The organism is Acinetobacter sp. AS167 (assembly GCF_037152175.1).
Lineage (GTDB): Bacteria > Pseudomonadota > Gammaproteobacteria > Pseudomonadales > Moraxellaceae > Acinetobacter.
On the sequence record NZ_JBBCMP010000007.1, the window covers coordinates 57672 to 172625 of the forward strand.

Consider the following 114954-nt stretch of genomic DNA (forward strand, 5'->3'; position numbering starts at 1 on the left):
ATCAGAAGTAGCTTTCGGTCGTGATTTTAATGAAGCTCTTGTACACCAAGTTGTTACAGCTTATTTAGCTGGTGGTCGTCAAGGTTCTAAAGCTCAGAAATCACGTGCAGACGTTTCTGGCGGTGGTAAGAAACCATTCCGTCAAAAAGGTACTGGCCGAGCTCGTGCGGGTTCTATTCGTAGCCCAATCTGGGTTGGTGGTGGTAAGACTTTTGCTGCTCGTCCACAAGATTGGTCTCAAAAAGTTAACCGTAAAATGTACCGCGGTGCAATGCAATGTATCTTAGCTGAACTTGTTCGCCAAGATCGTCTTGTTCTAGTTGAAGAGTTTGCTGTTGAAGCACCTAAAACTAAAGAATTGCTTGCTAAACTTAACGGCTTGAACGCTACTCGCGCATTAATCGTTACTGAAGCTGTAGATGAAAATCTATATTTAGCTGCTCGTAACCTTCCACACGTTGATGTGGTTGATGCTGCTGGGATCGATCCTGTTGGCTTGATCGCGTTTGATAAAGTTGTTATGTCTGTTGCGGCTGCTAAGAAGATTGAGGTAGAACTCGGATGAACAACGAACGTATCTATCAAGTCCTAAAAGGGCCTGTTTTTTCAGAAAAAGCACAAGTTCTAGGCGAAACTGCTGGTGTTCAAGTTTTTAAGGTTGCTATTGATGCAAACAAACTTGAAATCAAAAAAGCAGTAGAGCAATTGTTTGGTGTAGAAGTTGTTAAAGTTAACACGACTATCACTAAAGGTAAGACTAAGCGCTTTGGTAAAACATTGGGACGTCGTTCTGATGTTAAAAAAGCATACGTCACCCTGAAAGCTGGCCAAGATGTTGAAATGGCTGACTTGGGCGATACCGCTGAAAGCACAGCGGAATAAGGACGAAAATTATGCCAATTCAAAAATGTAAGCCAACGTCTCCAGGACGTCGCTTTGTAGAGAAGGTGGTTCATAATCATCTTCACAAAGGCGCGCCTTATGCACCGTTGGTTGAAGCTAAGAAACGTACTGGTGGTCGTAATAATAATGGTCACATTACCACTCGTCATGTTGGTGGTGGTCATAAACAAAACTACCGTATTGTTGACTTCAAACGTAACAAAGACGGCATCCCAGCTGTAGTTGAGCGTATTGAATACGATCCTAACCGTACATCTCATATTGCTTTATTGAAATATGCTGACGGTGAACGTCGTTATATTATTGCCGCTAAAGGCTTACGTGCTGGTGATAAAGTACAATCTGGTAACGATGCTCCAATTCGTCCAGGTAACTGCTTGCCGCTTCGTAATATGCCTATCGGTTCTACATTACATAACATTGAGCTTAAAATCGGTAAAGGTGCACAGTTAGTGCGTTCTGCTGGTACTTCTGCTCAATTGTTGGGTCGTGACGGTTCTTACGCAATTATTCGTCTTCGTTCAGGCGAAATGCGTAAAGTACACGTTGAATGTCGCGCTGTGTTAGGTGAAGTATCTAACTCAGAAAGCAACCTTCGTTCACTTGGTAAAGCAGGTGCTGCACGCTGGCGTGGTGTTCGTCCTACCGTTCGTGGTATGGCGATGAACCCAGTTGACCATCCACATGGTGGTGGTGAAGGGCGTAACAAAGGTATTCAACCTGTAAGCCCATGGGGTCAAAAAGCTAAAGGGTACAAAACACGTACCAATAAGCGTACGACTAAGATGATCATTCGCGACCGTCGCGTTAAGTAACAAGTAAAGGAATCTGACAATGCCTCGTTCTCTGAAAAAAGGCCCATTCGTCGATGCGCACTTGTTCGCTAAGGTTGAAGCGGCTATCGCGGCTAATAACCGTAAGCCGATCAAAACTTGGTCGCGTCGTTCGATGATCCTCCCGGATTTTGTTGGTTTAACAATTTCTGTACATAATGGTCGTAACCATGTTCCAGTGATCGTATCTGAACATATGGTTGGTCACAAACTCGGTGAATTCGCGCCAACTCGTACCTATCGTGGTCACGGTGTTGACAAGAAGTCTAAACGTTAAGGTGCTATGATGGAAGTTACTGCTAAATTACGCGGTGCCGCTATCTCGGCACAAAAAACTCGTTTGGTTGCAGATCTAATCCGTGGCAAATCTATTGCTCACGCGCTTAATATCTTAAACTTCAGCAACAAGAAAGCTGCAGTTATAGTAAAAAAAGCATTGGAATCTGCAATTGCAAACGCTGAACATAATAACAGTTTAGATGTAGACGACCTTAAGGTTACTACGATTTACGTTGATGAAGGCACGAGCCTTAAACGTATTATGCCACGTGCTAAAGGCCGTGCAGATCGTATTACTAAGCGTACTTGTCACATTACCGTTAAGGTAGGGGTTTGATATGGGTCAGAAGGTTCATCCAATCGGTATCCGCCTTGGTGTTGTAAAACGTCATAACGCCAACTGGTATGCGAGTCCGAAACAATACGCTGAATATTTGCTTAAAGATCTTCAAGTTCGTGAGTTTTTAACTAAAAAACTTAAAAGCGCGATGATCAGCAAAATTCTTATCGAACGTCCTACAGGCGCTGCTAAAGTAACTATTAGCACTGCTCGTCCAGGTATCGTTATCGGTAAAAAAGGCGAAGACATTGAGAAATTACAGCGTGAACTCACCAAGATTATGGGTGTTCCAGCGCAAGTAAGCATCAACGAAATTGATCGCCCAGATTTAGACGCTCGTTTAGTTGCTGAAGCAATTGCTTCACAATTAGAGAAGCGTGTAATGTTCCGTCGTGCTATGAAGCGTGCGGTTCAAAACACTATGCGTGCTGGTGCTAAAGGTATCAAAGTTGAGGTTTCTGGTCGTTTAGGTGGTGCAGAAATTGCACGTACTGAATGGTATCGTGAAGGTCGTGTACCTTTACATACACTTCGTGCTGACATCGACTATGCAACTATGCGTGCTGAAACTACTTACGGTACGATTGGTGTTAAAGTTTGGATTTTCCGTGGTGAGATCTTAGGTGGCATGAAACAAGTCATGAACCCTGCTCCTGCTGAAGAACGTCCAGCTAAACGCGGTCGCGGTCGTGGTGAAGGTCAAGAGCGTCGTGGTCGTCGCAATGATCGTTCTGCTGAAAAAGGAGAATAATCCATGTTGCAACCTAAACGTACTAAATTCCGTAAGGTGCAAAAGGGCCGTAACACTGGTCTAGCGCATCGTGGTAGCACAGTATCTTTCGGTACAATCGCACTTAAATCTGTTGAGCGTGGTCAAATGACTGCTCGTCAAATCGAAGCTGCGCGTCGTACAATTAGCCGTCGTGTTAAACGTGGTGGTAAGATCTTTATCCGTGTTTTCCCAGACAAACCAATTACTGAAAAGCCATTAGAAGTTCGTATGGGTAAAGGTAAAGGTTCTGTGGAATACTGGGTTTGCCAAATCAAACCAGGTAAGATCTTGTACGAAATGGATGGTGTTAGTGAAGAATTGGCACGCGAAGCGTTTACGCTTGCAGCTGCTAAGCTTCCATTTAAAACCACTATCGTTACTAAGACGGTGATGTAATGAAAACTAAAGATCTACGTGAAAAATCGGTAGAAGAGTTGGCAGCTTTGCTAGATGAGCAACAGCTTAACCAATTCCGTCTTCGTATGGCGAAAGCAACTGGTCAATTGGGTAAATCGCATGAAGTTGCGTTAACTCGTAAGACTATTGCTCGTATCAAGACCCTCCTTACCGAAAAACAGGGGAACGCACAATGAGTGAGCAAACAGTTCGCACGTTAACAGGCAAAGTAGTAAGTGACAAAATGGACAAGTCTATTGTTGTACTTATTGAACGCCGCGTTCAACACCCGTTGTATGGCAAATCAATCCGCCGTTCAACAAAATTACACGCTCATGATGAGAATAACACTGCTAAAACTGGCGATGTTGTAACCATTAAAGAAAGCCGCCCAATTTCAAAAACTAAAGCTTGGACTTTAGTGGAAGTTATTGAAGCAGCTGCTGAGTAATTAGACGTTCTTGTTGCATCATCGGTCAATTTCGAGTACTCTTTGAGCCTTTCGAAATTGCGACCGGTGATGCTCGGTTTTGGAGTAGGGCAATGATTCAGACCGAAAGTATGCTAGACGTAGCAGACAACAGTGGTGCTCGCCGCGTACAATGTATTAAAGTACTAGGTGGTTCACATCGTCGTTATGCTTCTGTTGGCGACATTATTAAAGTTACTGTAAAAGAAGCAATTCCACGTGGCCGTGTTAAAAAGGGTGACGTGATGAATGCAGTTGTAGTTCGTACTAAATTCGGTATTCGTCGTCCAGACGGTTCTGTGATCCGTTTTGATGATAATGCTGCAGTTATCTTGAACAACAACAAGGCTCCGATTGCCACTCGTATTTTCGGACCAGTGACTCGTGAACTTCGTACTGAACAGTTCATGAAAATCATTTCATTGGCTCCTGAAGTTCTATAATAGAGGCAATCATGGCTAAGATTAGAAAAGGCGATCAAGTAATTGTGATCGCAGGTAAAGAAAAAGGCAAACAGGGTACTGTTTTGTCTGTTTCAAATGACCAAGTTAAGGTTGAAGGCCTTAATTTAGTTAAGAAGCATCAAAAGCCGAACCGTGCAACAGGTGCTGAAGGCGCTATCGTTACACAAGAAGCTTCGCTTCATATTTCAAACGTGGCAGTTTTTAATGCTGCAACCCAAAAGGCTGACCGTGTTGGTTACCAAGTGATTGAAGGCACGAAAACTCGTGTTTATAAATCAAATGGTGAATCAGTGGCGGTAGCGAAGTAATAGGTTGAACTAGGCTATGGCCAGACTTAAAACACGTTATAACGACGAAATCCGAGCTAAGTTGAAAGAAGAACTTGGTTTGGGCAACGTGATGGAAATTCCTCGCGTTACTAAAATCACCATCAACATGGGTGTTGGTGCAGCTTCAGCTGACAAGAAATTGTTAGATGGCGCTTTGGCGGATATGCAAGCTATTGCTGGTCAAAAACCAGTTCTTACATTAGCGCGTAAATCAATCGCTGGTTTTAAAATCCGTGATGGTTGGCCGATTGGTTGTAAAGTAACTTTACGCGGCGAACAAATGTACGAATTCTTAGACCGTTTGATCTCTATTGCGATTCCTCGTATTCGTGACTTCCGCGGTTTTTCTGCGAAATCATTCGATGGTCGTGGTAATTATTCAATGGGTCTCAAGGAACAAATTATGTTCCCTGAAATCGATTTTGATAAGATCGATCGTATTCGTGGTATGGATATTACTATCACTACGACTGCTCGTACTGATGACGAAGGCCGTGCGCTAATCCGTGCATTCGGCTTCCCGTTCAAATAAGAGGTCGATATGGCTAAGAAAAGTATGATTAATCGCGAATTGAAACGCGAAACTACAGTTGCTAAATACGCTGCAAAACGTGCTGAATTAAAAGCTACGATTGCAAACGTAAATGCATCTGATGAAGAACGTTTCGAAGCGATGATGAAGTTACAAGCATTACCACGTAATGCGTCTCCAGTACGTCTTCGTAACCGTTGTGGTTTAACTGGTCGTCCTCATGGTTACTTCCGTAAGTTCGGCTTAAGCCGTAACAAATTACGTGACACAGTAATGCAGGGTGATGTACCGGGCGTTGTTAAGGCAAGCTGGTAAGGAGCGACTATAAATGAGTATGCAAGATACCGTTGCCGACATGCTAACACGTGTTCGTAACGCACAAATGGCAAAGAAACAAACTGTTTCTATGCCTAATTCTAAGTTGAAAGTTGCAATTGCAAACGTACTTCAACAAGAAGGTTACATTTCAAATGTAGAAGTTGCTGATCTTGAAGGCAAAGCTACTTTGACAATTACTTTAAAATATTTTGAAGGCAAACCAGTTATCGAAACTGTGAAACGCGTAAGCCGCCCAGGTCTACGTCAGTATCGCGGTAAAGATGCACTTCCAAGCGTTAAGCAAGGTTTAGGTATTGCAATTGTTTCTACAAGCAAAGGCATCATGACTGATCGCGCTGCACGTGCTGCAGGCGTTGGTGGTGAAGTTATTGCTTTTGTTTCTTAATAGGTGATTCCTCATGTCTCGTGTGGCTAAAGCCCCAGTAACTGTACCTAACGGTGTAGCAGTTACTCAGAACGGCCGGCAGGTCGAAGTGAAAGGCAGCAAAGGTACGTTGTCTTTCAACCTGCATGCGCTGGTCGAGCTTAAACAGGAAGAAGGTCAACTTCATATTGCTCCAGTTAAAGAATCTCGCGATTCTTGGATGCAAGCTGGTACTGCTCGCGCTGTTCTTAATAACCTTGTAAAAGGTGTTAATGAAGGCTTCGAACGTAAGTTACAACTTATCGGTGTTGGTTATAAAGCTGCGGTTAAAGGTACAGTTGTGAACCTTAACCTTGGTTATTCTCATCCGATTGATTACGCTCTTCCTGAAGGTGTAACTGCTGAAACTCCGACTGCTACTGAAATCATTTTGAAATCAGCTAACAAGCAATTGTTAGGTCAAGTTGCTGCAGAAATCCGTGGTTATCGTCCACCAGAGCCGTATAAAGGTAAAGGTGTTCGCTATTCTGACGAAGTTGTACTTCGTAAAGAAGCTAAGAAGAAATAAGGCGCGAGGTTCTTATGAACGAAAAGAAACAATCCCGTTTGCGTCGTGCGAAAAGCACACGCTTGCACATTCGTGCATTGGGTGCGACTCGCTTGTGTGTAAACCGCACGCCGCGTCACATCTATGCTCAAGTTATTTCTGCAGATGGTGGCAAAGTATTAGCGCAAGCTTCTACTTTGGATGCATCTTTACGTAGCGGAACTACAGGTAATGTAGATTCAGCAACTAAAGTAGGTGCTTTAATCGCAGAACGTGCAAAGGCTGCTGGTGTAACTAAAGTTGCATTTGACCGTTCTGGTTTTAAATATCATGGTCGTATCAAAGCCTTGGCTGATGCTGCTCGTGAAAACGGCTTGGAGTTCTAATCATGGCTAAAGTTGAACAAAACGAAGGTCTTGTTGAAAAGCTGGTTGCCGTTGATCGTGTAGCCAAAGTTGTTAAGGGTGGTCGTATCTTCTCTTTCACAGCATTGACTGTTGTGGGTGATGGTAATGGTCGTGTAGGTTTTGGTCGCGGTAAAGCGCGTGAAGTTCCAGCTGCTATTTCTAAAGCACTTGAAGCTGCACGCCGCAACATGATCACTGTTGATCTTGTTGATGGTACTGTACAACATCCTATTCATGCTCGTCATGGCGCTAGCCGTGTTTACATGCAACCTGCATCAGAAGGTACTGGCGTAATCGCTGGTGGTTCTATGCGCGCAGTTTTAGAAGCTGCGGGTGTACGTAACGTATTGACGAAATGTTATGGTTCTACTAACGCGGCTAACGTTGTAAATGCAACTTTTAACGGTTTACGTGATATGACGTCTCCTGAGAAAGTTGCTGCTAAACGTGGTCTTTCAGTAGAACAAATTTTAGGGTAATCAATCATGAAAACGATTAAAGTTACCCAGACTAAATCTTCTTCGCATCGTTTGAAAAATCACAAACTTTGCCTACAAGGTTTAGGTCTGCGTCGTATTGGTCATACAGTAGAAGTAATAGATACACCTTCTAACCGTGGTATGATCAACAAAGTCTACTATATGGTTAGTGTAGAGGAATAAGCCATGACTCTGCGTTTAAATGAGCTTGCACCTGCTGAAGGTGCAAAACGTGACAACCGTCGTTTAGGCCGTGGTATCGGTTCTGGCGTTGGTAAGACTGGTGGCCGTGGTGTCAAAGGTCAAAAATCACGTAAAAGTGGTGGCGTTCGTCCAGGCTTTGAAGGTGGTCAAACTGCGTTATATCGTCGTTTACCTAAATTCGGTTTCACAAGCCAATTGGCTTTGAAAACTGCTGAAGTACGTTTGTCTGAACTTGCTAAAGTTGAAGGTGATATTGTTTCACTTGAAACTTTGAAAGCTGCGAATGTTGTACGTAAAGATATGTTGCGTGCTCGTGTTGTTCTTTCTGGTGAAATCACTCGTGCATTCACTGTTCAAGGTGTTGCATTGACTAAAGGCGCTAAAGCTGCTCTTGAAGCTGCTGGCGGTAAAGTCGAGGAGTAATTGCGAGTGACTATGTCTCCTAGTTCTTCAGGTCATGTCAACATGATGAAAGGTCAACCATTTCACGTGAAATATCGTGAAATTATTCGCCGATTAATGTTCTTGATTGGTGCATTGGTAGTCTTTCGACTAGGAGCGCATATTCCGCTGCCGGGTATTGATAATGTTGCTCTAGAACGTTTTTTCAAAGCTAATGAAGGTACTTTTTTAGGTTTGTTTAATATGTTCTCGGGTGGAGCATTAGAACGAATGTCCATTCTTGCGTTAGGGATCATGCCGTATATTTCTGCATCAATTATTGTGCAGTTGATGTCGACAGTGGTTCCTTCGTTAGAAGCATTGAAGAAAGAAGGCGAGCAAGGTAAGCGTAAGATTAATCAATATACGCGTTATGGCACCCTATTACTTGCATTAGTCCAAGGTATTGGAATGTGTGCTGGTCTAATCAGTCAAGGTATTACTTTGACTTCAGGATTAGCTTTTTACATTCCTGCGCTAACATCGTTAGTTGCAGGTACCATGTTCTTAATGTGGTTGGGCGAGCAAATTACTGAACGTGGTGTTGGTAATGGTATCTCAATGATTATCTTTGCAGGTATTGTTGCTGGTTTACCAAATTTAGTGATTCAGGCATTTACTTCGGTAGATAATGGTCAATCAAGTTTAATTGGTTTGGCTATCTTTGGATTGCTATCAGTTGCTGTTTTAGCAGCAATTGTGTTTATTGAAAAAGCTCAACGTCGTATACCTGTGAACTATGCTCAAAAACAGCAAGGTCGTCGTGTATTCACTGCACAGCAAACGCATTTGCCATTGAAAATCAACATGGCAGGGGTTATTCCAGCAATTTTCGCTAGTTCGTTATTGTTGTTCCCTGCAAGTTTAGGTCAATGGTTAGGCAGTGCTGATCCAAATGCAGGAATTGTAAAACGTAGCCTACAAGATTTGGCATTGGTATTATCGCCTGGACAACCGTTATATTTAGTGCTCTTCGGTGCGTTAATTATCTTTTTCTGTTATTTCTATACGGCGCTAGTTTTTAGCCCGAAAGAAGTATCAGAGAACTTGAAACGCAGTGGAGCTTATGTACCTGGTATTCGCCCAGGTGAGCAAACTGCTCGTTACTTAGATCATATTCTTAATCGTTTGACGTTTATTGGTGCAATCTACATTACCGTCATCTGTTTAATGCCGATGATTTTACAGAGTTCTTTTGGTATTCCATTCCATTTGGGTGGTACATCATTACTCATCGTAGTTGTAGTTGTTATGGACTTTATGGCTCAGCTTCAAGCCCACTTAACATCACATCAATATGACGATCAATCGTTAATGAGAAAAACGACTGCTCATCCTAAGGGATAAGCGCACTTAGAAGGTTTCATCATGAAAGTACAAGCTTCTGTAAAGAAAATTTGTGGTAGCTGTAAAGTTATCCGTCGTAATGGGGTTATTCGCGTAATTTGCAGCGCAGAACCTCGTCATAAGCAGCGTCAAGGTTAATTTAATTAAGACCTGTTGATTTCAGTAGGCTAATTAGGTTATTATCCGCCCCTCAAGATTTTTGTGGGGCGGTTGATTATCTCTACTGCCTTTTTGGAGAAATTTGAATGGCTCGTATTGCCGGTGTAAACATTCCGGATAACAAGCATGCTGTTATCTCTCTTACGTATATTTTTGGTATTGGTCGCCACACAGCTAAGAACATTTTAGCTGCTGCAGGTATTACGACTACTACGAAAATTCGTGAATTAGATGATGCTCAGCTTGATGCGATTCGTGCAGAAATTGCTAAGGTTCCGACCGAAGGTGATTTACGTCGCGAAATTTCCATGAACATTAAACGTTTAATGGATTTAGGCTGCTACCGCGGTCTTCGTCATCGTCGCAGCTTGCCTGTTCGCGGACAACGCACCAAAACTAACGCACGTACCCGTAAAGGTCCGCGCAAACCTATTAAGAAATAAGATTTCTGGAAGCTAAAAGATGGCTAAAGATACTCGCGCACGCAAGAAGGTCACTCGTACCGTCTCTGAAGGTGTTGCACACATTCACGCTTCTTTTAATAACACCATTGTTACGATTACTGATCGTCAAGGTAATGCATTGGCTTGGGCTACTTCAGGTGGACAAGGCTTCCGTGGATCACGTAAATCAACTCCGTTTGCTGCTCAGGTAGCTGCTGAAGTTGCTGGTAAAGCTGCTTTAGATTACGGTTTGAAAAACTTGGACGTCCTTGTTAAAGGTCCTGGTCCAGGTCGTGAATCTGCGGTTCGTGCATTAGGTGCAGTGGGTTATAAAATTAACAGCATTACCGACGTGACACCGATCCCGCACAACGGTTGCCGTCCACCTAAAAAACGTCGCGTGTAAGGAGAAACATTCATGGCTCGTTATATTGGTCCAAAATGCAAACTCTCTCGCCGCGAAGGGACAGACCTGCAATTAAAATCTGGCGTTAAACCATTTGACGTCAAAACAAAAAAATCTGCTAAAGCTCCTGGTCAACATGGCCAAAGCCGTGCTAAACAATCAGAGTATTCACTACAATTACGTGAAAAACAAAAAGTACGTCGTATGTACGGTGTTTTAGAGCGTCAATTTAGTAATTACTACAAAGAAGCTGCTCGTGTTAAAGGCGCAACAGGTGAAAACTTGTTGAAATTGCTTGAAAGCCGCCTCGATAACGTTGTTTATCGCATGGGTTTTGGTTCTACACGTGCAGAAGCTCGTCAGCTAGTATCTCATCGTTCAATCACTTTAAATGGTCGTCGTGTTAACATCGCGTCTATCCAAGTTAAAGCGGGCGACGTGATTGCAGTTCACGAAAGCGCTAAACAACAATTACGTATCAAAAACGCGATTGAATTAGCTGCTCAACGTGGCACAGCTGCTTGGATTGAAGTAGATCATTCAAAACTTGAAGGTACATTTAAAGCTGCACCAGATCGTTCTGATTTACCTGCTGAAATCAACGAAAGCTTGATTGTAGAATTGTATTCTAAATAATCCTTGAGGTAGCAATAATGACGCGTACTGCAAACGAGTTTCTAACCCCGCAAGCGATCAAAGTCGAAGCGGCAAGCGGGACCTCGGCAAAAGTGATTCTTGAACCATTAGAGCGTGGCTTTGGTCATACTCTTGGTAATGCTTTACGTCGCATCCTATTATCTTCTTTGCCTGGCGCAGCCGTGGTTGAAGTAGAGATAGAGGGTGTCGAGCACGAGTACAGTACTTTAGAAGGCTTGCAGCAGGACATCGTCGAGCTCTTGCTGAACCTAAAAGGATTGTCTATTAAGCTGTTCGATCAAAACGAAGCATATTTGACATTGGAAAAACAAGGTCCTGGCGATATTACTGCTGCTGACCTTCGTTTACCACATAATGTTGAAGTGGTTAACCCTGAACATTTGATTGGTACTTTAAGTGCTTCAGGCTCATTAAAAATGCGCTTGAAAGTTTCTCAAGGTCGTGGTTATGAAACTTCTGACTCACGTTTCCCTGAAGGCGAAACGCGTCCTGTAGGTCGTCTACAGTTAGATGCTTCTTATAGCCCGATTAAACGTGTTTCTTACACAGTTGAAAATGCTCGTGTAGAACAACGTACTGACCTTGATAAGCTCGTCATTGATCTTGAAACGAATGGAACTGTAGATCCTGAAGAAGCTATCCGTAAAGCGGCAACAATCTTGCAACAACAAATTGCAATTTTTGTTGATCTTCAGAAAGATCAAGCTCCAGTTGCTCAAGAGCCACGTGAAGAAGTTGATCCAATCTTGCTTCGTCCAGTTGATGATCTAGAGCTTACTGTTCGTTCTGCTAACTGTTTGAAAGCAGAAAATATTTACTACATTGGTGATCTAGTACAGCGTACTGAGGTTGAGTTACTTAAAACTCCTAACCTTGGTAAAAAATCGCTTACTGAGATCAAAGATGTTCTGGCTTCTAAGGGCTTACAGCTCGGCATGCGTTTAGAGAACTGGCCACCAGCTAGTCTCCGTATGGACGATCGTTTCGCCTATCGTAGCCGTTAATTAAGTAGGACTATCACCATGCGTCATCGTAATAGTGGTGTGAAATTAGGCCGTACCAGCAGCCATCGTAAAGCGATGTTCCAAAACATGGCTAATTCTTTGTTTGAGCATGAGTTAATTAAAACAACTGTGCCTAAAGCAAAAGAGTTACGTCGTGTAGCTGAGCCTTTAATCACTTTAGCTAAAAACGATACTGTAGCAAACCGTCGTTTGGCGTTTGCTCGTACTCGTTCAGCAGCAACAGTTGGTAAATTATTTACCGTTCTTGGCCCTCGTTACAAAGAACGTAACGGCGGTTATCTACGTGTTCTTAAAGCTGGTTTCCGTGCAGGTGATGCTGCACCGATGGCTTATGTAGAACTTGTGGATCGTGAAGTAAACTAATTACTCACGTCACAGAACAATCGGTTGTTCGAAAAAGGTCGGTGTTTCACCGGCCTTTTTTTGTGCCTTTTTGTTGGACAATTTATGGTTTTGTCCCAAATTGACTTAAATTTCGTCAGAAAAATGCAAACTTGACATTGCGTATTGTCAGATTTGTGCTTTAATAAAAAAGTACTCTTAAAAAGGTTATAAAAACAACATGGAAAAGCAAGTTGATATTCTTATCGTTGGCGCAGGTATCTCTGGTATTGGTGTAGCTGCACATCTTTCAAAACACTCACCACAACGTTCATTTGAAATTATTGAGCGTCGCGAGAGCTTTGGTGGTACTTGGGATCTATTTAAATATCCGGGTATTCGTTCCGATTCAGATATGTCTACTTTTGGGTTTAATTTTAAACCATGGCAAAAAGCCAATGTATTAGCAGATGGTGCTTCAATCAAAGGCTACGTTGCTGAAGTTGTCGACGAATTTAAATTAAAAAATAAAATTCATTTTAATCAGCGTGTACGTACTGCAAATTATGATTCTTCAATTAAAAAATGGGTGGTACAAATTGAAGATGAAAATAAAAAACTCAATACGTGGGTTGCAAATTTTGTCATTGGATGTACTGGTTATTATAATTATGATCAAGGTTATCAGCCTGACTACCCTGGTAAAAATGATTTTAAAGGCGAATTTATTAATCCACAATTTTGGCCTGAAAACTTAGATTATTCGGGTAAAAAAGTGGTGATTATTGGTAGTGGTGCAACAGCTATTACCTTGGTTCCTGCTATGTCAAAAGGTGGGGCAGGGCATGTGACCATGTTGCAACGTTCACCAACATATATTGCTTCAATTCCATCTATTGATTTTGTTTATGACAAAATGCGTAAGGTTTTACCTGAAGATGTGGCATATAAGTTAACCCGCGCACGTAATATTGGCATGCAACGCGGGATTTATGCGCTTGCACAAAAACAACCGAAGTTACTACGTAAGTTCTTACTCAAATCGATTGAAATGCAATTAAAAGGTAAAGTGGATATGAAACACTTTACCCCAACATATAATCCGTGGGATCAGCGTTTATGTGTTGTGCCAGATGGTGACTTATTTAAAATTTTACGTTCTGGTAAAGCCAGTGTTGAAACAGATCAAATTGAGAAAATTACTGCCACGGGTATTCAATTAAAATCTGGTAAACATTTAGATGCGGATATCATCGTTTCAGCAACAGGGTTAGAAATCCAAATCTTGGGTGGTATCAAAGCTACAATTGATAATAAGCCGATGAATACTTCACAGCATATGTTGTATCAAGGTGTGATGGTTAGCGATGTGCCAAATATGGCAATGATCATTGGTTATATCAACGCATCATGGACATTAAAAGTTGATATCGCAGGTGAGTATATTTGCCGTCTTGTAAACTATATGGACAAGAAAGGCTATGATGAAGTTATTCCTCAAGGTGATGCAACTGAATTGATGGAAGATACGGTGATGGGCAGTTTAAGCTCAGGTTATATTGCCCGTGCGGCAGATGTGATGCCTAAGCAAGGTAAGCATGCACCTTGGAAAGTGTCGAATAACTATTTAGCAGATCGCAAAGAACTCAAAAATGCTAAGTTTGAAGATGGAGTTTTAAAATTTCATAAGCGTGAAGCACAACTTGAAAAAAAGCCTAAACTGGTTTCTTAATCAAGCCTAGAAATCACTAAACTAAGCAATAGCAAAATAAAGAAACTATGAAATAAATAAGGAGCGAAAGCTCCTTATTTTATTGCGACATGAAAATTGATTTAAAAGAATGGTTAGTGATAGAAAAAGGAGCCAAAGCTCCTTTAACCGTGTTCAAATAAATTATAAAGAACGGGAAATCAGTTCTTTCATAATCTCGTTTGTACCTGCATAAATACGATTTGCCCGATTATCAATATAAGCGCGCGCAATTGGATATTCCAGCATATAACCATACCCGCCATGTAATTGGAGGCATTCATCAACGACATTGGAGAATACTTCTGAAATTTTGTATTTTGCGGCAGCTGCGGCATCAACACCTAAAGTGCCTTCAAGTTGTAATTCCATACAACGATCGAGATAAGCACGACAGAAATCAATTTCTGTGCGCATTTCAGCAAGCTTAAAGCGTGTATTTTGAAAAGCACTGATTGGTTTACCAAACGCTTTACGGTCTTTGGTATATTGAACCGTATGTGCTAGCGCTGCTTCTGCGCCTGCTTGGCAGATAATCGCAACCAGCATACGTTCCCACGCCAACTCTTTCATCAGCATGATAAACCCCATGCCTTCCATTCCTAATAAATTTTCTTTTGGTACACGAACATCTTCAAAGAACAATTCGCAAGTATCTTGTCCTTTCATACCAATTTTATTGAGTGGTTTTCCTTTGCTAAAGCCAGCACGGTCAGCTTCAACGATAATCAAAGATAGGTTGGCAGAACCTTTCTCTGAACTGCCTGTTTTACATACGACAATTGCCATATCGCACAGATAACCATTGGTAATAAAAATTTTAGAACCATTGATTACATATTCATCCCCGTCTAAAACAGCAGTAGTGCGAACGCCTTGTAGGTCTGAGCCTGTTCCTGGTTCTGTCATCGCGATGGCTGTGACTGTTTCTCCAGAAGCCATTTTAGGAATCCAATGTTTTTTCTGTTCTTCATTACCAAAGTTGTTGATGTAGTTGGCAACAATATCCGAGTGCAAAGAAAAACCTGTAGAAGAATCCATTGCATAAGCTTGCTCTTCAATCAGAATCATACTGTAGAGGCGATCTACCCCATAACCACCATATTCTTCAGGCATGGTTGCACAGAGCAGACCCATTTCACCTGCTTTGTTCCATAAATCTCGATCTACATGTTGTTGTTCTTCATATTTAGCAATATTTGGGACAACTTCTTTTTCATAAAATTTACGTACTGTTTCACGAAAAGCTTCGTGATCGGAATCAAACAATTTACGAGGCAACATATTGGTTAAAGGTCGGATAGCACCTGATTGCATTTTTATAATATCCATATGAGTTTTAGTGAGTTGAAATTATGTGAATTGCTTATTTGTCGCAATGAGATGAATGCTCAAAACTCACTTTTAAATGATGAATTTGGTCATTTAAAAGAATTTAGCGAGAAATTGATCGGGAATCAGGTAAACTAAGTCAGAATTAACCATTGGGGGAAAATGATGTCAGAAGAACTTACTTTAGAAGAACGTAAAGTGATTTATCGTGCTCGTCGCGGTTTAAAAGAAATTGATGTATATTTTGACCCATATGTAAAACAATATTACTTAGAAGCAAGTGCGCAAGAAAAAGCCTTGTTTAAAGAGTTAGTTGATCAGGAAGACCCAGATTTATTGGATTGGTTTATGGAAGTTTCAGAACCGCCTCGACCTGAACTTAGAGGTTTGATTAATAAACTTAAAGATTATGTCCACGGATGAGGTAAAAACTCACCAACGATATCAATTCAAACCCAGTCGTATTGCACTGGGTTTTCAGCTTTTGTGTTTAACAGTTATTTTTATTGTGCTGTGCTCCATTATAACTGTATGGACAAGTGTATTATTGCTGTTGCTGGCATGCTTTAGTCTAAAAATATTTAGAATGCGTCCAGAAGTCCGAAGTTTGGAACATTTTGATTTAGAGCATTGGAGCTTACAATATGAGGATTCCAATCAAATTCATCATATACAAATTCAGAAAATGATTGATCATCAATTTTATATTGCGGTGTATTTTTGTGAGGAAAGCAATAAAAGTCTAATTATTTGGCAAGATCAACTAAGCACAATACAGTGGAAATCTTTGAAATCTCGGGTCACGCTAAGTTAATTGTCTGACAAATATAAAAAATATAATTTTAATTTAATTTAAATAAAACAGTAGTTTATTTGTATTTTTTCTTATTGAATATTCATTGTTAGACCAAATATATAGAAAATAGCGCAATTATGAGATTGTCCGACAATTCTATCTGTGAAAATCTGATTTTGCATGTAAATTAAAATCACCAACAGCGAGGAGGAATTTCCAAATGGGTGAAATTCATACGTTTTGGTTCTTAGTGGTTGCAATTGTTTTTGCAATTATATTTGGAAGACTAGGAACTATGCTGAGGGAACAGATCGAGAAAGCTAACGCTAACAGTGTTAACGGTAGCAAATTTAAAAGACTTAAAACGAATAAACTCTCTTAAAGAGTTTACCTTTTAACAAGTAGCATGTGCTGAACCGTCGCAATGCTACTTTTTTTTGCTTAAAATTTGTATAAAAACTAGATCAGGTCAATTGAATACTTTCTATATTGTGGCAAATTCTTCAGATGAAATTAGAGCTATTACTCTGTTATTCAGAGATTGCATCTGATATTGTTATTTTAAAAGGGATATAAACACAATTATATAGAGGACAGGAAGTATGTCTAAGGTCCACAAGCTTGGTCAATTGATGCTGACCGCTGTCGTTGCCTCATCTGTGTTATCAGGTTGTTCATATGTTGTAAAATCAGGTGCCAATGTTGCGCTTGGATTTAGTGAGAAACATATCGTCCCACCCATTTTGGCAGGTAATGATACAGATATGGCGTGCAACTCAGGCAACGCCTTAACACCAGCAATTATGGCAACAAAAGATATGGGGGCTGACCCAACCCGTATGGCAGTATTATTATATTCAGCTGCGGGAATGTGTGCAGAAAATCGTGCTTTGGATGCAGAACTCAGATATTTACGGGCTTCAAAAGACGGTAAAGTGACTGAAGCTCAAGATGCTCGTATAGAACAAAAACGTTGGGCAGCTCTTGCCGCAGAACGTCAATACACGGGCTATCAACTATTTGCAGAACGTTGGCAGGCAAAATATAAATATACTTTAGGTGATTCTTGTCCAACCATGCGTAAGGACTTGGATCAAACCATCTATTTAATCGGTATGCTCAGTGGTTTGCAATCGATGACCAATGACATTAACTCTGGTGGTGCAGTCAATGTACCGAAAGATATTGCTGCGATTGTTGAACGTGGTATGACATGTTTAGACAATAACAAATTCTGGGGTGCCCCAATGGCGACCCGTGCAGTGATTTGGATATTGTTACCAGGTGCAGGAGATGGTAAGCCTGATCCAACACAGACCTTACAACAATCAATGCAAATCGCAGAACAGAAAGGTGTTCGTTTAGCATTTGCAATGAATGCTGTTGCAGCACAAGCTAGTGGTGATGATGCTAAATTAAGAGCGGCGTTAAAAGCTTATGCCGCATCGCGAGCAGATGATAAGCCAGTAAACCCTGAATTTAGATTGTTAGATGGTATGGCGGGTCAAATGGTTCAAGGCATTGCAGATCGTTATTGGACTGAACATACCGGTGTTCGTGCAGCAGATGATGGAATGACCACATTCTGGGATGAACAAGCATCTACGGGTGATGATGAATTATTTAATGATTTACCTGCACCGACTGAAGAGCCAAGTGCTTCAGCTGACGAACCTGCAGCAAATCCATAGTATTCAATTGCATGAATTGGTTAGAATTGAGGAAGAGCGACAGCTCTTCTTTTTTTATGGTGTAGCATGGAACAACACAAGTTAGATAAAAATATATTGTTTATTGCAACCAGTATCATTTTCTTTGCAATTCTTCAGCTTTTTCAAACTCATTTCATTTATCAGCACGATGTTTTTTTAAGCCAGCCTTGGCGCTGGTGGACAGGGCATTGGGTTCATGTGGGATGGATTCATTATGTTTTAAATGTTTTGGCTTTGGCTTGTTTACCCTTTTTATTTCCAAACATTAAAAAGAAAGTTTTTATTGCTTTATTGCTTATTTTACCGCCTTTACTCAGTCTCTGTTTTTATCTGATTTATCCTCATATTTTTGCTTATGCAGGTTTGTCTGGCATTCTTCATGGTCTGTTTGTATTTTGTGCAATCGTCAGTTTAAAAGAAAAGCCAGAACGAAATTTTGCTTTCATCGTATTGTTATGCATTTTAGGCAAAATCGCATGGGAACATTTTTTTGGTGCACTACAAACTGAACAATTGATTGGTCATCCTGTTTTAATACAAGCGCATTTGCTTGGGGTGATTTTTGGAAGTATTTGTGCCATCTTGAGCTTAATTTTTCGACTTAATGTTATGAAATAGAAAATGAATCAAGAATATTATTTGCATGAAGTATTATTTTATAAAATTTTATTATTTTGATGAGGTTAAGCACATAGAAGCGTAAATATATTTAAAAAAAATTTGAATGAATGCTTTGTAATGAATGGATGCTGATTCTCATTTGTGGTTAATTATGTGAATGTTACATCAATTTTAGTTGTAAAAAATATAAGTACTTAGTTGTTTTTTCACATTTAATGATAAGACTATAGATGAGTTGACAAAAAGCTCGCCAAAAAAATTAATCTTTGTCATGTTTTTCTTAGGAAAATTAGGGCAAATTTGAGTGGTGATGATAGGAATGGGTATTGGTAAAGGATTTTACCTCTCACCTAATAATAAAAGATAAGCTGTGCAAGCGATTGTACACTGGTTATAAAAACTGGAATAACAATGCAAGAACCTGTAAATAATAGATCGGGATTAGGTCTACTCAGTTATCTCTGGAATGAGTGGTTCTCAACCTTTTCCATCCTTATTCTGCTTCTCCTGACCTTGATCATTGGGACAGGGGATATGATTCATGGGCAAATGCTTCGTTTAGGTGAACGCCTATATGGAGACGAAAAAATAGGAATGCAATATTCCTTTTTACGTGCTGAGCCCAACAAACCTTCATGTGACCGCAATGTAGATATCGATAAGCTTGTCAAAGAAAAAATGCAACAGGAAGCCAGTGATCCTGATGCGGCATTTTTTGGTTTAACGCCAGAAGCAGATGTTCGCGCTTCATTCGTTTCAGCTCAAACGGATTGTGAACAGAAATATGCGTTCTATGATAAATCGATCAAACATATGGAAGATCATCCATCCCTTCGTTCATATCGTTCGATGGAAACGGGTTTCTTCTGGATATTAAAATGGGGCTCTGAACATCGTGTACTCATTCTGATTTTGATGGTGGTGATTGCTGCAATTACAGCATCATTGAAGATGCATCATATTGGGCTACGTCCAGCGCGTACTAAGCTTGATTTTAAAGTTTATAATATTGCGATGGTACTGGGGAATGCCTTACTGAGCTTCTCGGTCATTAGCCAATATCGTTCAGTACTCAATTCTGGTGTTGAATCTACCCTTGAAACGATTGGGGTCTATTGGTTATGGATGATCCTGTTCGTTGTCTTGACAGTCATCAGCCTGTTTAAATTATTCCGTACCCCAGAAAATGCTGAAGAAGGCGGTAAATTTGGCCTTGCGCTGCTGAGCATACCTTTATATGCCTTTATGGCAATTGTGACAGGTATTGCATTTACTTTCTTTATGGACTACCCAATGGGGCAAGGTATTTACCTTGGCTTGTTGACTGAATTTTCAAATATCTTCCTTAATTTAGCACTGTTTATTTGGGCGGGTATGTTATTGACCCAAACACGTGTGATGGATCTTTTCTTGGCGATTCTTCGTCCTTGGAACTTAGCGCCTGAAACATTGACGTGGATCATTTTGATCGGTGCTGCAATTCCAACAGCATATACAGGCGCTTCGGGAATCTTCGTTGTTGCTGCTGGTGCAATTATCTACAAAGAAGTGTGGAATTCAGGTGCTCGTCGTCAATATGCACTTGCTGTTTCGGCAATGTCAGGTTCACTGGGTGTTGTATTACGTCCGTGTCTATTGGTGATCTTAATTTCCATGTTGGATAGCCGTCATGTAACTTCAGACGAGCTATTTGATCATGGTATTTATGTATTCTGGTTAACCGCATTTATTTTCTTAGGGGTGTCGTTATTCCTTGCTGAGAATAAGTTCCGTATTAACTCACCGAAAACTGCTGTCCCTGGTATGTTGCGTGCTTTCGTTCCTGTGCTTCCATATATCTTGATTGTTGCTGTCGTAATTGGCTTCTATCAGTTTGGTCTGGACACGAAAATGGATGAATTTACTGCCCCTGTAATTCTTCCAATCATGTTATTGGCATTTATTTTATTTGATAAGTTATTTGGTAATAAATTACCGATACCAGAAAACCCAAATAAAGCACTTGCTCTAGAGCATGAAAAAAATTCTGAATACTTACGTGAGCATGGTGATACCGCTGAAACGAAACGTGGCTTCCGTAGCGCAATTCGTTTTGCAACATCTGAAAGTGTTGGTCATATTGGTGCGTTAATTATTCTAATGGCATTGTCTGCAAGTGTTGGTGGTCTGATTGAACGCAGTGAGATCGTGACCATGGTGCCAACGCATTTGGGTAGTATCTTGGTGACACTTGGCTTTATGGCATTGTTACTTGCATTAATTGGTATGACAACAGATCCATTTGGTGCGGTGATTCTTGTTGCTGCGACGATTGCGCCAGTTGCATTTGAAAATGGTATCCATCCGATTCACTTCTGGATGATTGTACTGGTTGCATTTGAGTTTGGTTATGTTACGCCACCAGTTGCGCTCAACCATTTACTGACCAGGCTCTCGGTCGGTGATGCAGAAGTTGCCGCCGCCGATGCTGAGGCAAAAGCCAAATATACAAGCTTCTACTATCGTTATGAGCGTTGGATCTTGCCAATCGTGGTGCTGTTCTCCGCATTGGTGATTGTGACCTATGCGCCGTACATGTTTAACTTGTTTGACTGGTATGCCAGTAAATAATTGAATGTCTAAAAAGCGCCTTCGGGCGCTTTTTTTCTGTCTGTGGCTTTGAATAGATTTAGTGATCTTTAAATTGAAACTGCTGAATGTACTCACTCGGCGTTAAACTGGTTTCACGTTTAAACATGGCACTAAATGCACTGGCACTGTCATAGCCCAAATCAAGTGCAACATTGAAAATAGATTTATTCATTGCCAAATCAGTCATGGCCTGCATTAGCCTTGCCTGCCGTACCCAATGACTAAAATGCATATTGGTTTCTTTCTGAAAATGCCGAGTGAGGGTTTTCGAACTAACATGTAAAAATTGGGCGGCATGTTCGAGTGTCCATGTATGGCTGAGATCAAGTTTGATTTCAGCACAAAGCTTTTGCAATTTAATATTTTGTGGCTCAGGTAAGCTAAATGGTAGAACAGGAAGAAGTTCCATCTCATCTAAAATCAATTCAAGCAATCGTGCTTCACGGCTTTGTGGGTGAATCGTCGATTGTATCTGCATTGCTGAGCGGATAAGTTCTTTTAAAAGGGGAGAGATCGTGACGACACGGCACTCATTGACTAATTTTGAACGTTCGTCTGGCTCAATAAATACACCATAAGCTTGTACATCACCACTGATCAGAAGAGCATGGGCCTTATATGCTGGAATCCATACACCGCGTCCCGGTGGCGTGACCCATGTTCCTTCTGCCGTTTGAATACGGAGAACACCAGAAAGCGTATGAATCAGTTGGATACGTTCATGGCTATGCCAATCTTCGATATGTCCATGGGAATAATTTTCAGTAAAAGCATAAATTGGATAATCTAAAAATCCATGATCATAATTATTTCCCATGATTTAGTCCTCAATCAATATGGCACTGCCAATCACACCTTCGTGGAATTGCTTAGTTCTCAATCATAATGTCCTTTATGCGATAGTTATTGTCATTTTATCGTACAAGTTCAAAATGATTATTTTTTAACATGGTTGAATCTTTCTGTATAGGCAGAGCAGCATGTTTCAAAAAGCTTATTTCTACCCATTGTTCGCCATTTTATTTTGGGCTGGAAATGTAATTGTATCTAAAATGGCAAGCCATGCAATTTCACCTATAGCGATTACATTTTATCGTTTGGTTTTTGCGCTTGCGGTGATGAGTACTTTTGTATTGATTCCCAGTTGGAAAAATCGCCATATTATTCGCCAGTATTGGAAACATTTGGCTTTAGGTGGATTTCTTTCTGTATCCTTATTCCAATTTTTGTCTTATCAAGCAGCGACAACCACGACAGCAACCAATATGGCGATTGTGACGGCATTGATTCCATTATTGACGATTATTTTAAGTACATGGATTTTAAAAGATCAGATTAGCTACGGCTTAGTAATCGGAGGCTTCTTATCATTCTATGGCATTTTGTATTTATTGAGTCATGGGCATATTGCCCAAGTTTTTAGCCAAGGTATGCATCTTGGAGATGGCTTGATGTTGCTTGCCGCAATCGGCTACGCTTTATATGGTGTGCTGTTAAAACGTTGGAAAATGCCGATCCCAGCATGGCAATCGAATTTTGTCATGTCGACCTTTGCCATCTTATATGTTTTGCCGTTTTTTATCTTTTTACCCGCATCGCAAATGCAACTGAATCAACAGACCGTTCCTTTGATTTTGTATGCCAGTATTTTCTCATCGATTTTATTGTCTTATTTATGGATTGAAGGTGTAAGACATTTGGGACCCAATAAAAATAGTATTTTTATGAATTTATTGCCAGTGTTTACAGCTTTAATTGCCGTAGTGCTATTGGGTGAACATTTACAAGTTTTTCATTTGGTTGGTGGTGGTTTAACACTCTGTGGAATTTTATTGGCGCAAATTATCCAAAAGCCAATCCAATGGAAAAAATCAACACAGCAATCATTTGACTCACTTTAAAATATTGGAGGATCTATAGTTGAAATTGAAAAAAGCCTTAACTTATAAATAGGTTAAGGCTTTTCTGGTATCAGATCGTCATTTTTGCGTATGGGCAAAAATTATTGATTTTGTGCAGCTATTTGTTGTTGAAGTAGCTTGATTTGCTCTTCCTTAAGTTTAATCAATTGATCTGCATCGGCATGTTGAGACTTGAGGTTTTGTTGCTGATCATCGAGTTGTTTTTGGATATCTTCTAGTTTAGCCACTTCTTCTTTAGCTAAACTGGTATTTTCAGGGATTTTATCTTTTAAAATGGATTCTTTGACCAATTCTACATTGGCAGTCTCTGAAGCAGCACTTTGTTCAACAGGCGTTGCCACAGGCGGAGCCGTTGCTTCCACTTTCTTCGTAGTAGGTGTTGGTTGATTCAATTGCTCATTGATTTGGGTGCTTTCAGAGGTGTTATTTAACCAGAAAAAAATAGCAATTAAAACGATAACTGCCCCCAAACCACCAGCAATAATCCACATTAATTTTGAATTGTTTCTTTGTTCTATATGCATTTTATTCGGTCCGATCTATTTTGAAGAGCGAGGCTTGAATTGAATGACCCCAATTTCATCAGGTATAGCAGGTTCTTCAGGCACATCTACATGAGTAGGGCGATTTTCAGAATATCCACACTCGATGCATTCAATCCATTCCGCATCGTCTTGGGTGAGCATAACAATACGATCCATCGCTTCACATTTTGGACATTTTGCACCAGCAATGAAACGACGTCTAATATTCATACACCCACCACACTTTAAACAATTTTGGCCGTTAGTTTAAGCGTTTTTTTAGCTATTCGTCCAACCTTGATGACGTAATAATGCATCTATTTTAGGTTCACGACCACGGAAATTGATAAATGCATCAAGTGCTGTATCTTTTCCGCCAACTGCAAGGATTGCCTTACGGAACTCTTGTCCAGTTTGGGTATTAAACACACCCTCATGTTCAAAGCGGTCAAAAGCATCGCTTGCTAAAACTTCTGCCCATTTATAAGAATAATAACCGGCAGCATAACCGCCCGCAAAAATATGGCTAAAGCCATTCTGGAAGCGGTTATAAGGTGCTGTTGCTAAAACTGCATACTTCTGGCGAATATCATCTAAAGTTGCTTGGATTTGTTCAGCATTTAGGGCAGGTGTAAGTTTATGAATGGTTAAATCGAACAGTGCAAATTCAATTTGTCGTAAAGTTTGCATACCTGACTGGAAGAAACGAGCATCGAGTAATGCTTTTAAAAGATGCTCAGGAAGTGTGTTTTTAGATTCAATATGTTCACTGATTAAAGCCAAGCTTTCAGTATCCCATGTCCAAAATTCCATAAACTGGCTAGGTAACTCTACTGCATCCCATGCAACACCATGTGTGCCAGCAACTGCAATATTGTCCACTTCTGTCAACATATGGTGTAAGCCATGACCAAACTCATGGAATAAGGTATTCACTTCATCATGTGTTAATAGGGCAGGTTGGTCACCGACAGGTGGGGTAAAGTTCCCAACCATATAACAGATTGGTTTTTGTAACCCCGTTTCGGTTTGCATACGCGAGCGGAAACCACTCATCCATGCACCACCACGTTTACCGTTACGCGCATAGAGATCAAAGTAAAAGCCACCAATCACAGTGCCTTGGTCTTCTAGTTCATAATAATGGGCATCTGTATGCCAAAGTGGTGCTTGGCGTTCAATAACTTGAATTCCATATAAACGATTGACCACATTAAATAAGCCTTGAATCACTTTAGGCGCAGGGAAGTATGGTTTTAAATCTTCCTGAGAAAGGTTGAACTGCTGAACTTTTAGTTTTTCAGAATAATAACTGCTGTCCCAAGGTTTTAGCTCATCTATGCCATCTTGTTTGGCAATAGTTTTGAGTTCTTCGATTTCATTTAATGCAGGTGTACGTGCATGTTCTGCTAAATCAACCAGAAATTGATCAACAGTGGCCACATCGGGTGCCATTTTTGAAGCAAGCGAATATTCTGCAAAATTGTCAAAACCTAAAAGCTTGGCCATTTCCTGACGTAAGCTGAGGATTTCAACCATTACGGGTGCATTGTCAAATTGCGTATCGCTGGCTTGATCTGAGGCGCGTGTAACATAAGCGTGATAGATTTCTTCACGGAGCGCACGATCTTCTGCATAGGTCATGATGGCCAAATAAGATGGAATATCTAAGGTAGCAACAGGCTGATCTAGTTCGCGTTGTTGACCGTATTGTTTGAGTAATTCAATACTGCCTTGCGGTAGACCTTTAAGCTGATCCGTGGTTAAAGTTTTGCTATAGGCTTGGGTTGAATCCAAAACATGATTAGAAAAATCAGAAGACAGTTGTGATAATCGTGCTGAAATTTCTGCATAGCGTTTTTTAGCTTCACCTTCAAGGGCAACACCTGAAAGTTTAAAATCACGTAAAGCCAGTTTAATTGCACTTTGTTGCGCCGTTGGCAAGTCGCTAAAAATCGCATGATCATAAACATTTTGATAAGTTTGGAACAAAGCAACGTGTTGACCGATCTGAGTGTAGTATTCACTTAAACTTGGTAATAAGTCTTGATAGACTTCACGCGTTTCAGTGTTATTCATCACTGCGTTGAGGTGTGACAAAATTCCCCAAGATTCACTCATGTTATTTTCAAGTGAATCTACATTTTCGATCACTGCAAGTTGTTGTTGAATGCTTTCAGGGACTTGTACCAAGTCATTTAAAAAGTTTTGACCGTCTTGGATGGCTTTTTCAATATTTTGTTTGAGTTGATCTAAACTAATTTGATCAAATTGCGGTACTGGCAACGTTGCCTGTTCTAGTGTCATGAGCTTTATGCCAAATCATTTCTTAAGTTGTAGATAGATGTAGGGCTTCTGGCAGGGGAAATCAAGGTGTGACAATAAAATTAACACAGATGTTAATGGACTTGTTTGGTTTTCAAATTGTATTCAAAAGGGATAGAGTATGCGCCCGCATCAAAACTGATGCCTAAAATATCTTTTTTAAGATAAAAGCCATTTGCATTTTTTAGCGCAATAAAATTTCGATCTTCAGCATAGTATCGGTATAGGTATTGCAGATCTGCGCTATCGCAGTCATTAGCCGTTTTAGAAAGCGTTGCGGTTTTATTTTCAATACATGGGTCAAGTTGCTGAGCAATTTCATTTGAGATTTGCGCTGCGGACAATTGATATTTTTGCAGTATTTGTGGCAATGTTACGAACTGTCTATTCTCTAAATCGATCACATAATACTTTTCACGATAATAGCTTTGTCCGCCTTCAATTTCTAAATGGGTATAAACACTTAAATAGTTTTGATCCTGATATATCTTTCCTGAACTAAAGTCGATACGTGTAGCATCATCTGCCAAAAGTTCGTGTGTGATTTGTTGGTTGATTTTTTCAAAACCTTTGCCTTGGATAAAGGGAATATTTCCTGAAAAGTTTGTGTATTTAGGGGGAATAGTTTGGGTTTTAAAAGTGATGGTTTCAGCAGAAGCTACACAGCTGAGTAACAGGATTAAGAGTGATGGTATATTTTTAATTTTCATGCTGTTATTTCTAGAGTTATTTGAGTCGCTATGCATGCATTATAAAACAAGGAAGACTCTATGAGGGTACAAGAAAAGTATTTATTAAAAGTAGTAAGTTTTGATCCTGAACAAGAACCAGAAGAGCAACATATTTATTTGATAGAGGTTTATGACTTTGAATTAACGGCAAATCAAATTAATTTTAAAAATTGCATAAATTCTAAAATTTTAGATGAAATGGATAAGCTGCATTTACTGAAAAGACGTAGAAAAATAGACCATCTCTACTTTGTTTTGACGTATGAATTGAGGGTGGGGGACAAAGAATTTTCTAACGATTTAGATTTTTCTTATGAGTTTAATTATAAGAATGCTGATCTGATCGTTTATGACTTTACTTATGATGGAGATGAAGAATACCAGGAGCCATCATTAAGTGAAAAAACTACATTTTTCTTAAAACAAAATCAATTTTTAAAAAAATATTCTGAAAATAAAATTTCTCTAAAACAATGGTTTGAGTTAAATGAGTTTGAAAAGGAATGTTGGTTAAATGTTGCTTATAAGGTTAATTTCAATCAACACATAAATGAAAGTATCTCAAAAGTTAGCCATATTATTTTAGATGGAAACTACATACATTCGGAAAGTGATCTTTATTGTTATATTGGGGAACAAGTTTGTGGCATTTTGGGTTATATGGGATATAACACCTCAGCTTTAAGCAATTGTTTAACAGAAGAAAATTTAAGACCCATTTGTAGGCCATTAAATATTACTTGGAAGAATTTTAAAAGTTCCGAGCTGAATTTTAATTGCCTTGATGATTTAAATTATTTGGTTGAGCTACTCAAAGAGGATGCCATTTTAAATATTCAAATTTAAAATTTTAATGATAAAAAAGAGAGCCGAAACTCTCTGATTTTGCGGTAAGTCAAAATTACTCAGTCTTTGCTTTTGCGTTCGACTTCTTCTTTTTTGCTTTAGCCTTTTTCTTCACTTTATCTTTAGCCTTTGTTTCAGGCTGAGTTGCAGTACTTTTTCCAGGTTTTTTATTGTAAGAGCTGGGTTTTCCTTTGGGCTTTTTCTTTCGAATGGGACGTTCCCCATCTTCGCTGGCGTTCCCACTGTCAGATTCAGATTTAACTTTGACAGGACGTTCAGAAAAAACTTCTTCTTTGGCAACGGGTTTTGCAACACGTGGTGCACGACTACGGATTACACGGCCCGCATGCGACAGTTGTTGTAACAATTCAAAATCAATCTTACGTTCTTCTAGGTTAACCCCAGCAACTTTGATCTTGACTTCGTCACCCAAACCAAAGGCTTGACCACGATTTTGACCAACTAAATTTTGACTAACTTGGTCATAAACAAAGTAGTCATCGCCCAATTGACTCACGTGAATCATACCATCCACATATAAATCTTTTAGGGTTACGAATAAGCCAAATTCAGCGGTTGCACTGATCACACCAACAAATTCTTCGCCTAAATGTTGCTGCATATAGTGACATTTCAACCATGAAGTAACCGAACGCGAAGCTTCATCTGCACGGCGTTCAGTTGCAGAGAAATGTTCACCCGCATCTTCTAATGCTGCACCTGAAAGAGGATACTTTTTGTTGGTTAAACTGGCTTTAATCGCACGATGTAATAGCAGATCAGGGTATCGACGAATTGGTGAAGTGAAATGGGTATATGCTTCATAAGCCAAGCCATAGTGCCCCACATTTTTTGGACCATAGTAGGCTTGCATCATTGAACGTAACAACACCGCATGAATACTCGGTGCATCAATACGATCTTTGGTTGCTTCAATCACCGTTTGATAATCGGCTTGTGTCGGTTGGTCAGGGAATTTAAAGCCCAATAATTTTACAAAGTCTTTTACTTTTTGAATGCGTGAAAACTCTGGTGCTTCATGCACACGATACAACATTGGAACTTCATTTTTTAAGCAATATTCTGCTGCTGCAACGTTAGCAAGCAACATACATTCCTCAATAAGCTTATGCGCAACATTACGTGAACGCGGTAAAATTTCTTTAATTCCACCCAATTCATCAAAAGTCATGTAGGTTTCAACGGTTTCAAATTCCATTGCATGACGTTGTGCACGTAAACCTTTTAAAGTTTCATACAATTGGTAGAGCGTATTAACTGACTTACGGACATCACGGTCTTCAGGAATCGCATTGCTGTCGCCATCTAAATATTGTGCAACTTGGGTATAGGTTAAACGTGCTTTTGAATGCATCACTGATGGATAAAATTCAAATTTAGTCACTTTACCAGCACGACTTAAATTTAAATCACACACCATACATAAACGGTCAACATGTGGATTTAAAGAACATAAGCCATTTGAAAGTGCTTCAGGCAACATGGGTAATACATAGTGTGGGAAATACACGGATGTACCACGTTCTTGCGCTTCATCATCTAAAGGTTTACCAACACGGACGTAATGACTGACATCTGCAATTGCGACAACGACACGATAGCCACCACCAGGGCGTTTTTCAGCATAGACTGCATCATCGAAGTCACGTGCGTCTTCACCATCAATGGTAACTAAAGGCAAATCTCGTAAATCTATACGACCTTGACGATCCTTTGCAGAGGGTTCTTTAAACGCTTCGGCTTCTTTGATGACTTCTTCTGGGAATTCATAAGGTAAACCATATTCTAAAATGGTTTGCGGGATAATGATTTCAGTATCGGCTTTATCCGCCATTGATTGAATCACATGACCTGTCGCAAATTCATCTCGTGTTGGATAGTCATCAATTTCAACACGTAATGCATCGCCGACTTTGGCTTTGGCATGTTCAATCAGTTCTTTTTCTAAAGTTATGGGTTGATGCGCATTGGGCGGTGCAGGTTGAATAAAGTATTCACCTTCAAATTCTGCAACTTTACCGATCAGTTGTTTAACTCGACGTTGAGTCACTTCAGTAATATAGCCCCAAGCTTTACCTTTACGGTCTACAGAAGTTTGTTGGACTTTAACGCGGTCACCATGGAAGACTTGACGTAATTCGCGCTCAGGCAGAAGGAACTCATCTTTCTTCCCATCTAAGCTTGCAACGCCTAAACCTTTAGCGTTGACATAAACAGTAGCGTCTAGGGTAGGTTGATCGGCCATCAGCTGATATTTAAAACCATCTTTCATCAATTGACCATCACGGACCATTGCACTTAAACGATGGCTGAGCGCATCTATACTTTTTTGATCGACAATTTCAAGCAGTTCAACAAGATCTGCATGTGACAATGCTTCTTGTTTTCGTTCAATGATTTCTAGGATAAGGGTACGACTTGGAATGGGATTGTCGTAACGCTCAGCTTCAGCTTTGGCTTCAGGATCGACCCAATTTTTCATGATGTATTTGGTTTCTAGTCAGAAGATAGGATTAGCATAAGACATACAGTGGAATACTGCACGTAATTGATTGCAATATTGTGTTTTTAATTTAATTTTTAGAGAAATTTTCTTTGTATTTGTAGATTGTGATTGTTTTGCAGCATAAAAAAACAACAAAATGATGAAAATCGCTTAAAAAGTATTTAATTGAGTAAATTTCTCTATTTTTTTTAATGTCATCACTTGCCGAATCGGGTTTTAGTTTGTATTATGGCGGCTCGTTACGGTGAGATGGGTGAGTGGCTGAAACCACATCCCTGCTAAGGATGCATACGGGTAACTGTATCGAGGGTTCGAATCCCTCTCTCACCGCCAACGATTACTTATGACGCGCTCATAGCTCAGCTGGATAGAGCACTTGGCTACGAACTAAGGGGTCGGGAGTTCGAATCTCTCTGAGCGCACCAATAAGTTAATCATGATGTAACGAATGCCTTTTGGCAACACAAGTATTGCGCTCATAGCTCAGCTGGATAGAGCACTTGGCTACGAACTAAGGGGTCGGGAGTTCGAATCTCTCTGAGCGCACCAACTTGAAGAATTAACCGCATACGTTGCGGTTTTTTTGTACCTGAAATTTAGATTGATGATTTTAGTTGGTTGAATATATTGATTCTCTTGGCTATTTTACGAAAAATAAAATAGCTAAATGCAATAAGCCCAATAATAATGCCAGTTATCTCTAAATAGGAAAAAGTGCTAATTTTAAAAAGAAAAAAGATGCTAATTAAACTTAGACTAAGCCATAATAAACAGAAAAATAGGATTTCATTAAAGAAAAATATTTGAAAGAGCCTTTTGCGTAATTCCTTATTTTTAATTCGCATCAGAATTAAAAACCGATGTTTAAAACCGAATGAACTGTTTGGTGAGATTTCAGCTTTGGATAGCAGCATTCGATAAAAATGGACCTCATCAAAAGACGCATTGAGTTTGTTTTTAACAGGCTGTTGTGTCTTTTCATTGTTACTTAACCATTTATCGACCTCAAAACAGGGGAGTAAAGACTCTCCAAAACCATCGATATCTAAATATCGATTTTGGGGTGTATTAAGTTCGAAAGATTTTGGCAGCCAATATTTTGAAGGTGATGGACTTTTGGGATCTCGATGTTTTTGTTCGATGAAATGGATCATATCCACCATTTCATTTCTAGTTTCTATGCTAAATGGATCAATCATCATTCCCATAATATCAGTAATGTTTAACTCGACTGAAAATGTTGGAGTACGTTGTAAATATTGTAAAAATGATTGAGCTAAAATTGCTACTTTTTCATCATTATAGAGTGCTGACCATATGTTGAGTCTGGATTTAAACGTTTCACAGCTTTTTAAGATCGTTGCACGAAAGACGTAATAGGTTAAGTCATCTTCATCTTGAATAGCGGTAATGTCTTCAACTTTAAATAAGGCCAACCAAAATAACGGAATAGAGTATTTAACTTCTTGATAGGTTTCATTTTCATCCATTTGCCCAATAGTTCTATCGAGATCGGATGAAATCAAAAGTGTTGAGTAATGTCCCATTTTTTTCCTTTTATTATCTGAATTTTTATAGAAATATTGATGAAATAATAGTACACGATTGATTGAGTTGGAATTTAAATAAAATGAGTTTTATCCTTTTTTACACGTCTATTCCTGTCGCAGAGCAAGGATTAGAACATCTATTCTAGGGCTAAAAACATTAAAATAATTAAAATAACCGAAGCTTTAGAAAGAAGAACATGAAGAAATATACAGATGGATATTATATTTACCAGCATGTTGATTTTATTTGTCATTTCAACCTGCAACAGTGTGATGGCTGTAATCGCACGTTGACAGGGTTTGTTTATGAACTGCAAATCCAAAGTTTAGAGAATGAATCTGTCATCTTCTGTGCTGAATGTATGGAATTGTTAGACGTAGTGAATGTCGAATAATTGCTTGGGGTTGATGAATATTCAATTTTAACTTCGCTGATTTTTTCTCACAAAAAAGTAAGCATTATCCAGCATTATTTTTATAGAAAAGCTTATCTGATAATCATATTTATTTAGAAAAAATTCTCACTGTAAGATGGTTCCAAATCATTTTTTCTGCTTTAGAGCGTAACAATAAAATAATTATTTTGGACGATTTCTTTGAATTGGCAATATATCTACAGTGTGATGCCACAGTTTGCTTCAGCAATGGTGACCACACTCCAAATCTCAATCATCAGTATTATTCTCGCAATATTGGTTGGTTTAATTTGCAGTATTCTCATTACCTATCGGGTACGGGTCTTTGACAAAATTGTCAAAATTTACATTGAATTATCACGCAATACGCCCTTATTGATTCAGTTATTTTTTCTCTATTACGGTTTACCAAAACTGGGGATTAAAATTGATGGATTTACCTGTGGGGTCATTGGTCTAACTTTTCTAGGTGGAAGCTATATGGCTGAAGCCTTTCGTGCAGGTTTACAAGCTGTGGCCAAAGGACAAATTGATTCAGGTGAAAGTATAGGACTGAATCCACTGCAAGTTTTTCAATATGTGATCTTCCCTCAAGCTCTAGCAATTTCAATTCCTGCAATTGGTGCAAATTGTTTATTTCTGATTAAAGAAAGTTCTGTGGTGAGTGCCATTGCAGTGGTGGAACTATTGTTTGTCACCAAAGACTTAATTGGTATGGATTATAAAACCACAGAAGCATTATTTCTCTTGATCATGTCTTATCTGATTATTTTATTGCCTGTGTCTATTCTCACCAGTTATCTGGAATACCGCAGTCGGAAGGTGAGCCATGGAATTTGATTATCTGTTTCAACCCAGTCATCTTGCACGATTACTGGAAGGGCTGTGGGTTACTGCAAAAATTGCCTTTATATCAGTATTTTTTTCAGCAATTTTTGGCACGATTTTCGGTGTCATTATGACGTCAAAAAATTTACTGATTAAAAGTTTGTGTCGATTGTATTTAGAAGCGATTCGGATTATTCCAATTCTGGTTTTATTATTTGTTTTCTATTTTGGCTTTGCAACATGGTTTAACTGGCAGCTCTCAGCGGTACTGGTATGTATTGTGGTCTTTGTATTATGGGGGACAGCTGAAATGGGCGATCTAGTTCGTGCTGCCATCACATCGATAGATCAACATCAACACGATTCTGCACATGCACTTGGCCTGAGTCCTATGCAAACTTTGAGCTATGTGATTTTCCCGCAGAGTTTAAAAAGAGTCACACCGGGCGCAATCAATTTATTCACGCGTATGATTAAAACCAGCTCCTTGGCTGTGCTGATTGGCGTGGTCGAAGTGATTAAAGTTGGACAGCAAATTATTGAGAATTCGCTGTTAATTGTTCCGAATGCATCTCTTTGGATTTATGGTTTGATCTTTATTTTATATTTCATCATTTGCTATCCCTTATCCCGTTTAGCGACGCATTTAGAAAAAGTTTGGGAGTAATCATGATTTTGTTATCTATACAACATTTACAGAAATCATTTGCAGAAAGTCATATTTTACAAGGCATAGATTTGGACGTAAAACAGGGTGAAGTCGTGGTGATCCTTGGTCCATCTGGGTGTGGAAAAAGCACATTGTTGCGTTGTATCAATGGCTTGGAAAAAATACAGGGGGGCACAATCAATTTAGCTGGCTCAGGTGTATTGGGCAAAGATTTAGCGTGGGTGGATGTACGTCAAAAAATTGGCATGGTGTTTCAAAACTATGAACTTTTTGGGCATATGAATGTGATTGATAACATTTTATTAGGCCCTTTAAAAGTTCAAAAACGAACAAGAGCTGAAGCTGAGAAAGTTGCAGACGAATTATTGAAACGTGTCGGTTTATACGATCGTAAGCGAGATTATCCGCGACAGTTATCGGGTGGGCAAAAGCAACGTATCGCAATTGTGCGTTCATTGGTGATGCAGCCTCAAGTGATTCTGCTAGATGAAATCACCGCTGCTTTAGACCCTGAAATGGTCCGTGAAGTATTAGATGTGGTTTTAAAACTTGCACATGAAGGAATGACCATGTTGATCGTGACTCATGAAATGTCTTTTGCCAGAAAAGTCGCAGACCGAATTATTTTTATGGATAAAGGCAAAATTATTGAGCAAGCCACACCTGAACAATTTTTTGAGCATCCACAGACTGAACGGGCAAAAGCCTTTTTAAATATGTTGAATTACTAACAGTAATTTAGACATTAATATTCACCCTAATAGCAACACAGAATGATCTATAAAAATGAGGATGTATGGCTTTATCTTATTTAACTCAACCATCGAATTTTTTTAATATTTCCAACGTTGTTCGAATATTGAGTGTGGCCTTATGTATGGGAATGTTGAGCGCATGTAGTCAGCCAACTGAACCAATTGCATCAGCGGAGCAAAATACCCAGAATGATCAATCTTTAGATCAGATTAAAAAGCAGGGCGTGTTTCGTGTGGCTGTTTTTGCAGATAATCCACCATTTGGTTATGTGGACAGTGCAGGTAAACCACAAGGTTTTGATATCGCTTTAGCAAAAAGAGTGACCAAAGATTTGCTTGGGGATGAAAATAAAGTTGAATTTGTGGTGACTGAGGCTGCTAACCGTGTGGAGTTTTTAAAATCGGGTAAAGCAGATGCGGTATTTGCCAGTTTTTCAGTCACTCCTGAACGTAAACAAGTGGTTGATTTTGCCCAACCGTATTTAAAGGCTGCTTTAGGCATTGTATCGCCTAAAGCCAAGACGATTACCAATATTCAGCAGCTCGAAGGAAAAACCTTGATCGTCAATAAAGGCTCGACATCAGATATTTATTTCACTAAGAATTACCCAAAAATTAATTTATTAAAGTTTGAACAAAATACTGATGCTTTTAATGCACTGAAAGATGGTCGTGGTGATGCAATTTCTCAAGACAGTACTTATGCCTTGGCATGGGCAGCTGAGAATCCAACATTTACGGCGGGAATTCAGCAAATTGGTAATCAAGACTTTATTGCACCTGCAGTGAAAAAGGGCAATACCCAACTTCTAAATTGGCTCAATACTGAAATTTCAAGCTTACAAAGAACAGGTGAAATTCAGAAGATTTATGATCAGACCTTAAAGCCAGTTTACGGTGGAACTGTGGACGCTCAAGTCTTTTTGGATGTGAAACCGAAATAAAAATTGCATCAAAGCGTTTAAATACGAAAAGAAATCATCGTTTAAGTATGAAAATAGATTAGAGGAAAATTAAATGAACATATCAATAAAACAGCTGACTCATCTACTTGCAGCCTCTGTGCTTAGCTTAGGGTTGGCGGCGTGTAATAAAAATGCTTCAACAACTGAAAAAACTGCTGAAACTGAAAAAACAAGCTCAAGTATTGAACAAATTAAGAAAAATGGTGTGGTTCGTATCGGGGTGTTTAGTGATAAGCCACCTTTTGGTTACTTGGATTCACAAGGTAAAAACCAAGGATTTGATGTGGAAATTGCTAAGCATGTTGCCAAAGACCTATTAGGAGATGAAAACAAAGTTCAATTTGTTTTAACGGAGGCTGCCAATCGTGTGGAGTACCTTAAAGCCAATAAGGTCGATATTATTTTTGCTAATTTCACCGTGACACCTGAACGCAAGGAAGTTGTAGATTTTGCTCAGCCTTATTTAAAAGTTTCTTTGGGTGTTGTATCGCCTAAAGCCAAGCCAATTACAGATATTGCACAACTTAAAGACCAGACTTTATTGGTCAATAAAGGCACGACAGCAGACTCATTCTTTAGCAAATCACATCCTGAAATTAAATTACAAAAGTACGAGCAGAATACAGAGACCTTTGATGCTTTGAAAGATGGACGTGGTGTGGCTTTGGCACATGATAATTTATTGGTACTTGCTTGGGCAAAAGAGAACCCAAATTATACAGTGGGTATTACCAGCTTGGGTCAGCATGATTTGATTGCACCTGCAGTCAAAAAGGGTGATAAAGAATTATTGGATTGGTTGAATCAAGACTTAGAAAAATTATCTAAAGCAGGGGTTATCCAGCAAGCATATGAAAAGACGTTAAAACCTGTCTACGGTGATAGCATTAATCCAAAAGATTTATTGGTTGAGTAAAACCATTAAAACTTAAGTTTGCTCTTTAAAACGAGTATCCACTTTAACTGGGAAAACATGATTTGCATTTAATTGATCTTTTTCACAAAGGTCTCTTGTGCAAGTAGATGTTTTCCTTTTTTTGTCATTGGCTGCATAAGTGCCAATTCATCACCTGTATTTTTCTCAAGCAAAATAGAATGTGGTTGATCCTCAGCAAATAAAAATTGCTCACCCCATTGACGTAATGCCACGATGATTGGAAACAGTGCATAACCTTGTGCAGTGAGCACATATTCCAAATAGGCTGAACCATTAGATGCCGGTTGGTTCTTTAGAATTTGAGCATCAACAAGTTTTGCCAATCGATCAGACAAAATATTTTTGGCGACATGTAAATTTTTCTGAAAATCACTAAATCGTTTTACCCCATCAAAAGCTTCGCGAATGATCAATAAAGCCCAACGATCTCCAATCAATTGCACTGACCGCGCAACTGGGCAAGCTTCATATTTATCTTGATTCATCAGTTGTCCATATTTCATCTTAAAAATAGACTATAAATCTAGTTGCAATTTAAAACAAGATTGCGTAATTTAATCTGGTTGCAAATTAAAACTAGATTGGTGCAAAATGAACAAAACAGATCATCAACAGCGCAATAAAACAAGAGAACAGCAGCGATCTCAGCTTTCTCCAGCCTTGGTGATGCTGTTGGCGTGTGCTGCTGGATTGAGTGTTGCAAATGTTTATTATGCACAGCCATTGCTGGATTTGATTGCCCAAGATTTTAAATTAGATTATTCGTGGGCGGGGTTAGTTGTTTCATTGACTCAAGTGGGATCAATCATTGCATTAATTTTTATTGTGCCTTTAGGCGATTTAATACCACGAAAATCTTTGATGTTGTTTCAGTCCATCATTTTATGCCTAGCTTTAATCTTGTTGGTTTTTTCAGATCATATTTTCACGTTGTTATTGAGTATGCTGATTGTGGGCATGTTGGGCACAGCGATGACCCAAGGCTTAATTGTTTATGCATCAGTTTTGGCGGCTGCTGATGAACGCGGCAAAATCGTGGGTACAGTCCAAGCAGGTGTGTTGATTGGTATACTTTTATCTCGGGTACTGTCTGGTAGTTTAGCCGATTGGTTTGGATGGCAAGGGGTATATATATTCTCAGTATTATGTATGAGTATGATCAGTGTGTTTTTATGGAAATACTTAGCTGTTATCTGCATCGAAAAAGATCCTACTCAGCAATTCACTTATTCCCAGATAATCTTTTCATTGTTTGAACAATTGTTTAAAAATAGAGTGTTACAGATTAGAGGTGTACTTGCTTTCATCATTTTCGTCAATTTAAATCTGTTTTGGAATGCACTGGTGTTTCCTTTATCTGTTCAGCCTTTTGAATATTCACATAGCTTGATTGGTTTTTTAGGCATCATTGGTGCCATCGGTGCAGTTATGGCAATCCGTGTTGGTGGGTTAGCTGATCGAGGCTATGCGAAGCGTGTTACACAATATGCGTTTCTACTACTGATCGGAGCTTGGGTTATTTTAAACTGCTTATATTTTTCAATTTGGATTTTTATTTTAGCGATTATTTTATTAGATGTAGCTATTCAATCAATCCATGTGATTAATCAAAGTCTGATCTTCCAAGCGGATATTCGACTACATGGGCGATTGGTGGGTGCTTATATGTTATTTTATGCATTGGGTAGTGCAGTGGGCTCATTACTGGCAACAACACTCTATGGTCATTGGGGATGGTATGCCGTGTGTGCTGCTGGAATCCTATTGAGTATAGTTGGCTATTTATTTTGGTTGTTTACTGAAAAATATTTAATTCAATTTCAAATGAAACAGCATGCAAGCAGTGTATAAATACGTAGATTCTAGGTTTTTGTCGATTTAAAGATAAATAGCCCAAATACTAAACACTTGGTGCTTAAGTATTGAAATAATCCTTAACAAAAAAATGAAAAGGCGTATAATGCGTCCCATCAAGACGTCGCGCTCATAGCTCAGCTGGATAGAGCACTTGGCTACGAACTAAGGGGTCGGGAGTTCGAATCTCTCTGAGCGCACCAACTTGATAAAATATTAAAAAAACCGCTTTATTGCGGTTTTTTTGTGCCTAAATGATGGCACAATGAGCAAGATAATAAAAATAAGGCCAATCATTAATGAATAAATATCTCTCATTCTTTATCGTGTTGGTCATCAGTCAAATGACTGGATGTACCGCCATTCTGTGGAATAACAGTGATTCTGGTAGGTTGGCGACGGGTAAAGTGGTTTCAACCCATGCAGATCGAGTAATTGTAGATCAGGATCAAATTGTCGGTTTTGCCTGTTTAAAAGAAAATGCTTCCTCAAAAAATAGCCATGATATAAACAATGTAGATATCTCCTTAATCGTGGTTGGGCAAAAATATGCGTATATGATTGATATTGGAAATAAGGAAATTTTAGAAACCATTCGATCTGATTTAGACGCCAAGTATTGGCGAATCAAACCAGTCCGTCCGAGTGACAATTATTTTAGCTTGTCTTTAATGCCGGAAAGCGATGATCAAAAAAATCCACAAGCAGCTCAATTTAGCAGTGATATTGAACTGTATTATGCAAAAAAGAATTTAACTGGACAGGAAGAAAATAAGTTATCTCGACTTGGACTGAGTCAATACGAATATGGCCGGGAAAACTCTGAATTTTATCAAAGAAAAATTGGATTGGTTGGACGTGTAGTGGGGTTAAACGCTGAAATTAAAAATATGAAATTTCAGAACTTTAGTCAGAACTATACAATTGCGATGTATACACAAGGAAAAACCAAATACTCATTACATTCTAAAACACTGTTGCAGAAAATAGCCTTAACCCCCGTCACTTTAGTCGGTGATCTGATCGCAATCCCGTTATATTTTCTGTTTAATATTGGCACAACAATCAAACATCTTGCTGATTAATTGAGTTTAAAAGTTCAATCTGCACTATTTTACTTTTTGAGCAAAAATTGCGTTTGCACCCAGTGCCGGTAACATTTCATGGTAGGGTAAACTACGTGCTGCTTTGAGTAAGAATGGTGCTTTTTCATCAATTTTGATGGTAGTGGTCATTTTGAGTAAGGTGTTATTGCCTTGGGGTAAAAATTGAATTTGACCTTTGAGATAACGTAGATCACCGCCATTGGCATAGAAGTTATTTTCGGTGGCTTTGGGATAGCTAAAATGCATTTTAAAATCAAAAGGAATACTAATAACCCCTAATCCAACACTGACTTTAAAGTCTGCATCTTGTGCTTGTGTGTTGAGCACTGTGGTTTTAATACTTTTGATTTGTTTTGGAAAAATCTCTTTATAGGATAAGGGTTGTGTCCAACGTTGTAATTGTTGCGGGGTGGCATTTAAGTATTGATAGCTTGTGGTAAAGCGTAAAACCTCTCGACCATGGGTATAAGGTACAGTGACAGGATTAAGTACAATACTGACGGGCTGTTGCGCGTTGGCACTGACCTGTACAATTTTATTGATTTGAGCTGTATTTAATTGTGGGCTAGGCAGTTGCCCTTCAGTTAATCCAGTCACTTTTTTAGCCGTATATTTATTTTTGAGTGCTTCTAAAACAAAGGCACTCGAACCATTTGGAATTGCCAGTTTTACTTCAGGAAATGCATTTAAAATTTTCTTAAACAGGAAACCTTGCGGTTGGTTTAAATCGCCCCATTGTGTCAGGGTCACTAAAGTTTTGTTGTTAGTTAAATTGAACCATTCAAATTTCCCTAATGCATAAGGAATTGGACCATCAATCACCATGGTTGAAATACTATTTTGTCCAATTTGATGTTGCATCACCACATCTTCATTAAAATTTAACACAGGTATCGGTGTCGGGATGGATATACGATATTTTAATTGACTGATCGCTCCTGCCGTTTCGATGACTTTTGCTGATTTTAAAGTAGGGAATAACCCAACATATTGTGTGTAATTGCTTAATGTCTTAGCCACTTCTTGGCTACTTACAGGCACAACAATGGCTGCTGTTGAAAATTTAGCGATAGGTTGGGTTTGTTTAGAGAATGTCGGTAGTGACGTTTTGGTTGCTGGATGGGCATAAATTAAAATATTGTCTTGGGCAATTGCCGCAATTTGCTGGGCATTATTGTCAAATGGCTTTAACGCACTGGGAATATTATCGGTCCAAGTGACCAATTTTGCGAAACTGATTTGACTGATACTGACTAAGAGTATTACACCGACATTTAAATAAAATACTTTCATCATAATTCCTTTTGTGCCTTGATAATCGGCAATATCTTGTTCTTATAAAAACCATTTGTATGAAAGACCCTAAAAGGATTCACTTTTAAAAAATAGAGGTGTTCTGTAAAACAAGATGAAAATCCGCATCTCGCAAGAAAAATCTAGTGTAATATCTTGGCATCGTAAAATATTTGTATTGAAGCAACTATGTCAGACACCCAGCCTGCATTATCTGCACGTTATTATCTTAATTTAGAAGAATCTCAAGATGGTTTTAAACTGGCAACTTTTGGTAAAAAGCAAATTAGCCAATTTCTCACGCCTTTGGTCAGCATCGGAATCATGGTTTGGGGGATTTACCTCGGTTTAGAGGGTGTGGGTAAATATTATGTTTGCTTAGGTGCTTTTTTCTTAATTCTGCAAATGCTGATGCGGTATTGGTTTTTACCGATGATGTTTAAACGCCAATTCGTTAAATATCAATTTGGTAAAAGCGAACAAGGTATTGAATTATTTCAAGACTATATGGAATTATTCAGTAGTGGCCGTCCAAAACAAGTTCATCATTATTCAGATGTAGATAAATTTGCAGAAGGCAAGCTTACCTATATGATCGAATTAAAAAATCGTACTGTGGTGATTGTGCCTAAACGAGCATTTGCTACACCCGCAGATCAAACGATTTTTATCAATACTTTTAAAAAGTAATTTGGAATTATAAAGTTTTTAACGCTGAGCAATAAGAAGGGAACAATATGAGTACACGTCCATCTAAAATTGTATGTGTCGGTCGTAGTTATGCAGCGCATGCAGCAGAATTAGGTAACGCAATTCCAGATCGTCCAGTCTTATTTATCAAGCCGCCCAGTAGTTTGATTTCATTGCAAGACGGTATCTCTTGGAATGAGGCGTGGGGAAATTGCCACCATGAGTGTGAACTGACGTTACGTATCGACAAGCCACTTAAGGGCGAAACCAATTTAGATAAAGTATTGGATGCGATTGGTGCGGTGACTTTAGGCTTAGATTTAACTTTACGTGATCTCCAAGATGACTTAAAGGGCAAAGGCCAGCCTTGGGAGCGTTCAAAAGCTTTTGATGGCTCATGTGTACTGGCAGATTGGGTCAGTGTGGATGAAATTAAAGATTGGTCGGCTGTTACATTTGAATTTGCAGTCAATGATGAAGTTCGACAAAAAGGCGATACGGCTTTATTGATTTTTGATATTGCTTACTTACTCGCAGACATCTGCCAAGTATTCTCTTTAGAACCAGGGGATGTGGTGATGACAGGGACACCTGCAGGTGTTGCAGCATTGGCTTCTGGTGATCAGTTGAGTATGACTTTACATGGTCAAAGCCAAGATTTTGTTTGGAAAACTTTTGTAAAATAATCACTTAAAATTCAAGCAACCCAGTGTTTATTTATAATCAATACGCATTGGGTTTTTATTTTCTAGAGCTTATAAAACAACAATTCATCGCTAACTATTAGGATATATCTCGCTTTATTTATCAGTTGAAATTTATACCACTGCTATTTTTTAGCTGTTGTTTGAATAGTATTAAAATCGCCAATTGGCTCATCATAATAAAATTACCCATGGATGACTTTGGTAAATTACTACATAACCCAAAGTTAAAGGCAGCCCATGCATTTTTAGATCGGCGTATAGATTGGTCGGGAAGATTATTGATTATCTGTATTTAGATCACTCCACTTCATCTACTCAAAATTTAAAAAGTTGATTTAGCGATGTAATAATTTTCTAAACTGATCTGGGGTACGCATCATCCAACGTTTAAACATATTGATAAAAGCAGAAGCATTGGCATAACCTAAATCCAGTGCAATGCTTTCAACCGTTTTTCCCTCATTGAGCATAGACATCGCTTTCATGACTTTAAGGCGTTGTCGCCATTCATTGAGTGACATTGCCAACTCTTTTTGACTCAGTCTTGCCAAGGTACGTTCAGTCATATTAATCCGTTGGGCTAAAGCCTCTAGCGTACTGTGATCAGCAGGGTGGGCATGTAAAAAATCCAAAACTTGTTTTAAGGCAGCATGATTGGTATGGGGTAAATAACTACCGATTAACTCAGCATGTTGTAATTGATCAAGTAATACCTGTAATAGCCGCAAATATTCAGGCTCAGATGCTTGCATTGGGTGCTGTTTGATGTGCTGTAAAATTGCTGAAACCAAGGGTGAGGTTAAAAGAATTCCTGCTTGTTGGGGTAAGGCTCTACATAAGGACTGATGAACATACAAAGTTGCATGGGAAACAGGAGTCCGATTTAAACCACTGTGTTGCGTATTTGGTGGTAACCAAACTCCATATGGAGGGGGGGTAATATAATTAATTTGACCAATATTGACTTCCATTACCCCATTAAAGGCATAAATAAATTCGCCCCAAGCATGCCCATGTTTAGGATAAACAGACAGTGCGGGATCATGTCGAAAAATAAGCCATAATGGTGCAATAATCTCATCATTGGTACTGAGTTGAGTCAGTATATTTTTCTCGCTTGTTTTTGTTATTGTCATGCAAAGATTGCCTGAATAAAAAAGATCTGTTGTCCACTTTGAATTATATCCTATAAAAAAGACAGGTTCATACCATTGTGGTGTCTTTTATCCGCTTTATGCAGTGGATTTGGCTATTGCGAAATTATAATGATTCATCAAAAAGTTATATAACTTCCCATTTCCAATGGGCATTGCTTGGAAAGGGAAGTTGTTTATCTATCTTGATTAAAATTACTTATCATCCAAAATGGTTGAAAGCGGAATCGATAATTTGGCTGCCAAATATTCATCGGATTCGATTAAGGTTGGACCGATATGTTTCATCCAAACATCATCATCATGTACATGTTCAACATCATGACGACGAGGGAGGGTATAAGGTAATGATGTATAGAATGACCAGAAATCAATTTCATCTAAATTTCTGACCAGCACATATTCATTATTGTCAGTACATTTAACCAAATTCTGTTTTTCTAGAAGTTGGATATAAACTGGCCAGCGTCCAATTTCACCGCGACCTAAAATATTGAGTGCTTCTGCATCAGTTACCACTTCGCCCGTTTTTTGTTTTTTATAAAATAATTCTAGAATATCGAGCATCATCAACACAGGATGGCGGGTCTGGATTTTACCTGTATGAAATGCAGTAAGGGCATAGCTGATTTCCACACCCAATAAGACGATATTCCACGATAAAAAGATCCATAATAGGAAAATTGGTACAGCAGCAAAAGCACCATAGACAAGGGTATAGCTGGTGAAATTTGCCATAACAAAACCAAATAGGTTTTTAAGTAGCTCAAATGCAATCGCACCGAAAAGACCTGCAATCGCAGCCGCTCGAACAGGAATACTGCGATTTGGAATGGTCCAATATAGAATGAAAAAGCCTAAAGTAGTTAGTGCAAACGAAATGACCCCGAGTAACGCTGTACCATCAACTTCATAACCAGCAAAGTTATTACTTAAGACATTCATAGAGGCCAATGTTGATGAAATGACAAAGGCACTTCCCAATAAAATCGGACCTAAAGAAATAATGGTCCAATAACGCATAAAGCCAATGATGCCATTACGCGTTTCTTGAACACGCCAAATCCGATTAAAAACCGTTTCGATACTGGTAAGCATCAGTACTGTGGTAATGAATAAAAACAACACACCAATAACAGTTAAATTACTTGAATTCTCAGTAAAGACATTAAAAGCCTTATCGAAAGCAATGCTGGTTTTCGGCAAGAAATTACTGTAAATCATCTGCTGGAGTTGTTGTCTAGCAGGCTCTAAGGCTTTGATTGATGAGATAATAACCAAGAAAACAGTCAACATTGGAACAACAGCAAATAATGTCGTATAAGTGAGTGAACCCGCCTGTTCACGACAACGATCTGCTTCAAAACGACCAATTACAAAAAGAATGAATTGAAACCAAGTTTTTTCATAGAAGGGTAGTTTTTTAAGTAATTCAAGCATATATATCTTTGATCTCAATTATTTTTCAGTATGTCTTACATTTTCATTGTCTAGCTTACCCAAAAAAGCAGAAAAATACCGTATAGTTTTATTTTCTTATGTTGAAATCAAGAAATCTCTATGCAAGCTTATGTTCTCGTACTCTATTACAGTAAATATGGATCTACCAAAGAGATGGCACACTTGATTGCCAACGGTGTAGAAGCGGCGGGTGTGGCAGTAAAAATTCGGACGGTGCCTAACCTTTCCACTGTTGTAAAAGAAGCAGAAGCCAGCATTCCAGAACATGGCGATATTTATTGTACATTGGATGATTTACAAAATTGTTCAGGATTAGCTTTAGGTTCACCAACACGTTTTGGCAATATGGCATCTGAAATGAAATACTTTTGGGATCAAACCACAAGTCTTTGGTTAAATGGTGCATTACACGATAAACCCGCTTGTGTATTTACCGCGTCAGGTTCAATGCATGGTGGGCAGGAAAGTACCTTGTTAACGATGCTACCGCCATTGTTTCATCATGGCATGATGATCATGGGTTTGACCAATGCCAATCCAGCCTTATCCAATACCAAATCAGGCGGTACGCCGTATGGGGTCAGTCATGTCAGTGGACCACGTCATGACCAAAACTTAAGTTCCGATGAAAAAGCTTTATGTGCAGAACAGGGCAAACGTCTAGGTGAAACGGTTAAAAAGTTAAACCCATAATTTTTGATATTTTGTGGGTAGCTGCATAAAAATTGAAAGACTTCTCTTTTATCACGCTTTTAACGGATTAGAAGAGAAGTTCTTTGGCGAGTGATATTTTGAATTTTATTATTTTAAATTAAAGCGATGGTTACATTTTTTACATTGGTAATCAAAAAAGATATTTTGGTCAACAATCACACCTGCTCGTTTACCGAAGCGATTTCCTAGAAATCCACCAGTAATTCCAACACTGATTGCACCTACGAAGGTTCCTACAGTTCCACCGACAATAACACCTAATGGACCTGCAACAGTTCCAATAGCTGCACCAATTGACGCACCAGAGGCAGCGCCGCCTACAGTTCCTGCTGCTGCACCCGCAGAAGTCAATAATACACTGCCTGCTTTGCCTAAAAGTTGTTCATGGTCACGGCGTTCTAAGTCTGTAGAGCCACACTTTGGGCACTTTACTGTTTGTTCATCAGTCATTGATTTTTACTCACTCAACAAAGTCCATTTGTCTTCATTAAGTTATGGTTAAGCTTTATATTCACGTTCACTACTGGCATTTTTGTCATGCTTATCGCTATCGTTACAATCATGTCAGGGATATGACATGATTTTGATTGTAACTGAATACCGTGATCAGTCTTTATATTTTGTGTGAATGTAATAGGTAGAATGATTGATACAAGCTTATAGAAACATCTTGTTATTGCTTCAGCCGCATTAAGCTTTCCTGATTAACGCTACACACCAATCTACCATCTTGCCATATCCGCCCGAAATTAAGCCCTCTAGCTTGGCTAGATAGTGTTGCATTCATATCATAAAGTAGCCACTCATCTACTCTAAAATCTGTATGAAAATAAATGCTATGGTCTAAACTTGCACTACGTACACTGCCGTTCGCATAACTGACACCATGTGGTCTAAGTGAAACCGTCAGCAGGTTATAGTCAGAATAATATGCAGCAATGGCTTGGTGCATCATGAGTGTATCTTGTTGAGTAGGAATAGTTTCAAAGGTTTGAAAATATTCAGCATAATTTGTGTCTAATTTTATCGGTTTAAATGGGTTGAATGGCTGCACTGGATGGATATTGATAAAAAATTGACGCATAAATATTGCGCGTGCAGGTTCAGGAACATCCTCATAAATCATTTGTTTCAGTTGTTGTTCTGGGATCAGTTCATCTGGCGCAGGGTAGTGAGGCGGTTCAATCTGATTTTCTAAACCTGCTTCAATATTGGCAAATGAAACCATGGCTGAAAATATAATATGGCCATTTTGCCAAGCATAGACTTGGCGAGTGGCAAAACTTTTGCCATCTCTTAAATTTTCAACTTTAAACAAAATTGGAATATCTGTGCGACCACTGCGAATAAAATAAGCATGTAATGAATGTGCAGGGCGATTGGTGGTTTTTGATGCGGCAATTAATGCTTGTGCCACCAATTGCCCACCCACAAGGTGTGATCCAAATAATCGTGTGTTTTGCCCTTGAAATAGACCATCATCCAATTGTTGTACGTCGAGTAGATCAACTAATTTTTGAGTGATTGATCTCATTTATTATTTACCTGAGTGATATCTTTATTTGCACAATATAGCTGAGGGTTTGATCAAAATAAAAGGCAAAACAAAGACGCTACTGATCAAAAAGCATAAAAAAGAGCGCTTAAAGCACTCTTTTTTAATGAAAAATTATGAAGTAAGACCAGCTTATTCTTCTACAAAGCTTACCGTACCGTTTGCCAAAGATTCAACACGTGCCAAAGATTCAACACGGTAGCCTTTATCTAATAACAATTGACGGCCTGGTTGGAAAGATTTTTCAATCACAATCCCAATACCCACAACTTCTGCGTCTGCTTGATGAATCAAGTCAGCAAGACCTAAAGCGGCTTGACCATTCGCTAAGAAATCATCAATAACCAAAGCTTTATCGTCTTTGCTAATATGTTTCTTAGAAATCGCAATGGTGCTTTCAATTTGCTTGGTAAAAGAAAATACTTTTGAACGATATAAATCATCTTTAAGGGTTAAAGACTGATATTTACGTGCAAAAATAACGGGTACACCAAGTTCCAAACCAGCCATCACAGCAGGCGCAATGCCTGATGCTTCAATTGTGATGATTTTGGTAATGCCTGCATCTTTAAAAAGACGAGCAAACTCTTGACCGATGAGCTGCATCATCACAGGGTCAATTTGGTGATTTAAGAAAGAATCGACTTTCAGAACTTGATCAGATAGAACGATACCTTCAGCTAAGATTTTCTGTTCTAGTGCGTGCACAGGGAGAATCCTCTAGAGGCAAGGTGCTTTTTAAAGCAAAGGCGTATTTTAAAAAGCACTAAAAAAAATGCAAGCTGAAATTGATCAAAAGGTGAAAAATGTCTTACTTTTTGTAACTGGTCAAGGTTAGGTTATAAGACGTTTTACCATCAACATGTGACATTTTCACGGGTAAATAGTCTAATTGAGGTGCTAACCAGAAAATTGAACTTTTTTCACCATTGTCATGGGTGAGTACAACTTTGACCGTGTTATAGGTTCCCGCAGGGGTTTTAATTGACTCAGTCCCTTGTTTAACAAAGCGGCGCGCATCTAAACCTTTTGCATCTGCAATCAAATAACTTGATTTTAGACCAGCACCTTTTAAATCTTCACGTACTTGTAACTCAGCATTTAATTCATCTAAAGCACCTGCTTTCCATGGGAAAGAACGTGCCTGATCTTTTTTCTTGGTATTAATGGTTTTGTTGTTTGGATTAAAGTTAATGGTCATGGTGTCATTATGTACCAACACTTTACTGGTGCGACTAAAACTACTGGAATTAATTTGACCATTACTAAAGGTAAAACGGCTTGTTTCGCTTGCAGATGCAATTGCCGCTGCTTTTGCAGCAAATACATAAGTCCAGTTATTGCCATTTTGACTCAGTGTACGAGTCGCAGTACCTAAGTTTTTACCATTATAGGCAAACTGGTAACTTGCTTGGAACGGACTCATGGCAAGCGCATTGCTAGAAAATCCAACCAATAACACTGCAGTTGAAATACCAGTTGCTATACTTAATGTTTTAAATAACGTTTTTGCCATCATTAAATGTCCTATACATTTAAAAGTATTTTTGGATATGACACCTATTATGCGGTGTAATTAAAGATAAAATATTCACTTTATTTCTAATCCTGTGAATTTATGTATACATTTTGATTGCTGTGACTTGAAATCTATCTTACCAATTAGAGATTTAATTCTTTTGCTCAATCGGGGTTACTTCTGTTTCTAGATCATCATCTTCGTCCCAGTCTGGGTCTTTATCTTCTCTAAATTTACTAAATAAAGCTGTTAGATTCACATTGCCAATTACAACCAACTCGGTCTCACGTAGTTCAGCATGATTCACATGGACTTTATTTAGTGTATCCATAATCGAACGATTTTTCCCTAACCAGCGATTGAGATCTAAGTGAAGTAATTCATCTTTTACTGTAATGACTTCAAATTTTTCTAAGATCATGCCTAAAGGATCTTTTTTCAATACTTTTTGGTAAAAGAATAAAGCAGCGTTTACGCCCATTTTGTACCAAACATTGGGATAACTGGCTTCGATCACTTGTGTGTTACTGATTTGTTCAAAAACAATCAACTGCATATCTTTGTTGAGTTCCATTTGAACTAATTTAAGATCCACCGAAAGAACCAAATGCATACCATTAACATTGAGTGTGGCATAAAGCTTTAGCCAGTCATCATGCAGGTCAGCATGTAAATCTTCTAAAATTTTGACATTGTCTGTGACAAAACGTTTAAACGTTGCATTTAAAAATACTTGTGATACCGGAAACTCGCGTTCTTCTTCTATAAAACCTTCTGCTTTTTGGTATACTTGTCGAATACGTTTAACGATGTTAGAAAGTAGCGTCGGCATAAGTATTGTCCCAAATCTTCATCATTTTTTAAGGCGATAAACTTGTCGATTATTAAAAAAATACAAGTCTAACGATTGCAGTTTAACAAAAAACATTGCACCATTTTGAGTGTTTTAAAATTACGTTTTTACTTTTACTAAATAAGTCACAAAGTTTGTGAATAATGTAAAGTCAAACTTATTTTAATAAATTTTAAATTTGGCGATTGGGGAATTTTGTCGGATTAATGTCATGATAAAAAAATTATTTGCCAATACAGAGCATTCTGAGTATTGGTGGCAAGACTCATTATTTGTTGGAGCTGTTTCTGCAGCTGTCATTGCACATGTACTTTTTTTATCTGTTCAATTTGGAATGCCCCAAGAAAATAATACCAGCACAAAAGAAATCGCAATCAGTATTCGTCCAAGTGAAGACGAAGTTAAAGATGCAGACTTTTTAGCGCAATCAAATCAGCAGGGTTCAGGAACATTCCGTAAAGAGCATCGTATTTCAAGTGATATGCCAGCGCAAGCAGAAGATAAGAGTGCGGGTGATCAGCAACTCGAAGCTTTAGAACAAATTCAGCAAAAAAGAGAATTGAAATTCGAAGAAAAAGTATTAATGACGGTTCTTAGCTGGCAAAAGCAAGCGGAACAGAATGATCGCAAAAAGGCCATGGAAGAGTTGCAGAGCCAGATGCAAGCTAAAACGGCAATGGTGGCGAGTCTAGAAGCTCAATATTTACAGAAACAACAAAATTTTAGTAAACAACAAAAAATTAAAACCTTAGATGGTATTCAAGCCAAGCAAGATGCATCTGCTGGATATTTAGATAAATTTCGTGAAAAAGTTGAAATGTATGGAAACCGATATTACCCAGATCTTGCCAAACAGCAGCGTCTTTCGGGGGAAGTCCGTTTAATGGTCATTCTCAATAATGAAGGTGGGATTCGTGCTATACGATTGATTGAAAGCTCAGGTCATTCAATCCTCGATGAAGCCGCCAAAAACTCAGTGCGTAAAGGTGCACCTTTTGGACGTTTTGACTCAAAAATGAAAGATATCTCTGAACTGAGGATTGTGCGTACTTGGCGTTTTGACCCAGCTGAATCTGAATTTGAAGTCCACTGATTGAATGGTGTAGAAATGAATGGTTGTGCTTTTTTTTTAAAAAGACTCATTTTAAAAACAATAAAAACTGATCTTTATATTGGTTAGTGATGATGGGTTTGATATTGCTCAACCAAAGCAATGCCTTCAGGAAACTTCATTAACAATGCTAAATCATAAGGACTTTTTGCTGTCCGATTTTTACTGTTTAAATTTGCACCATGTTCAAGTAATAATTTAACCAATTCATAATGATGTTGTGCGTTATAAAGCGCAGTCCACAGTGAAATATTTCCTGAACTGTCTTGCAATGCTAAATCTGCACCGTGGTCAATGATTGCTTGGGCGACATGAATATTATTTTTATAGACAGCGATGAAGTGTAGAGCTGTCTGTCCTTTGCTATTTTGTAAGTTGACATCAATTCCAAGTTCAATCAGTTTGAGTGCGATATCATCTTGTTGGTGTTGCAAGGCGTACATCAGTAAAGATGAGCCATCAAGCTGTTGATTGATGTTATCAGGGGTGATTTTTTCTAGTAACGCCTTACATTCACCATGCAAAATAAGTTGGAATAATTCTGACATACCAAAATCCCTTTTATAATTATATTTGGCGGATTAATTTTAGTCGTTTTCTTTAATATGATCTTGTGATTTCACAAATTTCAACACTAAATTTTTTATACCATTGTTGTTTGCCAATTCGTTGGGCAGCTTGATGTTCTGCATCTTTATGCCAAGCATGGATATCTTCAAGAGTATTCCAATAAGAAAGCGCAACTTCAAAGTCATTTTCACAAAGAGACTCAAATTTTTGACAGTTAAACTGGCTTAATGCTTTCTCTCGTAAAAGTTGTGCAGTTTGAAAATACCGTTGATCAAGCGTATTGATCTGTGCCTTAAAGATAACCACGTATTTCATTTTCAGTGTTCGGCCTTTAATGTCTCTATAAAAAATAAAAATCAGAAACTGATGCGTTAAAGCAAATTGTGATCATGGGCTTGAATCGGTGGGGGAGTTGGTTTTCCTAGAGTTCCCAATAATTCAATTTCAATCATTCGCACCATCGAATCTAAAGGTAAATCATTACTTTGCGTACCAAAGGGTTCTTCTATCTCGGTACTTAAAGCATCTAGCCCTAGAAAAGTATAAGCTAAAATACCCACCAACAAAGGTGTTGCTAAGCCCAGTAATGATCCTAAGCTAAAGGGCAACATAAAGCAGAAAAAATAGACCGTACGATTCAATAAAACTGAATAAGCAAAAGGTAAAGGTGTGGTTGCAATACGGTCACAACCGGTTTGTACCAAACTTAACTCATTCACATGTTCATTTAATTGGGTATAGATAATGTCAGAAATTTCGCCTTCTTTGAGCGCTTGCATCAATTCCCATTGGATCAAACTCAGCGTGTATTGAGGCGCATTTGTTTGTTGATACAATTGTGTCAGTGCCTGTTGACTCATACCACTGGTTTCTACCAACGCATCTGGATTTGCAGTTTGATGTCTTAGGCGATCTCTTAATAAGTTTGCAAATACAATTACATGTTGGATGATCCGTTCACGGCGCCCTTGAGGAAAAATACGGCAATCACGGTCAAAGTGTCGTGCGTTGGCGATCAGCATCCCCCAAAGTTTACGGGCTTCCCACCAACGGTCATAACAGGCAGTATTTTTAAAGCCGAGAAAAATAGAGAGCACCACACCAATCAGGGTAAAGCCAACCAAGGGTAATTCTGGAAAACGATATAAATTGGTATACTCAATGCCACCGACAATTGCAGAAATGAGCATCACAAAACCAAGCGGTGGTAGCACTTTAGGTAAAATCGTACCACGCCAAGAGAGTAATATTTTAAGGGTATCGTTTTGATCGCGGACAATCATACTTTTTAAATCTATATTTTTTAGTGATCTTCACCGCTTCAAAGGTGCTTGTCAATCACATTTGTAGGGAAAGTTTGGGATTTGATGAGTCCGTGTTCAGCAAAGGAGTAGCTTTGCTCAGCAGCAATGATCATATGATCCAATAATTCTATTTCAAGTAGTTGACAGGCTTTTAATATTTCTTGAGTTAAATCGTAATCTTCGCGTGAAGGCTTGGCAAAACCTTTAGGGTGATTATGGGCAACAACGATAAAAGTCGCATGTTTTTGTATGACATATCGTAATAATTGATTGATGGAAATATTGCAGTAATTGACTGATCCATAAAATAGTTTTTTAAAACTCAATTTACGTAACTGGCTATCTAAGCAGAGTACAGCAAAGACTTCTTGAAATTCTCCAATCAATTCATAACGTAAATAATCTCGGATTAAATCAGAACGACTCAAGTCTAAACCTTGGTTCAGTTGATGTTTCAAGTAACGCCGTCCCAGTTCTTTCACTGCCATCAGTTGTGAATACTTGCTTTCGCCAATGCCATGAAATTGTTTTAAATCATCTAAAGACGAATCAAATACAGCATTTAAATGACCAAAATGTTGAATGAGCAAGCGTGCTAATTCAACAGCAGAGTGTTGTTTTGAGCCTGAGCGGAGAAAGATTGCGAGTAGTTCTGCATCAGATAAACTGTGCGCCCCTTGTAAGAGTAATCTTTCACGTGGACGTTCTTGTTTAGGCCATTGTTTGATTGACTGATTCATTATTTTTCACATTTTAAACTTATTTTAGTTCTGGTTTTTCTCCCTTGAATAACTTGGGAGATAGACTATTTAATGATATTGTGAGCGCCACTGCAACTGAAAGGTAGCTTGATAGTGAGTTTTGATCTCAGCGTATTTTCTAATAAAAATATTATCCTCGCTGTAACAGGTGGTATAGCCGCCTATAAAAGTGCAATCCTGGTACGTCGTTTAAAGGATTATGGCTTTAATGTACGCGTGGTAATGACTAAAGGTGCACAGGCATTTATTGCCCCTTTAACTTTTCAGGCGCTATCGGGAAATCCAGTTCATACTGAATTATTAGATCCTGAAGCAGAAGCGGGAATGGGGCATATTGAATTGGCACGTTGGGCTGATTTAATTTTAGTTGCACCTGCAAGTTGCGACAGCATTGCGAAATTTGCTGCAGGTTTAGCTGATGATTTACTGAGTACCTTGTATTTGGCAACCAAAGCACCAGTTTGGGTTGCACCTGCAATGAATCAACAAATGTGGGCAGCTAAGCCGACACAACGGAATCTGAATACTTTAGTTGAAGATGGCGTACATGTGATTATGCCTGAAGCGGGTTCGCAAGCGTGTGGGGATGTCGGTTTAGGGCGTATGCCTGAACCTGAAGATTTAGCAGAACAAGTTAAAAATTACTTCCATCAAGCACAACGTGCGATTGCTGAAAAGTTTGGCTTGCTTGCTGGAAAGCGTGTGGTGATTACTGCAGGGCCAACACGTGAAGCGATTGATCCTGTACGTTATATTTCCAATCACAGTACAGGGAAAATGGGCTTTGCTATTGCAGCAGCCTGTTACTCAGCAGGGGCAAAAGTGACGTTGCTGGCGGGTCCAGTCAGTTTGGATACCCCGAATGGTGTGCGTCGTATCAATGTTTCTTCTGCGATAAAAATGCTTGATGAAAGCATGCATCAGCTTGAGGATGGTTGTGACGTGTTTATTGCAACCGCGGCTGTCGCTGACTATCGTGTGGCAGAAGTTTCGGAACATAAGATCAAGAAAGCTGGTGATGAGCTGAATGTTTCGTTGGTGAAAAACCCTGATATTGTGGCGACCATTGCGCAACAGTCAAAGCGCCCATTTATGGTGGGTTTTGCGGCTGAAACTCGTAATGTAGAGGAATATGCAGCAGGAAAACTCGTTGCAAAAAAACTCGATATGATTGCCTGCAATGATGTCTCGCGGGCTGATATTGGTTTTGCTTCTGATCAAAATGCGATGACCGTGTTTTTTGCAGAACAGTACCAGATGGAAAAGCGTGATTTAGAGAAAGCTTCGAAACAAGAAATTGCACAACAGTTGGTTGAAGCGATCCACGATGCTTTACACCATGAGATTGAACCAATTTAAGAGTTTTTCAGGTTATGTTTGAATATAAAAATGCAACGAATTCGTTGCATTTTTATTTGCTATTTTTTGTGCTTTTAAACTATGTTTAATCTTGGAAATGGACAATAGCCACAATGGGCTTTTTTACCCCCAACAATAGCCACAGTTTTAAGGAAGATCATAATGATCAAAAAAACTTTAGCCACCATCATGATGATTTCTGCTTTAGGTTTCAGCTCAATGACTTTTGCTGCAACGCTACAACAAAATATGCAGGCATTAGGTAAAAACTATAAAGCATTTAATCAAACCAATAATGCCGCTGAAGCAAATAAAGCTTTAGATAATATGCGTACTGCTGCAACGGACGCTAAAAAAGTCAAACTTAAAGGTCGTGGTGATGCTAGTGCACCAACTTCGACTCAGTTATATGATCAATTGATTGCGCAAATTGATAAGACTCAAGCGCTAGTCAAAGGTGGTCACTTAGATCATGCAAAAATGGAAGGAAAGAAAATTGCTGAAATACGTGATCAAGGGCATAAGATCTATCAGTAATCGATTCATTTGAAAGCACAAAACCGTTAGTTTTAATGACTAACGGTTTTTTATTGTGTGGAGATTTTTAAAAGATATTGAATCAAAAAACTCAGCATGATTCGGATTTGCTCATTGCATAACAACTGTTAAGTTAGATGTAGAAAAGTGAGGAGAAATGTGATGCAACAGCACAATCAGTTTGAACGTATTGCAAAAGCCATTGAATACATTAAACACAATTTTAAAGCACAACCGAATTTAGATGAAGTGGCTGCGCATATTCATTTAAGCCCTGCACATTTTCAACGTTTATTCACTGAATGGGCTGGAACCAGTCCGAAGAAGTTCTTGCAATATATCAGCATAGAACATGCAAAAAACTTGTTAAAACAAGAGCATTCGGTATTTGATGCAACGTATGACACAGGACTATCAAGCACCAGTCGTTTGCATGATCTATTTATACAAATTGAAGGGATGACACCTGCTGAATACAAAAGTGGCGGAGAAAGCTTAACCATCCACTACCAGTATGCTGAAACACGTTTTGGAACCGTTTTAGTGGCATCAACAGCCAAAGGGATTTGCTTTATGTCTTTTGTGGAGCATGAGCAAGATGCTTATAGCGCACTCGTTGAAAAATTTCCTAAAGCAAGATTTTATCAGCAAGCAGATGCGTTGCATGAACATGCTTTGGCCATTTTCTCATCTGAACAAAAACCATGGAACCAAATTAAGCTACATCTAAAAGGTACTGATTTTCAGCTTAAAGTTTGGGAAAGTTTGCTTAAAATCCCGATGGGGCAAGTGGCGACCTATGCGAACCTTGCTGAACAGATTGGAAATCCCAAAGCTTTCCGTGCGGTTGGTACTGCGATTGGCAATAACCCAGTGGCTTTTTTAATTCCCTGTCATCGTGTGATCCAAGCGACAGGTGTTTTAGGTGAATACCATTGGGGTAAAACACGTAAAGCCGTAATGATTGGTTGGGAAGGTGTACAAGTACATGACAGTGTTTAATCCACAACAAGCAACAGCATTGCTCAATAACATTGAGGGTTTAGATTGGGAGACAATCCGTGCTCAGATGCATACGCAAGGCTACTCAATCCTTAAAGACTTTTTATCTGATGAATTGTGTGAGTTGATTAAAAGTCATTACAACCATCAACAACTGTATCGAAAAACCGTCAATATGCAGCAACATCGTTTTGGATATGGCGAGTATAAATATTTTAATTATCCATTACCAAACTTGCTTCAACAGCTTCGAACTCAGTTTTATCCCTATCTAGTTCCTATCGCCAATGCTTGGTCTGATGCTTTAAAGTTGGAGCGACACTATCCAGATTCATATCTTGAATTTTTACAACAATGCCAACAAGCGGGTCAAAATAAAGCCACTGTTTTGATTTTGCACTATCAGCAAGATGGTTTTAATACCTTACATCAAGATCTATATGGCGAGGTCTATTTTCCGATCCAAATGGTATTTGTACTGAGTCAAGTCAATACCGATTTTACCGGTGGTGAGTTGGTGTTGACTGAGCAAGTACCACGAGCACAGTCGAAAGCCATTGTTTTACAACCTGATCAAGGGGATGTGTTAATTTTTACCACACAGTTTAGACCCAAGAAAAGCACTTATGGCTATTATCGAGTTAATATGAAGCATGCTGTCAGTCATGTGCATACAGGGGAGCGTTATACATTGGGGATTATTTTTCATGATGCTGTGAGTTAAATGATGATTAAGCATGATGATATTGAGCGCTTGGCGTTATATCGAAAAATCAGGAATGCTGAAATTTTATTTGCAGGCAATCAAAAGCTAAAAATTTATGGACGTTTAAACTGTGGTTCGGGCAAGCGGATGTTAAAAACCAATCGGGTGTTCTTTAGTAGTGAAGCTGAAGCCTTGGCATTGCAATTTCGCCCGTGTGGACACTGTATGAAATCAGCCTATGTGAAATGGAAAAATGCAACAACTTGAGTTTCTAACCGATCCCCATGAGAATTTGCTTCCACAAGATGGAATAGTGAATTATTTCGGAAAAATTATGGATGAAGCCATCGCCAATGATTATTTTGAGAAATTGCTCGCACATATTGAATGGCAAAATGACCAAGCGATTATTTTTGGCAAAAAGATCATCACCAAACGGAAAGTGGCTTGGTATGGAGATCGCGCTTTTGAATACACTTATTCAAATAGTTCCAAATATGCCTTGCCATGGACTGAAGAATTACTCGAACTGAAAAAACAGATTGAATTAATTACGGGTGAAACATTTAATTCTTGTTTACTGAATCTTTACCATACGGGTGAAGAGGGTATGGCATGGCACAGTGATGGTGAAACAGATCTAAAAAAGAATGGCGCAATTGCATCTTTAAGCCTAGGTGCGGTTCGAAAATTTGCCTTTAAACATAAAAATAGCCAAGAAAAGATTGAGATTTTTCTCGAAAATGGCAGTTTGCTGGTCATGAAAGACACCACTCAAACATATTGGTTACACCGCTTAGCCCCAACAAAGAAAGTGCATACGGCTCGGATTAATCTAACCTTTAGAACAATCGATGAATCATGATTTTTCCTCACGGATAAGCCAAACAATTGTGGCAAAAATAAAATTGATTAAACTCCCATAAAAAATAAAATTGTAGGGAATCATGTTGAGTAAAACTTGAGAATAACTCAGCGGATAAAAGGGATACATATCTGCATGCATCAAAGCATCTAAAAAAACATGGCTAAAACTACCGACCAAGGCACTGACTGTCGCCACTTGCCATGTGATCTGCCAGTTTGCTTGTTTAAATAAGTTGCGTAAGCAAAACTCACTCATCGCTTTACCTATGGGGACTGCAAGCAACGCAATCAACAAAGCACCAAGTAAATTATGAGTATATAAATGGAGTGTGGTCCAGCCTTGAATAATACCAACTAGAGGTTCGATATCCATCAAAACCTGGACACCGAAGAAGATTAACAAGCTAAATTTTTTATTTGCAATGGCTTTACAACTTGCGCCTAAGCCCAAATGTAAGGGGGTAAATGGCATTGTTATTTTTCATGCTTATTGTGATGTTTAAATTATAAAAAATTGCATCACCCACGTTTGTGAAGTTTGAGTGATTTTATCTGATCAAACATAAAAAAGACCGCATAGCGCGGTCTTTTAAACTTAATTACTGAGAAATTAAGCTTGGCCTTCAGCAGCAGCGCCTTGGGCACGTTCCATATTTGCTTCAAACTCTGCATCAAAATTGATTGGCGTAAGAAGTAATTGAGGGAAGCTACCTTTCGTTACAAGATCATTAACTGCTTCACGCAAGAATGGGAACAAAATGTTCGGGCAGTAAGCACCTAAGATGTATGGAAGACGGTCTTCTTCAATACCATCAATCAAGAAAATACCTGATTGTGTTACATCGACGATAAATGCTGTATCGCCAGCATTGTTCGCTTGCACAACAACTTTTAAAGACACTTCAAAGTGGGTTGCATCCACTTTTTCAGCAGCAGAAGACAAGTTGATGTTTAATTCAGGTTGCCATTCTTTGGTAAAAACTTGAGCCCCAGGTACTTCAAAAGAAATGTCTTTTGTATAAATACGTTCTAAAGCAAGTTGTGGTTGAGCTTGTTGTTCTTCACTCATTCTTTATTCCTTAAATTTTAAGAAGTGATTCATTAATTAAGTTGTGGATTAACCAAGTAACTCATCGAGTTTGCCGGCTTTTTCTAAAGCATAAAGCTGGTCAAAACCACCGATAAATTCATTATTAATAAAAATTTGTGGCACTGTACGGTGTCGAGTTTTCTGGATCAGCTCAGTCTTAACTTCAGGTGCTTCTTCATCGAGATTGATTTCGGTAAAAGCAACACCTTTACGCTCAAGTAGAGATTTCGCACGTACACAGTATGGGCAAAAAGTTGTTGAATATACTTTTACTTCAGCAGTCATGTTGAGCTCCTTAAGCTTATTTTTTAGCTTTAACTAATGGCAAGCCTTGGGCTTTCCAGTTACTGATACCACCATCAAGACGATAGCTGTCTGCATGGCCGACTTGTTGCAAAGCACTTCCTGCAACTTGACCTAAGTTACAGATAAATACTAAAGGACGGTCAGCAGTTTTTAACTCTTCAATGTGACTGGCAATTTGACTGTATGGAATGTTGCGGCTGCCACTCACATGACCTTCACGGAAATCTTTAGCATCGCGTAAATCAATCAACATCGCATTTTTAGCTTTTACTAAAATACCAAGTGATTGTGGTGAAATCTTACGACCACTGCGTTGTCCTTCAAAAATAAAGAACAAGATCGCCAGTACCCCTAAAATACCAAATAAGAAGGGGTGATTCCCCATAAACTCAAACCAACGTTCCACAAGTCACCTAATTACAATCAAAAATTGCGTCGAGTATAGCGTATATATATGGTGATCAAAATCACCGCTTCAAGGTTCTCAAAGAAGAAATTTAATTTTTTTGTTGCGCATCAGTGATTTCTTCAATTAAGCGTAAATAACTTTCATGTCGTCTGGCTAGAATTTCACCATTTTCTACCGCTTTTTTAATGGCGCACTGTTTCTCATGCGTGTGCGTGCAATTACGATATTGGCAATGCCCAATCAAGTTCGAAATTTCAGGAAAGCCAGCATCAATCTTTTCTAGGCTCAAATGCCAAAGCCCAAATTCACGGATGCCGGGCGAGTCGATCAAGGCACCATTTTCACCAAAACGAATCAAACGGGTAGAGGTCGTTGTATGTTGTCCGAGCGCCGAGTTTTCAGAAATAATATTGGTCTTCTGCTCTGCATCAGGAACGATGACATTAATCAAGGTACTTTTGCCGACACCTGATTGCCCAACGAAAGCAACAGTTTCGTTGTCGAGTCGTTGCTTTAATTCGCTAATATCACCTTCAGACTGAGTAATCAGTACTTCATAGCCTAAGTCTTGATATTCTTTAATCAGATCTAAAATAGGGTCATTTTCTTTGAGTAAATCTGATTTGTTTAATACCAAAAGGACTGGAATATCTGCATCCGTACATGCCACTAAATAGCGATCAATCAGCGTGGGTGCTGGCTCAGGCAGAGTTGCAAAGACGATGACAATTAAACTGATATTGGCTGCCACAGGTTTAACTTTATGATAACGATCGGGACGTGTTAACAATGAAGTCCTTGGATGAATGGCGGTGATGATGCCTAAACCTGTATTGGGATCTGCTTGCCATTGAACTTTGTCGCCCGTCACTAACAGCTCTAAATTGGTTCGTGTATGACAGCGCCAAACACTGCCTAATTCAATCGGTTTCCAAAAGGGCTCTGGATCACCTTCATTGACGATGGGTTTTTGCGGATGTTGAGTAGGAACAGAAAGGGCTTGTACTTCGAGTTGTCGTCCATAATGCTGAACAACAAGACCTTCAAGGTCATTGGAAGTGTCGATTTCTTCTTGACGTGTTTTATGTTGTTTCTGAATGCGGCGTTGCTGCTGTTCAGTTAAACGACGTTTACGAATTAAAGCCATTCATATCCTAAAAACCTTAAAAATGAGAAGGCAAAAATACCATGACAGGCGAATGAATTACAGCGAAGATGTAAGAAATTTGCTACTATTCATTTTTTATTGGCCTAATAAGATTGCACTATATGAGCAGCACTCCGGATACCCGCTTAATTTGGATCGACCTAGAGATGACAGGTTTAGATACAGATAATGACAAGATCATTGAAATTGCGACAATTGTAACAGATGATCATTTGAACATTTTGGCGGAAGGGCCTGTACTCGCAGTGCATCAATCAGATGTTATCCTCAATGCAATGGATGAGTGGAACACCAAACAACATGGTCAGTCAGGGCTGATTGAACGAGTACGTCGTAGTAAACTCACAGCGCAAGATGCAGAGCAGCAAACCTTAGAATTTTTGAAGAAATGGATTAATCCTAAAACTTCGCCAATGTGTGGTAATTCAATTTGCCAAGATCGCCGTTTTATGCACCGTTTAATGCCTGAGCTTGAACAATTCTTCCATTATCGTAATTTGGACGTGTCTTCAGTGAAAGAGTTAGCAAAACGCTGGAGACCTGAAATTATGAGCGGTTTAAAGAAAAATGCTTCACATTTGGCAATGGATGATATCCGCGATTCGATTGCTGAACTTAAATATTATCGTCAGTATTTCTTTATCGCCAATCAAGATTAATCATCTGAGTGGTTAAATCTCATTACATATCAGATTGAAACAAGAGGCTTTTTAGCCTCTTTTTTTGCTATGCATTTTGGTTTTTTAAGCTATACTAAAGCTGATGTCCTCTGACAACTCGTTACAAAAAATAGCAAGCAGTTCAAATTGTTTGCATAAAAAACGTTTTAATATCCTTATATATATTTGAATTATTACAAAGAGATTGACTATGCAAAGTAATAACCCAATTTTAACGCGTGCGGAAACGTATGCAGATTATGAACAGCCAATGACTGTACAAGGCGCAATTCAAAAATCAGTTTTATTGACTGTTATTGCGGCCATACTCGGTGTTGGAATTTTTTTCTATAGCTTTACCACAATGAATGTTGGAATTGCCTATGCTGCCGCAATGGTCGGTGCAATTGGTGGTTTGATTCTTGGATTGGTTGCTACATTTAAACCGAATACCGCACGTGTTTTAGCTATTCCTTATGCATTCTTTGAAGGTGCATTTTTGGGTGGTGTTTCAGTGATCTTCCAGCTGAAGTTTCCGGGCGTACCATTACAAGCACTTTTAGCTACCTTTATCACAACTTTAGTGATGTTTGGTTTATATAAATTCCAAATTATTCGTGCAACTGAAAAATTTAAATCTATTGTGATTTCAGCATCTATCGCAATTGCATTGGTTTTTGTGGTGCAGTTCATTATGCGTTTGGCTTTTGGTTCAAGCATTCCATTCTTATTTGAAAGTAGCATTTTAGGTATTGGTTTTGCTGCATTTGTTGCGGTGATCGCATCATTGAACTTGATTCTTGATTTTGATTTGATTGAATCTGCTGCTGCACAACGTGCGCCGAAAGCTTATGAATGGTTATGTGGTATCGCTTTATTGGCAACATTGGTCTGGATGTACTATTCATTCTTACGTTTATTGAGCTTGTTGCAAGGTGATGATTAATTATTCCCTTTATATAGATTGATAGATTTAAAAAGGCGCACTCGATTGAGTGCGCCTTTTTTTATGTTTTTAGTAAACTTTTAAAAAAAAGATGCATTATGCAATTTAGTTATGGGTCAAGACTTGGCATTATGCTTACAAAATTGATCAGGTGAGAATTTCATGGCACAAGGACTATTGGCAGGTAAACGCTTTTTAATCGCGGGTATTGCAAGTAAATTATCCATTGCATTTGGTATTGCTCAGGCATTACATCGTGAAGGTGCAGAACTCGCATTTACTTATCCAAACGATAAACTAAAAAAACGTGTAGATGATTTTGCAGAACAATTCGGTTCTACTTTAGTTTTCCCTTGTGATGTTGCTGTGGATGCTGAGATTGACCACGCATTTGCTGAATTAGCAAAGCATTGGGATGGTTTGGATGGTGTTGTACATTCAATCGGCTTTGCACCTGCGCATACACTTGATGGTGATTTCACGGACGTCACAGATCGTGAAGGTTTTAAAATTGCTCATGACATCAGTGCTTATAGTTTTGTTGCTATGGCTCGTGCAGCAAAACCTTTATTGTTGGCTCGCCAAGGCTGTTTATTGACTTTAACTTACCAAGGTTCAGAGTCTGTTATGCCAAACTATAATGTTATGGGTATGGCGAAAGCATCTTTGGAAGCAGGGGTACGTTATTTAGCATCAAGCTTAGGTGCTGAGGGTATCCGTGTAAATGCAATTTCAGCAGGTCCAATCCGTACTTTAGCGGCATCTGGGATTAAATCTTTCCGTAAAATGTTAGATGCCAATGAAAAAATTGCACCGTTAAAACGTAATGTGACGATTGAAGACGTTGGTAATGCAGCCTTATTCCTATGCTCACCTTGGGCAAATGGGATCACAGGTGAAATTCTGTATGTCGATGCTGGTTTTAATACGGTCGGTATGAGCCAGTCGATGATGGATAGCGAATAAAGTTAAGTTTATTTAACTGATTGAATTAAAGACATAAACCTCAATATTAAAACGTGAATATTGAGGTTTTTTTACAAATTTTAAAAAATTAACCGATCAATAAACTAGGATTCAATCGTTTTTTTTGATTAAATATTCATAAATATTAATATTATTTTAAGTTTGATAAGAAAATGAATTTTGCCAATATATTTTCGGCTCTGCAACACCTTGGATTGACTGCGCAAAAACGAGCCTTGCATATCCAATTTAGCAATCCTGATTTGACTGCTCAAGTCTTCTTACAACGCATCGATGGACAACATGGTCTAAACCAAGGTGTGTCTATTGAACTGATTTGCCTTGCCACTTCGGCTGTGATTCCACTTAAACAATTTATCGGTAGCCAAGTGGCGATTGATCAAGTCACAGATCATGGACAACTGTTTCGTAGTACAGGGGTGATTACTGAAGCCGCACAAGGGCAAAGTGATGGCGCACTCACGCTATATAAACTCAAACTCGAAGATGCCACTTCACTGTGGCATAAACGCCGTAATAGCCGAGTGTTTATGAACAAGTCGGTTGTGCAAGTGATAGAAACGCTGTTTAAAGAATGGCAAGATAAAAGCCCACTCTTTGCATCGAGTCTAAGCCTCGATAAAAGTGGACTGAAAAAAGATTACGATATCCGACCATTCATCATGCAGAGCAACGAAAGTGACTACGCATTTTTAAGCCGCTTGATGCGCAGTGAGGGGATCAACTGGCTGATTGATGAAGCACAGTTGATTGTGCCTAGTTCTGCGACTCAAATTCAACCACAAAAACTGCGTTTGGTGGATGATAATAACGAATACAAAGCGCTAGAACGAAGAAAGATTCGCTTTCATCGTAGCAGTGCCACAGAACAACAAGACAGCATCACCAGCTTTATCGGGCAACGTAGCTTACAACCCACCGCTGTTCACGTACAACGCTGGCAAGCAGATGTGTTAGAACAAGAAGAGGGCGCAGGTAGTGTCCAAAGCAAACACCAACATAGTCAAAATCAAAACAATGCCAGTCTTGGTTTAGAACAGGCTTGGCATATTAGCCCAGCATGGATTCAAGACCTGAACGGTGAAGATCAAGCAACCGCTTCAAATAACAATCAGATTGAAAAGATTAACCAAAACCTGAGCCATTATTACGATGCTCAATCCAAACAATTTATAGCCAATTCCACTGTACGCGATGCACAAGTGGGGTATTGGTTTGAGCTAAACGAACACCCAGAAATAGACCAACACATTGGCTCAGACAAAGAGTTTCTGATCACGTCAAAGACATTCTATAACCAGAACAACTTACCCAAAGACCTGAGCGAGCAAATCAATCGCTTGCTCCAACAAAGTAATTGGGTAAACGAAAATAAAGCAGATCCAAACAACCCAGAACGCCAAGCCAATCAATTGGTACTACAACGCCGTAATATCACCACTGTTCCGGAATACCATCCACTACAACATCGTCCTAGTACCCATCCACAACGAGCCAAAGTAGTTGGGCCAAGTGGAGAAGAAATTCATGTCGATGAATGGGGGCGCATTAAAGTTCGCTTCCTATTTACCCGCAATGAAGATCATAGTCATGATGGTGGTGCAGGGAGCAATGACAACGACACTGATTCCGCTTGGGTGGATGTACTGACCCCGTGGGCAGGTGAAGACTATGGTGCGCGGTTCTTACCGAGGATTGGTGAGATTGTCGTGATAGATTTCTTTGATGGCAATATTGACCGACCATTTGTGGTGGGGCGTATCCATGAAGCGCAACGAAGCCCAACGAAATTTGATGACAAAGGGCAATTGCCTGATACTAAAAAACTAGCAGGGATCAAAAGTCGAGAAGTTAAAGGCAGTGGCTATGGCCAGCTTAGATTTGACGATACCACAGACCAAATCAGCAGCCAGCTACAAAGCAGTCACGGTGCGAGTCAACTTAACCTCGGTAATCTGAGTCATCCTAAAGAAACTGATACCAGTGAAGGACGAGGCGAAGGCTTTGAACTAAGAACAGACCAATGGGGTGCAGTACGTGCAGGGCAAGGCCTACTACTCAGTACCTATGCTCAAGATTCAGCTTCAGGCAATCACCTTGATGCAACAGCCGCGAAAAGTCAGTTAGAAAGCAGCCTAAATAATTCTAAGGCCTTAAGTGAAGTTGCCAAGAATCAGCAAACTGATCCTTTGGAAGTGTTGGAAAGAATAAAAGGATTTATCAATACACTAGACCAACAAGATCCGAAAAAAGCAGATGCATTTAAGTCTGCGGTGATGATGTTGGCTTCCCCTAATTCGATTGCGCTTGCCAGTAACGAAGATATTCATCTTTCAGCAGATGGGCAAATCAGTCATACCGCAGGCGACAGTATCAACCTAAGCACACAAAAGGCTTTGATTGGGCATGCCAGTGCTAAGATCAGTCTTTTTGCGGCACAGGAAGGGGCAAGGTTATTTGCTGGAAAAGGTAAAGTTGAAATCCAAGCACAAGGCGATGGTGCGGATTTGATTGCACGTAAAGGTATTCAAATTATCTCTACTGAAGAAGCAGTTTATATTACCAGCCCGAAAGAAATCAGACTGATAGGGGATGGTTCTGAGTTAAAGATCAATGGTTCAGGGGTATTTGCAACTACAGGTGGTTTGTTTGAGGTGAAGTCGGGACAACAGAAATTTACCAGTGGTGCGAAGGTTGAGATGAAATCTCATGAATTCAAAGAAACACCTTGTTATTTAACTTATGAAGCAAAAGATTTATTTGGAAATCCATTAGCGAACAAAAAGTACTTAATGATTTTACAAAATGGTGAGGTTATACAGGGTATTACAGATAGCCAAGGAAAAACTAAAAAAGTAACAACAGGGTCACCAGAAAATATTTCTATTTATATAGAAGATGAAAATATTAATAGCTACAATTTGAAAGTAGAGGAATAAATTATGGGAGGCTTTCCATTAAAAAATAATCAAAATAAAGACATTTTTAAAGCTAATCTACAACCAAAAAATAATAAACTTATTTTGGTTGTTAAAGATAATGTGGGAAACTCACTTGCAGGAGTAAATTATAAGCTCATCGTAAAAGATTTAAGCTCACTAGGTGGAGGTACATTAGCTCAAGACTCTTTTTCAACGAATAGTAAAGGAGAGACAAGAGCAATATATTTTGATGCTTATTTAAATGCAGAAGTGACTATTTGGGTTAATGGTAAGAAGCCTGAGACAAGAGACGGGAAAAATGGAATTTATAGAATAAATGCTGAAAGTTATAGCTATATTGATACGAGGTCAGTATTTAATCAAAAGCTAGATTTAAAGCCTATAAAAAAAGAAACAGTTACTGTAGAGAAAAAAATTGAGGTATTGCAAAATGCTTTTGTTTTATATCAGGTTTTTATGAGGTTGGGTGGAAAGATAAAGTATTTCCCCAAAGGCGGTTATAGAATATTTAATGAAAAGAATGAAAGGTTGGATGCTTCATCCAAACAAATTAAACCAAGTGTATTGAATGAAAAATCGATATCCAATCTTTTGTATACTGATAATAAAACCTATATCGAATTTGATCTGAATGGACATAAATTTAAATCCCAATTAATGGCACCTTTGGTTGCTTCAACCAAAGGGAATTTTCATGCTTTTGAAATTAAATTGAGTAGTACCACTACAAATCCTAAAGAAACTTATACAGCGAGCTTAGGCGCTAAAACAACGTTACCAATAATCATTGTTCCAGAATCTAATGAAATTTATATTTTACCGATGGATGTTTTTAAGCCATTTGATAAATTGACTAAAGATTTTGAGAAATCTATATCTTCAATCTATAAGAATAAAAAGGATTTAGAATTACAGCTTGAGTCTAGAAGCCCATCTGACATTAAGAAAATAGAAGAAAGACTGGGTATTGCGAAAAAAGAAGCACTAGATAAAATTAATGGAGAATTTAAAAATAGTGCAGAAATTCAAGAGGTTCTTGTAATAGAGGCAAGTGGAAATTCAAATGGGAATCCGAATATCTTAAGAAGATATGCCAACAGGCGTAGAATTGAAGAGTTAAGAACTCAAAGGATAAATAAAAGCACAACTAAAATAAAAATTACCAGTGATACAGGGGCAAATTCCAGAGAAGGAACAGATGAGATAAGCACATCTAATCCCCAAGAGTTTAGTAATAGCTTAAAAAAGTTTATCAATGGTGTTGGCATTGAATTAGCAAATTACAAATCAAAGTCAGCAGATGAAAAAAGTATCCGAGACTTGTATTTACCTGTGTTGGGACGTGTTGGTGGAGAGTACTCTAATCAATATAATATGATGAGTGAAAATGATGAACTCACTGTTGATGCTCAGTGGATGAGGTTCGTCGGTACAAATGGCACAGAAGCTACTCTTAATCTGTCTAAAGAGCATTTACATGGTAAGGCTGAGGCGAAGGCGGCTGCAAAATTTGTATTATTTGAGGGACGAGCAAATTGGGACTTTTTTTGGCCATCTAAATACGGTTGGAGTATTGTTTTTGATGATGGAGATCCCATTGCGACAATTAGAGTTGTTGCAGGTGCAGCATTACAAGGATTTGCAGGTGCAAATCTAGCAATTGCAGGTCAAATGAGTGTCGCGATTGGTAACGTTGCAGGCTATCAAAAACTACAAGCAATTTCACATGATCCTAAAAAATCGATGAAAGATGCAGTAGATGCAGTAAAAGGCTTAAAAGTAGAAGTTAAAAGCAATGAAGATATACCTCCTGATGTGCTAAATAAAGCTCAAGTGGAAGTCAAGGCTTTTGCTGGCGCTCAGTTAGCACTCACTCCAAAAGTTGAATTGCAGTGGTTTAATGCAAATGGCAATCCTCGTGAATCAAGTGGAGACCCTAAGTTTGAAACATTAGCAAAAGCAGCATTTACCGCTGGAGTCAGTGGGGGTGCAGGAGCAGAATTTAATTTTTATATGTATATTCACACAAATGGTTCGATAAGAATTAAATTGGCTGCTCATTTATGTTATGGGGTTGGGGCAAAAGGTGCGGTTGATTTAGAAGTTAATCCTAAAGATTTAGTATCTTTAATGCTGTTTATCAAAAAGAATTTACTGAAAATGGGTTTTATGCATTTGGCCTATATTGCTACTGACTTATTTGAACAATTGTCACAACTTTTTGCGATGCTTGCAGCAAATAATGATTATACAATTTTAAAAAAATATTCAATCCAGCTAAAAAATACATCTCGCTTTTTTGAAGCTGTATCTAGTGATTTTAGGAAATGGACAGCTACAATTAAATCTGAAGAGGCAAAATTGGCCTGTGCTCAAAATATTAATAATAATTTACAGTCATTGATTGGTTTAACACCCAATTCCAAAGGGATTTTGATATATTCACTATGCCATTGGAATACTCGTTGGGCGCATTATGATGATTTTCCAGCTGTAGATTGGGACGGTATTCATTATTTGGATCAAAGAAAAACAGCAATTGTTAATATTTTTAAATCAACATTGCATGTAAATGAATGGAAAAATATTATAGAACGAATAAATGCAGAGGGTGAAAAAATAACTGGTGGTCAGAAAAATTTAGAAAGACATATTATCAATTTTTTAGCCAGCGGTTTAAACTTGGTGCGGTTTCAAATAGATAATATTGTTTTGGCTTTAAATAGCAATACAAAATATACCGGACCTACCAATAAATGGGTTAAAGACTTTATAGAAGCAAGAACGAGTTTGGAAGGTATTAAAACGTGGCCTTTACCACAAATTGCTTATAATCAGGATGATAGTATTTTTAAACAAGTCAAAATTATGCAAGGATATGAAGAAAATAATGAAATTTTATATTTAGCGAGTGTCAATGATAGACCATTATTTTCGGAACCCGATAATGACACATATTTAACTTAGGCAAATAAAGGTGCTTAATGAATAACAAGTAATTTATACATTTTATTTACTAAGCGCCTTTTTTAATTATTTAAAAATTAAATTTAGCATTTTCTCTAGGTAAGAAAGATATGCTAAAGGCTTAGACCAATGGACCTAGATTTAATCTTATTTTTGTATTGGGCTGAGACTATTTGCTGCACATCTCACTGAAGTTCTATAGTAATCTTCAAAGTCATGACCTTGCAAATTAGGTTCTTTAAACGTTCTTGAAAATGTAAAGCCAAAAGCAGTTCGAATCATATATTCATCTCTGGTATTGGTGCTTCTTAGTACTTTTGCTGTACCTGTTTCAGGTCCTTTGGGGTTTTTTTCAGGTGATTTAGAATAATAATCGGGCGCATACCAGTCAGCGACCCATTCTAAATTTTCATTGATTAAATCATAAAAACCTAATGGAGTGGGTTGGTATGCACCTAATTGAGAAACTAAAATGATGGCATCCCCTGAAACTTTACGAGAGAAATCTTTTTGTTGTTGATAACTATTAAAGTTTTTACCATATTCTACTTTACCATTATCGGTGGGGTAGACCACTTGTTGACCGCGGTTACGAGCAGCATATTCCCACTGCGCTTCGGTTGGTAAGTCCATAGGTACATTTAATTGTTGACCTAACCATTGGCAATAATCACGTGCTTGTTGCCAATTGAGTCCAGCTGCAGCATCTTTATATCTCTTGTCAATGATATCAGGATCGTTCATAACTTTGGGTTGTCCTGTTGCTGAACTATAGATGTCTAGGTCTTCATAACTGGACTTATATGCATTTAGGCTATAACTATCTAAAGTGACCTTGTGTAAAGGTTTACTATGTCCATCGCCATCAAAGGGTAATTTCCCTTTATTCACGAGTTCACCAAAGTCACCCATCATAAACGTTCCACCCTGTACAAAAATCATGTTCTTTTTGGTTTTGTCTACCAGTGTTTTAATTCTTTGTTGTAACTCAAGATCATTTTTTTCATTGGACTTTTGAGCTGTTGAATTGGTATGTGTCTCGTTGGTTGTTTTTGCACAAGCAGATAAGGCTAAGCTCGAGAGTAAAATAGCGATTATATTGTGTTTCATCATTTTTTAAATAAGACTATCAGTATTTTAGTTTTTATCTTAACTGCTAATTTGCACGATATAAAGGTTGATTCTGTTAAAAAATATAAAGGTCAAACGAGCTTTGAGTTTTATAACAAAGACAATTTAGGATAAAGGTTTAGGGCTATTGGCCGCACATCTAACAGAGGTAGTATAGTAGGATAATTCATCATTTGGCTTTTTAGGTTCCATGAACATTCTTGAAAAAGTAAAGCCAAAAGCAGTCCGAATCATATATTCATCATTAATATTGGTACTTCTAAGTACTTTTGCAGTACCTGTCTCAGGCCCTTTGGGGTTTTTTTCAGGCGATTTTGAATAATAGTCAGGTGCATACCAATCAGCGACCCATTCTAAGTTTTCATTGATTAAATCGTAAAAACCTAATGGAGTAGGCTGATGGGCACCGAGTTGAGTGATGAGTATTATCGAATTCTCTGCAACAGTTTCTGTGAATGCTTGTTGTTGTTCATAACTATTAAAGTTTTTACCATATTCTACTTTACCATTATCGGTGGGATAGACCACTTGTTGTCCACGGTTACGAGCAGCATATTCCCATTGTGCTTCAGTTGGTAAGTCCATTGGCACATTTAATTGTTGACCTAACCATTGACAATAGTCGCGTGCTTGATACCAATTAAGCCCTGCAGCTGCATCTTTATATCTTTTACCTTGTAAATCAGGATCATTCATAACTTTGGGTTGCCCTGTTGCTGCACTATAAGTGTCTAAGTCTTCATAACTGGACTTATAAGCATTTAGGCTATAACTATCTAAAGTGACTTTGTGTAAAGGTTTACTATGACCATCGCCATCAAAGGGTAATTTTCCTTTATTGACGAGTTCACCGAAGTCCCCCATCATAAACGTTCCACCTTGTACAAAAATCATATTCTTTTTGGTTTTGTCTACCAGTGTTTTAATTCTTTGTTGTAACTCGACATCATTTTTTTCATTGAACTTTTTATCTGTTGAATTGGTATGTGTCTCGTTGGTGGTTTTTGCACAAGCAGATAAGGCTAAGCTCGAGAGTAAAATAGCGATTATATTATGTTTCATTATATTGTTTTAAATTATGGAGTTGACTAAATATAAATCAATCATAAGGTAAATTGAATCTTTCGGAAAGAGCGTTTGTGTTATTCAAATGGTAATTTTAAAAAAAGCCCCTCAGGGCTTTCTCATCTCAACACATTCTTAAGGTAATTGCTTAATCGGACTACCACCCAAAGCTTGCATCAAAGTGACATAAGCATTGTATTGGCTTTGCTTGGCTTGGACTAAAGACAAACGAGCACTACGCGTGGTTTCTTGAGCATCCAAAACATTTTTTAAAGCAATTGCACCATTACGATAGCGTACATTGGTCAAACGTTCTGTTTTTTCCGCAAGTTCCAAGTTCTTTTGTTGAAAGGCGACTTGTTTATCTAGCTCAGTACGATTCGACAATGCATTTTCAGTATCTGCAAAAGCTTGGTACAAGGTATTGCGATATTGAACAATGGCTTTTTCATAGTCCAGTTCACTGATTTTTAAATTCTTTTGCATATCATTATATTGCAAAAACGGCAGGCTTAAGCTTGCGCCTAAAGTCAGTGCAGGATTTTTCAATAAATTTGTCAATGATGTGCTGGTTGAACCTAAACTCCCCGTCAAACTGATTGAAGGATAATAGCTGGCTTTGGTGGCATCTTTGGTCGCCAAAGATTCACGTAAACGCAATTCGGCTGCTTTTAAATCAGGACGGCGCGACAAAATATCTGCCGGCAAACCTGCTGAGATATTGGGTAGACTGATCTGCGGTAATTGCTGTGGTTCTTGAATATTTAACTGTTGCACAGGTATTTGTAATAACACGGCCAAAGCGGTACGTGTTTCAACACGTTGCTGTTCAATCTGACTTAAACTGGCTTTTTGGCTTTGTACCGATTGCTCAGCTTGAGTCAAATCTAGTCCTGAAACTGCGCCAGCGCGATATTGAGTACGCACCAATTCAAAGGTTTTTTGAGTAGCAGCTAGGCTTTGTTGGACAGAGCTATAGCGTTCATTTAAGTAACCCAATTGCCAATATAAATTTGCGGTTGTGGCAATTAAGGTCTGCCCAGTCGCTTGTAAGTCTTGTTCAGTGGCTAAAGATTCCCACTTCGATGCTTCAGTTTGACGTGCTAATTTTCCAAACAAATCCACTTCATAACTGACACCCGCACTGAGTGATAGGCCTTTGGCAGCATCATCACCTGAATGAAGGTCAAAGCTATGGCCTGTAGATACTCCAGAATTAACACGAGGACCTTGTTGGTCACGCGCTAAGCCAGCTCTTAAACGGGCTGTTTGTAGGTTAATCCCTGCGACAGCCAAATCAGCATTACGTTGAATCACTTGATTGACCAGTTGATTTAACTGAGCATCACCAAATAAGGTCCACCACTGATCTGCATATAAATCTGCCTGAACGTGTTTAGATTTTGCATTGTCATAAACAAAACCATTTGGAATTTGCACAGCAGGGGCCTCGTATGGGGTTTTAACCACAGCGGCACAACCGACCAATGAACTCCCAAGAATCAAGGCACTTGCAAGTTTGCTTAAATTCATTTGCATTAATAATTTCCTTATTCTTCGGTTATTCACGCGAAAGTGCATCAACAGGATTGAGCTGCGCTGCATTGCGAGCTGGGATAAATCCAAATACCACACCAATCAAGGTTGAACATACAAATGCCGCAATGATTGAGGTGCTTGAATACGCCATTTGGAAACTGCCTTTGGCAATATGACCAATCAACTGTCCAATGCCTAAAGAGAGTAGGACCCCTAAGATACCGCCCAAAATACACACCAAAACAGCTTCGATCAGGAACTGTTGCAGAATGTCACTTTGCCGAGCACCTACAGCCATACGCACACCGATTTCTTGGGTACGCTCGGTCACCGACACCAACATGATGTTCATTACCCCAATACCACCGACAACCAAGGAAATCACCGCAATGGCTGAAACCAGTAAAGTCATGGTTTGAGTGGTCTGTTCAATGGTTTGACGAATACTGTCAGAGTTTTGAGTAAAGACATCTTGTGCGCCATGGCGTTGTTCCAACAAGCTTAAAATGGCATTTTCAGCAACTGCAGTTGGATATTCATCTTTAATACGCACGATGATGCTACGGACATTGGATTGGCCTAACATTCGGCTCATGACGGTTGAATAAGGCAGATAAACATTGAGACTGTCTGAGTTGCCCATAAAACCTTGCTGTGCATCAATCACACCAATGATTCGGCTTGGAACACTCCCCAATAACAGCACTTGACCTACAGGGTTAGTGCCATCTGCAAAGAAAGTCTTTTCAGTATTGGCATCAATCACCACATCCTGCGCTCGCCCAGTGATACTGTTTTTATCAAAAGCTTGCCCAGATTTAAAGGTCATACCACGTACATAGAAGAAATCAGCACTGACACCATTGACGGTTGCAGAAGCTTCGGTGTCTTTAAAACGCGCTGTTACGCTACTATTGACTGTTGGACTGACTGCTTCGACATAAGGTTGCTCTGAGAGTGCTTCAGCATCTGCTGGAACCAAGGTTTTAAACTGTGCTGTTTTCGAGTTATCACCAAAGCCACGTCCCTGAAAGACGGTAATGGTATTGGTGCCTAAACTGCTGATGTTATCAAGAATCTGCTTTTGTGAGCCATTGCCCAAAGCCACCACCGAGACCACAGATGCAATCCCGATAATAATACCCAGCATGGTTAAAAAGGTACGCATACGGTGGGCATTCATTGCCAGCAATGCCATACGAAAGGCTTCTGCAAAACGATCTAATGCAGAGCGCCATTTGGATGATTTTTTACGATTTGACTTAGGTTCTTGGTCGACAACAACATCAATCTCATCATCATGTTCGGGAACATTTGGCTTATCCGCGATGATGTTACCATCACTGATTTCAATGATACGTGTCGCATTTTTTGCCACATTCATATCATGTGTAACTAGGATAATGGTATGCCCTTTGGCATTGAGTTCACGTAAAATACGCATAACCTCGACACCACTGTGCTTATCTAGTGCACCAGTTGGCTCATCCGCAAGGATGACATCACCACCATTCATCAAAGCACGGGCAATCGAAACTCGCTGTTGTTGTCCACCCGAAAGCTGATTTGGACGGTTTTCAGTTTTTTCACCGAGTCCTAAGTCAGTCAAGATTTCATGTGAACGCTTTTGACGAACACTCGGATCCATACCAGCATAAATTGCTGGAACTTCAACGTTTCCTGCGGCATTTAAATCACCCAATAAGTGATAGCGCTGGAAAATAAAGCCAAAATATTCACGGCGTAATTGCGCGAGTTCGTCAGGTTCAAGTTGACCTGTTTCACGACCATTGACTTGATAACTACCTGATGTGGGTTGATCCAGACAGCCCAAGATATTCATCAATGTCGATTTACCCGAACCAGATTGCCCAACAATAGCAACCAGTTCACCAGGGTAAATTTTAAGGTTAATACTCTTTAAAATCTGAATAGTGGATTCACCCGCAGGGAACTCACGAATCAGATTACTGACCTCAAGTAGAGGTTTGATCTGATGATTGTTCTGATCCATGCTTAGAGTCTCATTGGGCCACTGTTTTTATTGCTTCGTTTTGCAGAGTCATTAGATGTATCTGAACCATCTGCTAGTACAACTTGATCACCTTCATTGAGACCACGTAGTACTTGGGCGGTTACACGGTTATTTAAACCAATTAAAACTTGTTTACGTTGAGCACTACCATCCGCCTGTAAAACGCGAACAATCGAAACCGAAGCTTTACCTTCTTCAATCAAAGTCTTTTCATCTGCTGTGAGTTCAAGGCGTTCTGGGCGATCAGCTGTATTTTGTCCATTTTTATTTGCTTGACCTTGAGGCGCAGATGCTGAACGAGTTGAATTTGCACCAGATGCACCTTTTGCGGATTTATTGGCACGTTGTGGACGGTTTGAAGACTGTAATGCCGCAGCAGGAACAGTCAGTGCATTTTTGGCTTCAGCAAGAATGATATACACCTGTGCGGTCATATCAATTCGGAGTTTACCGTCATCGTTTGGCACATCGAATAGGGCATTATAATAAATTGCTGTACTTGTTGATGATGAAGATGAATTGCTTGATGTTTCAGTGTTAATTGATTCTGGTGCTGGCTCTACTTGACGCAGTGTTGCATAGCGTTTTTTCTCACTATCCCCCAGTGTGGTGAAATAAACTTTTTGACCTTCTTGAACTTTCATGACATCTGCTTCAGACACTTGTGCTTTGATGGTCATGGTGTCCAATTTTGCAAGTTTCACAATCGTCGGTGCACTTTGGTTGGCGTTTACCGTTTGACCTTCCTCGGTCACAATGGCTACCACTGTGCCATCCATAGGTGCAACAATACGGGTATAACCTAAGTTTTCTTGTGATGTTGCAAGTGTAAGTTTGGATTGTTCAATTTGTGCATCCATCGAAGCAATATCAGCTTGTGCTGTTTTAAATGCCGCTAAGGCACTGTCATAATCTGCTTTAGACGTTGCATCTTGTGCATACATATTTTTTTGGCGGTTATATTCTGCCTCAGCTTTGGCTAAAGTCGCTTGTTTGGTTGTCAGTTGGGCCTGTTGATTTTTAATATTTGCTTCAGCCGTTTTTAAGTCATTGCTTTGACGCACTGAATCAATTTGTGCAATTAATTGACCTTGTTTAACTTGATCACCCAGCTTGACGTACATTTTTTTGACTTGACCTGAAACCTGGGCACCAACGCTCACCATCTTGGTTGCTTCTAAATCACCTGTTGCAAGAACCGCATCTTCAATATCACCACGTGTAACTTCTGAGGTTATATACTGAGGTTGTGTATTTTTAGGCTTTAACACGTACCATGCGATCGCTGCAATGATGGCAAGACAGACCGCTATAAGAATGGCTTTGGCTGGTTTTATTTTTGGCATAGCGATAATTTGGGCTGAGAGAAAAATTGATCAAATTATAATGAGGAAATAAGGATAAAGCGTGAATTTTTTAAAATAAATCGAAATGAGAATTATTCTGTTTGATATCTATCTAAGCATTGATAAATAAAGTTTTTCCACATAATTCAGCAATACATTGTTGAATGATATGTTCTGGGCTTTCTTTGCTGAGTCCTTTGATTGCAGCATCTACACGCAATAACAGTTGTGGCCAAGTTAAAAATGAATGTGGATTTAAGCGTCTAAGTGCTTGTTGATACAAAGAAATCTTGGTTTTCCAAATACCGAGCTGTAAGGCATTTTGTGGTTGTTCATACAACTGCATCAAAAGACGCATTTCTTTACTAATTGTCCATAAAATTAAACTGTTGGGTTCGCCTGACTCCACAAGATATTGGAAAATTTTAATTGACAGCGCCAAGTTTCCAGCAATCAACGCATCACTTAAATCAAATGTACTATAGCGTGATTGATCCTGTAGACATTCTTGTAAATGTTCAATTTCAATCTGCTTTTGATCAGGGAAGGTATCTGCAACACGCATCAGACTATTTTTTGCAGCCAATAGATTGTGTTCATGGTGCTGTTCAAGCCAAATCCAGGCATCTTGATTTAACTGGACACCAAGTTGATCTGCTTCGATTGACAATATTCGTTGGCGGTCTTGTGGGTAATTAGCGGTTAAAGCAACCACAACACCATTGGCCTCAACTGTTTGAAAGAAGCTTGACTTTAGGTTGCTCGAGTCTTGTTTAGGCATAATGATCACAAGTAGGTTGTGTTCATTATGCTGAATATAGTGTTTAAGTTGTTTGAGTCCATTGGCATCAGGTTTGATATTGCCATGGACTTCAAGTGCAAGATTTTGAGAAAATAAAGATAAGCTATTCAAAGCATTAAAGACATTTTTCCAGTCGGAAACGCTATTGAGATCATAGCGTTGTCTTTCTACTTCATGTTTTGCCCAGCTTTTTCTTAAAGCATCCAGTAGGTTTTGTTCTAAAAGTGGTTCTTGACCATGTAAAACCCAGACACCTCGCGCTTCATCAACACGTTTAAGGGCTTGTAAATAGTCAAGTTTCATAGAGTTATTGCGCTACAGGTTGGGTCGAAAGAGTACGTGCTTTAGGTAAGCGATTGGCTGCAATTTGACGCGACATTTGTTGTGCAATGTCATCAATCAAAATTTGGCTGAGATATTTATATTGTTGATCATCTGTGTTGACCGTTGCAACATCATATTGATAACTACGAGATGCATTTAAGGTCCGAGGTTCAGTAATCGGATTCCCTTGTTTATCTTCAATCTGGAAAGTAACACTTAGACGGAGTAGTGTTTCCACCAATTTACCATTTAACTCATGACGAACAGGCTTGTAGTCTAATACTCGTAATATATAAGCGTCACTTGAATTACTCAGTTGGACACCTGTTGCAGTTAAATAAACACTGAGTTTCTTCTCAAGATCTTCAGTATTTGCAGGCAATACTAGTTGTAATTTGGTGTAAACCAAAGGTGTTGCTTGAGCATTGGTGCCCTTTAAATGAAAGCCACAACCTACTAAGCCCGCACTTAGACCCAAAGTTAATACAACTGCAGCAACACGTTGAACTAAATGCATGCTTTGTCCTCATGAAATTCCATTGGATATGGAATATTTAATCTTTATAAATTCACGCCATTTTAGAATCAAAGCCCGTTGAATGACAACGGGCTTTGTTTGGGTTTTGTTTATTCTACTAAAGTACCTTCTCCCTTAGGGAGAAGGTTAGGATGAGGGGAATGACCTCTCCCTAACCCACTCCTAGAAGGAGAGGGGATTTAAGCAGGAAATTAAACCACCAAATTCACAAGTTTATTTGGAACCACAATTTCTTTCTTGGTTGGACCCGTTAAGAATTGTTGAACCTCAGGTAATGCTTTAGCCAATGCCAATAATTCATCTTTCGATGCATCGACAGAGACTTCTAACTTGCCACGAAGCTTACCATTGACTTGAACTACAATCGTTTGTGTATTACGTGTTAATGCAGACTCATCAACCATAGGGAACAGTACAGAAGTTAAATCGATATCGAACTCAGTCAATAAGGTCTGACTTAAGTGTGGTGCAAATGGTGCAAGTAAAGTTAATAAAGTGGTAATCGCTTCACGTGCTACAGCAACATCGTTGTCATCTTTTGCTTCAAACTTATTGCTGGCATTGAGTAGTTCCATCAAAGCTGCAATCGCAGTATTGAACGCATGACGACGTTCGATGTCATCACCCACTTTTTGAATCGTTTCATGAGTTTTACGACGCAGGTCTTGTGCTTCAGTGGAAAGTTTCGAAGCATCAATTGCTGTTGCATGGTTGCCTTTTTCAAGGAAGCCTGCAACTAAACGCCATACACGTTTTAAGAAACGGTTTGCACCTTCGACACCCGCATCAGACCATTCTAAAGATTGATCTGGTGGTGCAGCAAACATCATAAATACACGTGCAGTATCTGCGCCGTATTGGTCAATAATCGCTTGTGGGTCGATACCGTTATTTTTCGATTTCGACATTTTCTCTTGGCCACCAACCACAACGTCTTGACCATCACCTGAATATTTAGCAGAAAGTACACGACCTTTCTCGTCTTTTTCTAACTCAATATCCGCAGGATTAAACCAAGTTTTTTTGCCACTTTCCGCTTCACGATAGAAGGTATCCGCTAAAACCATACCTTGAGTCAGTAAGTTGGTAAATGGTTCATTGCCTTGTACCACACCCTCATCACGCATAAGTTTATGGAAGAAACGAGCATAAAGTAAATGTAGGATGGCATGCTCTACACCACCAATATATTGGTTTACAGGCAACCAAGATTTTGCAGCTTCAGGTTTAACTAAACCACCCGTGAAATCAGGAGAAGCATAACGTGCATAATACCAAGATGATTCTACAAAGGTATCCAAAGTATCGGTTTCACGACGTGCATCACCACCACAGCTTGGGCATTTTGTTTGATAAAATTCAGGCATTTTATTTAAAGGATTACCTGAACCATCTGGAACCACATCTGTTGGAAGAACAACTGGCAGTTGATCTTCTGGAACAGTGACTTGACCACACTTGTCACAGTTGATCATCGGAATTGGACAACCCCAGTAACGTTGACGAGAAACACCCCAGTCACGTAAACGGAATTGAACTTTAGCGCTGGCAAGACCTTGTGGTTCTAATTTGCTTAGGAATGCATCAAAAGCAGCTTGGAAGTCTAAACCGTCAAATTCAGCTGAATTGACCAATTTCCCTTCTTTAGAGCCGTACCATTCTTGCCATTCTGACGCAGAATATTCGGCATCATCTGAGCCTTTAGCATCAATGACTTGTTTGATTGGTAAGTTGAATTTATTGGCAAACTCAAAATCACGTTCATCATGTGCAGGAACGGCCATTACCGCGCCTGAACCATATGACATCAATACATAGTTTGCGATCCAAACAGGGATATCTTGACCTGTAACAGGGTGTTTAACTGATAAACCTGTTGCCATGCCTTTTTTCTCAGCAGTCGCAAGATCCGCTTCTGCAACAGAACCCATACGGCATTCTTCAATAAAGGCAGCAAGTTCTGGCTTGCCTGCCTCAGATTGAATCGCAGCAGCTTTGAGCGCTAGAGGGTGTTCAGCTGCAACCGCAACATATGTTACCCCCATCAAGGTATCGGCACGTGTGGTATAAACCGTTAAACCATCTGCATAAACTTCAGGATTTGCCGACGGGAAGGTTATGTCCATACCCGTTGAACGACCAATCCAATTGCGTTGCATGGTTAAAACTTGTTGTGGCCAACCGTCTTTTAATGTATCTAAATCGTCTAATAATTCTTGTGCATAATCGGTAATACGGAAGTAATACATTGGAATATCACGTTTTTCTACCAATGCACCTGAACGCCAACCACGTCCATTTTCAACTTGTTCATTTGCAAGAACAGTTTGGTCTACAGGATCCCAGTTTACTGTAGACAGCTTGCGATAAATCAAGCCTTTTTTATAGAGCTGTACAAATAACCATTGTTCCCAGTGGTAATACTCTGGTGTACAGGTGGCAAATTCGCGATCCCAGTCGACAGATAGACCAAGTTTCTTCAATTGATCGCGCATATATGCAATGTTTTCAAAGGTCCACTTTGCTGGCGCAACTTGATGGGCAATCGCTGCATTTTCAGCAGGTAAGCCGAAAGCATCCCAACCCATCGGTTGTAGCACAGTTTCACCTTTGAGACGGTGAAAACGGCTGATCACATCACCAATAGTATAATTACGCACATGACCCATATGCAGTTTGCCGCTTGGGTAAGGGAACATCGAGAGGATATAACGACGTGGACCTTCTACAGTGTCGGCAACTTTAAACGATTTGCGATCTTCCCAGTCTTTTTGGACTTGAGGCTCAATCGCATTTGCTTGATATTCAGGGTCAATATGAGTAGTCATAAATGTATTTGAGAATAATGGTTAAAAAACTGTGCACACAGCATAGCGCAAAATCCATCAAAAAGTGAATTTTGCGCGCTTTTAAATCTGAAAAACTTGTGATTTTACTTTTAATTTAATTATTGACTGGGGCAACACTAATAGGTGTATTTTGCCCATTTTGTGGTGCGACATTGGGCTGTTGTATATTCGGTGGGTTAACCACTGGTGCAGGAGTTACAGGTTGTGTACCTTGTGGTTGCCCATTTTGTGGCTGATTTTGGGGTGTATGCGGCTGAGTTGTTGGCGTTGGGTTGGTGGGTGTCGAATCTCCGTGATAGCCATAAGTATTCACCTTGCTTTGACTACGCGCATTCTTCGGCGGCGGTGTGGTGGTGTAATGGGTAGAGCCTTTGCTGTCTACCCATTTATAATACTGTTTTGCATGACTGGCGCTGACCCCAATCACAGAGAATAAGACAAAAATTGTCGATACAAAAGCTGTGTGTGCAAAGCGTTGACGTTGTTTCATTTTATAAAACCTTTGAGTCATTTTTTATTCAGATAAAAACGAAAAATCATTCTGCTATCTAATATACATCGGATTGTTTTCGCTTGATCTGGGTATTTTAGAAATCGTATTTATTTTATACAGAAAAATAAAATTTTAAATAATTCTTTTGCAATTTTATTGGTTTATAAGTCTTTGAAAATTTTATTTATAAGACAACCAAAAAAAAGGAATAGTTTTAAAAATAAACGCTTGGTAAATAAACAATAAAAAGCCTGATAGAAACCTTGACTTTGTTCGCTAAAACTACAAAAATGCTTGCTTTAGTTTCAGATGTTTTTTTCGATCACCCTTCGAGTAAAAATATCAAAGCAAGCAATAACATTTTCTCTAAGCCGAGAAAATGACTCTACCGAAGCATGTTTATCCCAACATATTTCAGTGATTCATACAGCTCAAACAGCTGCGTGACGATTTATTTTTTTATTGCTGCAAAAACTAGTAAATATGTGTGCTATAACAGAGCGCACAATCAATGAATGAAACACAGTCTGTGTCTCCCATAGCGCTGTGGAATAAAGATTAGGGTGAATACGTTGGAACTTTTATCTGGTGGTGAAATGCTCGTTCGTGCATTGGCGGACGAAGGCGTTGAACATGTTTTTGGATATCCAGGCGGCGCAGTATTACATATTTATGATGCGCTATTTAAACAAGATAAAATCAATCATTACCTCGTACGTCATGAGCAAGCTGCTGGTCATATGGCAGATGCTTACTCACGTGTGACTGGTAAAACAGGTGTAGTACTGGTCACTTCTGGACCTGGCGCAACCAACACTGTAACACCAATCGCTACAGCTTATATGGACTCAATCCCAATGGTGATTTTGTCTGGACAGGTTGCCAGCCATCTTATTGGTGAAGATGCATTCCAAGAAACAGATATGGTCGGTATTTCTCGTCCGATTGTAAAACATAGTTTCCAAGTGCGTCATGCAAGTGAAATTCCTGCCGTTATTAAAAAAGCATTTTATATTGCTGCTTCAGGTCGTCCGGGTCCTGTTGTGGTTGATATTCCGAAGGATGTTACTAATCCTGTCGACAAATTTGCTTATGAATATCCTGAAAAAGTGAAGATGCGCTCTTATCAGCCACCTCACCGAGGTCATTCTGGTCAAATTCGTAAAGCTATTGATGAGCTTATTAATGCCAAACGCCCTGTGATTTATACGGGTGGTGGTGTTGTTCAGGGCAATGCTTCTGCATTACTGACTGAATTGGCGCATTTGTTGAATTACCCAGTGACCAATACGCTGATGGGTTTGGGTGCATTCCCTGGCGATGATGAGCAATTCTTGGGTATGTTGGGTATGCATGGTACATATGAAGCCAATATGAGTATGCATAATGCTGATGTTATCTTGGCGATCGGTGCGCGTTTTGATGACCGTGTAACCAATAATCCAGCGAAGTTTTGTACCAACGCAAAAGTGATTCATATTGATATCGACCCAGCGACGATTTCAAAAACCATTATGGCGCATATCCCAATCGTGGGTGCGGTAGAGCCAGTACTTCAAGAGATGTTGGTTCAATTGAAACAAATGAATGTTTCTAAACCAAACCCTGAAGAAATCTCGGCATGGTGGTCACAAATCAATGAATGGCGCAAAGTACATGGTTTGCGTTATGCGCCAGGTGAAAATGGCGTGATGAAACCACAACAAGTGGTTGAAGTATTAGACAAAGTAACCAATGGTGAAGCGATCATTACTTCTGATGTTGGTCAGCATCAAATGTTTGGTGCGATGTATTACAAATACAAACGTCCACGTCAATGGATCAACTCAGGTGGTCTAGGCACAATGGGTGTGGGTTTACCTTATGCCATGGCTGCGAAACTTGCATTTCCAGATCAACAAGTGGTGTGTATCACTGGTGAAGCATCGATTCAGATGTGTATCCAAGAACTTTCTACATGTAAGCAATATGGCTTAAATGTGAAAATTCTCTGCTTGAATAACCGTGCTTTGGGTATGGTGAAACAATGGCAAGATATGAACTATGAAGGACGTCATTCAAGTTCTTATGTTGAGTCATTACCAGATTTTCCAAAATTGATGGAAGCCTACGGTCATGTAGGTATCCAGATTGACCATGCGGATGAGCTTGAATCTAAGCTTAGAGAAGCAATGGCGATTAACGATAAATGTGTATTCATTAACGTGATGGTTGATCGTACCGAGCATGTATATCCAATGCTTATCGCAGGTCAATCTATGCAAGATATGTGGTTGTCTAAAGGGGAGCGTACTGAATGAGACATATTATTTCTGTACTCGTTGAAAACGAAGCTGGTGCGCTTTCTCGTTTAGTTGGGTTGTTCTCTCAACGTGGTTATAACATTGAAACTTTAAATGTCGCACCAACTGAAGATCCAACCATGTCACGTTTGACATTAACTACTTATGGTGATGACCATAAAATTGAGCAAATCACCAAACAGCTGAATAAATTGGTTGAAGTGGTTAAAGTGGTTGATTTATCAGAGGGCGCGCACATTGAGCGTGAGCTGATGCTGATTAAAGTTAAAGCCTTGGGTTCTGCACGTGCTGAAATTAAACGCACAGCGGATATCTTTCGTGCTCAAGTGGTTGATGTTACACCAACGACTTATACCATTCAGATTGCGGGTACAACTGAAAAAATTGATGGCTTTATTGATGCACTTGCAGAAAACACAATTTTAGAAGTTGTTCGTTCTGGTGTATCAGGTATTGCTCGTGGTGAAAAAGTTCTTTCACTTTAGTTGCACCCCAACCAGTAATTAATTATTTGATTTTTTATTCCCTCATGTATAACCTCTCCTCGCAATAGGAGAGGGACTTAGACTAGAAGATTCAAAACAATAATCTTCAGGATAGGAAGAGGAAACACAGCATTTTAGCGGAGACAGCAATGCAAATTTTTTATGATAAAGACTGCGACTTATCTATCATCCAAGGTAAAAAAGTAGCGATCATTGGTTATGGTTCACAAGGTCATGCTCACGCGCAAAACCTTCAAGACTCAGGTGTAGACGTTACTGTTGGTTTACGTGCTGGTTCTACTTCTTGGAAAAAAGCTGAAAATGCAGGCCTTAAAGTTGCTGAAGTTCCAGCTGCTGTTGCTCAAGCTGATTTAGTGATGATCTTGACACCAGATGAGTTTCAATCACAGCTTTATCGTGACGTGATTGAACCAAACATCAAAGAAGGTGCGACTTTAGCATTTGCACATGGTTTCGCTGTTCTTTATAACCAAGTTGTGCCACGTAAAGATTTAGACGTGATCATGGTTGCACCTAAAGCACCAGGTCATACTGTACGTTCAGAATTCCAACGTGGTTCAGGTGTACCTGATTTAATCGCGATTCATCAAGATGCTTCTGGTAATGCACGTAACGTTGCACTTTCTTACGCTTCAGGTGTAGGTGGTGGTCGTACAGGTATTATCGAAACTTCATTCCGTGAAGAAACTGAAACTGACTTATTTGGTGAGCAAGCAGTACTTTGTGGTGGTGCTGTTGAATTGGTTAAAATGGGTTATGAAACACTTGTTGAAGCGGGTTATGCACCTGAAATGGCTTATTTCGAGTGCTTGCACGAACTTAAATTAATCGTTGATTTAATGTTTGAAGGCGGTATTGCAGACATGAACTATTCAGTATCTAACAATGCTGAATATGGTGAATATGTGACTGGCGTTGAAGTGATTAACGAGCAATCACGTGAAGCGATGCGTAATGCACTTAAACGTATCCAATCAGGTGAATATGCGAAGATGTTCATCCAAGAAGGTGCATTGAACTATCCATCTATGACAGCTCGTCGCCGTCAAAACGCAGCTCATGGTATTGAAGTGACTGGAGGTAAATTACGCGCGATGATGCCTTGGATTCAAGCTAACAAAATCGTAGATAAAGAGAAAAACTAATTTCTTAGTTAACTGATTCTATGTTATAAAACCCTTGCGTAAGCGAGGGTTTTTTATGGATTTAATAAGTTTAGCCTTAACAATAATATTTGGTGTTATAAGTATCTTTTTGGCTTGGAAAGCTATTTTTAGAACAAAAATTCAATTAATTACAGAAAGCTCTACTCTGTTGGCTAATTTAAGTAAAGCATCATCAGAACTAATTGTTTTTTATAAAAATGATGATGTTTCGAACGATCTCATCTTAGTAACTGGTTTTTTAATAAACTCAGGCAATAATGATATTAATAAAACGGATTTTGAAAAACCAATAATATTATCTTTACCTGATAATGGACTATGGCATGCTTTTAATATTCGTGCAAAAACAGAAGATATGGAGGTGGGGTATACTTTTGAAAGTAATAAATTGTTATTGGATTTAGGACTTTGGAAAAAAGAAGAGGGGTTTTATTTTGATGCACTAATTTCGATTAAAGATGGTGATGATTTAAAAGATAAAATTTTTGATGAAATTGAAATTAAAACTAGAATTCATAATTTTTATAAAGTAGATAAAAAAAATAACTTACCGAATAATTCTGAAGGGAAAAGAGGTAAGAAAAAAATTTTAATCGCAATAATCTCGAACATATTTCTTTTAGTATATATGGGAGTTGGTATAGCTATGTATTGTGATGGAGTGAGAGGAGGATATATTTATAATTTTTATAATGATAAAAATGAATTGTTAGATTTGGATATGAAGGACTCTAAGGTAATAGTAATAAACAAAAATACAAAGAAAGAAATAGAGAATGTTGAAGGTTTTTATAAAATGAAGCCGAGAGTATATAATAAAGAAAAAGTTGTAGATAAGTACATGGGTATTATATTATCTTTGGCAAGTTTTAGCATTTTATGCTGGCTTAATTATAAAATTTGGAGTGATTATCGAATGAATAAGAGGGTTAGAAAAATAAAAAAACTAATAAAATAGTGCTAATTCTCCCAAATTTTTTGTGATAAATTACACATTATTGATTATGGTTAAACGTGGTATTCAAGCATGAAATCTAAACTTCTCATCGCAATGACGACTTTGTCTATTTCATGCTTTAGTTTTGCTGAAACGCAGTCCACTTCGACCAACACTGCGCTAAAACCGTTGAGTGGCGTACGCGTATCGATGCAACGTATGCTCAAGTCGAGTGAAGGTCGATACTTTATGAACATTTATGCGGGGGTTGCTCATCCGCACGGTGTGCTGACGGATTTAATGGATGGTACAACAACAGATTTTAAAGGGACACAAAAAGCTGATCAGTTGGACTTAAAGTCGATCACTGCTGATTCAGATTCTTCTGCAAATGGTAGTGATCAATTAACTGGTTTATTGAATGCAAATACAGGCGTGTTTAAAGCAGCATTGTTAAAGAAACCAAATACTGCTTGGCAGTCGATACAGTTTGAGCCTGCTTTTAAAGTCAGCAATAAACCTGTTTTTATCTTTAAATTTTATGGTCAGGATGATGCTAATAGTCCTTATGGAAAAACCTTAAAACGTGTTGATGTATTAAATAAAACCAACAATACAGTGGTACAGAGCTTGTCAGGTTTTAGCGGTTATCCAAACAGTATTGGCTATATGGATATTAATTTTGATGGTTATTATGATGTCATTGTGTCGGACTTGTCACAAGGTCGTACAGTTGATGATAAACGCTATATTTACTGGATGTACAATCCGAAAACACAACAATTTCAACGTTCTCCGCAACTGGAAAAAATTGTTGGTTTCCCAAGTTTACATGGTGAAAAACAACAAATTGATTTTGGTAATGGACAGCTTTATCAAGTTCAGAATGGTTTGTTAAATCGTATTGCTATACAAAACTGATTTTGTTATTACAAGCACAATGATGGATTTTACAAGGCTAAGTTTTAAAGCGAGGCTAAGTGAAATCCATATTTGTTATTGGATTTGAATAAATATTTGAACTAAGTTTTTAATTCAATTTTGTCGCGTTGTTGAGTTGTTGGATATATTTCACAATCATTTGTTTTTCTGATTCTCCTCCTTTTTTAGTTGCATAGTGCTTTAAGGCCTGTGGGCAATATTGTTGCGCTTTTTGATAATTATAAACTCGATCTTCTGGTTCAGCGTAGGCATGGCATAGATGGAAAGTAGATTCAGTTTGTCCTAAGTCCGATGCTGTATGCCAAAGTGTTAGTGCTCTTTGACGATTTTGGGTTACACCAAATCCATAAAATAATAAAAAGCCTAGATTATTCATGCTGTCAATTTGGAGCTGATTAAATTTTGCATTTACGGGTCTAATTTGAATTGTTTTCGCCCATTGGGTGGCGGCTAAGGAAAATTCTTGATTTCTATAATGGCACGTCCCTGTAAAGAAGTGTTGTGTTATGGAAGACTCTTGCTTAAGTTGTAAAGTGCTGATCGAACAGTCTTCTTTTGCAAAGCAATTTGTAGTCAATAAAATGCTGGAAAGCATTGCTGTATATACATAAATTTTCATGAGTTTTACTTTTTAAGTGTGTAATATTCTAAGGAGTAAGCTGAGTACATGTCATATTGTAAAAGAAACGTCACGAAATAATCATTAAAATGTCAAAAACTTAGCCTAATCTATTCAAAAATGAAGAGATTAGGTATCGTATGAATAAACCGTACGCGAACACCTTGCAATTTAAACAACAAGATTTTCCCGATAACTTTAAATTTTATTTTAATCCAAACAAGAAAAAAATCGATACGAATAAAGACCAGCTTATTCGTGACTTATCCCGACCTCGACTAAAAATTGCAATCGTGACTGAAACATGGCCACCAGAAATCAATGGTGTTGCTTTGTCTTTAATGCAACTGTGTAAAGGCTTACAAAACCAAGGCCATAAAATATTACTAATTCGCCCTGCACAAAAGACCCAATGTCAAGACTTTAGCCCAAATAAAGAGTGTTTGGTGACTGGGCAATCAATTCCGAAATATCCAGACATGAAGTTTGGCTGGCCCCAATTTCTAAAAGTCTCTCAAGCGATTTCAGCATTTTCACCTGATGTGGTGCATATCGTGACTGAAGGGCCTTTAGGCTTTACTGCGCTGCATGCGGCAAAGACACGACGAATTCCGGTATCAAGTGGTTTTCATTCACAATTCCAAGAATTTAGCCGTTTCTTTGATTTAGCATTCTTGGTCAAACCAATTCAAAGTTATTTGAGATGGTTCCATAACGCAACGCAACTGACCTGTGTGCCAAGCCGTGATACAGAACAAGCATTACGTGAGTTTGGTGTGACCTGTCCATTGGTTGTGGTCGGGCGAGGAATTGATACTGAACGGTTTTCATCACAACGCTACTCCGAACAGTTGAGACAACAGTGGGGTGCAGATGAAGACACCACAGTCTTGATCTATGTTGGGCGTTTGTCTTCTGAAAAAGAAGTCAATGTGGTGATTGATGCCTATTCTGAACTGCGACAACAAGCACAACGAAAAGTAAAGTTGGTGCTGGTAGGGCATGGTCCAGATCGTGGTCGTTTAGAAAAAATGCCCGGTGCTGAACATGTGATTTTTATGGGCAGTCTAACTGGCACACAACTTGCTGAAGCCTATGCGAGTGCAAATGTTTTTGTTTTTGCAAGTCAAGTAGAAACCTTTGGGAATGTCGTTATCGAAGCGATGGCGAGTGGTTTACCGATTATTGCTTATGACTATGCCTGTGCTCAACTTCATGGCAGACATGCACAGAATGGCTGGTTATGTCCAATTGGAGACATCAAGCAATTCACTCAACATGTATTAGATATTCCAGATAACAGCACACTCAAACGTTTCGGGCAACAAGCGATGCATGATGTGCAAAGCATCGGATGGCAACATCCCGTACAACAATTCGAAGAAGCACTATACCAGGTAACGCAGTATGCAAAACGACTGACCTAGTTCATCTCAAATAATGAGAGGAGAGTGGAAAATGAATTTTAAAAATACCAAAATAAAAATGCTCGATCTCGACCTTAGAGGTTGTTTATATCTCAATAATTTATCGCATACCCAAAGTATTGCGACGTTCTTTAAAACTGTGAGCCGTTTGGGAGATGGTCCTTTCTGGTGCGCAATGTTGGTTCTGATTTGGCTACAAAAAAGCTGGATCTATGGTCTGCAACTTCTTTATGTCGTTGTTATGGGACTTTTAGGAACAGGAATTTATAAGTTCTTAAAGCATAAAACAGTGCGACCACGACCTTATCAAGTTCATCAAGTCATTATTCTGGGTGAACGACCATTGGATCATTTTAGCTTTCCGTCAGGTCATACGTTACATGCGGTCATGGTCACAATTGTGTTTGGTTATATTCAGCCAGTGATGTTGTTCATTATGATGCCTTTTACCATTCTTGTGGCGTTATCGCGGATGGTTTTAGGTCTGCATTATCCAAGCGATGTCATTGTTGGCGCACTGATTGGTGCAAGTGTCGCGAGTTTGATTGTGTTAAGCGCACCATATTTAGGAGTGATGTTATGATGGTTTACTTACTGCTGGTCTGTAATTTTATTTTTAAAGAATCTGATGATTTTGATCATCAAGGTTTTAACTTTGAATAACTGACTCAATTCAATCCGTCTTGTAAATTAAACGCTTGAATCCGTGGTGAATCTTGTAAATGTCTAGAATGATTTATTTCTGAATGAATTGAGATTTGATACAGTAGCAGAATTAAATTGAGCAAAGGAAGACCTGATATGGGCTTACGTTGGACAGATACAATTGATATCGCAATTGAACTCAGTGAAGCGCATCCAGATGTGGATCCACAATGGGTGCGTTTTACCGATATGCATGCATGGATTTGTGCATTGCCAGAATTTAGTGATGATCCAACCAAATCGACTGAAGGTCTGCTAGAAGCCATTCAAATGGCATGGATTGATGAAGCGAATTAATGGCTTGAGATGTTGCTGAATGATGCTAAACGTCACAGCGCATCGAAAAATCCAAATTTTTTACAGATTAAAAGCAGAAAATTGTTCATTATTCGGTATAATGCGCCCAAATTTTCGTGTCAATTTGACTAAAGGAGCCACTCATGGCTATTGAACGTACTTTATCTATCGTAAAACCAGATGCAGTTGCTAAAAACCACATTGGTGACATCTTTGCTCGTTTCGAAAAAGCTGGTCTTAAAATCGTTGCGACTAAAATGAAACACCTTTCTAAAGCAGAAGCTGAAGGTTTCTATGCTGAGCATAAAGAACGTGGTTTCTTTGGTGACCTTGTTGCATTCATGACTTCTGGTCCTGTTGTAGTATCTGTTCTTGAAGGTGAAAACGCAGTTCTTGCTCACCGTGAAATTCTTGGTGCTACAAACCCTAAAGAAGCTGCTCCTGGTACAATCCGTGCAGATTTCGCTGTAAGCATCGATGAAAATGCTGCGCATGGTTCTGACTCAGTTGCATCTGCTGACCGTGAAGTAAATTACTTCTTCGCTCAAACTGAAGTTTGCCCACGTACTCGTTAATTCGACGTATCTAGGGTCTTTTTTTCTATACGAATAAATCTCCGATTTATGAATTGATAACAGACCCGAAACCAGATAGGTGATATACTACTTGTCTGGTTTTTTTATTTTTGTTGCTTTATTTGGCTAAATATTGGTCAATATGTTTTATTACTACGGCATGATTTAGGTAATCCCCATGAATTCTGAAGTTGTCGCTTCATCGTTAAATCTAGATGAACAGCAGCCTGCATCATCAAAATCTGCACAGGCTGATCGTATTCAGACTGCAAATGTGCAGAAAGTGAATTTACTTGGCATGTCACGTCCGCAATTGGAAAAATTCTTCGAAGAAATCGGCGAGAAAAAATTCCGTGCTGGGCAGGTAATGAAATGGATGCATCAATTTTTTATCACTGATTTTGCTGAAATGACCAATATTTCAGGAAAGTTGCGTGAAAAACTAGAAAGAATTTGTGAAATCAAAGCGCCGGAAGTAGTGCATCGTAACTATTCGAAAGATGGAACCCGTAAGTGGGTATTCCGTGTTGGTGATGGTGTGGGCTCTTTGGTTGAAACGGTATTGATTCCGGCAGAAGATAAAACAGGTTTACGTAAAACACTGTGTATTTCATCACAAGTGGGCTGTGCTTTAGATTGCTCATTTTGTTCAACTGGAAAACAAGGTTTTCAGCGTGATTTAACCCCTGACGAGATCATTGGACAGTTATGGGTGGCCAACTATTCTTATATGGAAGAAGTACCTGTTGCTGAACGTGAGCGCTCGGTAACCAATGTGGTGATGATGGGAATGGGTGAGCCATTACTCAATTATGACGCTGTATTGAGCTCAATGAATATCATGTTAGATGATTTCGCTTACGGAATGTCTAAACGTCGAGTTACATTATCAACCTCAGGTGTTGTACCCAAAATTGACCAATTGGCACAAGATATAGATGTGGCTCTGGCGATTTCTTTACATGCGCCAAATGATGAATTACGTAATGAATTGGTGCCGATTAATAAAAAATATCCATTAGCACAATTAATTGCTGCATGTCAGCGCTATATTGCCAAAGATGGTAATGAAAGTTCTCGTAAACATGTCACCATTGAATATGTAATGTTGGAGGGTGTGAATGATCATCCTGAACATGCACAACAAATGATTAAGTTACTGAAAAACTTACCAAGTAAAATTAATTTAATTCCATTCAATCCGTTTCCGCATGCGCCATATGGCCGTTCAAGTCGAAATCGTATTATTTCTTTCCAAAAAACTTTGTCTGATGCAGGTTTTGTGTGTACGATTCGTCAGACACGTGGTGATGATATTGATGCGGCGTGTGGGCAGTTGGTCGGGCAAGTGGCAGATCGTACCCGTCGTGCAGAGCAGTGGAAAAAGAAAGTTGCTGAACGTGGTGAGATTATCCGTTCATAAGCTTAAAGATTTGTAGGCATACATTTATATCAACAAATAAGCAGGGGCTGACTTTGAGAAAATCGATGTATCAAAAAGCAGTTGTAATATTGGCAATTGGTTTATCTGCATTGGTCGTACAGGGTTGTCAAACGACAAATTCAGACACAATAATAAAAAAAGATCCTGAAAAAGCCGTTAAAGTACGTACTCAGCTTGCTGCTGAATATATCCGTACAGGTGATTTAGATGCTGCAAAACGTGCATTAGATCAAGCTTTAGAAACTGATTCACGTGATTCAGCGGCAAATATGATGATGGGTGTCTTACTGCAACAAGAAGGAAGTAAGATTAGTCTGGAAAAAGCGGATGGCTATTTTAAGCGTGCGATTTCCAGTGACTCAAAAAATGCACAAGCTCGTAATAATTATGGAACATATTTATTTGTTACTGAGCGCTATAATGATGCGATAGAACAGTTGAGTATAGCTGGTACTACGCTTGGTTATGACCAACGTTACAAGGCTTTAGAAAATCTAGGTCGAGTTTATTTAAAAGTAGGTGATGTGGCAAATGCTGAAAAAGCATTCAAACAAGCTTTACAAGTCAATCGCGATTCGATTATTTCTCTGGTAGAGTTATCAGAGATTTTCTATTTGCAACAAAAAAGTGTACAAGCAAGTCAACTCTATGAGCAATATGTTCGTTTAGTAGGTCAGGACAAACAAGGTGCTAGAGCACTTTGGATTGGTTTACGTATTGCACGTGCCAATAATGATCAGATGGGAATGCAAGTGTTGGTGAACCAACTACGTGCATTATTCCCGGACAGTAAAGAATATCAACGTTATCTGCAATTACAGTACAGTACTGAGGCCGTATGGAAGTAAATCCTAATTCACAGCAACCTACAGGTTCAAACGTAGCATCTAATGGCTTAGGAAATGTTCAACGTCCAGGTGAGTACTTGCGTCAAATTCGAGTCTCCAAGAACCTAGACATTAAAGATGTTGCAAACGAACTAAAAATGCCTGTAAAAACCTTACAAGCATTGGAACAAGATGAGTATAAGTCTTTGCCAGAAGCAACCTTTATTAAAGGTTATTATCGTTCATATGCCAAGTTTTTAGGTGTTGATGCAACAGTAGTCATTCAGCGTTTTGATGAAATTTATCAAAATGATACAGGGCTTTTACCAAATCATGCATTGAACAATTCCCCAATCAAAATTATGGGGAAACTGCCTGGCTCAAACAGTGATCGTAATAAAAAGTGGCTAAAGCGAATTTTAATTGCCATTGTTGCGATTGCTGTGATTTGGGCTGTGATTGCTGGAATTCAAAAAATAACATCGGGTAAAAGTACTGATGTAGATAGCAAACCACAAGAATCAGAAGTAGAAGTGTTGAATTTAAACAATTCTACAGCAACTTCAGGTGATCAAATGGTGTTGAATTTCAGTCATCCTACTTCTGTACATATCGTAGATAGTACAGGAAAAGTTTTGGCGACTGGTCGTCAGTCGGCTGCTTTAACTGTCAATGGCCAATCACCATTCCAAATTCGTCTTGATGATGCAACTGCTGTGTCATTAAGCCTTAATAATGAACAGATTTCATTGTCTCCATATACAGTGAACGGAAAAGCAGAATTCCGTTTGTCACGTTAATGGGCAAGAGTAGATAAGATCATGATTGAGAATCCAATCAAGCGCCGTCCCACTCGTAAAATACGTGTAGGTTCGGTGTATGTCGGTGGTGATGCACCTATCAGTATTCAAAGTATGACCAATACTGAAACCTGTGATGTAGATGCAACAGTTGCGCAGATTCAACGCTGTGCGGATGTGGGTGCGGACATCATGCGTGTTTCTGTACCGACTATGGAAGCTGCTGAAGCTTTTGGTGAAATTCGTAAACGTGTCACTGTACCATTGGTTGCAGATATTCATTTCGATTATAAGATCGCTTTGAAAGTTGCCGATATGGGTGCGGATTGTTTACGAATCAATCCGGGTAATATTGGTTCTGAAGCTAAGATTCGTGAAGTTGTTGCAGCTGCACGTCATCATGATATTTCCATGCGTATTGGTGTCAATGCAGGGTCTTTAGAAAAAGATATCCAAAAGAAATATGGTGAACCAACAGGTCAGGCTTTACTTGAATCTGCAATGCGTCATATCGATATATTGGATCGTTTAAATTTCCATGAGTTTAAAATTTCAGTAAAAGCATCAAATGTATTTTTAACAATGGATGCTTATCGCTTATTATCTGCTCAAATTGATAATCCATTACATTTAGGTGTAACTGAAGCTGGGATTTATCGTACCGGTTCAGTGAAATCTGCGATTGCTTTAGGTGGTTTGCTGTTGGATGGCATTGGTGACACCATGCGTATATCATTGGCAGCTGAGCCTGAAGAAGAAGTAAAAATTGGTTTTGATATTTTAAAATCTCTGAGCCTTCGGTCAAATGGGATTAACTTTATTGCTTGTCCAAGCTGTTCACGTCAAGAGTTTAACGTGATTAAAGTGATGCAGGCTTTAGAGGAACGGTTAGAAGATATTCGTACCCCAATGGATGTGTCTGTCATTGGTTGTAAAGTCAACGGTCCGGGTGAAGCAAAAGAAGCTGATATTGGTATAGTCGGTGCAAGCCCGCGCTCACTCGTGTATCGTAATGGCGAAAAGAGTCACTTAATAGATACAAATCAGTTGGTTGATGAAATCGAAAGCATGGTTCGTCAACGTGTTCAAGAGCTTGAAAAAGCTAAAGCTAAAGAGATTATTCGTAGTTCATCATGAGTTCAATTGTCGCAATTAAAGGTTTTAATGACTTTCTTCCATCGCAAACACCTGCGTGGAGACGTCTTGAGCAGCACTTAGCATCGCTTATGGATGCATACGGTTATCAGCAAATCCGTTTGCCAGTGGTTGAACATACCAACTTATTTAAGCGTTCAATTGGTGATGCCACTGATATCGTTGAGAAAGAAATGTACACTTTCTTCGATAAGGGTAATCCACCTGAATCTTTAACTTTGCGTCCAGAAGGCACAGCGGGTTGTGTACGTGCGATGTTGGAACATAACTTACTCCGTGGTGCAAATCCGCGTGTGTGGTATGTTGGACCGATGTTCCGTTATGAAAAACCGCAAAAAGGTCGTTATCGTCAGTTTCACCAATTTGGTGTGGAAACTTTCGGTGTGGCCACACCTGATCAAGATGCTGAACTGATTCTTATGACTGCACGTTTATGGAAACGCATGGGTGTTGCGGATAAAGTTCAACTTGAATTGAATACGTTGGGGGAGTCTGATGAACGTGCAGAGTATCGTGCTGCGTTGGTTGAGTTCCTTACTGCACATCACGCTGATTTGGATGAAGATTCACAACGTCGTTTAACCACCAATCCATTACGAATTTTAGATTCAAAAGATATTCGAACTCAGCAAATTCTTGAAAATGCCCCAAAATTGCATGATTTCTTAAAAGAAGAAAGTTTGAATCATTTTGCTCAATTGCAACAGTATTTAACTAATGCGGGTATTGAGTTTGTCATCAATCAAAAATTAGTGCGCGGTTTAGACTATTACAACAAAACTGTTTTTGAATGGACAACCACACATTTAGGTTCTCAAGGAACAGTATGTGCGGGTGGTCGTTATGATGGTTTGGTTGGACAGCTTAAAGGTAAGCCGGATCAATCTGTGCCCGCAGTTGGTTTTGCCATGGGTATGGAGCGTTTATTATTGCTTCTTGAACAAGTTGAAGGTAATACGCCAGTGCGTGAATGCGAGTTATTCTTGGTATCAGATCCAGCAACACAAGGTCAGGCTTTGGTATTGGCTGAACAAATTCGTGATCAACTTGAAGCTCTAAATAGTACAATTCGTTTGAAAACAGGTTCACAGGGTTCAATGAAGAGTCAAATGAAGAAAGCAGACCAATCTGGTGCTATCTATGCTTTGATCTTTGGAGAGCGTGAGGCTGAAGCACTACAAGTTTTAGTCAAAGAACTTGCGACAGCAGAACAATATGAAATTAAGGTCACTGAAATTGTGCCTTTCTTCATAGAAAAATTTTCGTCAAAATAAGCCGATAATCATAAGGAAAAGGGGAGTCAAATGAGTGCAATGACTGATGATGAGCAACTGGATAGTGTGAAGTCATTTTTTAAGAAATATGGCTCAGCTATGGTGACAGGTGTCCTCATTGCATTGATTGCCTTTTTCGGTTGGGAATATTGGCAAAAGAAAACTCTGGCTGAAAATCAAAATGAGACAGCCAAAGTTCAGCAATTGATGGATGAGGCGAGAGCAGCTAATGGGGATGCTAAAGTTACTGCAGCTTTAGTCGCATCAGCAGATAAAATTGTGAAAGATAATCCTGATTCAGTTCAAGCGATCCAAGCACAAATTGTCATGGCAAAAGTTGCTTACGATAAAAATGATTATGCATTGGCTGAGCGTGAACTCAAAAAAGTTGAAAATTCTAAAATTAAAGATGCTGGTTTGTTACAAGTTGTAAAAATAAAACTTGCCGATGCACAATTGGCGCAAAAGAAGTTTGATGAAGCTTTGAAAACCTTGTCAGCTGTGAATGATCCTGCTTTTCAGGCCAGTGCTGACGAGTTGAAAGGTGATATTTATGTGGCAAAAAATGACACCGAAAATGCAAAAAAATCGTATCAAGCAGCATGGAATGCGGTCGTTGAACGTAAACAAGAACGTCAAATTTTACAAATTAAACTCGAAAGTGTTGGCGTATTAGTAGAAGATCCTGATCTTGAACGCCCAATTTTAGCAACACAAGTGGATGAGTCTTAATGGATAGAAATTTTAAAATACCTTTTGCTTTAGCAATCTTATCAATCGCTTTAATCGGCTGTTCAAGTAATAAGACGAAAGAAGTGAAGATTAAGCCTAATCCACTGCCTAAAGTTGCACAAGCCTCGAGCTTGGTTCAAGTATTTTCGACCAGTGTATCTTCGACCAGCAGTGAAGATGCATTACGTCTACGTTTAGATACAGACAATGGTGTTGTGTTTGCTTTAGATCCAAAAGGCGAAGTGGCTGCCTATAAAGGTAAACAGCGTCTATGGAATGCTAAAGTGACCAAAGACGGCTTAAGTTCTGGTGTTGAAGCGGCAGATGGTGTGGTTATTGTGGGTAACCAAAAAGGGCATGTTTTTGCATTAGATCAAGCGACAGGTGGGACCAAATGGTCTGCGCAATTGTCGGGAGCAATTATCAGTTCTGCTTTAATTCAGTCTGGTCGTGTGATTGTGGTTGCAAATGACGGTACAGTTTATGCCTTAGATGTTGCGACAGGTCAGCAAGCGTGGACTTATAAATTACCAAGCGCTTCATTTAGCTTAAGAGGCCAAGCCACTCCAGTTAGTCTAGATCCACGTACAGTGCTTATCGGTACCTCTACTGGCTATATTTTTGCAATAGATAGCCTTGCGGGTGTACCGCGTTTACAACGTCGTGTTGCGGTATCTGAAGGGCGTTCTGATATTCAGCGTTTGATTGATGTGGACAGTGAGCCTGTTGTTTCAGGACAGTATGTGGTTACGACAAGTTTCCAAGGTCAAGTCACTGTTCTAGATTTGGCTTCACAACGCGTTTTGTGGAGTGAAAACTCAAGCAGTATCAACCGTCCAGAAGTGACTGATGGTAAAGTCATCGTATCGCAAACTGATGGTCAGATTATTGCTTATGACTTGATTACAGGTCAGCAACTTTGGAAAAATGAGCAACTGCTCAATCGTAACTTAAGCAACCCTGTATTGCTCGGTTCAAATCTTGTTGTGGGTGATTTAGATGGTTATTTACATCAAATTGATCCAAATACTGGAACAACTTTAGGGCGTGCTAAAACCAGTGGTGAAGTCCGTACTTTGAGAGTGATTGACAATCAGGTTTATGTTTCGACACGCAAAGGTGCTATGAGTATCTGGCAAAGTCGTTAACAGTTAATCAACAGACACGATTAGGATTCTCTATTTTTTTAGTCTTGTGTTAAAATAGAGCAATCCGTATGAATTCCATACACGGGGTGATTGAAAATCAATACCCCGTGTTTTTATTTTAGGTTTTTCCTATTCTTCTTCCTATACATTTCTGATGTTCAGACCAGTCATACTGGCTGATCTTGAATAAAGGTTATTTTATGAAACCCGTAATTGCGCTCATTGGTCGTCCAAACGTCGGCAAATCAACGTTATTCAACCAGATTACCAAGAGCCGTGATGCACTCGTTGCTGATTTTGCTGGTCTTACCCGAGATCGTAAATATGGTGATGCAACTTATGAAAATAAATCTTTCATTGTCGTTGATACTGGGGGTATCGGTGAAAATGAAGGTGGTATCGACTCATATATGGCAGAGCAGTCCAAAACTGCGATTAATGAAGCTGATATTATTGTTTTTGTTGTCGATGCACGGGCTGGGCTACTGGCTTCTGATGAGCAGATTGCCCGTGAATTGCGTACACTTGGTAAAAAGGTTTACTTGGTTGCCAACAAAGTCGATGGTGTGCACGCTGAAGCTGCATTAGTTGAATTTTATAAACTTGGTATGGGTGAACCCTTACAAGTTGCGGCAAGTCATGGCCGTGGTGTTCAACAAATGCTTGAGGATATCTTGGTGGATGTCCCTGAAGATGAAAACCCAGAAGAACACGATAAGGCAACAGGTCTACGTTTAGCAATTATTGGTCGTCCAAATGTCGGAAAATCTACTTTGGTTAACCGTTTGTTAGGTGAAGATCGTGTTGTCGCTTTTGACCAACCAGGTACAACTCGTGACTCGATTTATATTCCGTTTGAGCGTGATGGTCGTCAATATACCTTGATCGACACTGCTGGTGTACGTCGTAAAGGTAAAGTTGATGAGATGATTGAGAAATTCTCAATCGTAAAAACCCTACAAGCGATTAAAGATGCGCATGTCATTGTAGTGGTTTTAGATGCACGTGAAGGTGTGGTTGAACAAGATCTACATTTGATCGGTTATGCACTCGAAGCTGGTCGTGCCATGGTGATCGCCATTAACAAATGGGACAACATGACAGAGTATGATCGCAAACAATGTAAATTAGATGTTGATCGTCGTTTTGACTTTATTCCTTGGGCAAAAGTGCATTTGATTTCTGCTTTACATGGAACAGGTGTGGGGGAGATGTATCCAACTATTCACCGTGCTTATGATTCATCCCACTTAAAAGTTTCACCTGCAAAATTAACCCAGATTTTGAATGATGCAACTGAAGCACATCAACCGCCAATGATCAGTGGTAAACGTATTAAAATGCGTTATGCCCACATGGGTGGACAAAATCCACCAACGATTGTGATTCATGGTAATAAGGTTGATAAGACCCCTGCGGATTATCGTCGTTATTTAGAAAATGTCTTCCGTAAAGTGTATAACCTTGAAGGTACACCGGTTCGCGTTGACTTTAAAACAGCTGAAAATCCATTTGAAGGCCGTAAATCTCAAATTGATGAGCGTGTTGCAGCACGTCGTCGTCGTTATGTACAGAAATTTAAAAAGGCTGAAAAGAAATTTAGAAGCTAAATTTAGCGTTGAACACATTAAAACCCAAAGTGATCTTTGGGTTTTTTTGATTTAAGATAATGAAAAATGTTTGGGAATGGATTGTGAATCGTATTATTCAATTGGATGTTAATTCTATTCAAAATATTCTTCCGACTTACCATTCGATCGATCGAAAGGGGCAGATCCAAGAACTGAAACAGGCGATCTATCAATATAGAAACCAATTATTGTCCGATATTTTTTCAGTTGAAATCAGTAACCACTCTTTTGAAAAAACAGATTTTGGTAAACCCTATTTAATTGATTATCCAAGGTTTCACGTGAATCATTCACATAGCCAGCACCATTATGCTTTGGCGAGTAGCCAGCAGATCCAAGATTTGGGTGTAGATGTTGAGGACTTAGATCGAAAGGTGCGCTTTGAGGCTTTAGCTAAACATGCTTTTCATCCCCAAGAATATCAGGCTTGGCAAGCGTTAGACTTTGATCCTACTTTTTGGTTTAAGGTGTGGACCACAAAAGAGGCGATTTTAAAAGCATCGGGCCTAGGGATTCGTTTGAGTCTAAATGAGCTAAATACTGGAGTGCATGTGATGAATGATGGTGGGATCTCTACGCATCCGTTATTGGGCAGCTTTGCCTATCAAAATCTCCAGCTGAGCCGAGTCATGCTTACGGTGGCATGGCGTTCTGAATTATCCTGTAAGGGTTTTGCATTTCCACAGATTCAAGTCATTCAACATGGCTAATTAAAGACCGTATAGACGTTTTCATTCTGCATAACATATAAATTGCAACAACGTTATTCCATATTGGAGTGTGGCATCTATACGTCTAAGTGTTGAAATTTTCAACCTTAAGCCACCTGTATTGCAAATCGGCATTATTTAATAAAACCAGTTAAATGTAAGCTGCTTATCTTTAAATAAAAATAAATAGTACTCGATCACGAACAAACAATCTTGCTAGTCGTGTGTACTTTGGAAGCTATATTTTTTACATAAAAATTAGTTTATTTCTCCATTAAATTCTCTATACTTGATAAATTAAATGATAATTAAGTAGCGAAAATACTAATTATTGTGAATTTAAAGCGATGAAAAAGCGATAGGTTAGGATTAATTATATAGTGCGATTTAAATACTTCATCAGCTTAATTTGCATCATATTTTTTTATCCAAATTTTAGTTTTGCTTCAAGCTTAGAAAGTGATCTTGCTGCTTTTAATCTCATTACCAACTACGAGCTTTTATTCTTTGGTGGAATATTTGTCATTCTGATGCAAGCTGGTTTTGCTGTAGTTGAAGGCGGATATGAAAATACCTATAAGTCAATTTCCGCATTATTGGTTAATTATATTTCAGCAATTTTAGGAACGCTTATTTTTGGTTTCTTCTGCGCAAAAATTCTCCTTGCAGGTGATGCCTACTCCGAAAAATATATGAATGGCATGCTACATGGCTGGCATTGGAATTTATTGTTTTTTTATACTTTGATGGCCACGACAATAACCACTGTAGTTGGACGAGTGATTCCGAGTAAAGTTCCTTTATTTGTAAACTGGATAACCGGTTTAATGATCGCAGGTGTGATCTTTCCGTTCTTTAGTAGCTGGACCTGGGGCAATATCTTATTTGGCAAGGGCTGGTTAAAAGAATTAGGCTTTATTGATTTTGCAGGATCAACTGTGGTGCATTCCACTGCGGCTTGGATCGTTTTGGCGGGATATTTAACCTTAAAACCTCACGACCGACAAGAAATCTTAAAAAAAGATTTAATCTTTGAGGATTATAAGATTTTATCTTTGGCATTGGCTGGTTTTATTCTTTGGCTGGCGTGGTCAGGTTTAAATGTGGTTTATATCTCGGCATTTTATGCGGATATTGGGTTAATTGTTGTCAATGCTTTTGCTGCACTCTTTGGGGCAATGGTTGCATCCTTAGTTTTTTCTTTGGTATTGAATAATAAAATTATTTCATGGGTTGAAATGATTAAAGGTGCTTTAGGTGGTTTAGTTGCAATAACGGCAAGCTGTGGCTTGGTGAATTTATCTTCAGCATTGATTATTGGCTTAGTCTCAGGCTTATTGACCATATATTTACCTCGTTTTTTGGCTTATTGGATTGATTCTAAACATATTCGTGAAGTTGTTGTGGTACATGGTGTTTGTGGAGCATGGGGGACACTGGCTGTTTCTTTGACAGATAACCCCGTGATTAATTTAGCCAACAAGGCCAGTGTTATCGATCAAAGTATTGGGATTGTGGTAAATTTTGTGTGGAGTTTTGGCGTTGCATTCTTATTATTTAAATTGATTTGTAAATTGCGTAATACATACTAAATTAAGGATTCAAAAATAAAGCTTTGAAAAAAGCCAAGCACTAAAAAAAGCGACATAAAGTCGCTTTTTTTATATTTAAGTTCTGTATTAAAAGTTAGGCAACACTTTCAGGTGTCGCACGCCATAAACTTTCCAGATCATAAAATTTACGTGCTGTTGGTAGCATCACATGTACGACTACAAATCCTAAATCGATAAGGATCCATTCAGCGTCTCGTTCACCTTCAACACCAATTGGGCGAAAGCCTGCTTTACGTGCTTCTTCAGCAACATTGTCAGCAAGTGCTTTAACATGGCGTGTTGATGTCCCGCTCGCGATGACAATTGCATCTGAAACGTTGCTAATAGCGCTGACATCAAGTTGAATAATATCTTTGGCTTTTACATCAAGTAGAGCTTCTTGTACGACTTTTAAACAAGTCTGTACATCTTCATTTTGAGTGTTCATTGCAAGTTCGTGAGAATTAGAAGCGCTGGGCGATGGTTCTAAATTCATATAAGGTATATTTTCCAGAAAATATCTCACCTTCTAATATAGCGCTTTTGTCTAAAAAATACAAATTATACAATGCAATCGTTTGCCTAAGTACACACTGATTTAATAGCTATGGTTGTTTGAAAAATATTTTTCTTTCCATGCAAATGACTGATTTGAATGAGATTGTGGTTTGTATTCTGCTGCAATAAAGCCTGTGTAGGCGCTTTGTTTTAACCATGAAAAAATTGCAGAATAATCAATTTGTGCAGTATCTGGTTCGTGACGACCTGGGCAGTCAGCAAATTGGATGTGCCCAATCCAATCAATATTTTCTTGTAAGGCTGCCAGTACATCTTCGCCCATCATCGCCATGTGATAACAGTCAAATTGCATTTTTAATGCAGGATGCTGTACTGCTTCTAACATTTCTTGGCCTTGTGCAATATTTTGAACTAAGAACCGTGGCATGTCTGTACCATTAATCATTTCAAATACAGGCTGAATATCACGATTAGAGAGCAGATGACAAGCCAGTTTTAAATTGTTTGCCAATGTATTTAAACAGGGGAGTAAGTCGGCATCTTGTGGTTGTTTACCTGCTAAAATATTGATGTTTGGAACATTGAGCGCTTCTGCATATTCAATTGCAAGTTCTAAGGCTTGATGAAATGCTAGTTCTCGACCAGGCACACCAGCAAGACCGTTTCCACCTTGCATCAAGTCACCGGTGGGAACGTTGATCAGGCAAAGGCTGAGGTCATATTGTTCAAGCTGTGCTTGAATCTCTTCAATGCTTAATTCATACGGAAATTGAATTTCGACATTGTGGAAGCCATGAAGATGTGCCAAAGCAAAGCGTTCAATGAGCGGCACTTCAGTAAAAATCAAGGATAGGTTTACTGCGAGTTTAGTCATAAGAACGCTCCTTGCTATATTTGGACTCTCATCTTCAATGTAGTAGGCAATAGATTATTTTTCAACTTATTTATGTGTAGTTCCGTGTATTTTAACCCGATTTATTTTTCACTTGATGAATGACTGTGGCTAAATCAGACTCAGCAAATCCGTTGTTTTGATGGCTTTGTAATTGTCCCAGTGCACGTTGAGCCACAGGGATTTCTAAATCAAATTTTTGTGCAAGTTGAATGGCATTATTTAAGTCTTTAGAAAGCGTTTGTACTTTCCATTGTACGGGCTCAAAAGTATGTGTCGCCATGCGTGGGGCTAAAATTTGGAAAGGTTTTGAGTCGGCAAAACCACCAGCCAAAGCCGGCGCCAATAGGGTTGTATCTACACCTGCTTTACTGGCAAGCGCAACAGCTTCCGCGATCAAGGTGCTATTGGCAGCAACGATCAGTTGGTTGCAGATTTTAGTGGCTTGTCCAGTACCTGTTTCACCCATACGGGTGACACGCTGTGACAGGATATTGTAAATGAGGCTCAATGCTTGGATCACCTCAGCATTTCCCCCAGCGAAAATGACCAGCGTGCCATTTTCAGCACCTGCGGTTCCACCTGAAACAGGTGAGTCAATCCAAATCACCTGTTTTGTTGTTGCGCTTTCCGCCAGTTGCTTGGTTTTATCTACAGATAAACTGGAGAAATCCACAATCACTTGCTTGGCTTGTAAATAGGGCTCAATGTGCTCATAGACTAGCTGTACAGCTTTATCATCAGCAAGGCAGCTGAGAATAATCGGATATTCTGCAATATTCTCAAGTTGTAATGGGTGAGCACCTAGATCAATAAGGGCGTCACAAGCAGATGCTGTTCTGTTCCAGACAGCGACATGCAAGCCTGCTTGGATTAATCGGGTTGCCATACGGCTACCCATTAATCCCATCCCTAAAAATGCAATTTTACTGTTACGATCAAAATTCATTTTATAACTCAATAAGCTTTCAATAATAATTTTGGATTATTTGTATTGGCGCGGTAAAAATTTTAATTCAGGATTTTTATCCTTTTTACGTGCAATTTGACTATTTTTACCCAAGAGTAATTTTAACTGCCAAATCTTCTCTAAACGTAAAGATTTCTGAGGTTGATGTTCCATAGCATCTAAAACACGTTTAGCAGCCATCAGCGCATCTGGCGAGCGTTGCAGCATCTCTTCTGCAATGGCTTGAGCTTTTGCCAACGGTGAGTCGTCTACATGCGTCACCAAACCAATGTCTTTGGCATAATTGCCATCAAAAATACGTGCAGTGAGAGTAAGCTCTTTGGCTAAATCAATACCAATCACGCCCTTGATTGAGCGGGTTAAGCCCATGTCAGGCACAAGCCCCCAACGGCTTTCCATGATTGACATTTTAGTCTCTGGGTGTGCAATACGAATATCTGCAGCCAATGCAAGTTGCATCCCTGCACCAAAGCAGAAACCTTCAATTGCTGCAATGACAGGGACAGGCAGTTCTTGCCAGATCAAAAATGCTTTTTGGAATAGGCTTTGACCAGGTTTAATCAGTTCCCAAGCAGCAAAGGCTGTATTTTTTGGACTATTTAAGTCAGCAAGGTCAATACCTGCACTAAATACATTGGCTTCACCTGTTAGAATCACCACACGAATACTGCGGTCTTTTTTAATCTGTTGTGCGACGCTTACCAGTTCTCGGAGTAAAGCAAAACTCATGGCGTTGCGTTTATCTGGACGATTTAATGAAACTGTTGCGATACCATTGTTTTTTTCTATGTGTAGTAGTGCCATGATCTTGACTCATTTTTTCCTTGGTCATCAGCATAGCATGTGAATTGAATAGTTACATGACAGTAGAGTCACCGAAACTGTGTTGGTGTGCCAATTGGATGGTAAAGCCAAAACAGGGTTGAAACAGCGGCTTGTATAATTTTATTGGATTTCTAAAAAGATGATTGCAATGAAAAGATCATTCTAATTCATGGTGATTTAAAGAAACAATAAAACCGTATGTAAGATAAAACCCACAGTAAACTTGGGTTTTATACAGACGATTTAAAACAGCTCAAAACGCCTTAAGAAAAGCATTTATAGAGCTGAATCGGATAGAACAGCGCTGTATTTATGAAACGGGTAAAATCTGCTGTGCAGCTGTTTCAACTTCATGAATCGCCAATTGAAGTTCATCAAAGCGTTTCATCACATCTTGGATAAAGGCTTCATCTGCTTTACGACGTTCTTTGCGTAGCATCGAAATAAATTGTTCGAAATCGCCTGTAATGCGTTGCAATTTTGGTGTGCCGACATAACGGGTTGCACCATATAAGCGATGTAAGACATGCTCTAATTGAGGGAAGTCTTCCAGTTCAATGAGTTGCTCAATTTCAGCTAGCTCTGTTGGGAAGCTGTCGACTAACATTTTTAACAAATCTTGTGCGAGATCTTCTTTATTGGCTGCTAAAGCAAGACTTTGTTTCCAATCTAGAATATAAGCATCCAGCGCTTCGATATATACTGTATTTTCGATAGGTTGCTGATGTTGAATAAATTTATCGCTTGTCCAATTGGTGAGGATTTGAATGATTTGTTCAATTTGGATCGGCTTGGTTACATAATCATCCATACCGACCTTGAGTAATTTTTGTTTTTCATCGGCCAATGCGTGTGCTGTTAACGCAATAATCGGCATACGCATACCATCTAAGGTTGATTCCAAAGAGCGGATCGCCCGCGTGGTATCAATCCCTGACATGACTGGCATTTGAATATCCATAAAGATGAGATCAAAAGGCTTCGCACCTTGTTCAACCCCTTGCTGAATAATGGTTAAAGCTTCTTGACCACTGAGTGCCTTAGTGGTTTTTACATTCAATTCGCCTAACAATGCTTCAAGCACGATCAAATTCGGTAAATGATCATCTACAGCTAAAACATGTAAATCTTGCCCTTTAAAGTCTTTGTGATGCTCTTGTTCAAAGACAGGTTGATTGCTGAGCAGTTGAATCACTGAACTACGGCTCAGTGGTTGATATAAAGGACGCGCTTTATATTCAGTCAACATATTTGGATCAAGTGACATTTGATAACCATATACCGCTAAATGACCTTGATAACGACCACGAATTTCTTTAAGTAAGGCTTCAGTATCTCCACTATGATCAACGATCAACCATGTATTTTCAGTATTTTTTTCTAGGCTGTTTAGTCTGCTAAACAGATCTAAAATCGATTGTGCTTCGGCATGTCTAACTTGATAGTCTTCTAAATAATGACGTAATACATTGGCTGTTGCAGGATGGGCCAAGAAAGACACCACATTTAAGTTTTTAAATGATGGGTGAACAATTTCTTCATCTTCATTCACCGTTAACAGGGCAGTAAACCAAAAGGTTGAACCTTTTTCAGTAGGTGCACGTTCTTGGTTATCTTCAAAGCCAATTTGACCATGCATCAAATGTACTAGTTGCTTAGAAATGGCCAAACCGAGTCCTGTACCACCAAATTGGCGAGTGACAGAAGCATCACCTTGAGAGAATGATTCAAATAGTCGTTTACGATCTGTACCACTTAAACCTATTCCACTGTCTTGCACACTAAAATGCAGTAAACATTGCCCAATATCATCATGTTCCATACGCGCACGAACAATAATTTCACCATCGGGTGTGAATTTAATCGCATTGGAAATTAGATTGGTCAGTACTTGTTTAAAGCGTAAGGCATCACCAATGACATGTTTAGGCACATTGTCTGCAAAATAGAATGCCATCTCGATATGTTTTTGCGCTGCCAATGGCGAGAGCATATCCATGACATCGAAAATTGCTTCTTCTAGATCAAAGGGCGCGGTCTCAAGTTCTAATTTACCAGCATCAATTTTTGAGAAATCGAGTACATCGTTAATCAGGGCTAATAAATGTGCAGAAGACTTGCGAATGGTCTGTAAATATAAACTTTGATCATTGCTTAAATTGTCTTGGCGCAACATCAAATGGATAAAGCCATCAATACTGTTTAACGGGGTCCGCAATTCATGACTGATATTGGCAAGGAAGACTGACTTTGCCTGATTGGATGAAATCGCCTGATCACGGGCTTGTTTATAGGTAATGTTTTGAACTTCTAAGGTGTCTAATGTACGACGTAAATCATCTTCTGTTTGTTCAGTATGTTCTTTTAGTTCAAGGAAGCTGAAATGTAGCCGTTTCACCACATTGGCAATATCACGCTGTAATAAGCGTAGTTCACCGGTACTGTTGATCACCATATGTTGATCAAGCGTATCTGCATTTAAACGTTGCAGTTGCATCCGAATTTCGTACATCGGTGCAATCCACCGTCTTGAATAGAAGTTTAGACACAATAAAAGTAGCAAAAGGGTTAGCAAAGCAGTCGTAATCAAAACGATCATGACACGATAATGTGCAATTTCTAAAGGTTGATTATCAAGTTCAATCACCAACCACATATTTTGATCAGAGTTGATGGGGTTAAGTTTAATCCCATAAATATTATTGTACTTATTTTGAACAGGCCCAAAGAATGTGCCTGATTTTGGAATTTTTGGCCAAGCACGCTGATTTTGGTAGCCAACGCTTAAATGATTGACATTATTTTCATCTATGATTGCTGCACTCAATAAATGCTTTTCGTTAAACATTTTTTGTAAAATGCTTTCAGCTTTTGCGTGTTGTGTTGGATTTTGTTCCATTACTGCGGTGAGTTGCTCAGCAGTATATTGGTAACGACTCAATATCGCGATGGCTTGGAAACGCTGTTTAGACTTGGCAGCAGCTGACGTTTCAGAAAGAACAAGTGCTGTTCCAACACCTGCCAAAATCATAATTGGCACGAAAATTAACGCAATAAGTTGACCATAAGCGTGATTGAGTTTTAAGCGTTTAAAGAGTTTTTTATTGAAATTCGACATTGTTCCAGCAACTCATTGCCCATGGCAAAGATATTAACATGCTTTACTCATCCTGCATGACAATATGACTAAAAATCTTGAGAATTGGAAATAAGTTATGCTGTTTTATAGATAACTTTATCATTTCTAATTCTAAGTAAAGTTTATTTTTTTATATGTATTTAATTTTATTCAATAAACAAAATCATGATCCCACTTAGGCTTGTTGATATATATGAATTTAGTTTGATCATTCCAAGTAAAATAAAGCGGAAAGATGTGCAGTATGTTTCTTTTTTTCATACAATATGCCCACCTCGATATAGGTGCAACAGATGAGTCACACACAACCTGATTTCTTAGCCAACGAATTTTTGTTAGATCACTATGTAGGAAAAACTCCTTTAGTGCGTTTACAACGGTTGGCAAGTCATACTCAAGCAACAGTATTGGCAAAGCTGGAAGGGAATAATCCCGCTGGTTCTGTAAAAGATCGTCCTGCATATAATATGATCATGAAAGCTGAACAGCGTGGTCAAATTAAGCCAGGTGATACGTTGATTGAGGCGACGAGTGGAAATACGGGAATTGCGTTGGCGATGGTCGCCGCAATGCGTGGTTATAAAATGAAATTAATCATGCCAGGTAACTCAAGCCAAGAGCGTAAAGATGCGATGCGTGCCTATGGTGCTGAATTGATCGAAGCAACCAATATGGAAGTTGCGCGTGATATGGCTTTGCAAATGCAAAGTGAAGGCCAAGGTCTGGTGTTGAATCAGTTTGGGAATCCAGACAATGTGGAAGCACACTACCTGACCACAGGCCCTGAAATTTGGCAACAGACAGCGGGGAAAATTACTCATTTCGTCAGCTCTATGGGCACAACTGGCACGATCATGGGAATTTCTAAATATTTAAAAGAACAAAATCCAGATATTCAAATTATAGGATTACAGCCTTCAGAAGGTTCAAATATAGCGGGTATACGCCGTTGGCCACAAGAATACTTGCCGACAATTTTTGATCCAAAGCGTGTCGACCAGATCATGGATATTCCGCAAATTGAAGCTGAAAAAACGGCACGCAGTTTAGCGCGTCAAGAAGGCATTAGTGCAGGAACCTCCTCAGGAGGGGCTGTATGGGCATCTGTTAAAATTGCTGAAGAAAACCCAGATGCAGTGATTGTGTGCATTGTATGCGACCGAGGTGATCGTTATCTTTCTACAGGTTTGTTCTCTGTTGAGGATGAAGAATAGTTGCTTCAAGGTCATAAATTGCCTCATGATGGTAAAGTTGATTATTGAGTAAAGTTTTTATGCGCCTTCCAGTTTTAGTTTTTGATATCGAAACCCTGACAGATCTTAAATCTGGAGCGCATTTATATGGTTTGGATTTACCACAGGACGATTTAGAACAGGCGTTGGCAAAATTACGTCGTCAAGAATCAGGGATGGATTTTCAGCGATTATCTTTACATGAAATTGTCTGTATTTCGGGTTTGTGGATTGATGAAAATGGTGTGATGAAACTATTTTCATTTAGTCGTGAGCACTATACTGAAACTGAAATTTTACAAAAATTTTTATCTATCTTTGATAAAAGACACCCAACCCTCGTGAGTTGGAATGGTTCACAGTTTGATTTACCAGTGATTTTGTTCCGTGCAATGTATCACGGACTATCTGCGCCAAGTTTGTTTGATCAAGGTGAGATTGACACACAAAAAAGGTATAATAACTATCAGAACAGATATCACAACCGTCATGTCGACTTAATGGATGTTATGGCGATGTTTAACGGGCGTCATTTTCAGAAATTGGATGATGTTGCTCATTTATTGGGTTATCCCGGTAAACGTGGTATTTCAGGTTATTTTGTTCCCGAATATGTGAATACAAAGCAATGGCTGAAATTAACCAGCTATTGCGAAGGTGATGTTTTAAATACGTGGTTAATCTTCTTAAGATGGGCTTTGTTAAAAGGTCAAATTTCTTTGCAAGATCACCAGTTATGGATTCAAGCCTCTATTCATTATTTGCAAGGACAACCTCAACAACATGAGTTTTTAAATGTTTGGCGTGAAACGTCACAACGAACTGAATTTACTCAAGCAGATTTTTCCTCCACACCCGATTAGGTATCCCTTTGAAACATAGAGCAAAACCTCGACCATCTCAGCTTCCACAATATATTTTTAAAGTTGAAAGATTGTCACATGAAGGGCGAGGGATTGCGCATTATGGAACAGAGCTCAATCATCCAAATGAAAAGCAGGGTAAAAAAGTTTTTATTCGTTATGCACTACCTGGTGAAATTGTAAAAGCTCAAGTGACTCGTCAGGTATCTAAACTTGAAGAAGCGGACAGTATTGAATTACTCAGTGAGGCCAATCCACATCGTATTCAGCCGATCTGTCCACATTTTGGCATTTGTGGTGGATGTAGTATGCAACATATCCATCCAGATGAACAAATTCGTTTAAAACAAGATGTTTTAAAATCGCATCTCAGTCACTTTGCGGGATTAGCGCCTGAACAATGGTTAGACCCATTGCGTTCAACTCGTTCCGATTATCGACATAAAGCCAGAATAGGTGTGCGTCATTTGCCCAAACAAAATAAATTGCTTATGGGGTTTCGTGAAGCACAGAGTAACCATTTAACTGAAATCCAAACCTGTAAAATTTTAGATATTGAATTGGATCAGGCCTTACCTGAAATAAAGGCATTACTCGAAAGTCTAAAAGGCAAAAGTAGCATTGGTCATATAGAATTAGCCAAAGGCGATAGCGAAATTTCATTATTGGTTCGCCATACTGAAAAATTAAAAGCCCATGATGTCAACCTATTGCAACAATATGCGTTACAGAAACAGTGGCAGTTGTATTTGCAACCTGCGGGTGTGGAAAGTGTACATCGAGTAGATCATGCTCAAGCAGACATGCATTTGCATTACCGTTTAAAAGATTTTGATATTGAGTTTGCATTTAATCCAACAGATTTTACCCAAGTGAATCCTACTGTAAATCCGCAGATGGTTAATCTGGCATGTGATTTGCTTGAGTTGAAAGCAGGTGAGACTGTTTTAGATTTATTTTGTGGATTGGGAAATTTTTCACTCCCGCTTGCTAAACGTGTGGGTGCTACAGGAAAAGTCATTGCTGTAGAAGGTAGTGAAGCAATGGTGAAGCGTGGTACAGAAAATGCACTGAACAATCGCCTCAGCAATGTTAAATTCTATTCACAAGATTTAACAAAAGACTTTTCGCATTATTCTTGGGCAAATCAAGGATTTGATGCATTATTGATTGACCCTCCTCGTGCGGGAGCAGAACAAGTTATGCATTATTTGCCCAAATTTGGTGCGCAAAGAATCGTTTATGTGTCGTGTAATCCTGCAACTTTGGCTAGGGATGCTGGGATTTTGGTACAACACGGTTATCAGCTCACTAAAGCAGGTGTAATGGACATGTTTACTCACACTGGGCATGTTGAATCTATTGCTTTGTTTGAAAAGAAATTAGAGATAAACGATTTATAATGAAATATAGAGTTAGAGGAGTAGGGTATGGTCACAGTACGTGAGCAACTTCCTGATGAGCTCAATGAGCTATCAGAGGAAGCGACTGTAGAGCATGCCGATGAAGCGCAACACGCTCTAGCAACTTGGCTAGATCGAGTGCGTGGAATTTTAGACGGTGCTGAACTTAAGCAGTTAGAAGAAGTCGCGCAATTAGTATTACAAAAAGAATTGGCGACCACAGTAAATTCCAGAACCAATACCTTTGCAACAGGTATTGGAATGGCTGACATCCTCGCGCATTTACATGTCGATGAAGATACACTAGCAGCAGCTGTACTTTATCGTAGCGTGCGTGAGGATCTCACCACCTTAGAGGAGATACAGCAGCAATGCGGTGAGCAAGTTTATAACCTTGTCAAAGGCACTTTGGCTATGGGTAAACTTTCTGAACTGATTGAAAAGAATAAACGGTTAGAAGATCACTTTAATAATAATCAGCGCGAACACCTGACAGGCATCTATAAGATGTTGATTTCTGTGACAGAAGATGTTCGTGTGGTATTGATTAAATTGGCTGAACGGACATTTGCTTTACGTGAATTGGCACACTCTTCAAAAGAGCGTCAAGAGCGTGTTGCACGAGAAATCTTGACCATCTATTCTCCTTTGGCGCATCGTTTAGGGATAGCTCAATTAAAATGGGAGCTCGAAGATCTTGCTTTCCGTTATTTGGCTCCTGAACGCTATAAAGAGATTGCTTCATTACTCAATGAAAAGCGGCTGGAACGTGAGCAATATATTCAGTTTGTGGTTGATAAACTGAAAGGTGAGCTTGGTGAGCATGATATTGAGGCAGAGATTTCGGGTCGAGTAAAACATATTTATTCGATCTACCGTAAAATGAAGAGTAAAAATCTGAGTTTTGATCAGCTATATGATATTCGTGCGTTAAGAGTTTTGGTTAAATCTGTAGCAGAGTGTTATCACGCTTTGGGCATTGTGCATCAAATTTGGCGCCATATTCCTCATCAGTTTGATGATTATATTACCAATCCAAAAGCCAATGGTTATCGCTCTTTACATACTGCGGTGATTGCAGAAAATAAATCTTTGGAAATCCAAATCCGTACCAAAGAAATGCATGAAGAAGCAGAGTTGGGTGTATGTTCGCATTTCAACTATAAAGAAGGCTCGAAAACCACTGATTATTCATTTAATCATCGTTTGCATTCATTACGTGCAGTCCTTGAACATTATCAAGAACGTACTGAAACCAGTGCACATCCCAATGAAGATGAAACAGAAGATTTTGAACAAATTCAAGATTTTGAAGGGTTCGAAAAAATCTATGTTTTTAGTCGTGATGGGGATATTAAAGAATTACCACGTGGATCGACGGTGCTTGATTTTGCTTATCATGTGCATACCGAGGTCGGGAATAAGTGCTATGCATCAAGGGTTAATCAACGCTATGTGCCATTAACCTATACTCTGAAAACAGGGGAACAGGTTGAGATTTTAACCAAGAAAGATCGTGAACCCAATCGTGATTGGTTAGTTAACTCATTGGGTTATATCAAAACTGCACGTGCCCGTGACAAGTTGCGCCACTGGTTTAGACAACAAGATCGCAGTAAAAATCTGGAAGTTGGGCGTGAACTACTCAATAAAGAGCTTTCACGTCTAGCGATTCATCCAAAAAGTATTGATTTAAGTGATTATTGTAATCATTTCAATGTAAAAACTGGTGATGACATCCTTGTTTCATTGGTAAGTGGGGAAATTAGCCTGCATGCCTTGATTAATCAAGTTAATCGCCACATGCACTTAGATCAAGATGAACCAGAACTTGTTCTAAAACCGACGTTAAATCCACGTGCAAGTCATACCTTATCTGCACATGGAATTTTAATTGATGGTTTGGATAATGTTGAATTACACATTGCACAATGTTGTCAGCCTGTTCATGGTGAATCGATTGCTGGATATATCACCTTGAATCGTGGTGTGAGTATTCATAAGGTTGCGTGTCCCGATTACATGCGCATGATCAAGTTAGAACCTGATCGTGCTGTTGAAGCCGATTGGGAAATGCAACCGACACGTGGGCAAAGTGTGCAAATTGTGGTGGAAGCTTATGATCGTCGTGGTTTGTTAAAAGATTTGACCCAAGTGATTTTTTCAGATCAGATCAATATTCGTCAGGTAAATACGATTTCTGAAGCAGATGGTATTGCCAATATGAAATTGTTGATTGAAGTGAAAGGTTTGGCGCAATTGTCTCGCCTTTTAGCAAGATTGGAACAACAGCCTGGCATTATCAGTGCTCGACGTTTGGTTCAAGGTAATTAAGCTATATTGCCTTGATCAGATTTTATGATTTGAACAATAACAAAACTCGCGAAATGCGAGTTTTTTATTATTCAGTATAATAAATTAAACTATGAATTTGATTTATAAAAAGAAAGCTGATATCTGTTGAATGAGTTTTTATAATATTAATGCTTAGATTTTCTCGTCAGTATTAAATTACTCAAGCGATTGATAAATTGAGGGCTAATGGTAGAAAGTGTAAACATTACTTTAGTTTTTAAACCAACTGGACGATGTGTAGCAGTGAAAAGTGAGTCTTTGGCTTTAACTTGTGCAAGCACTTGCTCAGCAACATCTTGGGGTGTGAGGCTAACACCGATATTTTGAATCGCGCCTGCATCCATGTTTGTTACCATAGTCGTTTGGACAAACAGCGGCATAACATCCAGTACACGAATGCCATATTTTTGCCATTCGATATCTAATCCTTCGGTAATACCGCGTACCGCAAATTTACTGGCAGAATATGAGACTAAATCTGCTTGTCCATAAATGGCTGATGCTGAAGAAATATTGATAATACGCGCAAATTTTGCTTCTTTTAGATAGGGAAGTGCGGCGTGACAGCCATTTAAAACACCATTTACATTGATATTGATTGTTCGGTGGTGTGCACTAATTTCAGTTTTCTCAAAATCTCCAGAATAAAGGATGCCAGCATTATTCACTAAAATGTTAAGACCATTTGCCCATTGAGAAAACTCTTTAAGCGCTATTTGCCATTGTGCATAATCGCTCACATCTAATTTGCCAGCTTTGGCATTGTGACCTAATTGATCTGCTAAAATTTGAGCCTGAGCTTCATTGATATCATAAATACCAACTTGATAACCTTGTTGGTAGAATAGACGTGCGATCGCTGCCCCAATGCCTTGTGCAGCACCGCTTATGAATATGCTCTGACGCATTGCAGTATCCTTTTTAGTTTATTTTGATTGCAGTGAGTTGAACAT

Annotated in this window: 120 protein-coding genes, 4 tRNA genes and 1 pseudogene (1 of these 125 cut by a window edge); 83 read left to right on the forward strand and 42 right to left on the reverse strand. The window is 39.0% G+C overall.

All coding sequences use genetic code 11. From position 1 onward, the window contains the following. The 27 genes and pseudogenes from rplD to WFN33_RS12895 all read left to right on the forward strand — a co-directional run. Positions 1-565: the 3' portion of a 50S ribosomal protein L4 gene (rplD, locus tag WFN33_RS12765; protein ID WP_004725681.1), read on the forward strand. Its footprint begins 38 nt before the window's first position; only the last 565 of its 603 coding nucleotides appear in the window; its start codon lies off the left edge, out of view; its stop codon occupies positions 563-565. Further along, positions 562-882: a 50S ribosomal protein L23 gene (gene rplW, locus WFN33_RS12770; protein WP_004725684.1), complete on the forward strand. Its 321-nt coding sequence runs from the start codon at positions 562-564 to the stop codon at positions 880-882. The genes rplD and rplW overlap by 4 nt, the downstream gene beginning before the upstream one ends. An 11-nt stretch (positions 883-893) precedes the next feature. After that, complete coding sequence (rplB, locus tag WFN33_RS12775) at positions 894-1718, forward strand: 50S ribosomal protein L2 (RefSeq protein ID WP_004725686.1); 825 nt, start codon at positions 894-896, stop codon at positions 1716-1718. 19 nt (positions 1719-1737) lie between these two features. Beyond that, positions 1738-2013, forward strand: a complete 276-nt coding sequence (rpsS, locus tag WFN33_RS12780) for a 30S ribosomal protein S19 (RefSeq protein ID WP_004281508.1) — start codon at positions 1738-1740, stop codon at positions 2011-2013. Positions 2014-2022: 9 nt separating this feature from the next. After that, positions 2023-2352 (forward strand): 50S ribosomal protein L22, encoded by a 330-nt coding sequence (gene rplV, locus WFN33_RS12785; protein WP_004725688.1) that lies wholly within the window; start codon positions 2023-2025, stop codon positions 2350-2352. 1 nt (position 2353) lies between these two features. Then, a pseudogene (rpsC, locus tag WFN33_RS12790) lies at positions 2354-3170 on the forward strand (30S ribosomal protein S3). Next, positions 3110-3523: a 50S ribosomal protein L16 gene (gene rplP, locus WFN33_RS12795; RefSeq protein WP_004725694.1), complete on the forward strand. Its 414-nt coding sequence runs from the start codon at positions 3110-3112 to the stop codon at positions 3521-3523. The pseudogene rpsC and the gene rplP overlap by 61 nt, the downstream one beginning before the upstream one ends. Continuing rightward, positions 3523-3720: a 50S ribosomal protein L29 gene (gene rpmC / locus WFN33_RS12800; RefSeq protein WP_004725696.1), complete on the forward strand. Its 198-nt coding sequence runs from the start codon at positions 3523-3525 to the stop codon at positions 3718-3720. Before rplP ends, rpmC begins: the two co-directional genes overlap by 1 nt. After that, a complete protein-coding gene (gene rpsQ / locus WFN33_RS12805; RefSeq protein ID WP_004725698.1) occupies positions 3717-3974 on the forward strand; it encodes a 30S ribosomal protein S17 in 258 nt (85 codons plus the stop codon). The genes rpmC and rpsQ overlap by 4 nt, the downstream gene beginning before the upstream one ends. 92 nt (positions 3975-4066) lie before the next feature. Continuing rightward, a complete protein-coding gene (gene rplN, locus WFN33_RS12810) occupies positions 4067-4435 on the forward strand; it encodes a 50S ribosomal protein L14 (protein ID WP_004725701.1) in 369 nt (122 codons plus the stop codon). 11 nt (positions 4436-4446) lie between these two features. Next, complete coding sequence (rplX, locus tag WFN33_RS12815) at positions 4447-4764, forward strand: 50S ribosomal protein L24 (protein ID WP_336953494.1); 318 nt, start codon at positions 4447-4449, stop codon at positions 4762-4764. A gap of 16 nt (positions 4765-4780) precedes the next feature. Then, complete coding sequence (gene rplE / locus WFN33_RS12820; RefSeq protein ID WP_336953495.1) at positions 4781-5317, forward strand: 50S ribosomal protein L5; 537 nt, start codon at positions 4781-4783, stop codon at positions 5315-5317. A 9-nt stretch (positions 5318-5326) separates the two neighbouring features. Next, on the forward strand, positions 5327-5632 hold the full coding sequence (rpsN, locus tag WFN33_RS12825) for a 30S ribosomal protein S14 (protein WP_004725707.1): 306 nt from the start codon (positions 5327-5329) through the stop codon (positions 5630-5632). Positions 5633-5645: 13 nt separating this feature from the next. Beyond that, positions 5646-6041 (forward strand): 30S ribosomal protein S8, encoded by a 396-nt coding sequence (rpsH, locus tag WFN33_RS12830; RefSeq protein WP_004725709.1) that lies wholly within the window; start codon positions 5646-5648, stop codon positions 6039-6041. Between the two features lie 13 nt (positions 6042-6054). After that, positions 6055-6588: a 50S ribosomal protein L6 gene (rplF, locus tag WFN33_RS12835; protein WP_004725711.1), complete on the forward strand. Its 534-nt coding sequence runs from the start codon at positions 6055-6057 to the stop codon at positions 6586-6588. 14 nt (positions 6589-6602) lie between these two features. Further along, entirely contained in the window at positions 6603-6953 is a 351-nt protein-coding gene (rplR, locus tag WFN33_RS12840; RefSeq protein WP_004725713.1) for a 50S ribosomal protein L18, read from the forward strand. A 2-nt stretch (positions 6954-6955) separates the two neighbouring features. Continuing rightward, complete coding sequence (rpsE, locus tag WFN33_RS12845) at positions 6956-7453, forward strand: 30S ribosomal protein S5 (RefSeq protein ID WP_004725715.1); 498 nt, start codon at positions 6956-6958, stop codon at positions 7451-7453. 6 nt (positions 7454-7459) lie between these two features. Continuing rightward, complete coding sequence (gene rpmD / locus WFN33_RS12850; protein WP_004725717.1) at positions 7460-7636, forward strand: 50S ribosomal protein L30; 177 nt, start codon at positions 7460-7462, stop codon at positions 7634-7636. A gap of 3 nt (positions 7637-7639) precedes the next feature. After that, positions 7640-8080, forward strand: a complete 441-nt coding sequence (gene rplO, locus WFN33_RS12855; protein WP_336953496.1) for a 50S ribosomal protein L15 — start codon at positions 7640-7642, stop codon at positions 8078-8080. Between the two features lie 45 nt (positions 8081-8125). Further along, complete coding sequence (secY, locus tag WFN33_RS12860) at positions 8126-9445, forward strand: preprotein translocase subunit SecY (protein WP_171066869.1); 1320 nt, start codon at positions 8126-8128, stop codon at positions 9443-9445. Positions 9446-9466: 21 nt separating this feature from the next. Further along, complete coding sequence (gene rpmJ, locus WFN33_RS12865; RefSeq protein WP_000867907.1) at positions 9467-9583, forward strand: 50S ribosomal protein L36; 117 nt, start codon at positions 9467-9469, stop codon at positions 9581-9583. A gap of 107 nt (positions 9584-9690) precedes the next feature. Then, positions 9691-10047: a 30S ribosomal protein S13 gene (rpsM, locus tag WFN33_RS12870; protein ID WP_336953497.1), complete on the forward strand. Its 357-nt coding sequence runs from the start codon at positions 9691-9693 to the stop codon at positions 10045-10047. Positions 10048-10066: 19 nt separating this feature from the next. Then, on the forward strand, positions 10067-10453 hold the full coding sequence (gene rpsK / locus WFN33_RS12875) for a 30S ribosomal protein S11 (RefSeq protein WP_004281491.1): 387 nt from the start codon (positions 10067-10069) through the stop codon (positions 10451-10453). 12 nt (positions 10454-10465) lie between these two features. Next, positions 10466-11089: a 30S ribosomal protein S4 gene (gene rpsD / locus WFN33_RS12880; RefSeq protein ID WP_004725725.1), complete on the forward strand. Its 624-nt coding sequence runs from the start codon at positions 10466-10468 to the stop codon at positions 11087-11089. 17 nt (positions 11090-11106) lie between these two features. Then, positions 11107-12114, forward strand: coding sequence for a DNA-directed RNA polymerase subunit alpha (locus WFN33_RS12885; protein WP_336953498.1), 1008 nt, complete (start codon positions 11107-11109; stop codon positions 12112-12114). Positions 12115-12132: 18 nt separating this feature from the next. Further along, the gene (gene rplQ / locus WFN33_RS12890; RefSeq protein WP_004281488.1) at positions 12133-12498 is read left to right on the forward strand and encodes a 50S ribosomal protein L17; all 366 of its coding nucleotides are present in this window, start codon (positions 12133-12135) and stop codon (positions 12496-12498) included. A 199-nt stretch (positions 12499-12697) separates the two neighbouring features. Beyond that, positions 12698-14188 (forward strand): flavin-containing monooxygenase, encoded by a 1491-nt coding sequence (locus WFN33_RS12895; protein ID WP_336953499.1) that lies wholly within the window; start codon positions 12698-12700, stop codon positions 14186-14188. Between the two features lie 162 nt (positions 14189-14350). Here WFN33_RS12895 and WFN33_RS12900 read toward each other — a convergent pair whose 3' ends face one another. Beyond that, positions 14351-15523 (reverse strand): acyl-CoA dehydrogenase family protein, encoded by a 1173-nt coding sequence (locus tag WFN33_RS12900; RefSeq protein WP_336953500.1) that lies wholly within the window; start codon positions 15521-15523, stop codon positions 14351-14353. A gap of 180 nt (positions 15524-15703) precedes the next feature. Here WFN33_RS12900 and WFN33_RS12905 point away from each other — a divergent pair, with 180 nt between their 5' ends. The 4 genes from WFN33_RS12905 to WFN33_RS12920 all read left to right on the forward strand — a co-directional run bounded on the left by WFN33_RS12905 (position 15704) and on the right by WFN33_RS12920 (position 21277). Beyond that, positions 15704-15961: an FAD assembly factor SdhE gene (locus tag WFN33_RS12905; RefSeq protein WP_336953501.1), complete on the forward strand. Its 258-nt coding sequence runs from the start codon at positions 15704-15706 to the stop codon at positions 15959-15961. Positions 15962-16936: 975 nt separating this feature from the next. Continuing rightward, positions 16937-18025 (forward strand): hypothetical protein, encoded by a 1089-nt coding sequence (locus tag WFN33_RS12910; protein ID WP_336953502.1) that lies wholly within the window; start codon positions 16937-16939, stop codon positions 18023-18025. A gap of 66 nt (positions 18026-18091) precedes the next feature. Then, a complete protein-coding gene (gene rrtA, locus WFN33_RS12915; RefSeq protein ID WP_336953503.1) occupies positions 18092-18664 on the forward strand; it encodes a rhombosortase in 573 nt (190 codons plus the stop codon). 414 nt (positions 18665-19078) lie between these two features. After that, entirely contained in the window at positions 19079-21277 is a 2199-nt protein-coding gene (locus WFN33_RS12920) for a TRAP transporter large permease subunit (RefSeq protein WP_151956994.1), read from the forward strand. 58 nt (positions 21278-21335) lie between these two features. On the opposite strand, the gene WFN33_RS12925 is transcribed toward WFN33_RS12920, so the two are convergent. Beyond that, entirely contained in the window at positions 21336-22115 is a 780-nt protein-coding gene (locus WFN33_RS12925; RefSeq protein WP_336953504.1) for an AraC family transcriptional regulator, read from the reverse strand. 163 nt (positions 22116-22278) lie between these two features. On the opposite strand from WFN33_RS12925, the gene WFN33_RS12930 reads away from it, so the two are divergent. Next, complete coding sequence (locus WFN33_RS12930) at positions 22279-23199, forward strand: DMT family transporter (RefSeq protein WP_336953505.1); 921 nt, start codon at positions 22279-22281, stop codon at positions 23197-23199. Positions 23200-23300: 101 nt separating this feature from the next. Here the strand turns inward: WFN33_RS12930 and WFN33_RS12935 are convergent, their stop codons facing one another. The 4 genes from WFN33_RS12935 to WFN33_RS12950 form a co-directional block, all read right to left on the reverse strand. Then, positions 23301-23744 carry a hypothetical protein gene (locus WFN33_RS12935; RefSeq protein WP_336953506.1) on the reverse strand — a complete coding sequence of 148 codons (444 nt, stop codon included), beginning with the start codon at positions 23742-23744 and terminating at the stop codon, positions 23301-23303. 15 nt (positions 23745-23759) lie between these two features. Beyond that, positions 23760-23969: a YheV family putative zinc ribbon protein gene (locus WFN33_RS12940; protein ID WP_336953602.1), complete on the reverse strand. Its 210-nt coding sequence runs from the start codon at positions 23967-23969 to the stop codon at positions 23760-23762. A 54-nt stretch (positions 23970-24023) separates the two neighbouring features. Continuing rightward, entirely contained in the window at positions 24024-26051 is a 2028-nt protein-coding gene (locus WFN33_RS12945; protein WP_336953507.1) for a M3 family metallopeptidase, read from the reverse strand. 92 nt (positions 26052-26143) lie between these two features. After that, positions 26144-26779 (reverse strand): hypothetical protein, encoded by a 636-nt coding sequence (locus WFN33_RS12950; protein WP_336953508.1) that lies wholly within the window; start codon positions 26777-26779, stop codon positions 26144-26146. 60 nt (positions 26780-26839) lie between these two features. Between WFN33_RS12950 and WFN33_RS12955 the strand changes: the two genes are divergently transcribed. Next, a complete protein-coding gene (locus WFN33_RS12955) occupies positions 26840-27646 on the forward strand; it encodes a barstar family protein (RefSeq protein ID WP_336953509.1) in 807 nt (268 codons plus the stop codon). Positions 27647-27701: 55 nt separating this feature from the next. Here the strand turns inward: WFN33_RS12955 and rnr are convergent, their stop codons facing one another. Beyond that, complete coding sequence (gene rnr / locus WFN33_RS12960; RefSeq protein WP_336953603.1) at positions 27702-30152, reverse strand: ribonuclease R; 2451 nt, start codon at positions 30150-30152, stop codon at positions 27702-27704. 264 nt (positions 30153-30416) lie between these two features. Between rnr and WFN33_RS12965 the strand changes: the two genes are divergently transcribed. The 3 genes from WFN33_RS12965 to WFN33_RS12975 all read left to right on the forward strand — a co-directional run bounded on the left by WFN33_RS12965 (position 30417) and on the right by WFN33_RS12975 (position 30722). After that, positions 30417-30506 (forward strand) — tRNA-Ser (locus WFN33_RS12965). A gap of 15 nt (positions 30507-30521) precedes the next feature. Beyond that, positions 30522-30598 (forward strand) — tRNA-Arg (locus WFN33_RS12970). Positions 30599-30645: 47 nt separating this feature from the next. Next, positions 30646-30722, forward strand: a tRNA-Arg gene (locus WFN33_RS12975). Positions 30723-30769: 47 nt separating this feature from the next. Here WFN33_RS12975 and WFN33_RS12980 read toward each other — a convergent pair. Beyond that, the gene (locus tag WFN33_RS12980; protein ID WP_336953510.1) at positions 30770-31663 is read right to left on the reverse strand and encodes a hypothetical protein; all 894 of its coding nucleotides are present in this window, start codon (positions 31661-31663) and stop codon (positions 30770-30772) included. A 257-nt stretch (positions 31664-31920) separates the two neighbouring features. Between WFN33_RS12980 and WFN33_RS12985 the strand changes: the two genes are divergently transcribed. The 6 genes from WFN33_RS12985 to WFN33_RS13010 all read left to right on the forward strand — a co-directional run bounded on the left by WFN33_RS12985 (position 31921) and on the right by WFN33_RS13010 (position 36273). Beyond that, positions 31921-32118, forward strand: a complete 198-nt coding sequence (locus WFN33_RS12985; protein ID WP_336953511.1) for a hypothetical protein — start codon at positions 31921-31923, stop codon at positions 32116-32118. Between the two features lie 201 nt (positions 32119-32319). Next, complete coding sequence (locus tag WFN33_RS12990; protein ID WP_336953512.1) at positions 32320-32979, forward strand: amino acid ABC transporter permease; 660 nt, start codon at positions 32320-32322, stop codon at positions 32977-32979. After that, positions 32969-33634 carry an amino acid ABC transporter permease gene (locus tag WFN33_RS12995; protein ID WP_336953513.1) on the forward strand — a complete coding sequence of 222 codons (666 nt, stop codon included), beginning with the start codon at positions 32969-32971 and terminating at the stop codon, positions 33632-33634. The genes WFN33_RS12990 and WFN33_RS12995 overlap by 11 nt, the downstream gene beginning before the upstream one ends. Positions 33635-33636: 2 nt before the next feature. Continuing rightward, complete coding sequence (locus tag WFN33_RS13000) at positions 33637-34368, forward strand: amino acid ABC transporter ATP-binding protein (protein WP_336953514.1); 732 nt, start codon at positions 33637-33639, stop codon at positions 34366-34368. Between the two features lie 65 nt (positions 34369-34433). After that, positions 34434-35336, forward strand: coding sequence for a cysteine ABC transporter substrate-binding protein (locus WFN33_RS13005; RefSeq protein ID WP_336953515.1), 903 nt, complete (start codon positions 34434-34436; stop codon positions 35334-35336). A gap of 73 nt (positions 35337-35409) precedes the next feature. After that, on the forward strand, positions 35410-36273 hold the full coding sequence (locus WFN33_RS13010) for a cysteine ABC transporter substrate-binding protein (RefSeq protein ID WP_336953516.1): 864 nt from the start codon (positions 35410-35412) through the stop codon (positions 36271-36273). Positions 36274-36341: 68 nt separating this feature from the next. Here the strand turns inward: WFN33_RS13010 and WFN33_RS13015 are convergent, their stop codons facing one another. Further along, positions 36342-36779 carry a winged helix-turn-helix transcriptional regulator gene (locus WFN33_RS13015; RefSeq protein ID WP_336953517.1) on the reverse strand — a complete coding sequence of 146 codons (438 nt, stop codon included), beginning with the start codon at positions 36777-36779 and terminating at the stop codon, positions 36342-36344. Between the two features lie 106 nt (positions 36780-36885). On the opposite strand from WFN33_RS13015, the gene WFN33_RS13020 reads away from it, so the two are divergent. From WFN33_RS13020 to WFN33_RS13030, 3 genes are all read left to right on the forward strand, one after another. Next, positions 36886-38145: an MFS transporter gene (locus WFN33_RS13020; RefSeq protein WP_336953518.1), complete on the forward strand. Its 1260-nt coding sequence runs from the start codon at positions 36886-36888 to the stop codon at positions 38143-38145. Positions 38146-38274: 129 nt separating this feature from the next. Further along, positions 38275-38351: transfer RNA gene (locus tag WFN33_RS13025), tRNA-Arg, on the forward strand. A gap of 96 nt (positions 38352-38447) precedes the next feature. Next, positions 38448-39233, forward strand: a complete 786-nt coding sequence (locus WFN33_RS13030) for a hypothetical protein (protein ID WP_336953519.1) — start codon at positions 38448-38450, stop codon at positions 39231-39233. 24 nt (positions 39234-39257) lie between these two features. Here the strand turns inward: WFN33_RS13030 and WFN33_RS13035 are convergent, their stop codons facing one another. Beyond that, positions 39258-40547 (reverse strand): SRPBCC family protein, encoded by a 1290-nt coding sequence (locus WFN33_RS13035; RefSeq protein ID WP_336953520.1) that lies wholly within the window; start codon positions 40545-40547, stop codon positions 39258-39260. 189 nt (positions 40548-40736) lie between these two features. Between WFN33_RS13035 and WFN33_RS13040 the strand changes: the two genes are divergently transcribed. Beyond that, positions 40737-41237 (forward strand): YcxB family protein, encoded by a 501-nt coding sequence (locus WFN33_RS13040; protein ID WP_004816919.1) that lies wholly within the window; start codon positions 40737-40739, stop codon positions 41235-41237. Between the two features lie 47 nt (positions 41238-41284). Next, on the forward strand, positions 41285-41923 hold the full coding sequence (locus WFN33_RS13045; RefSeq protein WP_004725784.1) for a fumarylacetoacetate hydrolase family protein: 639 nt from the start codon (positions 41285-41287) through the stop codon (positions 41921-41923). A gap of 356 nt (positions 41924-42279) precedes the next feature. Here the strand turns inward: WFN33_RS13045 and WFN33_RS13050 are convergent, their stop codons facing one another. Both WFN33_RS13050 and WFN33_RS13055 read right to left on the reverse strand, forming a co-directional pair. Further along, positions 42280-43080 (reverse strand): AraC family transcriptional regulator, encoded by an 801-nt coding sequence (locus WFN33_RS13050; RefSeq protein WP_336953521.1) that lies wholly within the window; start codon positions 43078-43080, stop codon positions 42280-42282. Positions 43081-43293: 213 nt separating this feature from the next. Continuing rightward, positions 43294-44538: a YihY family inner membrane protein gene (locus tag WFN33_RS13055; RefSeq protein WP_336953522.1), complete on the reverse strand. Its 1245-nt coding sequence runs from the start codon at positions 44536-44538 to the stop codon at positions 43294-43296. A gap of 120 nt (positions 44539-44658) precedes the next feature. Here WFN33_RS13055 and wrbA point away from each other — a divergent pair, with 120 nt between their 5' ends. Then, entirely contained in the window at positions 44659-45252 is a 594-nt protein-coding gene (gene wrbA / locus WFN33_RS13060; RefSeq protein ID WP_336953523.1) for an NAD(P)H:quinone oxidoreductase, read from the forward strand. A gap of 108 nt (positions 45253-45360) precedes the next feature. Here the strand turns inward: wrbA and WFN33_RS13065 are convergent, their stop codons facing one another. From WFN33_RS13065 to WFN33_RS13085, 5 genes are all read right to left on the reverse strand, one after another. Further along, positions 45361-45723, reverse strand: a complete 363-nt coding sequence (locus WFN33_RS13065; protein WP_209827964.1) for a hypothetical protein — start codon at positions 45721-45723, stop codon at positions 45361-45363. Between the two features lie 223 nt (positions 45724-45946). Further along, positions 45947-46807 (reverse strand): acyl-CoA thioesterase, encoded by an 861-nt coding sequence (locus WFN33_RS13070; RefSeq protein ID WP_336953524.1) that lies wholly within the window; start codon positions 46805-46807, stop codon positions 45947-45949. 153 nt (positions 46808-46960) lie between these two features. Beyond that, entirely contained in the window at positions 46961-47536 is a 576-nt protein-coding gene (locus WFN33_RS13075) for a xanthine phosphoribosyltransferase (protein WP_336953525.1), read from the reverse strand. A 103-nt stretch (positions 47537-47639) separates the two neighbouring features. Further along, positions 47640-48344 carry a DUF3108 domain-containing protein gene (locus WFN33_RS13080; protein WP_336953526.1) on the reverse strand — a complete coding sequence of 235 codons (705 nt, stop codon included), beginning with the start codon at positions 48342-48344 and terminating at the stop codon, positions 47640-47642. A gap of 154 nt (positions 48345-48498) precedes the next feature. Beyond that, positions 48499-49179: a hypothetical protein gene (locus WFN33_RS13085; RefSeq protein WP_336953527.1), complete on the reverse strand. Its 681-nt coding sequence runs from the start codon at positions 49177-49179 to the stop codon at positions 48499-48501. A 232-nt stretch (positions 49180-49411) separates the two neighbouring features. Between WFN33_RS13085 and WFN33_RS13090 the strand changes: the two genes are divergently transcribed. Further along, entirely contained in the window at positions 49412-50293 is an 882-nt protein-coding gene (locus tag WFN33_RS13090) for an energy transducer TonB (protein ID WP_336953528.1), read from the forward strand. An 83-nt stretch (positions 50294-50376) separates the two neighbouring features. Here the strand turns inward: WFN33_RS13090 and WFN33_RS13095 are convergent, their stop codons facing one another. The 4 genes from WFN33_RS13095 to radC are packed head-to-tail and all read right to left on the reverse strand — an operon-like array spanning position 50377 to position 52925. Then, a complete protein-coding gene (locus tag WFN33_RS13095; protein ID WP_336953529.1) occupies positions 50377-50859 on the reverse strand; it encodes an ankyrin repeat domain-containing protein in 483 nt (160 codons plus the stop codon). A 52-nt stretch (positions 50860-50911) separates the two neighbouring features. Further along, positions 50912-51196, reverse strand: coding sequence for an antibiotic biosynthesis monooxygenase family protein (locus WFN33_RS13100; protein WP_336953530.1), 285 nt, complete (start codon positions 51194-51196; stop codon positions 50912-50914). Positions 51197-51252: 56 nt separating this feature from the next. Next, complete coding sequence (locus tag WFN33_RS13105; RefSeq protein WP_004725806.1) at positions 51253-52164, reverse strand: bestrophin family protein; 912 nt, start codon at positions 52162-52164, stop codon at positions 51253-51255. Between the two features lie 38 nt (positions 52165-52202). Further along, a complete protein-coding gene (gene radC / locus WFN33_RS13110; RefSeq protein WP_336953531.1) occupies positions 52203-52925 on the reverse strand; it encodes a RadC family protein in 723 nt (240 codons plus the stop codon). A 114-nt stretch (positions 52926-53039) separates the two neighbouring features. Between radC and coaBC the strand changes: the two genes are divergently transcribed. The 6 genes from coaBC to WFN33_RS13140 all read left to right on the forward strand — a co-directional run bounded on the left by coaBC (position 53040) and on the right by WFN33_RS13140 (position 57415). After that, the gene (gene coaBC / locus WFN33_RS13115; RefSeq protein ID WP_336953532.1) at positions 53040-54305 is read left to right on the forward strand and encodes a bifunctional phosphopantothenoylcysteine decarboxylase/phosphopantothenate--cysteine ligase CoaBC; all 1266 of its coding nucleotides are present in this window, start codon (positions 53040-53042) and stop codon (positions 54303-54305) included. Between the two features lie 162 nt (positions 54306-54467). Beyond that, the gene (locus WFN33_RS13120) at positions 54468-54842 is read left to right on the forward strand and encodes a cytochrome b562 (RefSeq protein ID WP_336953533.1); all 375 of its coding nucleotides are present in this window, start codon (positions 54468-54470) and stop codon (positions 54840-54842) included. Between the two features lie 162 nt (positions 54843-55004). After that, on the forward strand, positions 55005-55844 hold the full coding sequence (locus WFN33_RS13125) for a methylated-DNA--[protein]-cysteine S-methyltransferase (protein WP_336953534.1): 840 nt from the start codon (positions 55005-55007) through the stop codon (positions 55842-55844). After that, positions 55831-56568: a 2OG-Fe(II) oxygenase gene (locus WFN33_RS13130; RefSeq protein WP_336953535.1), complete on the forward strand. Its 738-nt coding sequence runs from the start codon at positions 55831-55833 to the stop codon at positions 56566-56568. The genes WFN33_RS13125 and WFN33_RS13130 overlap by 14 nt, the downstream gene beginning before the upstream one ends. Before the next feature lie 3 nt (positions 56569-56571). After that, positions 56572-56817 (forward strand): Ada metal-binding domain-containing protein, encoded by a 246-nt coding sequence (locus WFN33_RS13135; RefSeq protein WP_336953604.1) that lies wholly within the window; start codon positions 56572-56574, stop codon positions 56815-56817. After that, entirely contained in the window at positions 56804-57415 is a 612-nt protein-coding gene (locus tag WFN33_RS13140; RefSeq protein ID WP_336953536.1) for an alpha-ketoglutarate-dependent dioxygenase AlkB family protein, read from the forward strand. Before WFN33_RS13135 ends, WFN33_RS13140 begins: the two co-directional genes overlap by 14 nt. Here the strand turns inward: WFN33_RS13140 and WFN33_RS13145 are convergent. From WFN33_RS13145 to rsgA, 5 genes are all read right to left on the reverse strand, one after another. Further along, complete coding sequence (locus tag WFN33_RS13145) at positions 57410-57889, reverse strand: DUF4184 family protein (RefSeq protein ID WP_336953537.1); 480 nt, start codon at positions 57887-57889, stop codon at positions 57410-57412. The two genes, WFN33_RS13140 and WFN33_RS13145, sit on opposite strands and share 6 nt — an antisense overlap. Before the next feature lie 138 nt (positions 57890-58027). Further along, on the reverse strand, positions 58028-58486 hold the full coding sequence (gene secB, locus WFN33_RS13150) for a protein-export chaperone SecB (RefSeq protein WP_004725824.1): 459 nt from the start codon (positions 58484-58486) through the stop codon (positions 58028-58030). 48 nt (positions 58487-58534) lie between these two features. Further along, positions 58535-58792, reverse strand: coding sequence for a glutaredoxin 3 (gene grxC, locus WFN33_RS13155; protein ID WP_004725827.1), 258 nt, complete (start codon positions 58790-58792; stop codon positions 58535-58537). A 16-nt stretch (positions 58793-58808) separates the two neighbouring features. Next, positions 58809-59219 (reverse strand): rhodanese-like domain-containing protein, encoded by a 411-nt coding sequence (locus WFN33_RS13160; protein WP_004725828.1) that lies wholly within the window; start codon positions 59217-59219, stop codon positions 58809-58811. 91 nt (positions 59220-59310) lie between these two features. Next, positions 59311-60369, reverse strand: a complete 1059-nt coding sequence (gene rsgA / locus WFN33_RS13165) for a small ribosomal subunit biogenesis GTPase RsgA (RefSeq protein ID WP_336953538.1) — start codon at positions 60367-60369, stop codon at positions 59311-59313. A gap of 122 nt (positions 60370-60491) precedes the next feature. Between rsgA and orn the strand changes: the two genes are divergently transcribed. From orn to WFN33_RS13190, 5 genes are all read left to right on the forward strand, one after another. After that, positions 60492-61049, forward strand: coding sequence for an oligoribonuclease (gene orn, locus WFN33_RS13170; protein ID WP_004725833.1), 558 nt, complete (start codon positions 60492-60494; stop codon positions 61047-61049). Between the two features lie 211 nt (positions 61050-61260). After that, on the forward strand, positions 61261-61995 hold the full coding sequence (locus WFN33_RS13175; RefSeq protein ID WP_004816949.1) for a Bax inhibitor-1/YccA family protein: 735 nt from the start codon (positions 61261-61263) through the stop codon (positions 61993-61995). A 162-nt stretch (positions 61996-62157) separates the two neighbouring features. Further along, complete coding sequence (locus WFN33_RS13180) at positions 62158-62961, forward strand: enoyl-ACP reductase FabI (RefSeq protein ID WP_004725837.1); 804 nt, start codon at positions 62158-62160, stop codon at positions 62959-62961. A gap of 173 nt (positions 62962-63134) precedes the next feature. Next, positions 63135-65921 (forward strand): type VI secretion system Vgr family protein, encoded by a 2787-nt coding sequence (locus WFN33_RS13185; protein WP_336953539.1) that lies wholly within the window; start codon positions 63135-63137, stop codon positions 65919-65921. 3 nt (positions 65922-65924) lie between these two features. Next, the gene (locus tag WFN33_RS13190; protein WP_336953540.1) at positions 65925-68891 is read left to right on the forward strand and encodes a hypothetical protein; all 2967 of its coding nucleotides are present in this window, start codon (positions 65925-65927) and stop codon (positions 68889-68891) included. Positions 68892-69038: 147 nt separating this feature from the next. Here the strand turns inward: WFN33_RS13190 and WFN33_RS13195 are convergent, their stop codons facing one another. The 9 genes from WFN33_RS13195 to WFN33_RS13235 all read right to left on the reverse strand — a co-directional run bounded on the left by WFN33_RS13195 (position 69039) and on the right by WFN33_RS13235 (position 81010). Beyond that, positions 69039-70001: a formylglycine-generating enzyme family protein gene (locus WFN33_RS13195; protein WP_336953541.1), complete on the reverse strand. Its 963-nt coding sequence runs from the start codon at positions 69999-70001 to the stop codon at positions 69039-69041. Between the two features lie 126 nt (positions 70002-70127). Continuing rightward, positions 70128-71084 (reverse strand): formylglycine-generating enzyme family protein, encoded by a 957-nt coding sequence (locus tag WFN33_RS13200; RefSeq protein WP_336953542.1) that lies wholly within the window; start codon positions 71082-71084, stop codon positions 70128-70130. Positions 71085-71222: 138 nt separating this feature from the next. Next, entirely contained in the window at positions 71223-72626 is a 1404-nt protein-coding gene (locus WFN33_RS13205; protein WP_336953543.1) for an efflux transporter outer membrane subunit, read from the reverse strand. Positions 72627-72648: 22 nt separating this feature from the next. Continuing rightward, positions 72649-74640 (reverse strand): MacB family efflux pump subunit, encoded by a 1992-nt coding sequence (locus WFN33_RS13210; RefSeq protein WP_105714400.1) that lies wholly within the window; start codon positions 74638-74640, stop codon positions 72649-72651. Between the two features lie 2 nt (positions 74641-74642). Further along, a complete protein-coding gene (locus WFN33_RS13215; RefSeq protein WP_336953544.1) occupies positions 74643-76007 on the reverse strand; it encodes a MacA family efflux pump subunit in 1365 nt (454 codons plus the stop codon). Positions 76008-76119: 112 nt separating this feature from the next. After that, complete coding sequence (gene holA / locus WFN33_RS13220; protein WP_336953545.1) at positions 76120-77112, reverse strand: DNA polymerase III subunit delta; 993 nt, start codon at positions 77110-77112, stop codon at positions 76120-76122. A 4-nt stretch (positions 77113-77116) separates the two neighbouring features. Then, positions 77117-77650, reverse strand: coding sequence for an LPS-assembly lipoprotein LptE (locus WFN33_RS13225; protein ID WP_336953546.1), 534 nt, complete (start codon positions 77648-77650; stop codon positions 77117-77119). Between the two features lie 212 nt (positions 77651-77862). Next, positions 77863-80499: a leucine--tRNA ligase gene (gene leuS / locus WFN33_RS13230; protein ID WP_336953547.1), complete on the reverse strand. Its 2637-nt coding sequence runs from the start codon at positions 80497-80499 to the stop codon at positions 77863-77865. A gap of 115 nt (positions 80500-80614) precedes the next feature. Further along, on the reverse strand, positions 80615-81010 hold the full coding sequence (locus WFN33_RS13235) for a DUF4124 domain-containing protein (protein WP_336953548.1): 396 nt from the start codon (positions 81008-81010) through the stop codon (positions 80615-80617). 575 nt (positions 81011-81585) lie between these two features. Here WFN33_RS13235 and WFN33_RS13240 point away from each other — a divergent pair. The 5 genes from WFN33_RS13240 to WFN33_RS13260 all read left to right on the forward strand — a co-directional run bounded on the left by WFN33_RS13240 (position 81586) and on the right by WFN33_RS13260 (position 86846). After that, entirely contained in the window at positions 81586-83313 is a 1728-nt protein-coding gene (locus tag WFN33_RS13240) for an acetolactate synthase 3 large subunit (RefSeq protein WP_336953549.1), read from the forward strand. Further along, entirely contained in the window at positions 83310-83801 is a 492-nt protein-coding gene (ilvN, locus tag WFN33_RS13245; protein WP_004725868.1) for an acetolactate synthase small subunit, read from the forward strand. The genes WFN33_RS13240 and ilvN overlap by 4 nt, the downstream gene beginning before the upstream one ends. A 149-nt stretch (positions 83802-83950) precedes the next feature. Further along, positions 83951-84967: a ketol-acid reductoisomerase gene (gene ilvC / locus WFN33_RS13250; protein WP_004725869.1), complete on the forward strand. Its 1017-nt coding sequence runs from the start codon at positions 83951-83953 to the stop codon at positions 84965-84967. Between the two features lie 55 nt (positions 84968-85022). Next, on the forward strand, positions 85023-85946 hold the full coding sequence (locus WFN33_RS13255; protein WP_336953550.1) for a hypothetical protein: 924 nt from the start codon (positions 85023-85025) through the stop codon (positions 85944-85946). A 69-nt stretch (positions 85947-86015) separates the two neighbouring features. Further along, a complete protein-coding gene (locus WFN33_RS13260; RefSeq protein ID WP_336953551.1) occupies positions 86016-86846 on the forward strand; it encodes an XAC2610-related protein in 831 nt (276 codons plus the stop codon). Positions 86847-86955: 109 nt separating this feature from the next. Here WFN33_RS13260 and WFN33_RS13265 read toward each other — a convergent pair whose 3' ends face one another. Beyond that, on the reverse strand, positions 86956-87486 hold the full coding sequence (locus WFN33_RS13265; protein WP_336953552.1) for a hypothetical protein: 531 nt from the start codon (positions 87484-87486) through the stop codon (positions 86956-86958). Between the two features lie 140 nt (positions 87487-87626). Between WFN33_RS13265 and WFN33_RS13270 the strand changes: the two genes are divergently transcribed. The 14 genes from WFN33_RS13270 to WFN33_RS13335 all read left to right on the forward strand — a co-directional run bounded on the left by WFN33_RS13270 (position 87627) and on the right by WFN33_RS13335 (position 101803). Next, on the forward strand, positions 87627-88913 hold the full coding sequence (locus WFN33_RS13270) for a glycosyltransferase family 4 protein (protein ID WP_336953553.1): 1287 nt from the start codon (positions 87627-87629) through the stop codon (positions 88911-88913). Positions 88914-88944: 31 nt separating this feature from the next. Continuing rightward, positions 88945-89496: a phosphatase PAP2 family protein gene (locus WFN33_RS13275; RefSeq protein ID WP_004725875.1), complete on the forward strand. Its 552-nt coding sequence runs from the start codon at positions 88945-88947 to the stop codon at positions 89494-89496. 218 nt (positions 89497-89714) lie between these two features. Beyond that, entirely contained in the window at positions 89715-89915 is a 201-nt protein-coding gene (gene iscX / locus WFN33_RS13280) for a Fe-S cluster assembly protein IscX (protein ID WP_004725877.1), read from the forward strand. Between the two features lie 143 nt (positions 89916-90058). Then, the gene (ndk, locus tag WFN33_RS13285) at positions 90059-90490 is read left to right on the forward strand and encodes a nucleoside-diphosphate kinase (protein ID WP_004725878.1); all 432 of its coding nucleotides are present in this window, start codon (positions 90059-90061) and stop codon (positions 90488-90490) included. Positions 90491-90668: 178 nt separating this feature from the next. Continuing rightward, positions 90669-91913 carry a 23S rRNA (adenine(2503)-C(2))-methyltransferase RlmN gene (gene rlmN / locus WFN33_RS13290; protein WP_336953554.1) on the forward strand — a complete coding sequence of 415 codons (1245 nt, stop codon included), beginning with the start codon at positions 90669-90671 and terminating at the stop codon, positions 91911-91913. Positions 91914-91978: 65 nt separating this feature from the next. Next, positions 91979-92782, forward strand: a complete 804-nt coding sequence (gene pilW, locus WFN33_RS13295) for a type IV pilus biogenesis/stability protein PilW (RefSeq protein WP_336953555.1) — start codon at positions 91979-91981, stop codon at positions 92780-92782. After that, positions 92773-93561 (forward strand): helix-turn-helix domain-containing protein, encoded by a 789-nt coding sequence (locus WFN33_RS13300; RefSeq protein WP_336953556.1) that lies wholly within the window; start codon positions 92773-92775, stop codon positions 93559-93561. The genes pilW and WFN33_RS13300 overlap by 10 nt, the downstream gene beginning before the upstream one ends. Before the next feature lie 21 nt (positions 93562-93582). Continuing rightward, positions 93583-94698, forward strand: coding sequence for a flavodoxin-dependent (E)-4-hydroxy-3-methylbut-2-enyl-diphosphate synthase (ispG, locus tag WFN33_RS13305; protein ID WP_004725885.1), 1116 nt, complete (start codon positions 93583-93585; stop codon positions 94696-94698). Continuing rightward, positions 94695-95990: a histidine--tRNA ligase gene (hisS, locus tag WFN33_RS13310; RefSeq protein WP_336953557.1), complete on the forward strand. Its 1296-nt coding sequence runs from the start codon at positions 94695-94697 to the stop codon at positions 95988-95990. Before ispG ends, hisS begins: the two co-directional genes overlap by 4 nt. Positions 95991-96020: 30 nt before the next feature. Further along, the gene (locus WFN33_RS13315) at positions 96021-96722 is read left to right on the forward strand and encodes a YfgM family protein (RefSeq protein ID WP_336953558.1); all 702 of its coding nucleotides are present in this window, start codon (positions 96021-96023) and stop codon (positions 96720-96722) included. Continuing rightward, positions 96722-97870 (forward strand): outer membrane protein assembly factor BamB, encoded by a 1149-nt coding sequence (bamB, locus tag WFN33_RS13320; protein ID WP_336953559.1) that lies wholly within the window; start codon positions 96722-96724, stop codon positions 97868-97870. The genes WFN33_RS13315 and bamB overlap by 1 nt, the downstream gene beginning before the upstream one ends. Positions 97871-98070: 200 nt before the next feature. Further along, positions 98071-99480: a ribosome biogenesis GTPase Der gene (gene der, locus WFN33_RS13325; RefSeq protein WP_004725892.1), complete on the forward strand. Its 1410-nt coding sequence runs from the start codon at positions 98071-98073 to the stop codon at positions 99478-99480. Positions 99481-99539: 59 nt separating this feature from the next. Beyond that, positions 99540-100211: a 4'-phosphopantetheinyl transferase family protein gene (locus WFN33_RS13330; protein ID WP_336953560.1), complete on the forward strand. Its 672-nt coding sequence runs from the start codon at positions 99540-99542 to the stop codon at positions 100209-100211. A 380-nt stretch (positions 100212-100591) separates the two neighbouring features. Beyond that, positions 100592-101803 (forward strand): ammonium transporter, encoded by a 1212-nt coding sequence (locus WFN33_RS13335; protein ID WP_336953561.1) that lies wholly within the window; start codon positions 100592-100594, stop codon positions 101801-101803. A 94-nt stretch (positions 101804-101897) separates the two neighbouring features. On the opposite strand, the gene rsfS is transcribed toward WFN33_RS13335, so the two are convergent. From rsfS to WFN33_RS13360, 5 genes are all read right to left on the reverse strand, one after another. Continuing rightward, positions 101898-102299, reverse strand: a complete 402-nt coding sequence (gene rsfS / locus WFN33_RS13340; RefSeq protein WP_336953562.1) for a ribosome silencing factor — start codon at positions 102297-102299, stop codon at positions 101898-101900. A gap of 102 nt (positions 102300-102401) precedes the next feature. After that, positions 102402-103196: a hydroxypyruvate isomerase family protein gene (locus WFN33_RS13345; protein WP_336953563.1), complete on the reverse strand. Its 795-nt coding sequence runs from the start codon at positions 103194-103196 to the stop codon at positions 102402-102404. Between the two features lie 91 nt (positions 103197-103287). Beyond that, positions 103288-104163: an NAD(P)-dependent oxidoreductase gene (locus WFN33_RS13350; RefSeq protein WP_336953564.1), complete on the reverse strand. Its 876-nt coding sequence runs from the start codon at positions 104161-104163 to the stop codon at positions 103288-103290. Positions 104164-104199: 36 nt separating this feature from the next. Beyond that, positions 104200-104988, reverse strand: coding sequence for a crotonase/enoyl-CoA hydratase family protein (locus WFN33_RS13355; protein WP_004725906.1), 789 nt, complete (start codon positions 104986-104988; stop codon positions 104200-104202). A 331-nt stretch (positions 104989-105319) separates the two neighbouring features. Beyond that, entirely contained in the window at positions 105320-108127 is a 2808-nt protein-coding gene (locus WFN33_RS13360) for a GacS-like sensor histidine kinase (protein WP_336953565.1), read from the reverse strand. 314 nt (positions 108128-108441) lie between these two features. Here WFN33_RS13360 and cysM point away from each other — a divergent pair, with 314 nt between their 5' ends. From cysM to WFN33_RS13380, 4 genes are read left to right on the forward strand one after another with little or no spacing between them, the layout of a single operon-like run. Further along, positions 108442-109362 (forward strand): cysteine synthase CysM, encoded by a 921-nt coding sequence (cysM, locus tag WFN33_RS13365; protein WP_336953566.1) that lies wholly within the window; start codon positions 108442-108444, stop codon positions 109360-109362. 59 nt (positions 109363-109421) lie between these two features. Then, positions 109422-110243 (forward strand): 3'-5' exonuclease, encoded by an 822-nt coding sequence (locus tag WFN33_RS13370; RefSeq protein ID WP_336953567.1) that lies wholly within the window; start codon positions 109422-109424, stop codon positions 110241-110243. 8 nt (positions 110244-110251) lie between these two features. Further along, positions 110252-111646: a 23S rRNA (uracil(1939)-C(5))-methyltransferase RlmD gene (gene rlmD, locus WFN33_RS13375; RefSeq protein WP_336953568.1), complete on the forward strand. Its 1395-nt coding sequence runs from the start codon at positions 110252-110254 to the stop codon at positions 111644-111646. A 27-nt stretch (positions 111647-111673) separates the two neighbouring features. Beyond that, on the forward strand, positions 111674-113980 hold the full coding sequence (locus WFN33_RS13380) for a RelA/SpoT family protein (RefSeq protein ID WP_336953569.1): 2307 nt from the start codon (positions 111674-111676) through the stop codon (positions 113978-113980). A 146-nt stretch (positions 113981-114126) separates the two neighbouring features. Here WFN33_RS13380 and WFN33_RS13385 read toward each other — a convergent pair whose 3' ends face one another. Next, positions 114127-114909, reverse strand: a complete 783-nt coding sequence (locus WFN33_RS13385; protein ID WP_336953570.1) for an SDR family oxidoreductase — start codon at positions 114907-114909, stop codon at positions 114127-114129. Between the last annotated feature and the right edge of the window lie 45 nt (positions 114910-114954).

What these genes read in the sequence shown, in the direction of transcription:
- WFN33_RS13040 (WP_004816919.1), top strand. Translation starts at nt 40,737, where the DNA reads ATGTCAGACACCCAGCCTGCATTATCTGCACGTTATTATCTTAATTTA.
- WFN33_RS13330 (WP_336953560.1), top strand. Translation starts at nt 99,540, where the DNA reads ATGAAAAATGTTTGGGAATGGATTGTGAATCGTATTATTCAATTGGAT.
- pilW (WP_336953555.1), top strand. Translation starts at nt 91,979, where the DNA reads ATGTATCAAAAAGCAGTTGTAATATTGGCAATTGGTTTATCTGCATTG.
- secY (WP_171066869.1), top strand. Translation starts at nt 8,126, where the DNA reads ATGAAAGGTCAACCATTTCACGTGAAATATCGTGAAATTATTCGCCGA.
- ndk (WP_004725878.1), top strand. Translation starts at nt 90,059, where the DNA reads ATGGCTATTGAACGTACTTTATCTATCGTAAAACCAGATGCAGTTGCT.
- WFN33_RS13185 (WP_336953539.1), top strand. Translation starts at nt 63,135, where the DNA reads ATGAATTTTGCCAATATATTTTCGGCTCTGCAACACCTTGGATTGACT.
- WFN33_RS12895 (WP_336953499.1), top strand. Translation starts at nt 12,698, where the DNA reads ATGGAAAAGCAAGTTGATATTCTTATCGTTGGCGCAGGTATCTCTGGT.
- rplW (WP_004725684.1), top strand. Translation starts at nt 562, where the DNA reads ATGAACAACGAACGTATCTATCAAGTCCTAAAAGGGCCTGTTTTTTCA.
- WFN33_RS13050 (WP_336953521.1), bottom strand. Translation starts at nt 43,080, where the DNA reads ATGACAATAACAAAAACAAGCGAGAAAAATATACTGACTCAACTCAGT.
- WFN33_RS13035 (WP_336953520.1), bottom strand. Translation starts at nt 40,547, where the DNA reads ATGAAAGTATTTTATTTAAATGTCGGTGTAATACTCTTAGTCAGTATC.
- WFN33_RS13125 (WP_336953534.1), top strand. Translation starts at nt 55,005, where the DNA reads ATGCAACAGCACAATCAGTTTGAACGTATTGCAAAAGCCATTGAATAC.
- rpsH (WP_004725709.1), top strand. Translation starts at nt 5,646, where the DNA reads ATGAGTATGCAAGATACCGTTGCCGACATGCTAACACGTGTTCGTAAC.
- orn (WP_004725833.1), top strand. Translation starts at nt 60,492, where the DNA reads ATGAGCAGCACTCCGGATACCCGCTTAATTTGGATCGACCTAGAGATG.
- rplR (WP_004725713.1), top strand. Translation starts at nt 6,603, where the DNA reads ATGAACGAAAAGAAACAATCCCGTTTGCGTCGTGCGAAAAGCACACGC.
- WFN33_RS13260 (WP_336953551.1), top strand. Translation starts at nt 86,016, where the DNA reads ATGAAATCTAAACTTCTCATCGCAATGACGACTTTGTCTATTTCATGC.
- WFN33_RS12910 (WP_336953502.1), top strand. Translation starts at nt 16,937, where the DNA reads ATGTCTAAGGTCCACAAGCTTGGTCAATTGATGCTGACCGCTGTCGTT.
- WFN33_RS13090 (WP_336953528.1), top strand. Translation starts at nt 49,412, where the DNA reads ATGATAAAAAAATTATTTGCCAATACAGAGCATTCTGAGTATTGGTGG.
- cysM (WP_336953566.1), top strand. Translation starts at nt 108,442, where the DNA reads ATGAGTCACACACAACCTGATTTCTTAGCCAACGAATTTTTGTTAGAT.
- radC (WP_336953531.1), bottom strand. Translation starts at nt 52,925, where the DNA reads ATGAATCAGTCAATCAAACAATGGCCTAAACAAGAACGTCCACGTGAA.
- WFN33_RS12955 (WP_336953509.1), top strand. Translation starts at nt 26,840, where the DNA reads ATGAGGGTACAAGAAAAGTATTTATTAAAAGTAGTAAGTTTTGATCCT.
- rpsE (WP_004725715.1), top strand. Translation starts at nt 6,956, where the DNA reads ATGGCTAAAGTTGAACAAAACGAAGGTCTTGTTGAAAAGCTGGTTGCC.
- WFN33_RS13145 (WP_336953537.1), bottom strand. Translation starts at nt 57,889, where the DNA reads ATGCCATTTACCCCCTTACATTTGGGCTTAGGCGCAAGTTGTAAAGCC.
- rpsD (WP_004725725.1), top strand. Translation starts at nt 10,466, where the DNA reads ATGGCTCGTTATATTGGTCCAAAATGCAAACTCTCTCGCCGCGAAGGG.
- holA (WP_336953545.1), bottom strand. Translation starts at nt 77,112, where the DNA reads ATGAAACTTGACTATTTACAAGCCCTTAAACGTGTTGATGAAGCGCGA.
- WFN33_RS13315 (WP_336953558.1), top strand. Translation starts at nt 96,021, where the DNA reads ATGAGTGCAATGACTGATGATGAGCAACTGGATAGTGTGAAGTCATTT.
- WFN33_RS13195 (WP_336953541.1), bottom strand. Translation starts at nt 70,001, where the DNA reads ATGAAACACAATATAATCGCTATTTTACTCTCGAGCTTAGCCTTATCT.
- WFN33_RS12980 (WP_336953510.1), bottom strand. Translation starts at nt 31,663, where the DNA reads ATGGATGAAAATGAAACCTATCAAGAAGTTAAATACTCTATTCCGTTA.
- rpsN (WP_004725707.1), top strand. Translation starts at nt 5,327, where the DNA reads ATGGCTAAGAAAAGTATGATTAATCGCGAATTGAAACGCGAAACTACA.
- rplQ (WP_004281488.1), top strand. Translation starts at nt 12,133, where the DNA reads ATGCGTCATCGTAATAGTGGTGTGAAATTAGGCCGTACCAGCAGCCAT.
- WFN33_RS12900 (WP_336953500.1), bottom strand. Translation starts at nt 15,523, where the DNA reads ATGCAATCAGGTGCTATCCGACCTTTAACCAATATGTTGCCTCGTAAA.
- WFN33_RS13255 (WP_336953550.1), top strand. Translation starts at nt 85,023, where the DNA reads ATGGATTTAATAAGTTTAGCCTTAACAATAATATTTGGTGTTATAAGT.
- WFN33_RS13355 (WP_004725906.1), bottom strand. Translation starts at nt 104,988, where the DNA reads ATGGCACTACTACACATAGAAAAAAACAATGGTATCGCAACAGTTTCA.
- WFN33_RS12945 (WP_336953507.1), bottom strand. Translation starts at nt 26,051, where the DNA reads ATGACACTAGAACAGGCAACGTTGCCAGTACCGCAATTTGATCAAATT.
- WFN33_RS13360 (WP_336953565.1), bottom strand. Translation starts at nt 108,127, where the DNA reads ATGTCGAATTTCAATAAAAAACTCTTTAAACGCTTAAAACTCAATCAC.
- WFN33_RS13135 (WP_336953604.1), top strand. Translation starts at nt 56,572, where the DNA reads ATGATTAAGCATGATGATATTGAGCGCTTGGCGTTATATCGAAAAATC.
- WFN33_RS12920 (WP_151956994.1), top strand. Translation starts at nt 19,079, where the DNA reads ATGCAAGAACCTGTAAATAATAGATCGGGATTAGGTCTACTCAGTTAT.
- WFN33_RS13085 (WP_336953527.1), bottom strand. Translation starts at nt 49,179, where the DNA reads ATGCCGACGCTACTTTCTAACATCGTTAAACGTATTCGACAAGTATAC.
- WFN33_RS12935 (WP_336953506.1), bottom strand. Translation starts at nt 23,744, where the DNA reads ATGCATATAGAACAAAGAAACAATTCAAAATTAATGTGGATTATTGCT.
- rsfS (WP_336953562.1), bottom strand. Translation starts at nt 102,299, where the DNA reads ATGAATTTAGAACCATCGCCCAGCGCTTCTAATTCTCACGAACTTGCA.
- WFN33_RS13370 (WP_336953567.1), top strand. Translation starts at nt 109,422, where the DNA reads ATGCGCCTTCCAGTTTTAGTTTTTGATATCGAAACCCTGACAGATCTT.
- WFN33_RS13130 (WP_336953535.1), top strand. Translation starts at nt 55,831, where the DNA reads ATGACAGTGTTTAATCCACAACAAGCAACAGCATTGCTCAATAACATT.
- hisS (WP_336953557.1), top strand. Translation starts at nt 94,695, where the DNA reads ATGAGTTCAATTGTCGCAATTAAAGGTTTTAATGACTTTCTTCCATCG.
- WFN33_RS13015 (WP_336953517.1), bottom strand. Translation starts at nt 36,779, where the DNA reads ATGAATCAAGATAAATATGAAGCTTGCCCAGTTGCGCGGTCAGTGCAA.
- rrtA (WP_336953503.1), top strand. Translation starts at nt 18,092, where the DNA reads ATGGAACAACACAAGTTAGATAAAAATATATTGTTTATTGCAACCAGT.
- rpmJ (WP_000867907.1), top strand. Translation starts at nt 9,467, where the DNA reads ATGAAAGTACAAGCTTCTGTAAAGAAAATTTGTGGTAGCTGTAAAGTT.
- rplF (WP_004725711.1), top strand. Translation starts at nt 6,055, where the DNA reads ATGTCTCGTGTGGCTAAAGCCCCAGTAACTGTACCTAACGGTGTAGCA.
- ilvN (WP_004725868.1), top strand. Translation starts at nt 83,310, where the DNA reads ATGAGACATATTATTTCTGTACTCGTTGAAAACGAAGCTGGTGCGCTT.
- rplX (WP_336953494.1), top strand. Translation starts at nt 4,447, where the DNA reads ATGGCTAAGATTAGAAAAGGCGATCAAGTAATTGTGATCGCAGGTAAA.
- rpsM (WP_336953497.1), top strand. Translation starts at nt 9,691, where the DNA reads ATGGCTCGTATTGCCGGTGTAAACATTCCGGATAACAAGCATGCTGTT.
- rplB (WP_004725686.1), top strand. Translation starts at nt 894, where the DNA reads ATGCCAATTCAAAAATGTAAGCCAACGTCTCCAGGACGTCGCTTTGTA.
- WFN33_RS13095 (WP_336953529.1), bottom strand. Translation starts at nt 50,859, where the DNA reads ATGTCAGAATTATTCCAACTTATTTTGCATGGTGAATGTAAGGCGTTA.
- WFN33_RS13270 (WP_336953553.1), top strand. Translation starts at nt 87,627, where the DNA reads ATGAATAAACCGTACGCGAACACCTTGCAATTTAAACAACAAGATTTT.
- ispG (WP_004725885.1), top strand. Translation starts at nt 93,583, where the DNA reads ATGATTGAGAATCCAATCAAGCGCCGTCCCACTCGTAAAATACGTGTA.
- WFN33_RS13120 (WP_336953533.1), top strand. Translation starts at nt 54,468, where the DNA reads ATGATCAAAAAAACTTTAGCCACCATCATGATGATTTCTGCTTTAGGT.
- rplP (WP_004725694.1), top strand. Translation starts at nt 3,110, where the DNA reads ATGTTGCAACCTAAACGTACTAAATTCCGTAAGGTGCAAAAGGGCCGT.
- WFN33_RS12925 (WP_336953504.1), bottom strand. Translation starts at nt 22,115, where the DNA reads ATGGGAAATAATTATGATCATGGATTTTTAGATTATCCAATTTATGCT.
- rsgA (WP_336953538.1), bottom strand. Translation starts at nt 60,369, where the DNA reads ATGGCTTTAATTCGTAAACGTCGTTTAACTGAACAGCAGCAACGCCGC.
- WFN33_RS13215 (WP_336953544.1), bottom strand. Translation starts at nt 76,007, where the DNA reads ATGCCAAAAATAAAACCAGCCAAAGCCATTCTTATAGCGGTCTGTCTT.
- rplV (WP_004725688.1), top strand. Translation starts at nt 2,023, where the DNA reads ATGGAAGTTACTGCTAAATTACGCGGTGCCGCTATCTCGGCACAAAAA.
- WFN33_RS13065 (WP_209827964.1), bottom strand. Translation starts at nt 45,723, where the DNA reads ATGACTGATGAACAAACAGTAAAGTGCCCAAAGTGTGGCTCTACAGAC.
- WFN33_RS13300 (WP_336953556.1), top strand. Translation starts at nt 92,773, where the DNA reads ATGGAAGTAAATCCTAATTCACAGCAACCTACAGGTTCAAACGTAGCA.
- WFN33_RS13045 (WP_004725784.1), top strand. Translation starts at nt 41,285, where the DNA reads ATGAGTACACGTCCATCTAAAATTGTATGTGTCGGTCGTAGTTATGCA.
- WFN33_RS13005 (WP_336953515.1), top strand. Translation starts at nt 34,434, where the DNA reads ATGGCTTTATCTTATTTAACTCAACCATCGAATTTTTTTAATATTTCC.
- rplN (WP_004725701.1), top strand. Translation starts at nt 4,067, where the DNA reads ATGATTCAGACCGAAAGTATGCTAGACGTAGCAGACAACAGTGGTGCT.
- WFN33_RS13070 (WP_336953524.1), bottom strand. Translation starts at nt 46,807, where the DNA reads ATGAGATCAATCACTCAAAAATTAGTTGATCTACTCGACGTACAACAA.
- WFN33_RS13055 (WP_336953522.1), bottom strand. Translation starts at nt 44,538, where the DNA reads ATGCTTGAATTACTTAAAAAACTACCCTTCTATGAAAAAACTTGGTTT.
- WFN33_RS13345 (WP_336953563.1), bottom strand. Translation starts at nt 103,196, where the DNA reads ATGACTAAACTCGCAGTAAACCTATCCTTGATTTTTACTGAAGTGCCG.
- WFN33_RS13385 (WP_336953570.1), bottom strand. Translation starts at nt 114,909, where the DNA reads ATGCGTCAGAGCATATTCATAAGCGGTGCTGCACAAGGCATTGGGGCA.
- WFN33_RS13080 (WP_336953526.1), bottom strand. Translation starts at nt 48,344, where the DNA reads ATGGCAAAAACGTTATTTAAAACATTAAGTATAGCAACTGGTATTTCA.
- iscX (WP_004725877.1), top strand. Translation starts at nt 89,715, where the DNA reads ATGGGCTTACGTTGGACAGATACAATTGATATCGCAATTGAACTCAGT.
- rpsK (WP_004281491.1), top strand. Translation starts at nt 10,067, where the DNA reads ATGGCTAAAGATACTCGCGCACGCAAGAAGGTCACTCGTACCGTCTCT.
- WFN33_RS13225 (WP_336953546.1), bottom strand. Translation starts at nt 77,650, where the DNA reads ATGCATTTAGTTCAACGTGTTGCTGCAGTTGTATTAACTTTGGGTCTA.
- WFN33_RS13140 (WP_336953536.1), top strand. Translation starts at nt 56,804, where the DNA reads ATGCAACAACTTGAGTTTCTAACCGATCCCCATGAGAATTTGCTTCCA.
- WFN33_RS13180 (WP_004725837.1), top strand. Translation starts at nt 62,158, where the DNA reads ATGGCACAAGGACTATTGGCAGGTAAACGCTTTTTAATCGCGGGTATT.
- WFN33_RS13205 (WP_336953543.1), bottom strand. Translation starts at nt 72,626, where the DNA reads ATGCAAATGAATTTAAGCAAACTTGCAAGTGCCTTGATTCTTGGGAGT.
- WFN33_RS12995 (WP_336953513.1), top strand. Translation starts at nt 32,969, where the DNA reads ATGGAATTTGATTATCTGTTTCAACCCAGTCATCTTGCACGATTACTG.
- secB (WP_004725824.1), bottom strand. Translation starts at nt 58,486, where the DNA reads ATGAGTGAAGAACAACAAGCTCAACCACAACTTGCTTTAGAACGTATT.
- WFN33_RS13380 (WP_336953569.1), top strand. Translation starts at nt 111,674, where the DNA reads ATGGTCACAGTACGTGAGCAACTTCCTGATGAGCTCAATGAGCTATCA.
- WFN33_RS13100 (WP_336953530.1), bottom strand. Translation starts at nt 51,196, where the DNA reads ATGAAATACGTGGTTATCTTTAAGGCACAGATCAATACGCTTGATCAA.
- rplO (WP_336953496.1), top strand. Translation starts at nt 7,640, where the DNA reads ATGACTCTGCGTTTAAATGAGCTTGCACCTGCTGAAGGTGCAAAACGT.
- rpmD (WP_004725717.1), top strand. Translation starts at nt 7,460, where the DNA reads ATGAAAACGATTAAAGTTACCCAGACTAAATCTTCTTCGCATCGTTTG.
- WFN33_RS13275 (WP_004725875.1), top strand. Translation starts at nt 88,945, where the DNA reads ATGAATTTTAAAAATACCAAAATAAAAATGCTCGATCTCGACCTTAGA.
- WFN33_RS13175 (WP_004816949.1), top strand. Translation starts at nt 61,261, where the DNA reads ATGCAAAGTAATAACCCAATTTTAACGCGTGCGGAAACGTATGCAGAT.
- WFN33_RS13265 (WP_336953552.1), bottom strand. Translation starts at nt 87,486, where the DNA reads ATGAAAATTTATGTATATACAGCAATGCTTTCCAGCATTTTATTGACT.
- WFN33_RS13010 (WP_336953516.1), top strand. Translation starts at nt 35,410, where the DNA reads ATGAACATATCAATAAAACAGCTGACTCATCTACTTGCAGCCTCTGTG.
- rpmC (WP_004725696.1), top strand. Translation starts at nt 3,523, where the DNA reads ATGAAAACTAAAGATCTACGTGAAAAATCGGTAGAAGAGTTGGCAGCT.
- WFN33_RS13030 (WP_336953519.1), top strand. Translation starts at nt 38,448, where the DNA reads ATGAATAAATATCTCTCATTCTTTATCGTGTTGGTCATCAGTCAAATG.
- WFN33_RS13020 (WP_336953518.1), top strand. Translation starts at nt 36,886, where the DNA reads ATGAACAAAACAGATCATCAACAGCGCAATAAAACAAGAGAACAGCAG.
- WFN33_RS13000 (WP_336953514.1), top strand. Translation starts at nt 33,637, where the DNA reads ATGATTTTGTTATCTATACAACATTTACAGAAATCATTTGCAGAAAGT.
- rpsQ (WP_004725698.1), top strand. Translation starts at nt 3,717, where the DNA reads ATGAGTGAGCAAACAGTTCGCACGTTAACAGGCAAAGTAGTAAGTGAC.
- WFN33_RS13235 (WP_336953548.1), bottom strand. Translation starts at nt 81,010, where the DNA reads ATGAAACAACGTCAACGCTTTGCACACACAGCTTTTGTATCGACAATT.
- WFN33_RS13350 (WP_336953564.1), bottom strand. Translation starts at nt 104,163, where the DNA reads ATGAATTTTGATCGTAACAGTAAAATTGCATTTTTAGGGATGGGATTA.
- grxC (WP_004725827.1), bottom strand. Translation starts at nt 58,792, where the DNA reads ATGACTGCTGAAGTAAAAGTATATTCAACAACTTTTTGCCCATACTGT.
- WFN33_RS13190 (WP_336953540.1), top strand. Translation starts at nt 65,925, where the DNA reads ATGGGAGGCTTTCCATTAAAAAATAATCAAAATAAAGACATTTTTAAA.
- WFN33_RS12930 (WP_336953505.1), top strand. Translation starts at nt 22,279, where the DNA reads ATGTTTCAAAAAGCTTATTTCTACCCATTGTTCGCCATTTTATTTTGG.
- WFN33_RS13200 (WP_336953542.1), bottom strand. Translation starts at nt 71,084, where the DNA reads ATGAAACATAATATAATCGCTATTTTACTCTCGAGCTTAGCCTTATCT.
- der (WP_004725892.1), top strand. Translation starts at nt 98,071, where the DNA reads ATGAAACCCGTAATTGCGCTCATTGGTCGTCCAAACGTCGGCAAATCA.
- WFN33_RS12905 (WP_336953501.1), top strand. Translation starts at nt 15,704, where the DNA reads ATGTCAGAAGAACTTACTTTAGAAGAACGTAAAGTGATTTATCGTGCT.
- ilvC (WP_004725869.1), top strand. Translation starts at nt 83,951, where the DNA reads ATGCAAATTTTTTATGATAAAGACTGCGACTTATCTATCATCCAAGGT.
- rlmN (WP_336953554.1), top strand. Translation starts at nt 90,669, where the DNA reads ATGAATTCTGAAGTTGTCGCTTCATCGTTAAATCTAGATGAACAGCAG.
- WFN33_RS12985 (WP_336953511.1), top strand. Translation starts at nt 31,921, where the DNA reads ATGAAGAAATATACAGATGGATATTATATTTACCAGCATGTTGATTTT.
- rpsS (WP_004281508.1), top strand. Translation starts at nt 1,738, where the DNA reads ATGCCTCGTTCTCTGAAAAAAGGCCCATTCGTCGATGCGCACTTGTTC.
- rplE (WP_336953495.1), top strand. Translation starts at nt 4,781, where the DNA reads ATGGCCAGACTTAAAACACGTTATAACGACGAAATCCGAGCTAAGTTG.
- WFN33_RS12885 (WP_336953498.1), top strand. Translation starts at nt 11,107, where the DNA reads ATGACGCGTACTGCAAACGAGTTTCTAACCCCGCAAGCGATCAAAGTC.
- WFN33_RS13105 (WP_004725806.1), bottom strand. Translation starts at nt 52,164, where the DNA reads ATGATTGTCCGCGATCAAAACGATACCCTTAAAATATTACTCTCTTGG.
- WFN33_RS13210 (WP_105714400.1), bottom strand. Translation starts at nt 74,640, where the DNA reads ATGGATCAGAACAATCATCAGATCAAACCTCTACTTGAGGTCAGTAAT.
- wrbA (WP_336953523.1), top strand. Translation starts at nt 44,659, where the DNA reads ATGCAAGCTTATGTTCTCGTACTCTATTACAGTAAATATGGATCTACC.
- bamB (WP_336953559.1), top strand. Translation starts at nt 96,722, where the DNA reads ATGGATAGAAATTTTAAAATACCTTTTGCTTTAGCAATCTTATCAATC.
- leuS (WP_336953547.1), bottom strand. Translation starts at nt 80,499, where the DNA reads ATGACTACTCATATTGACCCTGAATATCAAGCAAATGCGATTGAGCCT.
- WFN33_RS12950 (WP_336953508.1), bottom strand. Translation starts at nt 26,779, where the DNA reads ATGAAAATTAAAAATATACCATCACTCTTAATCCTGTTACTCAGCTGT.